93 protein-coding genes, 1 tRNA gene and 1 pseudogene are annotated in these 99,691 nt (G+C 61.0%); 44 read left to right on the top strand and 51 right to left on the bottom strand.

The annotated features are described in order from the left end of the window. Positions 1-1,126: 1,126 nt before the first annotated feature. The 23 genes from fliJ to SOP85_RS16005 form a co-directional block, all read right to left on the bottom strand. Positions 1,127-1,576, bottom strand: a complete 450-nt coding sequence (gene fliJ / locus SOP85_RS16115; RefSeq protein WP_046816900.1) for a flagellar export protein FliJ — start codon at positions 1,574-1,576, stop codon at positions 1,127-1,129. A 6-nt stretch (positions 1,577-1,582) separates the two neighbouring features. Continuing rightward, a complete protein-coding gene (gene fliI, locus SOP85_RS16110) occupies positions 1,583-2,941 on the bottom strand; it encodes a flagellar protein export ATPase FliI (RefSeq protein ID WP_046816899.1) in 1,359 nt (452 codons plus the stop codon). After that, on the bottom strand, positions 2,931-3,713 hold the full coding sequence (gene fliH / locus SOP85_RS16105) for a flagellar assembly protein FliH (protein ID WP_323627472.1): 783 nt from the start codon (positions 3,711-3,713) through the stop codon (positions 2,931-2,933). The genes fliI and fliH overlap by 11 nt, the downstream gene beginning before the upstream one ends. Before the next feature lie 4 nt (positions 3,714-3,717). Then, positions 3,718-4,737: a flagellar motor switch protein FliG gene (fliG, locus tag SOP85_RS16100; protein WP_274074847.1), complete on the bottom strand. Its 1,020-nt coding sequence runs from the start codon at positions 4,735-4,737 to the stop codon at positions 3,718-3,720. Then, complete coding sequence (fliF, locus tag SOP85_RS16095; RefSeq protein ID WP_274074846.1) at positions 4,730-6,517, bottom strand: flagellar basal-body MS-ring/collar protein FliF; 1,788 nt, start codon at positions 6,515-6,517, stop codon at positions 4,730-4,732. Before fliF ends, fliG begins: the two co-directional genes overlap by 8 nt. Positions 6,518-6,532: 15 nt before the next feature. Next, complete coding sequence (fliE, locus tag SOP85_RS16090; RefSeq protein ID WP_077184074.1) at positions 6,533-6,862, bottom strand: flagellar hook-basal body complex protein FliE; 330 nt, start codon at positions 6,860-6,862, stop codon at positions 6,533-6,535. 230 nt (positions 6,863-7,092) lie between these two features. Next, a complete protein-coding gene (locus tag SOP85_RS16085) occupies positions 7,093-8,472 on the bottom strand; it encodes a sigma-54-dependent transcriptional regulator (RefSeq protein ID WP_323627471.1) in 1,380 nt (459 codons plus the stop codon). 5 nt (positions 8,473-8,477) lie between these two features. After that, positions 8,478-9,698: a sensor histidine kinase gene (locus SOP85_RS16080; RefSeq protein WP_323627470.1), complete on the bottom strand. Its 1,221-nt coding sequence runs from the start codon at positions 9,696-9,698 to the stop codon at positions 8,478-8,480. A gap of 110 nt (positions 9,699-9,808) precedes the next feature. Next, complete coding sequence (locus SOP85_RS16075) at positions 9,809-11,284, bottom strand: sigma-54 dependent transcriptional regulator (RefSeq protein WP_077184077.1); 1,476 nt, start codon at positions 11,282-11,284, stop codon at positions 9,809-9,811. A gap of 173 nt (positions 11,285-11,457) precedes the next feature. Then, positions 11,458-11,754 (bottom strand): flagellar protein FliT, encoded by a 297-nt coding sequence (gene fliT / locus SOP85_RS16070; RefSeq protein ID WP_323627469.1) that lies wholly within the window; start codon positions 11,752-11,754, stop codon positions 11,458-11,460. Positions 11,755-11,771: 17 nt separating this feature from the next. Further along, positions 11,772-12,167, bottom strand: a complete 396-nt coding sequence (gene fliS / locus SOP85_RS16065; protein ID WP_274074842.1) for a flagellar export chaperone FliS — start codon at positions 12,165-12,167, stop codon at positions 11,772-11,774. 155 nt (positions 12,168-12,322) lie between these two features. Then, a complete protein-coding gene (gene fliD, locus SOP85_RS16060) occupies positions 12,323-13,708 on the bottom strand; it encodes a flagellar filament capping protein FliD (protein WP_274074841.1) in 1,386 nt (461 codons plus the stop codon). An 84-nt stretch (positions 13,709-13,792) separates the two neighbouring features. After that, positions 13,793-14,143 carry a flagellar protein FlaG gene (locus SOP85_RS16055; protein WP_274074840.1) on the bottom strand — a complete coding sequence of 117 codons (351 nt, stop codon included), beginning with the start codon at positions 14,141-14,143 and terminating at the stop codon, positions 13,793-13,795. 74 nt (positions 14,144-14,217) lie between these two features. Then, on the bottom strand, positions 14,218-15,657 hold the full coding sequence (locus tag SOP85_RS16050; RefSeq protein ID WP_274074839.1) for a flagellin N-terminal helical domain-containing protein: 1,440 nt from the start codon (positions 15,655-15,657) through the stop codon (positions 14,218-14,220). A gap of 251 nt (positions 15,658-15,908) precedes the next feature. Beyond that, entirely contained in the window at positions 15,909-16,838 is a 930-nt protein-coding gene (locus tag SOP85_RS16045) for a ketoacyl-ACP synthase III (protein WP_323627467.1), read from the bottom strand. Positions 16,839-17,151: 313 nt separating this feature from the next. Continuing rightward, a complete protein-coding gene (locus SOP85_RS16040; RefSeq protein ID WP_323627466.1) occupies positions 17,152-18,744 on the bottom strand; it encodes a flagellar hook-associated protein 3 in 1,593 nt (530 codons plus the stop codon). Positions 18,745-18,757: 13 nt separating this feature from the next. Next, complete coding sequence (flgK, locus tag SOP85_RS16035) at positions 18,758-20,767, bottom strand: flagellar hook-associated protein FlgK (protein WP_274074836.1); 2,010 nt, start codon at positions 20,765-20,767, stop codon at positions 18,758-18,760. A gap of 17 nt (positions 20,768-20,784) precedes the next feature. After that, on the bottom strand, positions 20,785-22,068 hold the full coding sequence (gene flgJ / locus SOP85_RS16030; protein ID WP_323608652.1) for a flagellar assembly peptidoglycan hydrolase FlgJ: 1,284 nt from the start codon (positions 22,066-22,068) through the stop codon (positions 20,785-20,787). Positions 22,069-22,079: 11 nt separating this feature from the next. Beyond that, complete coding sequence (locus SOP85_RS16025; RefSeq protein WP_274074987.1) at positions 22,080-23,168, bottom strand: flagellar basal body P-ring protein FlgI; 1,089 nt, start codon at positions 23,166-23,168, stop codon at positions 22,080-22,082. A 27-nt stretch (positions 23,169-23,195) separates the two neighbouring features. Beyond that, positions 23,196-23,891 (bottom strand): flagellar basal body L-ring protein FlgH, encoded by a 696-nt coding sequence (flgH, locus tag SOP85_RS16020; RefSeq protein WP_274074834.1) that lies wholly within the window; start codon positions 23,889-23,891, stop codon positions 23,196-23,198. 52 nt (positions 23,892-23,943) lie between these two features. Then, positions 23,944-24,729 carry a flagellar basal-body rod protein FlgG gene (gene flgG / locus SOP85_RS16015; protein ID WP_008055493.1) on the bottom strand — a complete coding sequence of 262 codons (786 nt, stop codon included), beginning with the start codon at positions 24,727-24,729 and terminating at the stop codon, positions 23,944-23,946. 45 nt (positions 24,730-24,774) lie between these two features. Continuing rightward, on the bottom strand, positions 24,775-25,515 hold the full coding sequence (locus tag SOP85_RS16010; protein WP_274074833.1) for a flagellar basal body rod protein FlgF: 741 nt from the start codon (positions 25,513-25,515) through the stop codon (positions 24,775-24,777). Positions 25,516-25,833: 318 nt separating this feature from the next. Further along, complete coding sequence (locus SOP85_RS16005) at positions 25,834-27,393, bottom strand: sigma-54-dependent phenylalanine hydroxylase transcriptional regulator PhhR (protein WP_020796934.1); 1,560 nt, start codon at positions 27,391-27,393, stop codon at positions 25,834-25,836. A gap of 403 nt (positions 27,394-27,796) precedes the next feature. On the opposite strand from SOP85_RS16005, the gene phhA reads away from it, so the two are divergent. The 6 genes from phhA (at position 27,797) to SOP85_RS15975 (ending at position 32,210) form a co-directional block, all read left to right on the top strand. Beyond that, positions 27,797-28,588 (top strand): phenylalanine 4-monooxygenase, encoded by a 792-nt coding sequence (gene phhA / locus SOP85_RS16000; RefSeq protein ID WP_274074831.1) that lies wholly within the window; start codon positions 27,797-27,799, stop codon positions 28,586-28,588. A gap of 105 nt (positions 28,589-28,693) precedes the next feature. Then, entirely contained in the window at positions 28,694-29,050 is a 357-nt protein-coding gene (locus tag SOP85_RS15995) for a 4a-hydroxytetrahydrobiopterin dehydratase (protein ID WP_274074830.1), read from the top strand. After that, complete coding sequence (locus tag SOP85_RS15990) at positions 29,050-30,243, top strand: amino acid aminotransferase (RefSeq protein ID WP_406592588.1); 1,194 nt, start codon at positions 29,050-29,052, stop codon at positions 30,241-30,243. The genes SOP85_RS15995 and SOP85_RS15990 overlap by 1 nt, the downstream gene beginning before the upstream one ends. Positions 30,244-30,519: 276 nt before the next feature. Next, positions 30,520-30,651, top strand: coding sequence for a hypothetical protein (locus SOP85_RS15985; protein WP_015096286.1), 132 nt, complete (start codon positions 30,520-30,522; stop codon positions 30,649-30,651). Positions 30,652-30,724: 73 nt separating this feature from the next. Continuing rightward, a complete protein-coding gene (locus SOP85_RS15980; RefSeq protein WP_274074829.1) occupies positions 30,725-30,910 on the top strand; it encodes a hypothetical protein in 186 nt (61 codons plus the stop codon). A 100-nt stretch (positions 30,911-31,010) separates the two neighbouring features. Then, positions 31,011-32,210, top strand: a complete 1,200-nt coding sequence (locus SOP85_RS15975; protein WP_323627462.1) for an MFS transporter — start codon at positions 31,011-31,013, stop codon at positions 32,208-32,210. On the opposite strand, the gene arfB is transcribed toward SOP85_RS15975, so the two are convergent. From arfB to SOP85_RS15940, 7 genes are all read right to left on the bottom strand, one after another. Continuing rightward, positions 32,207-32,620, bottom strand: coding sequence for an alternative ribosome rescue aminoacyl-tRNA hydrolase ArfB (gene arfB / locus SOP85_RS15970; protein WP_008055510.1), 414 nt, complete (start codon positions 32,618-32,620; stop codon positions 32,207-32,209). The genes SOP85_RS15975 and arfB overlap by 4 nt on opposite strands. A gap of 214 nt (positions 32,621-32,834) precedes the next feature. Further along, positions 32,835-34,247, bottom strand: a complete 1,413-nt coding sequence (locus SOP85_RS15965; RefSeq protein WP_323627461.1) for an amino acid permease — start codon at positions 34,245-34,247, stop codon at positions 32,835-32,837. 853 nt (positions 34,248-35,100) lie between these two features. Continuing rightward, positions 35,101-36,312 carry a 23S rRNA pseudouridine(2605) synthase RluB gene (gene rluB, locus SOP85_RS15960; RefSeq protein ID WP_274074826.1) on the bottom strand — a complete coding sequence of 404 codons (1,212 nt, stop codon included), beginning with the start codon at positions 36,310-36,312 and terminating at the stop codon, positions 35,101-35,103. Between the two features lie 182 nt (positions 36,313-36,494). Next, complete coding sequence (gene scpB / locus SOP85_RS15955; RefSeq protein WP_323627460.1) at positions 36,495-37,448, bottom strand: SMC-Scp complex subunit ScpB; 954 nt, start codon at positions 37,446-37,448, stop codon at positions 36,495-36,497. An 11-nt stretch (positions 37,449-37,459) separates the two neighbouring features. After that, positions 37,460-38,158, bottom strand: a complete 699-nt coding sequence (locus tag SOP85_RS15950; RefSeq protein WP_178134427.1) for a segregation and condensation protein A — start codon at positions 38,156-38,158, stop codon at positions 37,460-37,462. A gap of 120 nt (positions 38,159-38,278) precedes the next feature. Then, complete coding sequence (locus SOP85_RS15945; RefSeq protein WP_046816873.1) at positions 38,279-38,908, bottom strand: L-threonylcarbamoyladenylate synthase; 630 nt, start codon at positions 38,906-38,908, stop codon at positions 38,279-38,281. Positions 38,909-38,921: 13 nt separating this feature from the next. Beyond that, on the bottom strand, positions 38,922-39,785 hold the full coding sequence (locus SOP85_RS15940; protein ID WP_274074824.1) for a PHP domain-containing protein: 864 nt from the start codon (positions 39,783-39,785) through the stop codon (positions 38,922-38,924). A gap of 87 nt (positions 39,786-39,872) precedes the next feature. On the opposite strand from SOP85_RS15940, the gene SOP85_RS15935 reads away from it, so the two are divergent. The 6 genes from SOP85_RS15935 (at position 39,873) to SOP85_RS15910 (ending at position 44,166) form a co-directional block, all read left to right on the top strand. Then, positions 39,873-40,469 (top strand): septation protein A, encoded by a 597-nt coding sequence (locus SOP85_RS15935; RefSeq protein WP_008055521.1) that lies wholly within the window; start codon positions 39,873-39,875, stop codon positions 40,467-40,469. 1 nt (position 40,470) lies between these two features. Beyond that, a complete protein-coding gene (locus SOP85_RS15930; RefSeq protein WP_007984134.1) occupies positions 40,471-40,770 on the top strand; it encodes a YciI family protein in 300 nt (99 codons plus the stop codon). A gap of 110 nt (positions 40,771-40,880) precedes the next feature. After that, positions 40,881-41,294 carry a translation initiation factor 2 gene (locus SOP85_RS15925; protein WP_274074823.1) on the top strand — a complete coding sequence of 138 codons (414 nt, stop codon included), beginning with the start codon at positions 40,881-40,883 and terminating at the stop codon, positions 41,292-41,294. Between the two features lie 7 nt (positions 41,295-41,301). Next, positions 41,302-41,979: a response regulator transcription factor gene (locus tag SOP85_RS15920; RefSeq protein ID WP_274074822.1), complete on the top strand. Its 678-nt coding sequence runs from the start codon at positions 41,302-41,304 to the stop codon at positions 41,977-41,979. A 215-nt stretch (positions 41,980-42,194) separates the two neighbouring features. Continuing rightward, positions 42,195-42,644, top strand: a complete 450-nt coding sequence (locus tag SOP85_RS15915) for an LTXXQ domain protein (protein WP_274074821.1) — start codon at positions 42,195-42,197, stop codon at positions 42,642-42,644. Between the two features lie 178 nt (positions 42,645-42,822). After that, positions 42,823-44,166, top strand: a complete 1,344-nt coding sequence (locus SOP85_RS15910; RefSeq protein WP_323627459.1) for a sensor histidine kinase — start codon at positions 42,823-42,825, stop codon at positions 44,164-44,166. A 139-nt stretch (positions 44,167-44,305) separates the two neighbouring features. On the opposite strand, the gene SOP85_RS15905 is transcribed toward SOP85_RS15910, so the two are convergent. Next, positions 44,306-44,872 (bottom strand): NAD(P)H nitroreductase, encoded by a 567-nt coding sequence (locus SOP85_RS15905; protein ID WP_046816866.1) that lies wholly within the window; start codon positions 44,870-44,872, stop codon positions 44,306-44,308. Positions 44,873-44,991: 119 nt separating this feature from the next. Here SOP85_RS15905 and SOP85_RS15900 point away from each other — a divergent pair, with 119 nt between their 5' ends. Next, positions 44,992-46,446, top strand: coding sequence for a TrkH family potassium uptake protein (locus SOP85_RS15900; RefSeq protein ID WP_274074818.1), 1,455 nt, complete (start codon positions 44,992-44,994; stop codon positions 46,444-46,446). Here the strand turns inward: SOP85_RS15900 and SOP85_RS15895 are convergent. After that, positions 46,403-47,464 carry an AraC family transcriptional regulator gene (locus SOP85_RS15895; RefSeq protein WP_274074817.1) on the bottom strand — a complete coding sequence of 354 codons (1,062 nt, stop codon included), beginning with the start codon at positions 47,462-47,464 and terminating at the stop codon, positions 46,403-46,405. The genes SOP85_RS15900 and SOP85_RS15895 overlap by 44 nt on opposite strands. 161 nt (positions 47,465-47,625) lie before the next feature. Here SOP85_RS15895 and SOP85_RS15890 point away from each other — a divergent pair, with 161 nt between their 5' ends. Both SOP85_RS15890 and SOP85_RS15885 read left to right on the top strand, forming a co-directional pair. Continuing rightward, positions 47,626-47,937 carry a DUF962 domain-containing protein gene (locus SOP85_RS15890; RefSeq protein WP_274074816.1) on the top strand — a complete coding sequence of 104 codons (312 nt, stop codon included), beginning with the start codon at positions 47,626-47,628 and terminating at the stop codon, positions 47,935-47,937. Positions 47,938-47,955: 18 nt separating this feature from the next. Next, positions 47,956-48,528 (top strand): HD domain-containing protein, encoded by a 573-nt coding sequence (locus SOP85_RS15885; protein WP_274074815.1) that lies wholly within the window; start codon positions 47,956-47,958, stop codon positions 48,526-48,528. Between the two features lie 128 nt (positions 48,529-48,656). Here SOP85_RS15885 and SOP85_RS15880 read toward each other — a convergent pair whose 3' ends face one another. Next, positions 48,657-49,466, bottom strand: a complete 810-nt coding sequence (locus tag SOP85_RS15880; RefSeq protein WP_274074814.1) for a UDP-2,3-diacylglucosamine diphosphatase — start codon at positions 49,464-49,466, stop codon at positions 48,657-48,659. Positions 49,467-49,612: 146 nt separating this feature from the next. Here SOP85_RS15880 and SOP85_RS15875 point away from each other — a divergent pair, with 146 nt between their 5' ends. After that, positions 49,613-50,371: a helix-turn-helix transcriptional regulator gene (locus SOP85_RS15875; RefSeq protein ID WP_323627457.1), complete on the top strand. Its 759-nt coding sequence runs from the start codon at positions 49,613-49,615 to the stop codon at positions 50,369-50,371. A 167-nt stretch (positions 50,372-50,538) separates the two neighbouring features. After that, positions 50,539-51,432 carry a DMT family transporter gene (locus tag SOP85_RS15870; RefSeq protein WP_323627455.1) on the top strand — a complete coding sequence of 298 codons (894 nt, stop codon included), beginning with the start codon at positions 50,539-50,541 and terminating at the stop codon, positions 51,430-51,432. Here SOP85_RS15870 and SOP85_RS15865 read toward each other — a convergent pair. The 4 genes from SOP85_RS15865 to recQ form a co-directional block, all read right to left on the bottom strand. Beyond that, positions 51,426-51,713, bottom strand: coding sequence for a SelT/SelW/SelH family protein (locus tag SOP85_RS15865; protein WP_323627454.1), 288 nt, complete (start codon positions 51,711-51,713; stop codon positions 51,426-51,428). The genes SOP85_RS15870 and SOP85_RS15865 overlap by 7 nt on opposite strands. Before the next feature lie 47 nt (positions 51,714-51,760). Then, entirely contained in the window at positions 51,761-52,933 is a 1,173-nt protein-coding gene (locus SOP85_RS15860) for a type IV pilus assembly protein FimV (protein ID WP_323627452.1), read from the bottom strand. A gap of 130 nt (positions 52,934-53,063) precedes the next feature. Continuing rightward, the gene (locus tag SOP85_RS15855; protein WP_274074810.1) at positions 53,064-53,498 is read right to left on the bottom strand and encodes a MarR family transcriptional regulator; all 435 of its coding nucleotides are present in this window, start codon (positions 53,496-53,498) and stop codon (positions 53,064-53,066) included. A 120-nt stretch (positions 53,499-53,618) separates the two neighbouring features. Further along, positions 53,619-55,745 carry a DNA helicase RecQ gene (gene recQ, locus SOP85_RS15850; RefSeq protein ID WP_274074809.1) on the bottom strand — a complete coding sequence of 709 codons (2,127 nt, stop codon included), beginning with the start codon at positions 55,743-55,745 and terminating at the stop codon, positions 53,619-53,621. A gap of 307 nt (positions 55,746-56,052) precedes the next feature. Here recQ and SOP85_RS15845 point away from each other — a divergent pair, with 307 nt between their 5' ends. The 4 genes from SOP85_RS15845 (at position 56,053) to lapD (ending at position 59,792) form a co-directional block, all read left to right on the top strand. Continuing rightward, a complete protein-coding gene (locus tag SOP85_RS15845; RefSeq protein WP_274074808.1) occupies positions 56,053-56,640 on the top strand; it encodes a YecA family protein in 588 nt (195 codons plus the stop codon). Positions 56,641-56,650: 10 nt separating this feature from the next. After that, positions 56,651-57,046 carry a YbaN family protein gene (locus SOP85_RS15840; protein ID WP_274074807.1) on the top strand — a complete coding sequence of 132 codons (396 nt, stop codon included), beginning with the start codon at positions 56,651-56,653 and terminating at the stop codon, positions 57,044-57,046. A gap of 75 nt (positions 57,047-57,121) precedes the next feature. Beyond that, positions 57,122-57,829 (top strand): cysteine protease LapG, encoded by a 708-nt coding sequence (lapG, locus tag SOP85_RS15835; RefSeq protein ID WP_274074806.1) that lies wholly within the window; start codon positions 57,122-57,124, stop codon positions 57,827-57,829. A gap of 22 nt (positions 57,830-57,851) precedes the next feature. Continuing rightward, positions 57,852-59,792: a cyclic di-GMP receptor LapD gene (gene lapD, locus SOP85_RS15830; RefSeq protein ID WP_323627451.1), complete on the top strand. Its 1,941-nt coding sequence runs from the start codon at positions 57,852-57,854 to the stop codon at positions 59,790-59,792. Positions 59,793-59,869: 77 nt separating this feature from the next. On the opposite strand, the gene SOP85_RS15825 is transcribed toward lapD, so the two are convergent. Beyond that, positions 59,870-64,027 (bottom strand): retention module-containing protein, encoded by a 4,158-nt coding sequence (locus tag SOP85_RS15825; RefSeq protein ID WP_323627450.1) that lies wholly within the window; start codon positions 64,025-64,027, stop codon positions 59,870-59,872. Between SOP85_RS15825 and SOP85_RS15820 the strand changes: the two genes are divergently transcribed. The 4 genes from SOP85_RS15820 to SOP85_RS15805 all read left to right on the top strand — a co-directional run bounded on the left by SOP85_RS15820 (position 64,028) and on the right by SOP85_RS15805 (position 69,518). Further along, entirely contained in the window at positions 64,028-64,495 is a 468-nt protein-coding gene (locus tag SOP85_RS15820) for a hypothetical protein (protein ID WP_323627449.1), read from the top strand. Between the two features lie 57 nt (positions 64,496-64,552). Further along, entirely contained in the window at positions 64,553-65,911 is a 1,359-nt protein-coding gene (locus tag SOP85_RS15815) for a TolC family outer membrane protein (RefSeq protein ID WP_274073593.1), read from the top strand. Positions 65,912-65,984: 73 nt separating this feature from the next. Beyond that, positions 65,985-68,144, top strand: a complete 2,160-nt coding sequence (locus SOP85_RS15810) for a type I secretion system permease/ATPase (RefSeq protein ID WP_323627448.1) — start codon at positions 65,985-65,987, stop codon at positions 68,142-68,144. Positions 68,145-68,153: 9 nt separating this feature from the next. Continuing rightward, on the top strand, positions 68,154-69,518 hold the full coding sequence (locus tag SOP85_RS15805; protein WP_274073591.1) for an HlyD family type I secretion periplasmic adaptor subunit: 1,365 nt from the start codon (positions 68,154-68,156) through the stop codon (positions 69,516-69,518). Between the two features lie 109 nt (positions 69,519-69,627). Here the strand turns inward: SOP85_RS15805 and SOP85_RS15800 are convergent, their stop codons facing one another. Beyond that, on the bottom strand, positions 69,628-70,224 hold the full coding sequence (locus SOP85_RS15800; RefSeq protein WP_323627446.1) for a tRNA-uridine aminocarboxypropyltransferase: 597 nt from the start codon (positions 70,222-70,224) through the stop codon (positions 69,628-69,630). A gap of 5 nt (positions 70,225-70,229) precedes the next feature. Next, positions 70,230-71,123, bottom strand: a complete 894-nt coding sequence (locus tag SOP85_RS15795; protein ID WP_323606787.1) for a LysR family transcriptional regulator — start codon at positions 71,121-71,123, stop codon at positions 70,230-70,232. A 347-nt stretch (positions 71,124-71,470) separates the two neighbouring features. On the opposite strand from SOP85_RS15795, the gene speB reads away from it, so the two are divergent. The 6 genes and pseudogenes from speB to SOP85_RS15765 form a co-directional block, all read left to right on the top strand. Continuing rightward, complete coding sequence (speB, locus tag SOP85_RS15790) at positions 71,471-72,421, top strand: agmatinase (protein ID WP_110752643.1); 951 nt, start codon at positions 71,471-71,473, stop codon at positions 72,419-72,421. Positions 72,422-72,430: 9 nt separating this feature from the next. Next, positions 72,431-72,853, top strand: a complete 423-nt coding sequence (locus tag SOP85_RS15785) for a YybH family protein (RefSeq protein ID WP_077047813.1) — start codon at positions 72,431-72,433, stop codon at positions 72,851-72,853. Positions 72,854-72,907: 54 nt separating this feature from the next. Beyond that, entirely contained in the window at positions 72,908-74,419 is a 1,512-nt protein-coding gene (locus SOP85_RS15780) for a purine-cytosine permease family protein (protein WP_323627445.1), read from the top strand. Between the two features lie 156 nt (positions 74,420-74,575). After that, positions 74,576-75,955 carry a sodium:solute symporter gene (locus SOP85_RS15775; protein ID WP_274073588.1) on the top strand — a complete coding sequence of 460 codons (1,380 nt, stop codon included), beginning with the start codon at positions 74,576-74,578 and terminating at the stop codon, positions 75,953-75,955. Positions 75,956-76,041: 86 nt separating this feature from the next. Further along, entirely contained in the window at positions 76,042-76,767 is a 726-nt protein-coding gene (locus SOP85_RS15770; protein ID WP_323627444.1) for an MBL fold metallo-hydrolase, read from the top strand. After that, positions 76,764-76,928, top strand: a pseudogene (locus tag SOP85_RS15765) (acyl carrier protein); the annotation flags it as partial. The gene SOP85_RS15770 and the pseudogene SOP85_RS15765, both read left to right, overlap by 4 nt. Before the next feature lie 77 nt (positions 76,929-77,005). Here the strand turns inward: SOP85_RS15765 and SOP85_RS15760 are convergent. The 3 genes from SOP85_RS15760 to SOP85_RS15750 all read right to left on the bottom strand — a co-directional run bounded on the left by SOP85_RS15760 (position 77,006) and on the right by SOP85_RS15750 (position 79,111). Continuing rightward, positions 77,006-77,134, bottom strand: a complete 129-nt coding sequence (locus SOP85_RS15760; protein WP_007914492.1) for a PA1414 family protein — start codon at positions 77,132-77,134, stop codon at positions 77,006-77,008. A 174-nt stretch (positions 77,135-77,308) separates the two neighbouring features. Beyond that, positions 77,309-78,241, bottom strand: a complete 933-nt coding sequence (locus tag SOP85_RS15755; RefSeq protein ID WP_323627443.1) for a DMT family transporter — start codon at positions 78,239-78,241, stop codon at positions 77,309-77,311. A 33-nt stretch (positions 78,242-78,274) separates the two neighbouring features. Next, on the bottom strand, positions 78,275-79,111 hold the full coding sequence (locus SOP85_RS15750) for a CvfB family protein (protein WP_008060121.1): 837 nt from the start codon (positions 79,109-79,111) through the stop codon (positions 78,275-78,277). Between the two features lie 348 nt (positions 79,112-79,459). Between SOP85_RS15750 and SOP85_RS15745 the strand changes: the two genes are divergently transcribed. From SOP85_RS15745 to SOP85_RS15735, 3 genes are all read left to right on the top strand, one after another. Then, positions 79,460-79,648 (top strand): hypothetical protein, encoded by a 189-nt coding sequence (locus SOP85_RS15745; protein ID WP_172668627.1) that lies wholly within the window; start codon positions 79,460-79,462, stop codon positions 79,646-79,648. Between the two features lie 206 nt (positions 79,649-79,854). Next, positions 79,855-80,577, top strand: coding sequence for a TorF family putative porin (locus SOP85_RS15740; RefSeq protein WP_274073585.1), 723 nt, complete (start codon positions 79,855-79,857; stop codon positions 80,575-80,577). Between the two features lie 77 nt (positions 80,578-80,654). Further along, positions 80,655-81,524, top strand: coding sequence for a DUF6279 family lipoprotein (locus SOP85_RS15735; protein ID WP_323627442.1), 870 nt, complete (start codon positions 80,655-80,657; stop codon positions 81,522-81,524). 83 nt (positions 81,525-81,607) lie between these two features. On the opposite strand, the gene SOP85_RS15730 is transcribed toward SOP85_RS15735, so the two are convergent. After that, a complete protein-coding gene (locus tag SOP85_RS15730; RefSeq protein WP_274073583.1) occupies positions 81,608-81,997 on the bottom strand; it encodes a transcriptional regulator in 390 nt (129 codons plus the stop codon). A gap of 176 nt (positions 81,998-82,173) precedes the next feature. Here SOP85_RS15730 and SOP85_RS15725 point away from each other — a divergent pair, with 176 nt between their 5' ends. After that, a complete protein-coding gene (locus tag SOP85_RS15725; RefSeq protein ID WP_323627441.1) occupies positions 82,174-82,908 on the top strand; it encodes a DUF899 domain-containing protein in 735 nt (244 codons plus the stop codon). Positions 82,909-82,977: 69 nt separating this feature from the next. Continuing rightward, positions 82,978-83,253 carry a hypothetical protein gene (locus SOP85_RS15720; RefSeq protein ID WP_274073581.1) on the top strand — a complete coding sequence of 92 codons (276 nt, stop codon included), beginning with the start codon at positions 82,978-82,980 and terminating at the stop codon, positions 83,251-83,253. A 97-nt stretch (positions 83,254-83,350) separates the two neighbouring features. Here SOP85_RS15720 and SOP85_RS15715 read toward each other — a convergent pair whose 3' ends face one another. Beyond that, positions 83,351-84,691 (bottom strand): DEAD/DEAH box helicase, encoded by a 1,341-nt coding sequence (locus SOP85_RS15715; RefSeq protein WP_046816823.1) that lies wholly within the window; start codon positions 84,689-84,691, stop codon positions 83,351-83,353. Positions 84,692-84,884: 193 nt separating this feature from the next. Between SOP85_RS15715 and SOP85_RS15710 the strand changes: the two genes are divergently transcribed. Together SOP85_RS15710 and SOP85_RS15705 are read left to right on the top strand one after the other, a co-directional pair. After that, the gene (locus tag SOP85_RS15710) at positions 84,885-86,183 is read left to right on the top strand and encodes a mechanosensitive ion channel family protein (protein ID WP_323606781.1); all 1,299 of its coding nucleotides are present in this window, start codon (positions 84,885-84,887) and stop codon (positions 86,181-86,183) included. A gap of 84 nt (positions 86,184-86,267) precedes the next feature. After that, positions 86,268-86,343 (top strand) — tRNA-Phe (locus SOP85_RS15705). A gap of 74 nt (positions 86,344-86,417) precedes the next feature. On the opposite strand, the gene SOP85_RS15700 is transcribed toward SOP85_RS15705, so the two are convergent. The 3 genes from SOP85_RS15700 to SOP85_RS15690 form a co-directional block, all read right to left on the bottom strand. After that, entirely contained in the window at positions 86,418-87,284 is an 867-nt protein-coding gene (locus SOP85_RS15700; RefSeq protein WP_274073579.1) for a carboxylate/amino acid/amine transporter, read from the bottom strand. Positions 87,285-87,610: 326 nt separating this feature from the next. Next, positions 87,611-88,210: an FMN-dependent NADH-azoreductase gene (locus tag SOP85_RS15695; protein ID WP_323627440.1), complete on the bottom strand. Its 600-nt coding sequence runs from the start codon at positions 88,208-88,210 to the stop codon at positions 87,611-87,613. Positions 88,211-88,360: 150 nt separating this feature from the next. Further along, on the bottom strand, positions 88,361-88,675 hold the full coding sequence (locus SOP85_RS15690) for a 3-phosphoglycerate kinase (protein WP_274073577.1): 315 nt from the start codon (positions 88,673-88,675) through the stop codon (positions 88,361-88,363). Between the two features lie 50 nt (positions 88,676-88,725). On the opposite strand from SOP85_RS15690, the gene SOP85_RS15685 reads away from it, so the two are divergent. The 5 genes from SOP85_RS15685 to aqpZ all read left to right on the top strand — a co-directional run bounded on the left by SOP85_RS15685 (position 88,726) and on the right by aqpZ (position 93,826). Continuing rightward, the gene (locus SOP85_RS15685) at positions 88,726-89,649 is read left to right on the top strand and encodes a LysR family transcriptional regulator (RefSeq protein ID WP_110964427.1); all 924 of its coding nucleotides are present in this window, start codon (positions 88,726-88,728) and stop codon (positions 89,647-89,649) included. A 14-nt stretch (positions 89,650-89,663) separates the two neighbouring features. Then, entirely contained in the window at positions 89,664-90,467 is an 804-nt protein-coding gene (locus SOP85_RS15680) for an alpha/beta fold hydrolase (RefSeq protein ID WP_274073576.1), read from the top strand. Positions 90,468-90,470: 3 nt separating this feature from the next. Beyond that, a complete protein-coding gene (locus SOP85_RS15675; RefSeq protein ID WP_008060092.1) occupies positions 90,471-91,028 on the top strand; it encodes a peptidylprolyl isomerase A in 558 nt (185 codons plus the stop codon). A 93-nt stretch (positions 91,029-91,121) separates the two neighbouring features. Then, positions 91,122-92,954 carry an ABC transporter ATP-binding protein gene (locus SOP85_RS15670; protein WP_323606776.1) on the top strand — a complete coding sequence of 611 codons (1,833 nt, stop codon included), beginning with the start codon at positions 91,122-91,124 and terminating at the stop codon, positions 92,952-92,954. A 173-nt stretch (positions 92,955-93,127) separates the two neighbouring features. Further along, positions 93,128-93,826, top strand: a complete 699-nt coding sequence (gene aqpZ, locus SOP85_RS15665; RefSeq protein WP_274073574.1) for an aquaporin Z — start codon at positions 93,128-93,130, stop codon at positions 93,824-93,826. Positions 93,827-93,844: 18 nt separating this feature from the next. Here the strand turns inward: aqpZ and SOP85_RS15660 are convergent, their stop codons facing one another. Then, positions 93,845-94,969, bottom strand: a complete 1,125-nt coding sequence (locus tag SOP85_RS15660) for a GNAT family N-acetyltransferase (protein WP_323627439.1) — start codon at positions 94,967-94,969, stop codon at positions 93,845-93,847. 282 nt (positions 94,970-95,251) lie between these two features. Here SOP85_RS15660 and SOP85_RS15655 point away from each other — a divergent pair, with 282 nt between their 5' ends. After that, the gene (locus SOP85_RS15655) at positions 95,252-96,571 is read left to right on the top strand and encodes a putative porin (RefSeq protein WP_274073572.1); all 1,320 of its coding nucleotides are present in this window, start codon (positions 95,252-95,254) and stop codon (positions 96,569-96,571) included. 238 nt (positions 96,572-96,809) lie between these two features. Here SOP85_RS15655 and SOP85_RS15650 read toward each other — a convergent pair whose 3' ends face one another. Both SOP85_RS15650 and SOP85_RS15645 read right to left on the bottom strand, forming a co-directional pair. Continuing rightward, complete coding sequence (locus SOP85_RS15650; protein ID WP_323627437.1) at positions 96,810-97,931, bottom strand: beta-ketoacyl-ACP synthase III; 1,122 nt, start codon at positions 97,929-97,931, stop codon at positions 96,810-96,812. Between the two features lie 570 nt (positions 97,932-98,501). Continuing rightward, positions 98,502-99,560, bottom strand: a complete 1,059-nt coding sequence (locus SOP85_RS15645) for an IS110 family transposase (RefSeq protein ID WP_274078160.1) — start codon at positions 99,558-99,560, stop codon at positions 98,502-98,504. Between the last annotated feature and the right edge of the window lie 131 nt (positions 99,561-99,691).

Raw genomic sequence — 99,691 nt, 5'->3', positions numbered from 1 at the left:
GCGAAGGCGGTCTTGGGTATTGCGCTGGTCTTTCGGGCCTCTTCGCTGGCAAGCCAGCTCCTACAGGTCCGTGGAAAACCATGGATTCATGGCCAACACAAAACATTGTAGGAGCCCGGCTTGCCGGCGAAGGCGGCCTTGAGTTTTGCGCTGGTCTTTCGGGCTTCTTCGCTGGCAAGCCAGCTCCTACAGGTCCGTGGGAAACCACGGATTCATGTCTAACACAAAACATTGTGAGCCCGGCTTGCCGGCGAAGGCGGTCTTGGGTATTGCGCTGGTCTCTTGGGCCTCTTCGCTGGCAAGCCAGCTCCTACAGGTCCGTGGAAAACCACGGATTCATGTCTAACACAAAACATTGTGAGCCCGGCTTGCCGGCGAAGGCGGTCTTGGGTATTGCGCTGGTTTTTTGGGCCTCTTCGCTGGCAAGCCAGCTCCTACAGGTCCGAAGACAACCACGGATTCATGCCCAACACAAAACATTGTAGGAGCCCGGCTTGCCGGCGAAGGCGGTCTTGGGTATTGCGCTGGTCTTTCGGGCCTCTTCGCTGGCAAGCCAGCTCCTACAGGTCCGTGGAAAACCATGGACTCATGGCCAACACAAAACATTGTAGGAGCCCGGCTTGCCCGGCGAAGGCGGTCTTGGGTATTGCGCTGGTCTCTTGGGCCTCTTCGCTGGCAAGCCAGCTCCTACAGGTCCGAGGACGACCACGGATTCGTGCCCAACACAAAACGTTGTAGGAGCCCGGCTTGCCGGCGAAGGCGTTCTTGAGTATTGCGCTGGTCTTTTGGGCCTCTTCGCTGGCAAGCCAGCTCCTACAGGTCCGTGGAAAACCATGGATTCATGGCCAACGCACAACATTGTAGGAGCCCGGCTTGCCGGCGAAGGCGGCCTTGGGTAGTGCGCTGGTCTTTTGGGCCTCTTCGCTGGCAAGCCAGCTCCTACAGGTCCGTGGAAAACCATGGATTCATGGCCAACACACAACATTGTAGGAGCCCGGCTTGCCGGCGAAGGGGGTCTTGGGTATTGCGCTGGTCTCTCGGGCCTCTTCGCTGGCAAGCCAGCTCCTACAGGGGTTTCGCGTTCGCGCTGAGCTGCCGCGGGCTGCGATCATTCCCGGGCAATCTATCAATACGCATCATGTCGCGGCAGGCGCTGGGACAATTCATCCAGCAGCTTCTGCTCGCGCTTGTCTTCCAGCGCCCGTGCTTCGTCCTGGTAACGCTGGACCAACTTGCGCAAGCCCTCGACCCGGGCGAAAGCCTGTTGCCAGGTGTCCCGCGCCTTGTTCAGGTTGTTCTGGTGCCAGGCCAGGCTTTGCCGCTGTTGATCGATGGCCGTGCCCAATTGCGCGAGAAAGCCCTGGTAGCCCAGTAGCCATTGCCCGGACACGCCGGCACTGCCGCGCACGATCCACTGTTCCTGATAGTCGAGCCGAAAGGCTTCGAGGTCGGCCAGTTTGCTTTCGGCCAGCCGCACCTGCCCCTGGAAGTGTCCCAGACGCTGGACCGCAGTTTTCTCGGCCTTCTCGGCCATTTCCACCACGGGGGCCAGGCGGCCCGCCCGACTCTGGGCCATGGCCGGTTAACCGCCCGCCGCGGGCGCGAAGATCGAGGCGAGGTACGCTTCGCTTTCGCCCAGGCTGATGCTGTCGTTGAGGCCCTGGCGCAGGTATTTGACCAGCTGCGGCTGCAGGGAAATCGCCAGGTCGGTCTCGCGGTCACCGCCGGCGACGTAGGCGCCGACGCTGATCAGGTCGCGGCTCTGTTGATAGCGCGACCACAACTGCTTGAAGTACTGCGCCCGGGCCATGTGTTCCGGCGACACCACGGCCGGCATGACCCGGCTGATGGAGGCCTCGATATCGATGGCCGGGTAATGGCCCTCCTCGGCCAGTCGCCGCGACAGCACGATGTGCCCGTCGAGCACGCCCCGCGCCGAGTCGGCAATCGGGTCCTGCTGGTCGTCACCTTCGGACAGCACGGTATAGAACGCCGTGATCGAGCCACCGCCCTTCTCGGCATTGCCGGCGCGCTCCACCAGTTTCGGCAACTTGGCGAACACCGAGGGCGGATAACCCTTGGTCGCCGGCGGCTCGCCGATGGCCAGGGCGATTTCCCGCTGGGCCTGGGCGAAACGCGTCAGCGAATCCATCAGCAGCAGGACATTCTTGCCCTTGTCGCGGAAATACTCGGCGATTCGCGTGCAGTACATGGCGGCGCGCAGACGCATCAGCGGCGCATCGTCCGCGGGCGACGCCACCACCACCGAGCGCTTGAGCCCTTCTTCACCGAGGATATGTTCGATGAATTCTTTAACTTCTCGACCCCGCTCACCGATCAGACCGACGACGATAATGTCGGCCTCGGTAAAGCGCGTCATCATGCCCAGCAGCACGGATTTACCGACGCCGGTACCGGCGAACAAGCCAAGCCGCTGACCGCGTCCAACCGTCAACATGCCGTTGATGCAACGAATGCCCACGTCCAGCGGCTCGCTGATCGGCTCGCGCTTGAGCGGGTTGATGGTCGGGCCGTCCATCGGCACCCAGTCCTCGGCCTTCATCCCGCCCTTGCCGTCCAGGGCGCGGCCGGCACCATCGAGCACGCGCCCGAGCATGCTCATGCCCATCGGCAAGCGACCGCTGTCGGACAGGGGCACCACCCGGGCACCGGGGGCGATGCCGGCCACGCTGCCGACCGGCATCAGGAAGACCTTGCTGCCGGAAAAACCCATGACTTCGGCTTCGACCTGCACCGGATGGTAGCTGTCATCGTTGATGACCATGCAGCGACTGCCCATAGCGGCGCGCAAGCCTTCGGCTTCGAGGGTCAGGCCGACCATGCGCAGCAGGCGGCCTTCGAGGATCGGTGCGCCAGCCAGTGTCGTGGCCTCGGCGTAACTGCCCAGGCGCTTGGCGAAACTGGTGCGTTCAAGGCGCATCAGGGGCAGCCACGGGTTTACTTTCGACGGGCAACTCAAGGCTCAGGTCCGGAGCGGCCGGGTGCAAGGCTTGTTCGTGCATCTGGTCGAACAGCTTGTCCATAACCTGGGCCACACGGGTTTCGACCGTGGCGTCGATACGGCTGTGCTCGGTTTCGACCCGGCAACCGCCAGGCAACAGCGCCTCGTCCTCGACGATGCGCCAGGTTTCCTCATGGCGCTCGCGCAAGGCTTTGACCTGGACGAAATCCTGCGGATTGATATACAGCCGCACGTTTTCAACGCCCAATGGCAACAGCTTGAGGGCTTCGCGCATGACGTGTTCGATCTGCGTCGAGTCCATGGCCAGTTCGCGCTGGATCACCTGTCTGGTCATGTGCCGCACCAGCTCGACCAGGGACTTTTCAATCTGGGTGTCCTGTTCGGCGATGGGCTCGAACAGGTGCGCCATTATTTTTTCAAGGCTGGCGATCTTGGCCGTCAATGCCACTTCAGCTTCCTGGCGAACCCTGAGCGTGGTGCTGTGGAACCCTTCTTTTTCGCCCACCGCAAAACCTTCGTTGTAGGCTTCCTGGCGAATGCTCTCGAGCTCCTCAAGGGTCAGTGGCTGGACTTCCTCCAGCGGCACTTCCTCCATTTCCGGCGGCTCGGGTTCGGGCTCGGGCTCAGGCTCGGGTGCCGGCGGATCGAAGCTGGGCAGCGCCCAGGACTCGAAACCACCGACATCACGGGCCCTGATCAGGTCAGAGGGCTGCTCATCGTTCTTGGCCATGGGGTCAGATCATTTCCTCGGCGCCTTTGCCGCCGAGCACGATTTCGCCCGCTTCGGCCATGCGACGGGCGATGGTGAGGATTTCTTTCTGCGCGGTTTCCACATCGCTGACGCGCACCGGGCCCTTGGCCTCGAGATCGTCGCGCAACAATTCGGCCGCACGCTTGGACATGTTCTTGAAGATCTTCTCCTTGACGTTTTCGTCCGAGCCCTTGAGGGCCAGTACCAGCACGTCGGAGGACACTTCACGGAGCAACGCCTGGATGCCGCGGTCGTCGACGTCGGCCAGGTTGTTGAACACGAACATGAGGTCTTCGATCTGACCGGACAGGTCTTCGTCGACTTCGCGGATCGAGTCCATGAGCTGGCCTTCGATCGAGCTGTCGAGGAAGTTCATGATGTCGGCCGCGCGCTTGATCCCGCCCAGGCTGGTGCGCGAAGCATTGGAGTTGCCGGAGAACTGCTTCTCGAGAATCTGGTTGAGTTCCTTGAGGGCGGCCGGCTGCACGGTGTTCAGCGAGGACACCCGCAGGATGATGTCCAGGCGCACCTTGTGGTCGAAGTTGCCCAGCACTTCACCGGCCTGGTCCGGGTCGAGATACGCTACCACGATCGCCTGGATCTGCGGGTGCTCGTAACGGATCACGTCGGCGACCGCCCGCGGCTCCATCCACTTCAGGCTGTCCAGGCCGCTGGTGTTGCCACCCAGCAGAATGCGATCGATCAGGCCGTTGGCCTTGTCTTCGCCCAGGGCCTGGGTGAGCATCTTGCGCACGTAGTCATCGGAACCGACGCCCAGGCTGGTCTGGTCGCCGACGATGTCGACGAACTCGCTCATCACCTGCTCGACCTGCTCGCGGTGCACGTTACCCATCTGCGCCATGGCCACGCCAACACGCTGGACCTCTTTGGGCCCCATGTGGCGCAATACCTGGGCAGCATCGGTCGAGCCCAGTGACAGCAGCAGGATCGCGGCTTTGTCGACCTTGCTCAGTTTGGCGGCAATGGCTCGGTTATCACTCATCTGCGTTAATCCACTCTTTCACGACCTGGGCGACACGACCCGGGTCTTCTGCCACCAGGCTCTTGATTGCGTTCAACTGTGCGTCATAGCCTTCGCTCGGGCTTGGCAGCAGGATGCTGGTCGGGCCACCGAGGCTGATACGGTCGTTGGCCAGTTCGCCGTCCAGGCCGCCCATGCCACCGAGCTCGACGTCGCTGCCGATGCCCGCCAGTTGCTTGTCCTTGCCACCACCGGTGATGTTGTTGAGCACCGGGCGCAACACACCGAAGACCAGTACCAGGATGAACAGGACGCCCAACAGCTGCTTGACCACATCCCAGAACCACGGCTGGGAGTAGAACGGAATATCGGCAATCACTTCGCCGCGCTCGGCGGAGAACGGCATGTTGATCACGCTGACACTGTCGCCACGGCTGGCGTCGAAACCGACCGCATCCTGGACCAGGCGGGTGAAACGGGCCAACTCATCGGCACTCCACGGTGCACGGGTCATTTCACCGTTGGCCGGGTTGATCTTGACCTGGTCATCGACCACCACCGAGACCGACAGGCGATTCAATCGGCCCTGCTGTTGCCTGGTGTGGCTGATGGAGCGGTCCAGTTCGAAGTTCTTGGTCGACTGCTGACGCTTGTCCGCCGGATACGGTGCGAGCATGGGCTGGCCGGTGGCCGGGTCCATGACCTGCTGGCCGTTGGCATCGAGCAATGGCTGGCCGGGCTGCACCATGCCGGCCGACGCGGTGGCGCCACCGGTGGTTTGCGGTGCCGAGGCTGGCGACGGTGGCTGGTTGCTCAGGGCACCCGGTACACCTTGCGGGCCGTTGCTGGCGGTACGTTGTTCGTTGACCGACTGCTCGCTGCGCAACGCCGGCTGGTCCGGGTTGAACTGCTCGGAGGTGGACTCGACGGCGCTGAAGTCGACATCGGCCGATACTTCGGCCTTGTAGCGGTCGTTGCCCAGCACCGGTTGCAGAATGTTGTGCACGCGCTGGGTGAGCATGCTCTCCATGCGGCGACTGTAATCGAATTGCTTGCCGGCCATGGTCAGCTCGGAGTTTTCCGCCTGATCGGAGAGCAGGTTGCCCTTCTGGTCGACCACGGTGATCTGCGACTTGCTGAGTTCGGGCACGCTGGTCGCCACCAGATTGACGATGGCCACGACCTGGCCCGGCTCCAGCGAACGCCCGGAATACAGCTCGACCAGCACCGAGGCGCTCGGCTTGCGCTCGTCACGCACGAACACCGAGCTTTTCGGGATGGCCAGGTGCACCCGGGCACCCTTGACATTGTTCAGGCTGGAAATGGTGCGCGCCAGTTCGCCTTCAAGGCCGCGACGATAACGGGTCGCTTCCATGAACTGGCTGGTACCCAGGCCCTGTTCCTTGTCGAGGATTTCAAAACCGATGTTGCCATCGCTGGGAGTGACACCCGCGCCCGCGAGCTTGAGACGCGCGCGGGACAGGTCTTCGGCCTTGACCAGCAAGGCACCGGAATTGGGTTCGACGTTATAGGCGATATCGGCGGCCGCCAGGGTATCCATGACCTGCTTGGCGTCCATGCCGGCAAGGCTGCCGTACAGCGGACGGTAGTCCGGCTGCTGGGACCACAACACCACGGCAAAACCAATCGCCACGCTCGCGGCCAGGCCGACCATCAGGCCCACCTGACGTAGCATGGTCATCTCGGAGAGGTTTTCCAGGAAGGACAACCCGAACAGCGGCGGCTTGCCGCCTACGGAATTGGCCTTGGCCGGAACATTGTCAGCGATTGCATCAGCCATGACTCAATCTCGTCCTTAAACCGGCATCTGCATGATGTCTTGGTAAGCCTGAACCAGCTTGTTGCGCACTTGGGTCAAAGCTTGGAAAGACACGCTGGCCTTCTGCGAGGAAATCATCACGTCCGTCAGGTCGACACCGCTCTTACCGATCTCGAAGGCATTGGCCAGGGCTGTGGACGCCTGCTGGGTGTCGTTGACCTTGTTGACGGCCTGACCGAGCATGTCGGAAAAGCTGCTGCCATTCAGTTCAGGGACGGCGGCAGTCGATTTCGGCGCAGACATGGCGTCCATTTGCATGGCGCGCATATCCAGCATCAATCGATTGAATTCAATACCTTGGCTCATGCTCTACTCTCTCTGGCGGCCCGCAATTTTTTGACGCTCACTCAGCGGGTAACGAGGTGTTAGCAACAAGGGTGCCAGCTTTCCCGGTGTCGCATCTGTAGGAGCAGCCGGTCGACGCTTGATTGCTCGCGATGGACCCAAGAGCGACGTGTTGATCCTGAATCCCCGCGTTATCGTTAACGACCATCGCGAGCAAGCTTGCTCCTACAGGGCCCCGTGCAGGCCAGCGCTCAGGTGGCAAACAAATACGCTTCCACGTCCATGCCGGCATCGCGCATCTGTGCCAGCTTGTAGCGCAAGGTGCGCGGGCTGATGCCCAGGCGCTCGGCCGCCTCTTTGCGGCGGCCGCGCTCGGTGCGCAGGGTGTCGATGATCATCTGGAATTCACGGCGCCGCAGATCGTCGCCCAGCGCCCCGGCAGATTCGGCCTCTACTTCCACTGCCCGCGCTGGCGCCAGTGCCGGTAACGGCGCGCAAGCGACCGGCCCGGCGAGACAGAAATCCTCAGGCTCAATCATTCCACCCTGCTGCAGGATCAAGGCGCGCTGAATCGCGTTATCCAGTTCGCGCACATTGCCCGGCCACGGATAACCGATCAGGCACGCCTGCGCCTCGGGCGACAATCGCGCCGCCGCATGCTTCATTTTATTGACGTGTTTGGCCAGCAGGCGCTCGGCCAGCGGCAGGATATCGGCCGTGCGCTCGCGCAAGGGCCGCCAGGCCAGCGGGAATACGGACAGGCGATAGTACAGGTCTTCACGGAACCGCCCCGCCGCCACCTCAGCGGCCAGATCCCGGTTGGTGGTCGCGACCACGCGGATATCCAGGATGATCGGCTTGCGCGCACCGACTCGCTCGACTTCGCGCTCCTGCAGCACCCGCAGCAACTTGGCCTGCAACCCCAGGGGCATTTCGGAAATTTCATCGAGCAGGATCGTACCGCCATCCGCCTGCTCGAACTTGCCGGCCTGCGCCGCGATGGCGCCGGTGAACGAGCCCTTCTCGTGACCGAAGAGCGTGGCCTCCAGCATGTTGTCGGGAATCGCCGCGCAGTTGATCGCAATAAATGGCTGGTTGGCGCGCCGGGAGTGCTGGTGAATGTAGCGCGCCAGCACCTCCTTGCCGGTGCCGGATTCCCCGGAGATCAGCACCGTGGAATCACTGCGCGCCACCCGCGCGGCCAGTTCCAGCAACTGCGCACTGGCCGGCTCGAACGCCACAGGCCCTTCGTGATCGGTGCTGCCGACATTGCCCAGCGCATGGCGTGCGACCAGGTCGAGCAGCGCCTTGGGCTCGAACGGTTTGACCAGGTAATCGGCCGCACCCTGGCGCATCGCATCGACCGCCCGCTCGACGGCACCGTGCGCCGTCATCAGCAACACCGGCAGTTGCGGCTGTCGCGCCCGCAGCAACGCGAGCAATTGATGACCGTCCATGCCCGGCATGTTGACGTCGCTGACCACCAGGTTGAACGCCTCGGCCCCCGCCGCTTCCAGGGCTTCCTGCGCCGAAGCCACGGCCTTGTAATCGTGCCCGGCCAGCAACAGCGTGTCGGCCAACGCTTCGCGCAAAGCACGGTCATCCTCGACCAGCAGAACCTTGATTGCCATGACCTTCACTCCACTCCCTGGGCGCTGTTTTTATCATTGATAAAAAGCGGCAAGAACACCTGCGCACAAGTGCCGCGACCGACTCGCGAGCGCAAGCGCAACTCGCCCTGATGAGCCCTGGCGACCGCCTTGACCACGGTCAGGCCGAGGCCGGTGCCGGTGGTCTTGGTGGTAAAGAACGGTTCTCCCAGGCGTGCCAGCACAGCACCGTCGATACCGCTGCCGCTATCGCTGACGCACAGGCGCAGGTTGTTGCCACGGGTGTAGAGATGCACCTTCAGGCGCACCTCACCGGCACTGGCCTGAATCGCGTTCTCGATCAGGTTGAGGATCGCACCGACCAGGGTGTCGCGGTTACACAGCAATTCACCGGCATGACTGTCGCATTGCCAGCGAATCGGCAGGTCCTGTACATGGGTCAGCGCCGCCTGCAGTGACTGCATCAGCTGCGCAGGAGTCACGCGGTCGGTCAAGGGCAACTCGCCGCGGGCAAACACCAGCATGTCGCGCACCTGATGCTCCAGCTCGTGCAGGCGCTCCTTGAGTCGTCCGGCGAAACGTTGCTGGGTGTCGACCGGCAGCGTTTGCTCGGTCAAGTGACTGGCGTAGAGCAAGGCCGCGGATAACGGCGTGCGAATCTGATGCGCCAGCGACGCGACCATGCGCCCCAGGGAAGACAAGCGTTCGTGGCGCGCCAATTGATCTTGCAGATGGCGGGTTTCGGTCAGGTCGTTGAGCAGCACCAGTTGCCCAGGCTCCGCACCCAGCGAACGCGTGGCAATCGACAGGCGCCGACCATCCTTGAGAGAGACTTCATGACCGTCGTCTTCGCGGGGCGCAAAGCAACGGGCAATCACCTGCCGCCACAGCTCGCCTTCGAGGGGCAGACCGAGCAGTTCGCAAGCCGCCGGGTTGGCTTCGCGCACGATGCCCTGGGCGTCGATAACGATGACGCCGCCGGGCAGGAGGTCGAGCAGGTGTTGCAGGCGATTGGCCAGGCGTTCTTTCTCTGCCAGCTCCTGCATGCGTTGGGCGCTGACCACCGCCAACTCGCCCTTGAGCTCGGTGACCCGGGCTTCGAGCATGCTGTAGGAGTTGGTCAACTGGCTGGACATCTGGTTGAACAGGGCAAACGCCTGCTCGAGGCCAAGCCGGCTCGCCTGCTCTACGGACGACGATTGTCCCAGGGCACTAGGGACAGGAGACAGGGGGGCGGCTTGGGGCATCGTGCTCTCTCGCTTGGCTGACCGTCAGTTAAACGGAACGTTGCGAGGGCTATAGCAATACCCGTGCCTAAAAAAAACTGCTTGAAAATGAACGAGTTGAAAAACAGGCGTCAATCATCCGCCTGTTCATCTCCATCACGGCGGCTCATGCCGTACTTGCGCATTTTTTCCACCAGCGTGGTGCGGCGGATGCGCAGGCGTTCGGCGGCGCGCGCGACAATGCCGTTGGCATCGTCCAGTGCTTGCTGGATCAGGCCCTGCTCCAGGCCACCGAGGTAATCCTTCAGGTCCAGGCCTTCAGGGGGCAACATGGCATGGGTGGTGAAGTCCGGGGTATGGCCGTTGATTGCCACCCGCTCTTCGAGATCGCTGCGCAGGGTGTCGACCAGTTGCTCGTCTTCATCGTCGACGTAGCGAAATTTCTTCGGCAGTTCGACCACGCCGATCACCCCGTACGGATGCATGATCGCCATGCGCTCCACCAGGTTGGCCAGCTCGCGGACGTTGCCCGGCCAGCCGTGACGGCACAGCGACATGATCGCCGCAGAGTTGAAGCGGATCGAACCGCGCTTCTCGTGCTCCATGCGTGAGATCAACTCGTTCATCAGCAGCGGAATGTCCTCGACGCGCTCGCGCAGCGGCGCCATCTCGATCGGGAACACGTTCAGGCGGTAGTAGAGGTCTTCGCGAAAGGTGCCGATCTCGATCATGCTTTCGAGATTCTTGTGGGTCGCGGCGATGATGCGCACGTCGACGCTTTGGGTCTTGTTGCTGCCCACGCGCTCGAACGTGCGCTCCTGCAACACGCGCAGCAGCTTGACCTGCATCGGCAGCGGCATATCGCCGATTTCGTCGAGGAACAGCGTACCGCCATTGGCCAGTTCGAAACGCCCGGCACGGCTGGTGATCGCCCCGGTGAACGCACCCTTCTCATGGCCGAACAATTCGCTTTCCAGCAGCTCGGCCGGAATCGCCCCGCAATTGACCGGCACGAACGGCGCTTCGCGGCGCTTGGAATGGTAATGCAGGTTGCGCGCGACCACTTCCTTGCCGGTCCCGGACTCGCCGAGGATCAGCACGCTGGCGTCGGTGTCGGCCACTTGCTGCATCATCTGGCGCACGTGCTGGATCGCCCGGCTGGTGCCGACGAGGCTGCGGAACAGATTGGGTTCGCGATGCCGACCGCGCTCACGGGCCTGGTCGTACATCTCGCGATAGACCTGGGCACGGTGCAGCGAATCGAGCAGCTTGCTGTAGCTGGGAGGCATTTCGAGGGTCGACAGCACGCGGCGACGCTGGTCTTCCGGCAGGTCGATGGAAGAATTATCGCCCATCAGCAAAATCGGAAGGAACTCATCCCATGTCGCGAGTGTCTTTAACAAGCCCTGAAGCGAACCCGGAGCATTGACCGTCCCGATGAGGACACAGATTACTTCACGACTGGACGACAAAGAGACGACAGCCTGCTGCCAGTCATGGCTACCGCAGGGTAAATTTTCTTCGCCGAGAAAATTTAAAATCACCGCCAGGTCGCGGCGGCGGACGCTATCGTCATCGATCAGCAGAATTTTGGTTTCACGCCACATGCAATCGTAACTTCCCTAGTCAACCCGGTGCCCGAAATGAGTGGGCAAGCTAGACGCTTGCAGACTGTTAATGCCTGTAGACGCCTGAAATCTGGAAACAGCCACTAGTAAAGTCAAAAAACCGTTCACAGTCAAATTTATGGCGCAATCTGACTGGATCAAGCAGATATTAATTAACCAAACAGATGGTAAACCTTTGCGGCACTCTTCGCTTGGTTGATCTGCGACATCTGATCAACAATTGCCTGACGCTCGCCCATCGTCACCGTCAATAAATCTTTGTACACCGCCAGCAGACTCTCAAGGTGGGTGCGCAGTGCTTCCTCATCGATCGGTGCTTCAGCGAGCACCTCATCGACGCATTCACGGCAGGCCGAATCCAGCTCGCCGATCGCATCCCAGTTACGTTCGGCCAGCGCATCGATGAGCGCTTCGCGTGTTTCTTCGATCCGTTGCAGTGCTTGACTCATGACGTCATCCTCGGCCCTCAGGCCTGTGGGCTTCCAATCGCATCCCAACCGCTTTTCAGGGTTTCAAGCAGACCTGCTACTTCGTCGATGATGGCCGCGTCGTTTTCTCGATTGGCTTCCATCAGACGCGTCATCATGTAGGCGTACAGATTGTCGAGCTGCTGCAGCGAAGCCGGATCATCGGTTTTTTCCGGATTCAGGCCATCGCGCAGACCGATGATGATGTCCACAGCCTTGCCCATCATCAAACCCTTGAGTGCGATGTCGCCACGCTCCAACGCACCCTTGGCCTGGGCCATGCGGTCCAGCCCGCCTTCCATCAGAAGTTGTACCAGGCGATGTGGATTGGCTTCAGAGATCTGGGCATGGGAATTGACCTTCTGGTATTGGCGAAGGGCTCTCATGGGGTTCATATTTCTACCTCGTGACAGACAGCAGCTTGGAATTGGGAAGGCTCTGATCTTTATGTCGACTGATCGGCACAGAACTTTAGCGCAGACACTTCACCCAAGAAAAAACCCAGGCGCTGTCATTACAGCTTGCCTGGGTTTTTTATGCCTAATCCGGATCAGCTGTCTTTCGGATTGTTCAGCGCATTGAGGGTGGTCATGATGCTGTCGCTCTGGGCGCGCAGTCGGGCTACCAGGGAATCCATGGCGGTGTACTTGGCAGTCAGGCTCGTTTGCAGGCTGGCCATTCGCGCATCAAGAGTGTCTTGCTGCTTTTTCAGGTCATTTAAGCTATCGCTCAAGCTTGTCGAACGCGCAGCAAAAACCCCGGTATTTTTCATCGCGAAGCTGTCCGTCGCAGACTTCATGCGCGCTAGCAAACCGGTATCGCCCGAAAAGATCCCATTGATATCAGCGGCATTAGTGAGCGCCGCCGCATTAAACACTTTGTCATCAATGGAGAGCAGGCCGGTCTTTTGATCGGTCTCGACGCCGAACTGAGCGAGAGATTTCATTTGGCCGGTGCCGCCCATGACATTCAACTCGGTACGCACCGACGACAACAGTGAACGCAGAGAAGCGTCGCCTGTCAGAGCGCCAGTGGTCAACGAACCGTCGGCATTGGTCGTGACTTTGGTCTCGGTATTAGCAGCCGAAATCAGCGCGTTGTAGGTATCAACAAAACCCTTGACTGCCGACTTCAACGCCGTGGTATCGGCAGACACCGTGATGGTGGCTGGTGTCGCCGCACCGCCACCGGACGGAATCGGAGAAACGCCCGTCAACTTGACGGTAATGCCACTCACTGCGTCGGCAATGGTATTGGACTTGGATTCCATCACCACGCCATCAAGCTTGTACTTGGCGTTCTGTGGTGTCGCGAGAACCGAGGTGCCGGTTTCCAGACCGGAATTGCCCGTTAGACTCAGGTCCGAACCGACACCCGTTTTATTGGAAGTCAGCACCATCCGAGAACCATTGGCGTCAGTAAGGATGTTGGCGCTCAAGCCCTGGTTCGCGTACTGGGAATTGATCGAATCGCGGACTTGCTGCAGCGTCGCGCCGGCAGGAATGCTGACGTCAAACGTATCGCTGCCTTGCTTGATGCTCAGAGTAGACGGCGCCGAACCCGAATTGACGACCGAAGACGCGCCGTCTGTGAAAACCTTGGTGGAAATTTTCGATGCAGTTGCCAACTGAGTGACCAGCAGCGAGAAATTGCCAGCAGCGGCACCGTTACCTATTGTCACGGTGGCGACTTTTTCGTCGGAAGACGTGCCGCTCAGGCCGCTGAAGCTGGAAGCGGTTTTCATGTTGTCCAACGCACCACGGAAGGCATCCAGCGCCGCCTGGATTTTGCCGATCGACGACAGCGAGGTGGTTGCTTTCAGCGTCTGATTGTTGATCTGCGTCTGTTTTGGCGCCCTTTCGGAATCCACCAAAGACTTCACAATCGCCTGAGTATCGATGTTCGAACCAATACCGCTAACCGATGTACCCGCCATCCTCTCTCTCCTTATCCAGTAGCTGCCGCCGTTTCCTTGACCAGGAACGTCTTAAACAGCGACAGCAACAAAATTCATGCCAGTTCAGACTTTGTCGTCAAACAGCAAACTACTGGCGTCCGACAGGCTCTGAGCCAGCTTTAGTGCAGCTTCCGAGGGTATCTGACGAATAACCAGACCCGTTTCGGTGGCGATGACCTTGACCACGACGCGGCCAGTGGAATCATCTATGGAAAAATCCAGATTGCGCCGGGCAGCTTGGACAAACTCCTGAATGTCGGTGACAGCTTTTTCCAGCTCGTCACGCTTGGGCTCGGAGTTCGAAGCCTTCACAGCTTCAGCCTTGGGCTGTTCCAACTTTCCAGTGACATTCGGCGTTACGCCTTGCGGGGCAACGGCGGGATAGGACTGGGTCAACTTGACGCTCATGTCCATGCCTGATCTCCTGATCATGAAAATAACAAAAGGGCGCGTAAACGCGCCCTTCCGTCAGTTACCAAGCGCCGGAATCAACCCAGCAGCTTCAGCACAGCCGACGGCAGCTGGTTAGCCTGGGACAGGATCGCGGTGGAAGCCTGTTGCAGGGTTTGCTGCTTGGTCAGCTGAGCAGTTTCGGCCGCGAAGTCAACGTCCTGGATCACGCCACGAGCAGCAGTGGAGTTGTCCGAGATGCTGCGCAGGTTGGCCACGGTGCTATCGAAACGGTTTTGCACAGCACCGAGGTCAGCACGCTGGGAGTCGATCGCGGTGATCGCTTGTGTAATCACATCAACAGCGTTTTGTGCATTGGCAGCAGTAGTCACGTCAGTATTGCTGACAACTGTCTTGGCCGAATTTGCGGAAGTAGCTGCCGCACCACCGAACAAGCCGCCAACGCCAGCACCCGACATCGAATAGCTGTTGGTGGAGTTCAGCGAGATTGCGCCGGTAGCGATGATTGTAGCGCCAGCTGCGGCCAAGGCAGTGTAACCACTAAGAGCACCAGAACCGTTTTTTGTTGCGACCTGTACGCCTACTGCACCGGCATCACCGCCGTCGAATACAAGGTTCTCGCCGGTATCGGACTTCACGGAAAGGGCTTGAGTGGTGGCATCGTAGTTTACGCTGACGCCCAGTTTTGCAGCGTTGGACTTCAACTGATCAGCCAGATCGGAAGTGCTGGTTACACCAACGAAGCTGACCTTGGCACCAGCTACCGTCAAGGAAAAGTTAGCAGGTACCGCAGGTGTAGCAGTTACTTTGAAAGAAACTTCAGTGCTGGCAGTTGCGCTCAAGCCACCTACCGCACCGTTCAACTGAGCGGCAATAGCTTTGGCCGAATCACCGGCAGCAACGGTGATAGTGCCACTGGTCTGGCCACCGCCTGTAACAACGATAGGACCGCCAGTCAGACCACCAGCAGTGCTAGGTGCGTTTGTTACGCTTTTCAGTTGCTGAGAGCCAACTTTGTTAGCAGAAACGTCGCCCAGAGTCATGTTGATCGTCTGGTTGGCGTTTGCGCCCACCTGGAAAGCAGTAGTACCGAATGAACCGTCCAGCAGGTTACGACCACCGAAGGTAGTGGTGGTAGCGATACGGGTCAGTTCAGCAGTCAGAGCCGAGTATTCAGCGTTGTTCGACTTACGGTCTTCAGCGCTTGGCGAGCCGTTCGCGGAAGCCAGGGCCAGGGTACGCATTTTCTGCAGAATGTTGGTGGATTCCTGCATCGCGCCTTCAGCCGTTTGCGCGATGGAGATACCGTCGCCGGCGTTCTTGATGGCGGTGCCCAGGCCGTTGATCTGGCTGGTCAGACGGTTGGAAATTTGCAGGCCAGCAGCGTCGTCTTTAGCGCTGTTGATACGCAGGCCGGAGGACAGGCGCTGCATCGAAGTCTGCAGGTTGCCGGAAGCTTTGTTCAGGTTGTTCTGAACGGTCAAGGAAGCAAGGTTGGTGTTTACGGTTAAAGCCATGACGAAATCCTCGTTGGATGGATACTTCGGCTTCCGGCCCTGACATCCGTCGGGTTTGGCCTAGAGAACCTACGTAATAGTTATCGTCGTGAAGAGGCTTTGCTTGAGCGGTTTTTTGCAAATTTTTAGTGGCAGGGTGCCAGCCCTTTATTTTCAAGGCTTTAACGCCATAAATTCGGCGCCATAAAAACGCAAAACGCCCGGAAATCTAAATTTCCGGGCGCTTTTTATTGCCATTGCAATCGAATGAGTCAACCGCGATAGAGAATCGCCGAACCCCACGAGAGGCCCACGCCAAAGCCGCTGATGGCCACGCGAGTCCACTTGGAATCGAACACGTGGTTCTGCAACAACAGCGGAATGCTCGACGACACCGTGTTACCGGTTTCGAGCATGTCCTTGACGAACTTCTCCGGCTCGCCTTCTTCAAAGCGGCGTGCCACGGCATCGACAATTGCCGCACTGCCTTGGTGAATGCAGAAAGCGTTGATATCGCTGGCCTGCAAATTCGACTCGCTCAGCAACTCATGCAAATGCGCCGGGACTTTGAGCAAGGCAAAGTTGAAGACCTGGCGGCCATTCATGAAGAACACACCGTCGCTGACTTTCAGGTGCGGAGCACCGGAACCGTCGGTGCCGAACTTCGACTTGCCCAATTGCCAGACCGCATTTTCACCCATCCAGGTGGCGGTTGCGGCATCGCCGAACAGCATGGTGGTGTTGCGGTCTTCCGGGTCGACGATCTTCGAATACGGATCGGCGGTGATCAGCAGGCCGTTTTTCAGCCCCGCGGCTTCCATGAAGCCTTTGATCGCATACAGGCCGTACACGTAGCCGGAACAGCCCAGGGAAATATCGAAAGCGGCGACGTGGGTCGGCAGGCCCAGCTTGTCCTGAACGATCGCGGCGGTGTGCGGCAACCCCTCCTCATCCCCGTTCTGGGTGACGACGATCAGACAGTCGATGGACTCACGCTTGAGTTCGGGACTGGCGGCAAACAGCGCATTGGCGGCTTCGACACACAGATCGGAAGTTTCCTGATCGGCAGCCATGCGTGGCAAAAATGCCGAGCCGATCTTGCCAAGGATAAAGGTTTGGTCCTTGTCGAACTTGGCACCCTGGGCGTAATTATCAATCCCGGCTACCGGCACGTAACTCGCTATATTTTTTATGCCAATCATTATGGCTTCCCAATAATAAACAGCTGAACATCGCCGCTCGCTGAATCGAGGGCGTCTACAGTCGGGGCCAGGCCCCCAGAAGAAGCGACGTCGGGATTCAAGCAGTTACCTTGAACAGCCCGCCACCTAACCGCCCGCAGACAGGATACAGTGAAGATGCGCGTTTTGACCGGCGGGTCACTCAGAGATCCACGCTTTATTTGATTTTGTGGTCCGCAGCCCCGCCCCACCCCGCTACGTAGAATTAAAAAAAAATCAAAAAAAAAGGCCAGCCCCCCATGCAGAGGGCTGGCCGCGAGGAGTCAGGACCGGTTCAAAGCTTGTTGAACAGGCTCAGCTGGGAGACCTTGGTGAATGCCAGTTGCGCGGCCTGCAGCATGGTCTGCTGCAAGGTCAGACGCGTCAGCACCTCCGCCGGATCGGTGTTCTTGATCGAATTTCCGGTCGATTCGTTGATCAGGCTGGTGCTGGTGTTCTGCTCATTCTGCATATCCATCACATTGCCCCGTGCACCGATAGCGCCACGTGCCAGGTCCACCTGGTTCTTGGCGTTGTTCAGGTTGGCAATGGACGAAGCCAGCGTGTCTTCGAGGAAACGTTGTGCGACCGGATTACCCTGGGTCGGTGAGTCAAGCGCCGAACGCAGCTGGCTGATGGTGTCGAGCACGTTCTGGGTCTGGTGGGTGTTGACCGCAATATCGAACTGATCACCTGCCGCTGGAACCGCCGGCGTGCCGCCGAGGGTGAAGCTGACACCGGCTGCCGTCGCTACGCCAGCGGTCACGGTCCCGGTGGTCACTGGAGTGCTGCCAGCCGTCAACGGACGGGTGTACATCTCGAACGTCCCGGGACCGGTGAACTTCAGCACCGCTCCGCCTTCCGGGAAGAAGCTCTTGTAATCCGCAGCGTTGGTCACTGCGGCCTGGGAAATGATCGCAGTCGACGTGTTGCTCGGGGCGCGGTTAGCGACGAAACTGTCCGGTTTGGCCGTCAGCTGGAAGCTGTGACCGGCAATGACCGCATCGGCGCTGGCGGAGTCGGCGGGGGTGTCGCCGGCCTGGAACGTAATGTCCAGCTTGAAGGTCACGCCGCGGAAATCGACGTCGGAACCGCCCTTGGCATTCGGATCGAACTTGCCACCGCCACCGGCTTCGGCGGTCACGTCATTACCCGATGCATCGGTGATCTTGTACTGGGTGCTGCTGACGAACGACAGGGTATAAGGCTGGCCGCTGCGGAAGTTCGCATCGAAGGTCGGACCGGAGCTCACCAGACCAGGCGACAGGGCCACACGACCGTCATCGACGGCGGGTGCTGTCATGGTGGTCGAACTACGCGCAGCGTTGATCGCCTGCTGGAAAACGTCCCAGCCGGTATCGTTCAGCCCCAGGGACATCGAGTCGCCGATTTTCAGTTCCAGCTGGGTCTGGTCGCCCTGGTAGCTGTAGGTGCCGTCACTATTGCGTAAAAAAGGCGGGGTGTTGTTGCTGGCGCCGGAGAAGATGTACTTGCCGTTGGCGTCCTTGCTGTTCATCAGGCTCAGCAATTGCTCTTCGGACTGCTTGAGCTCGGCGGCAATGGATTTGCGGTCATCGTCGTTCAACGATCCGCCACCCGCCCGAATCGCCAACTCGCTGACTTTCTGCAGCACGTTGTTGATGCTGTCCAGCACGCCCTCTTCCTGCGCCTGGGCCGTGTTCAACGCGTTGATGTTGGTGGTGTACTGACCCAACATGGCTTTCTGCTGCTCGAGTTGCAGCAAGCGCGCCGCGCCGACCGGATCATCTGCCGCGGTCTCGAGTTTCACGCCACTACTGGCCTGCTCGGCCGTCTTCATCACGTTGTTGAGGTTGCGCTGATAGTTGGCAGCAGTGGTCGCGTAGTACTGTGCAGTAGAAATTCGCATGTTCTACGGTTCCTTAAAGGGCATTGATCAGGGTGCTGAAAATTTCCTGCGCAGTCTTGATGATCTGCGAAGAGGCCGTGTAGTACTGCTGGTACTTGGTCAGGTTGCCGGCCTCTTCATCGAGGTCGACGCCCGACAGCGAGTCACGCGCATTGCGCGCCCCGGTGACGATGGTGTCGGTCGCCGTGGCATCGAGTTGACCCTGCTTGGTCAAGGAGCCAACGGTCGATACCAGGCCGCCATAGGCCTCGGTAAAACTCACACCGGGACTGGTCGCAGTCGCGCCGACCGTGGCCTTGGTCTGCAGGGCCAGCAACGCCTGTGCGTTGCGGTTGTCGGTGCTGTCTGCGGCGGTCATCGCAATATTGAAGCTGTCGCCCGCCTTGGGACTGCCGCTGACGGTCATGCCGACACTGAAGGTCTTGGCCGCGCCGCTGGCATCGGTGTACGGCACCGAAATGTTCAGGTCGTTGTTCTGGCCGGGCACGATGTTGCCGGTGCCGATACTGACCCCCTTGGCATCGAACACCTCATAGGCACTGGCGCTGGTCATCAGCATCCGGACCGGCATCGACGCCTTGACCGCGCTCTGCACTTCCAGGCGCTGGGCCGAATCGTAGATGTCCAGGTTGGTCTTCAGGGTCGGCTGGCTGGCATCCCCCGTACCGTTATTGCCCTGGGCCTTGGTGGACGTCAGCGGTGCAGACGTGGCCAGGCGCTTGGCGTCGGTCATGACGGTGGCCATGTCCGCGGCGGAACTGCGGGTCGGGGTAATCTTGAAGCTGTCGCCGCTGTTTACCGCACCGGCGTTGAGGCTCAGGCTGAAGCCATCGATGACCGGTGGCGGCGTCGTGCCCAAGTCGAAACTGCCCATGTCGGTATTGTCCGACAGGCGCCGCACGCTGTAGCCGGTGGCGCTGGTGAAGGTCACCTGGTAATCGCTGGCCGCCAGCTTGCCGGTGTCCTTGATGGTGACGTTCAGGTTACCCGACGCCGGATTGTTCTTGGCATTGGCAATGCTGCGCTGACTGATGGCCGCGGCACTGTTGATGTCATTGAACAACGCTGCGCCGAAGTTACCGCTCTGGTCCAGCCCCTGCCCCAACTGCTTGTTGACCTGATCGGCGACGACCATGGCGATACGCCCCAGGCCATTGACCGCCGGGGTCAATACCTCATTGCGATAACGCAACAGCCCGCCCATCTCGCCGCCGCTCATCACGTTGGTGATGTCGATCGACGAACCGTTGCGATCCATGATGATCGAGGAACGGGTCGGGTCGGCCGGGTCGGCGGCCACTCGCAGTTTGTTGACGGTGTCGCCCACCACCAAAGGCTGGCCGCTGCCCAGGTAGATATCCATGCGCCCTTCGGTCTCAGTGACCTGGGTGCCCACCAGCTCATTGAGCTGGCGGATGGTTTCGTTACGCTGGTCCAGCAATTCGTTGGGCGTGCCACCCGAGCCACTGACTTCACTGATTTTCTTGTTGTACGCGGCAACGGTCGACGCCAGCTTGTTGACCTGGTCGGCCATCGAGCCCAACTGATCGTTGATGTAGCTGCCTTGCTGCTTCAATTGCCCGGAGATGGCATTGAAGCGGCTGCTCAAGCCTTGGGCGTTGGTCAGCAACGCTTGGCGCGCGGCATTGTCGTTGGAGTTGCCGGCGAGCGTTTGCAAGGACGAGAAAAAAGCCTGCAAGGATTTGGTCACACCGGTGCCGCTGTCGGACAGCAGCTTGTCGACCTGGGTGGCCTGCCCCAGGTAAGCCTGCGCATCACTGTTGAGCGACGTCGAGGTCTGCAACTGCGCGTCGAGGTAGCTGTTGTACACCCGACGCACGTCGGCCAGCGTGGTACCGGTGCCGATGAACACATTGCCGTACTGAATCGAGCCTTTGGTGCCCTGCACAGTTTGTTGGCGCGAGTACCCGACGGTATCGACGTTGGAAATGTTGTTACCGGTAGTCACCAATGAGGCGTGGCTAGCGGATAGACCCGACATTCCGATGTTGAGCAAACTCATGGTTCAGACCCTTATGTCTATAAAGGCGTGGTTGAAACGCCCGCCGCAGCGTAGTTCTGATAACTCGTCATCTGCCTGGCTATCTGCGAAATCTTGCTGGCGTAAGCCGGGTCGGTTGCGTAACCGGCCTTTTGTAGCTCGCGCACAAACTGTTCCGGGTTATCGGCCGACTTCACGACATCTTGATAGCGATTGTTGGTTTGCAGCAGCGTTACAAGGTCATGGAAGCTGTCCTTGTAGGAGTCGTAGGAACGGAACTCGGCCGTCTCCTTGACCATCTCGCCATTCCTGAATTCGCTGGTGATCGCCCGCGCCGAATCACCCTGCCAACTGCTGCCGGCCTTGATGCCGAACAGGTTGTGGCTGCTGCTGCCGTCCTGGGCCCGCATGACCGATTTGCCCCAACCGGTTTCCAGGGCGGCCTGGGCCACCAGGTAACGTGGGTCGACACCAATGCGATCGGCCGCTTCCTTGGCCATCGGCAGCATGGTGTTGACGAATTCGTCGGCGGAGCTGAAGGCTTTTTTCGCCGGTGCCAGGGGGATTTGCGCGATGGCGCGCCCGTGGATCTGCAGGGACCCGCTCGACGCCATTTGCGCGTTCGCCAGCCAGTCGCCGTTGTACAAGGGGCCGGAACCGCTGCTCGCGACGCGCTCGGGCAATGCCGCTTTGTTGACTGCGGTGGCACTCGTCGGCGTGGCGGAAGGCACCAGGCCGGCGAGCAAGCGGTCGGCCAGTTTGGGCGGCAGGGCCAGGCGGCGCTGATTGATCAGCGCCATGTCATTGCGATGGGCGCCCTCGCCTGTCGGCGCACTGAGCGAACGCGAGGCCCACAATGGGCGCTCGCCATTGACCCGGGACAGTGGCCCGTTGATCGCCACAGTGCCAGCGGCCACTGGTGTCTGCGCGGCCGCTTTCGCCGCTTCCTGCTTGGCCGCCGACAGTGTCGCCGCTTCACCCGGCGCCAGCGGCTTGTTCTTCGACATCTGCCGCATCAGCACGTCCGCCAGGCCGATACCGCCGCCTTCGCGGGACATCGAAACCGCCAGTTGCTGGTCGTACATTTCCTGGTACTGCTTGGCCTCGGCGGTGTTCATCGGGTTGTCCTTGCCCAGCGACTCGGTGGCCGAGCGCATGGACTTGAGCATCTCGCCGAGGAACAGCGACTCGAATTCCTGCGCCACCTTGCGCATGTTGGCGTCGCTGTTCTTGTCGCCGACCTTGAGCTGGTTCAGCCGGTTCAGGTCGGAAAACGCACCGGAATCGCTGCTGCTGACCCGACCGCTCTTGTTCATGTCCATGGTCGCCGTCCTCAGATCACGATCAGGTCGGCTTGCAAGGCGCCAGCCTGTTTCAGTGCTTCAAGGATCGCCATCAGGTCACCCGGTGCCGCGCCGACCTGGTTCACCGCCCGGACGATTTCGTCGAGGGTGGTGCCTGGGCCGAACTTGAACATCGGCTTGGCTTCCTGCTCGGCATTGACCCGCGAGCGCGGCACGACCGCGGTCTGGCCATTGGACAGAGGGCCGGGCTGGCTGACGATCGGGTCTTCGGTAATGGTCACGGTCAGGCTGCCGTGGGTGACGGCGGCCGGGGAAACCTTGACGTTCTGGCCGATCACGATGGTGCCGGTGCGCGAGTTGATGATGACTTTGGCCACCGCCTGGCCTGGATCGATTTCAAGGTTTTCCAGGATCGACAGATAGTCGACACGCTGGCTCGGGTCGAGCGGCGCCGTAACGCGCACCGAGCCGCCGTCGATGGCCTGGGCCACGCCTGGGCCAAGCATGTCGTTAATCTTGTCGACGACGCGCTTGGCCGTGGTGAAGTCGGAGCGGTTGAGGTTCAGGGTCAGGCTGTTGCCCTGGTTGAATCCGCTCGGCACCGCTCGCTCGACCGAAGCACCGCCGGGGATGCGCCCGGCCGATGGAACGTTGACCGTGATCTTCGAGCCATCGCGACCCTCGGCATCAAAACCGCCGACCACCAGGTTGCCCTGGGCCACCGCATAAACGTTGCCGTCGATACCCTTGAGCGGCGTCAGCAGCAAGGTGCCGCCGCGCAAGCTTTTGGAGTTACCGATGGACGACACGGTGATGTCGACCTGCTGCCCCGGCTTGGCGAACGCCGGTAAGTCGGCACTGATCGACACCGCCGCGACGTTCTTCAATTGCACGTTGCCCGAGCCCGGCGGCACCTTGATGCCGAACTGCGAGAGCATGTTGTTGAAGGTCTGCAGGGTGAACGGGGTCTGCGTCGTCTGGTCGCCGGTGCCATTGAGCCCGACCACCAGGCCGTAGCCGATCAATTGGTTGGAGCGCACGCCGGAAATGCTGGCGATGTCCTTCAGGCGCTCGGCTTGAGCACCGAACGCTGCGGACATCAGGAACGCAGCCACCATCAGGTGTTTGAAATTCAATGTCGCCACCTAGAAAGGGAACAGCGGGCTGAGGAAGAAACGGTCGAACCAGCCTGGCTGACTCGCATCGGCAAACGAACCGGTGCCCGAGTAGGTGATGCGCGCATCCGCGACGCGGGTCGATGACACGGTGTTATCGGTGGAGATATCGTCGGCCCGGACCAGGCCGGCAATACGCACCAGTTCGTCGCCGGTGTTGAGGGTCATCCACTTCTCGCCGCGTACGGCGATGATGCCGTTGGGCAATACGTCGGCGACGGTCACGGTGATCGAACCGGTCAGGGTGTTGCCCTGGGCGGCCTTGCTGTCACCCTTGGTCGCGCGGTCGCCTTCGTAGCTGGCGTCCAGGCTCAGGTCACCACTGCCAAACGGATTGTTGGTGCTGGGCGTGGAACCGAACAGAGAGCTCAGGCCGATGCTGGCCTTGCTGTTCTTGCCAATCTGCGAGTTGGCGTTTTTGCTGGCCTGGGTCTTCTCGTTCAGGGTGATGGTGATGATGTCACCGACCCGGAACGCCTTGCGGTCGCTGTACAGGTTCTGCTCGAAGCCGGCCTGGTAGATCGAGCCGTTGTTGGCGGCAGCCGGCAACGGCGTGCGCGGCAACACCGGTGCATAGTAGGGATCATTGGGCTTGGGCGACATGGGCACACAGCCCGCGAGCACAGTGACCCCACTCAGTGCCAGAACAGATACAAAGCGTTTCATGACCCTACCTCACGGTGTTGCCGGCGACCTCTTGGCCGCCCCAAAGACTTGATTACAGATTCTGCGTTACGAACGAGAGCATCTGGTCGGCGGTGGAGATCACCTTGGAGTTCATCTCGTAGGCGCGCTGAGTGGTGATCATGTTGACCATCTCTTCAACGGTGCTGACGTTGGAGGTTTCCAGGGTGTTCTGCAGCGTGGTACCGAAACCGGCAAGGCCCGGGGTGCCGACTTGCGGCGCGCCACTGGCGGCAGTTTCCAGGAACAGGTTGTTGCCCACGGCCTGCAGGCCGGCCGGGTTGATGAAGTCGGCGGTCTGCAGGTTGCCGATCACCTGGGAGGCCGGGTTGCCGGCGACGGTGATGGACACGGTGCCGTCCTTGCCCACGGTGAAGGTCTGGGCGTCGTTCGGAATGACGATCGCCGGCTCCAGGGCAAAGCCGCTGGCGTTGACGATCTGGCCGTTGGAGTCCAGGTGGAAAGTACCGTCACGGGTGTAGGACGTGGTGCCGTCCGGCTGCAGGATCTGGAAGAAGCCGCGACCGTCGATGGCCATGTCCAAAGGCTGCTCGGTGGTTTGCAGGCTGCCGGCGTTGAAGTTTTTCTGGGTGCCGACGATGCGCACACCGGTACCCAGTTGCAGGCCCGACGGCAGTTCGCTGTCCTGGGTCGACTGAGCGCCTGGCTGACGCTTGATCTGGTACAGCAGGTCCTGGAACTCGGCGCGGTCACGTTTGAAACCCGTGGTCGAGACGTTCGCCAGGTTGTTGGAAATGGTGGTCAGGTTGGTGTCCTGGGCGGACAGACCGGTTTTGGCAACCCATAGAGCCGGAAGCATTCGATTCTCCTCGTGCGCCTGTTTTACGGCGCGACGTTCTGGTAATTAGCTGATCTGCAAGACCCGAGCCATGGCCTGGTCGTCTTCTTTGGCGGTGTTCATCATCTTGATGTGCAGCTCGAACTGCTTCGACAGGGCCAGTACCTGAGTCATCTCGTCCACTGCATTGACGTTGCTCGACTCGAGGAAACCGGAGACCAGCTTGACGTTGGCATCGGCTTGCGCAGGCTGGCCGTCCTTGGTGTGAATCGAACCGTCCAGGCCCTTGGTCATGTTCTTGATGTCCGGGTTGACCAGCTTGATGCGGTCGACTTCGGCCATGACGCGCGGGCCTTCGCCCATCGCGCGAATGCTGATGGTGCCGTCCTCGCCCACTTCGATCTGCTGCTCGGGCGGCACGGCGATCGGTCCGCCATTGCCGATCACCGGCATGCCGTTGCCCGCGCGCAGCACACCCAGCGCATCCACCACCAGGCTGCCGGTACGCACGTAGCTTTCGCCGCCATCGGGGTTCTGCACCGCCAGCCAGCCGTTGCCTTGCACGGCGACATCGAGGTCGCGACCGGTCTGTACCAGCGAGCCCGGGGAAAAGTCGGTGGCCGGGCGTTCGGACAGGGCAAACGCACGCGCCGGAAAGCTGTCACCGAACACCGGCATCGAGCGGGCCTGCTCCAGGTCTTTCTGGAAGCCGCTGGTAGAGATGTTCGCCAGGTTGTTGGCATGGGCCTTTTGCGCCAGCGCATTCTGGCTGGCGCCGGTCATTGCCACATAAAGGTACTTGTCCACACGCTTTCCTCTGCCTGCCGGACGTTTGCCGCCCGATGCTGTTCTGAGGTGGCATAAGCAATTTGCAGACCAAGTTGGTTTTGGCGGCGCGAGGCCCGGCAAACAAAGGACTTGAGAGATTTCGCAGGTCTGGAGGGTTTGTATCAGAGACGAAAAACCGGCGGTGATATGCCGGTAAGTGGCAACGCATGACCTGGTTACCAGCAATGCTGGCCCCTTCGCGAGCAAGCCCGCTCCCACAGTGATCTGTGGCGTTCACAAAACCTGTGGGAGCGGGCTTGCTCGCGAAGAGGCCGGCACAATCACAACAAAAGTCAGCTAAGACTCAGTCTTGCCCACCTCATAATCACGCAACTTGTTGGCAATGGTGGTATGCGAAACCCCCAACCGCTTGCCCAGCTGCCGACTGCTCGGGTGCTCGGAATACAATCGCTCCAACACCGCCTTCTCAAAGCGCCCGACAATCTCGTCCAGCCCGCCTTCCAACGAAAAATCGCCAAGTGGCTGACGCACACCGTAGTCCGGCAGACGAATATGCTCGGCCTTGACCGTCCCGCCGTCGCACAGGGAAACCGCCTGGAACAGCACGTTTTCCAACTGCCGCACGTTGCCCGGCCAATGGTAATGACTGAGCCGGTCCATGGCTGCTGGCGCGAGCTTGGGCAGCGGGCAACCGATCTGCCGGCTGGCCTGATCGAGGAAGTGCTCCACCAGCGGCGTCAAGCCGTCCAGGCATTCGCGCAGCGGCGGGATGTGCAACGACAGCACGTTCAATCGGTGATACAGGTCCTGGCGAAACTCCCCCCGGGCACAGAGTTCGGACAGGTCGACCTGGGTCGCGCAGATCACCCGCACATCGAGGTACACCTCTTCATCGCTGCCTACGCGACGGAAGCAACCATCCTGCAGGAAGCGCAGCAATTTCACCTGCAGGCGCGGGCTCATTTCCCCGACACCATCGAGAAACAGCGTACCGCCCGCCGTCAGCTCCAACAGCCCGAGCTTACCCTCGGCCCGGGCGCCCTCGAAGGCGCCAGGGCCATAGCCGAACAACTCGGTCTCGGCCATGGATTCCGGCAGCCCGGCGCAATTGAGCGCCATCAGCGGCGATTGCCCGCGCGGGCTGGCCAGATGACAGGCCCGCGCCAACAACTCTTTACCGGTGCCTGTCTCGCCTTCTATCAATAGTGGCGCATCGAGCGGGGCCATGCGCCGGGCTTCGCGCACCACCGCCGCCATCACCTTCGAGCTTTGAAAGATGCTGTCGAAGCCGCGCAACTCCTGCTTGCGTACGTTATAGATGCGCTCGCCCACCCGGTCGGCGCGATGCAGGGTCAGCACCGCTCCGGCCATGGCTTCGCTGTCGTCATGCTCCGATTGCAGGGGCGCGATGTCGGCCAGGAACACATCGCCCTTGACCTTGACCCGCAGCCCGTTGATCCGCGATTTGTTGGCGCGCACCAGCTCCGGCAAATCGAAATCCTCGGCATAACGCGACAGGGGAATCCCCGGCACCTCATCTACCCGCACACCCAGCAACTGCGCCGCCGCGCGATTGGCCGCGACGATGGAGCCGCCCATGTCGATCGACAGCACCGGAAACTCCAGGGCGCCGAGCAACGCATTGAGCTCCATGTGCCGACGCTCACTGGGCATGAGCCCTACACGCTTGACGCCAAAAACCCCGGCAATCGCCTCGAATTTCGGACGCAATGCCTGGAACTGAATGTTGATCAGGTTCGGACAGTGCAGGTAGATGGCATTGCCATGCTCGCCACCGACCTCGCCCCGAGCAACGTTGATGCCGTACTCGACCAACAGGTTGAGAATGTCGCGCAGGATGCCGATGCGGTTCTGGCAGTGGACTTTGATACGCATAAATAGGCCTGAAAAAAGCGGTGATTGAGGTGCATGCCTAGCGCGCAAACTGTGGGAGCGGGCTTGCTCGCGAAAACGTCTGCATATCCAACAGTGATGTATCAGGCAGACCGCTTTCGCGAGCAAGCCCACTCCCACAAGAGATGCTGCAGCGCCTTCAGGCGTATTTTTCTGCGGGAGCGCTCAGATAGTCGTCAAGATTATGTGACAGATGTAGGGCTTTTCCCACCCGCCAATCTCAACATTTACGCGATGACGGCCAATACGTAACGAAAACTTTACGATAATCCAGGGATTTTCCCGCGCAGGACGCCGCTCACCTGCTGCAGCGCTGCAATTGATGGGGTATTCCTAGGTCCATAGCAGCACATAACAAGAACGAATCCCCTAGCAGGAGAGCAGCATGAAGCAGACGCAATACGTGGCTCGCGAGCCCGATGCGCATGGTTTTATCGACTACACCGCCGAAGAACACGCGGTGTGGAACACGCTGATCACTCGCCAACTGAAAGTGATCGAAGGGCGTGCGTGCCAGGAATACCTGGACGGCATCGAAAAACTCGGTCTGCCCCACGACCGCATTCCGCAACTGGGCGAGATCAACAAGGTCCTCGGTGAAACCACCGGCTGGCAAGTTGCCCGCGTGCCGGCGCTGATCCCCTTCCAGACCTTTTTTGAATTGCTCGCCAGCAAGCAGTTTCCGGTGGCCACCTTCATTCGTACCCGCGAAGAGCTGGATTACCTGCAAGAGCCGGACATTTTCCACGAGATTTTCGGCCACTGCCCGCTGCTGACCAACCCCTGGTTCGCTGAATTCACCCACACCTACGGCAAACTCGGCCTCAAGGCATCCAAGGAAGAGCGCGTGTACCTGGCGCGCCTGTACTGGATGACCATCGAGTTCGGCCTGGTCGACACCCCGCAAGGCCAGCGCATTTACGGCGGCGGCATCCTGTCTTCACCGAAAGAAACCGTGTATTGCCTGTCGGACGAGCCTGAGCATCAGGCATTCGATCCGCTGGAATGCATGCGCACGCCTTACCGCATCGACATCCTGCAACCGCTGTATTTCGTTCTGCCGAACCTCAAGCGCCTGTTCGACCTGGCCCACGAAGACATCATGGGCATGGTCCAGCAAGCGATGCAGATGGGTCTGCATGCTCCGAAATTTCCACCGAAACCCAAAGCGGCCTGAACCGCCGCTTTTTCGATCAAGTGAGTCTGTCAGGAACCGACGCTTTGCTTTAGCGTGGTGTTATTGACGGTCGATTTCCCTTTATCCCGATTTCAGGAATCCATCATGTCCACATTGAACCAAGCCCACTGCGAAGCCTGCCGCGCCGACGCCCCACAGGTCAGCGATGAAGAACTGCCAGTCCTGATCAAGCAGATCCCGGACTGGAACATCGAAGTTCGCGACAGCATCATGCAGCTGGAAAAGGTTTTCCTGTTCAAGAACTTCAAGCACGCCCTGGCGTTCACCAACGCCGTCGGTGAAATCTCCGAGGCCGAAGGTCATCACCCTGGCCTGCTGACCGAGTGGGGCAAAGTCACCGTGACCTGGTGGAGCCACTCGATCAAGGGCCTGCACCGCAACGACTTCATCATGGCCGCGCGCACGGACATCGTTGCCAAGGACGCCGAGGGCCGCAAATAATGCATTTCGACGCCATCGGCCGGGTGCCCGGCGACCCGATCCTCGGTCTGATGGAGGCGTATGCGCAGGACCCCAACCCGCGCAAATTCGACCTCGGCGTGGGTGTCTACAAAGACGCCCAGGGCCTGACCACCATTCCCCAGGCGGTGAAGCTGGCCGAAGCGCGCCTGGTGGATCGCCAGACCACCAAGACCTACATCGGCGGTCACGGCGACGCGGCTTTCGGCAAGGTCATCAGTGAGTTGGTGCTCGGCGCCGACTCGACGCTGCTCAGCGAACAACGCGCCGGCGCCACCCAGACCCCGGGCGGCACTGGTGCGTTGCGCTTGAGCGCTGACTTCATCGCCCAGTGCCTGCCGGGCCGTGGCGTCTGGCTGAGCAATCCGACCTGGCCGATCCACGAAACCATTTTCGCCGCGGCCAAGGTCAAGGTCAGCCATTACCCTTACGTGGGCAGTGACAACCGTCTCGACGTCGACGCCATGCTCGCCGCGCTCGAGCAAGCCCCCAAGGGCGACGTGGTGCTGCTGCACGCCTGCTGCCACAACCCGACCGGCTTCGATCTGTCCCATGACGACTGGCGCCGGGTGCTCGACGTAGTGCGCCGGCGCGAGTTGCTGCCGCTGATCGATTTCGCCTACCAGGGCTTCGGTGACGGCCTGGAGCAGGACGCCTGGTCGACTCGGCTGTTCGCCGCCGAGTTGCCGGAAGTCTTGATCACCAGCTCCTGCTCGAAGAACTTCGGCCTGTACCGCGACCGCACCGGCGCGCTGATTGTCTGTGCGAAATCCGCCGACAAGCTGACCGACATCCGCAGCCAACTGGCCCACATCGCCCGTAACCTGTGGTCGACGCCGCCGGATCACGGCGCTGCCGTGGTGGCGACCATCCTCGGCGACCCGGAACTGAAAAACCTCTGGGCCGACGAAGTGGAAACCATGCGCTTGCGTATTGCGCAACTGCGCAGCGGTTTGCTCGAAGCGCTGGAGGCTTACGGTTTGCGTGAGCGCTTTGCGCACATTGGTGTGCAGCGCGGGATGTTTTCCTACACCGGGTTGTCGCCTGAGCAAGTGAAAGCGCTGCGGGATAACCATAGCGTGTACATGGTCAGTTCGGGTCGGGCGAACGTTGCCGGCATTGATGCTACGCGCCTGGATTTGCTGGCCGAAGCAATCGCCAAAGTCTGCAAATAACTTCCAAACACTGCAAATCCCTGTGGGAGCGGGCTTGCTCGCGAATGCGGAATGTCAGTCGACATCCATATTGACTGATCTACCGCTTTCGCGAGCAAGCCCGCTCCCACATTAGTTTTGCATTGCTCCTCTTATTTCCCTGTATATACAACCCCATTCGTCGAAACAAATGGATATAAAAGTCTGTTTGTCATTTCTACTCCTGTATCCTGCCCAGGCTTTTTTGAAAGCGCGGATCTACCAGATCTATCAACAGACTTAGCGAGGAGCGCGACCATGCACGAGATTCCTAATCTCCCCTTCCCAAGCCTGCACGTACCTGAGCAGACGACCACGCAACAAGCCGGTGCCCAACAGCCCGAGCCGAAAGAAGCCACTGACCGCCGCCAGGCAGACAGCGAAGACTGAAACACCCGCCGTACAGACTGTGTGGAAAGCGCTAACATGCGCTTTCCACACCGCCTGAACAGTGACCCCGCCCATGACCGACGAATTCGACGAAACCCAGGCCAGCCTCCTGATCGGCACCGCCGAGAAAATGATCGAAATCTGGAATCGCCTCTCCCCCGAGAAACAGGCCGCTTTGCTCGCCCGCTTCGGCAGCGAAGAAAACGCACTGGCCGCCCTGGTCACCACGCAACTGGTCGCACCTGCCAAGCCTGATTGATCCCGCCCGGCAAATAGTTTTACTTTTTCCACGACCCGCGGCCGCTCGCGCCGCTATCATAAGCAGCCTATCTATCCTGCTTTCCCGTGGACCTTTACCCATGTCTGAAAACCAGCGCCCCCTGGCGGTCACGCTGCAAGTCGTTTCCATCGTCCTGTTTACCTTCATCGGCTACCTCAATATCGGCATTCCCTTGGCGGTACTGCCGGGCTATGTCCATAGCGACCTGGGTTTTGGTGCGGTGATCGCTGGGCTGGTGATCAGCGTGCAGTACCTCGCCACCCTGCTCAGCCGTCCCTACGCCGGGAAAATCATCGACAACAAGGGCAGCAAGCTGGCGGTGATGTATGGCCTGGCTGGCTGCGGCCTGAGCGGCGTGTTCATGCTGATCTCGGCCTGGACCCAAAGCCTGCCGATGCTCAGCCTGATCAGCCTGCTGATCGGCCGCCTGGTGCTCGGCAGCGCCGAAAGCCTGGTGGGCTCAGGCTCCATTGGTTGGGGCATCGGCCGGGTCGGCGCGGCGAACACCGCCAAGGTCATCTCCTGGAACGGCATCGCCAGTTACGGCGCATTGGCCGTGGGTGCGCCCTTGGGCGTGTTGCTGGTCAAGCAGCTGGGCTTGTGGAGCATGGGCGTGAGCATTGTCCTGCTGGCGCTGCTTGGCCTGCTGCTGGCCTGGCCGAAAACCGCCGCGCCCATTGTGGTCGGTGAACGACTGCCATTCATCCACGTGCTTGGCCGGGTCCTGCCCCACGGTTGCGGCCTCGCACTGGGCTCGATCGGCTTTGGCACCATTGCCACCTTCATCACCCTGTACTACGCCACCCAACACTGGGACAACGCCGTGCTGTGCCTGAGCCTGTTCGGCGCGAGTTTCATCGGTGCACGCCTGCTGTTCGGCAACCTGATCAATCGCCTCGGCGGTTTTCGCGTGGCGATTGCCTGCCTGTCGGTGGAAACCCTGGGCCTGTTGCTGCTGTGGCTGGCACCCGATGCGCATTGGGCGTTGGTGGGCGCGGCCTTGAGCGGTTTCGGTTTCTCGCTGGTGTTTCCGGCGCTGGGTGTCGAAGCGGTCAACCTGGTGCCGGCCTCCAGCCGCGGGGCGGCGGTTGGCGCCTATTCGCTGTTCATCGACTTGTCGCTGGGGATCACCGGGCCGTTGGCTGGTGCGGTTGCGGCGGGCTTCGGCTTTGCCTCGATCTTCCTGTTCGCCGCCCTCGCCGCCCTGAGCGGCCTGGCGTTGAGCGTTTACCTGTACCGACAGGCACCGAAGCAACGCCAGGCGCGGGATTCACGCTAGAAGTCGACCTTGCCGCGCCCGGCCTTGATGTTGCCGCGCTTGCTCTTGGACTCGAGCCGACGGGTCTTGGAACCGAGGGTCGGCTTGGTCGGCCGGCGTTTCTTTTCGACCTTGGTGGCGCTCTGGATCAACTCGACCAGACGCTCCAGCGCATCGGCGCGGTTCTGCTCCTGGGTCCGGTATTGCTGGGCCTTGATGATCAACACGCCTTCGCTGGTGATGCGACTGTCGCGCAGCGCCAACAGCCGCTCCTTGTAGAACTCGGGCAAGGACGAAGCCGGAATGTCAAAGCGCAGGTGCACCGCGCTGGAGACCTTGTTGACGTTCTGCCCTCCCGCACCCTGGGCGCGAATCGCCGTCAATTCGATCTCGGCATCCGGCAGATGCACGTTGTTGGAAATCACCAGCATGGAAAAGCGTCCGTATTCGAGAGTGTTCAGGATACCGCGAATAGATTGAAGGAATGCGGACCTTGTGGGAGCGTGGCTTGCCCGCGATTCAGGCGCCACGGTTTATCAGGGGCACCGCGTTATCGTTCATCGCGGGCAAGCCACGCTCCCACAGGTTTTTGCAGCGCTCATAAAAAACCCGGCACTTGGCCGGGTTTGTTTTTACTGTGTGCAGTTATTCCACCGCTGGCTGCAAGGCGCGCTGTTCGCTGCGCTTGTTCTTGATGCCGTAGCAGACCCACATGAACACGAGCCACACCGGAATCGCGTACACCGATGTCTGGATCCCCGGAATCAACAGCATCACGCCGAGAATGAACAACACGAACGCCAGGCAGATGTAGTTGCCGTATGGGTACCAGAAGGCCTTGAACAGCGGCGTCTGTTTGGTCTTGTTCATGTGCTGGCGGAACTTGAAGTGCGAGTAGCTGATCATCGCCCAGTTGATCACCAGGGTGGCCACTACCAGCGACATCAGCAGTTCCAGCGCGCTGTGCGGGATCAGGTAGTTCAGCAGCACCGCGATCAGGGTCACGGCGGCCGAGGCCAGGATCGAACGCACCGGCACGCCGCGCTTGTCGATCTTGGCCAATGCTCTCGGCGCATCGCCCTGCTCGGCCATGCCCAGCAGCATGCGGCTGTTGCAGTAGGTGCCGCTGTTGTACACCGACAAGGCCGCGGTCAGGACCACGAAGTTGAGGATGTGCGCAGCGGTGTTGCTGCCCAGCATCGAGAACACTTGCACGAACGGGCTGCCGCTGTAGGAATCACCGGAGGCGTTCAGGGTGGCCAGCAAGCTGTCCCACGGGGTCAGCGACAGCAGGATCACGAGCGCACCGATGTAGAAAATCAGGATCCGGTAGATCACCTGGTTGATCGCTTTCGGGATCACGGTCTTCGGCTTGTCGGCTTCAGCTGCGGTGAAACCGAGCATTTCCAGGCCACCGAAGGAAAACATGATGAACGCCATGGCCATCACCAGGCCGCTGATCCCATTCGGGAAGAAGCCGCCGTGGGACCACAGGTTGCTGACCGCCGCTTGCGGGCCGCCGTTGCCGCTGACCAGCAGGTAGCTGCCCAGGGCAATCATGCCGACGATCGCCACGACCTTGATGATCGCGAACCAGAACTCGGCCTCGCCAAAGACTTTGACGTTGGCCAGGTTGACCGCGTTGATCAGCACGAAGAACGCCGCTGCGGAGGCCCAGGTCGGGATGTCCGGCGCCCAGTAGTGGATGTATTTGCCGACCGCCGTCAGCTCCGACATGCCGACCAGAATGTACAGGATCCAGCAGTTCCAGCCCGACAGGAAACCGGCAAAGCCGCCCCAGTACTTGTGCGCGAAGTGGCTGAAGGAGCCGGCCACCGGGTCTTCGACGATCATTTCACCCAGCTGGCGCATGATCATGAAGGCGATGAAACCGCAGATGGCGTAGCCGAGGATCATCGACGGGCCGGCGGATTTCAGTACCCCGGCCGAGCCGAGGAACAGACCGGTACCAATCGCGCCACCGAGGGCAATCAATTGAATGTGGCGATTTTTCAGGCCGCGTTTCAGCTCGCCTGAATGCGAGTTTTGTCCACTCATGAAAAGGGTCTCACGCAAGGTTTGATGATGTTCAGAAGGCGTTGCTGCTCAAGACAGACGTTAAGCAGCGCCGATCAAACCCCAGCGCAGGCACCAGGAGTTCAGCGTATTTACAACGGTCATGCGTCACCTGTTTGTTTTTATCTGTGACGAAATCGAACCCGACGCGCTTGTGGCGCGGCGGAGTGAACAAGGCGGATAGCCTTGAGGTTTGCGCATTTGCGCAGGAGGTCACAGGTAAAACGCGGCGCATTGTACACCGGTAACCCCCTGTTGCCAGACCCCGCTGGATCAGCGTGTCGGTAGCCGGGATTTCATGTGTCCGCCTCGATGGGATCGGGCGACTGCAAAAAGGAGGTCAGACCTTTGCGGGTCATGGACCGGGACGGTGGAAAAACCGACCCGCGATGGGAGCTGGAAACGGATTGCGGCGTTCATTGCGCCTCCTTTTTGTTATGCACCTGCACGACAGGCATGGCGCGCATAACACCTCGCATGGGGGCGGGAAACAAGCGGGCTAGAGCGCTGGGGGAAGGACTTGAGCGAATTGAGCGTAAGAATTTTTTTACGGCATTACGTGAGAGGCGATTTCATGGGGTTAATACGGGGATTTCGTCATGAAATCTTTACAGCCTGTCATTTTGACTTTCCACTTCGGAATCACTGGTGCAGCGACTGGCGCTTTCGCGAGCAAGCCCGCTCCCACAGTGGATCGCATTTATCTGTGCCGACTCGGCCACCTGTGGGAGCGGGCTTGCTCGCGAAAGCGTCCTCAAAAACGCTACAGGGCTAAAACCAGGCACAAAAAAAACGCCAACCCGAAGGCTGGCGTTTTTCATGAAGCGCTTTCCGATTACTCAGGCTTGCGACGACCAAACCCCGGACGCTGACCGGAACCGGCCGGTGCGCCACGGCGTTTGCCCGACGGCGCATCACCGTCAACCAGCTTGATCCCCGGACGCTTCGGCGCCGGCTTGGCCGGACGCTTGGTGTCGGCCGGACGATCAGCTACCGGCGTACCACGGCCTTCGCCACGCTCGGTGCGGCCATTGGCCGGACGCGGCGTGCGTGGACCGCGTTCACCGTCCTGACGAGCAGCCGGCTTGCGCGCCGGGCGCTCGCCTTCGATCTGCGGCTCGCGGCTGGCACGTGGCGCTGCAGGTGCGGCGGTGGCTGGACGCAGGGTCCGTACGCGCTCGGTCTTGGCCATTGGACGCGACGATTTACGCTGCATCCGGTCAAGCTTGTCTTTGCTCTTGGCGTTCATCTGCGGCATCGCGACCGGCGTCAGGCCGACCTCGGCACTGAGGATGTCGACTTCGTACTGGCTCATTTCGCGCCAGCGACCCATCGGCAGGTCCGAGTTGAGGAACACCGGACCGAAACGCACGCGCTTCAGACGGCTGACCACCAGGCCCTGGGATTCCCACAGGCGACGTACTTCGCGGTTACGACCTTCCATCACCACGCAGTGGTACCAGTGGTTGAAACCTTCGCCGCCTGGAGCCTGCTTGATGTCGGTGAATTTGGCCGGGCCGTCTTCGAGGACCACGCCGGCTTTCAGGCGCTCGATCATCTCGTCATCGACTTCGCCACGCACACGCACCGCGTATTCACGGTCCATTTCGTAGGAAGGGTGCATCAGGCGGTTGGCCAGCTCACCGTCGGTGGTGAACATCAGCAGGCCGGTGGTGTTGATGTCGAGGCGACCGATGTTGATCCAGCGGCCTTCTTTCGGCTTTGGCATCTTGTCGAACACGGTCGGACGGCCTTCCGGGTCGACGCGGGTGCAGATTTCGCCATCGGGCTTGTTGTACATGATCACGCGGCGGACCGACTCGGCGGCCTCTTCACGCTTGATGACCTTGCCGTCGATGGTGATGGCGTCGTGCATATCGACGCGCTGGCCAAGGGTGGCGTCTTTGCCGTTGACCTTGATCCGGCCGTGGCTGATCCAGGCTTCCACGTCACGGCGCGAGCCGACGCCGATACGGGCGAGGACCTTCTGCAGTTTTTCGCCTGCTGGGCCGATTTCCTGGTCGTCTTTCTGGTCTTTGATACTCATCTGGGCACCTCCCGGTGTGTTCTGAAAACTGGGTACTTGGGCGAAGGGATCGCCGAAGGGTCGCGAATCATACGCGCATGCGGGCGTTTGCGCATCAGAGACTAGCTGATGAATGCAAGGTTATTGGCTTTTCCGCCGGCCGGTGATCCACTTTGAACACATTCCCCCACATTGGAACTGTGTCAGTCTTCGAATTCGCGGCGTTCGGCTTCGATGGCTTCGGCGAGGGCCAGGGCTTCGGCTTCTTCGTCGGATAGCTCCGGCTCGGGTTTCGGCTGTTCGAGGGCAGCGACGGCGGCCAGGAGCTTTTCGCGAGCCTCGGCAACGCCGAGGATGTCGTCTTCCTGCTCGGGCTCAGCTTCGGGTTCAACCTGTTCCGTTTCGATGTCAGGCTGCTCCGGATCAATCCCCGGCAACTCACCATCACGCAACAGATCGTCGAAGTCGGTCTTGATCCCCTCCTCCATGCTGTCCAACTCCAGCAACAGCGTATGGAAACTGGTCTCTTCCTTGGGCTCTTCCGGCTCGGCGCTCGCGTCGGCCAGTTCCTGCAGCCCGGCGGGTACTGGCGCGTCGTCGAAATCGAGCACCGGGTCCGGCTCCAGTTCGCGCACCTCGGCCAGCGGCGGCAGGTCATCGAGGTTCTTCAGGTTGAAATGATCGAGAAACGCCTTGGTGGTGGCGAACATCGCCGGCTTGCCCGGCACATCGCGGTAGCCGACGATGCGGATCCACTCGCGCTCCATCAGCGTCTTGACGATCTGGCTGTTGACCGCCACGCCCCGCACATCCTCGATCTCGCCTCGGGTGATCGGCTGGCGATAGGCGATCAAGGCAATGGTTTCGAGCATGGCCCGCGAGTAGCGCTGCGGCCGCTCTTCCCATAAGCGCCCGACCCACGGCGAAAACTTTTCACGGATTTGCAGGCGATAGCCGGAAGCAACCTCCTTCAACTCGTAGGCGCGGCCATCACAGGACTTGCCCAGGATGGTCAGGGCTTTCTTGAAGACCGCCGGTTCCGGGCGCTCTCCCTCTTCGAAGAGCTCGAACAGGCGCTCCAGCGATTGCGGTTTTCCAGAGGCCAACAGAAAGGCTTCGAGCAGTGGCGCCAGCTCGCGGGGTTCACTCAGGTTCATGATTGGACTCGTTATTCGGCTCGTGCTCGGACGTGGATCGCGGCGAACGGCTCATTCTGCACCAGCTCGACCAAGGATTCCTTGACCAGCTCGAGAATTGCCATGAAGGTCACGACAACCCCCAGGCGCCCTTCCTCGGCGGTGAACAGCTCGACGAACGGTACGAAACCGCCGCCCTTGAGCCGTTCCAGCACATCGCTCATGCGTTCGCGGGTGGACAGTGCTTCGCGGCTGACCTGGTGGCTTTCGAACATGTCGCCACGGCGAAGCACCTCGGCCATGGACAGCAAAATCTCGGACAAGCGCACATCCGGCAACAGTTTGCGCGCCCTGGCTTCCGGGGCATCGAGCTTGGGCACCACCACGTCGCGACCGACCCGGCTCAGGCCATCGATGCCTTCGGCGGCGGCCTTGAAACGCTCGTACTCCTGCAAGCGACGGATCAGTTCGGCTCGCGGGTCTTCTTCCTCGTCCTCGACGGTTTCAGCCCGCGGCAGCAGCATCCGCGACTTGATCTCGGCCAGCATCGCGGCCATCACCAGGTATTCGGCGGCCAGTTCCAGGCGCACCGACTGCATCAACTCGACATAACCCATGTACTGACGGGTGATTTCCGCCACCGGGATGTCGAGGATGTTGATGTTCTGTTTGCGGATCAGGTACAGGAGCAGGTCGAGGGGGCCTTCGAAGGCTTCGAGAAAGACCTCCAGCGCATCCGGCGGGATGTACAGGTCCAGCGGCATTTCCATGACCGCCTGGCCATAGACCATGGCGAAAGGCAGCTCTTGCTGGGCCCCGGCCTGACTGTCGACGGGTTCAACTGCGGACATCTAGGCCTCGACCATGAACGGCGCAGGGTCGCCACAACCGACGCGGATCACTTCCGGCTCGCCGTCGGCGAGGTTGATCACCGTGGAAGCCTTGATCCCGCCAAAACCACCATCGATGATCAGGTCGACCTGATGCTCGAGCAACTGGCGCATTTCGTAAGGATCGGTCAAAGGATCCTCGTCGCCCGGCATGATCAGCGTCACGCTCATCAGCGGTTCGCCAAGCTCTTCGAGCAGCGCCAGGGCAATCGGGTGGCTCGGCACCCGCAGGCCGATGGTGCGTTTTTTCGGATGCAACAGCAGGCGCGGGACTTCACGGGTGGCGTTGAGGATAAAAGTGTAGGGCCCTGGAAGGTGAGCCTTGAGAATGCGGAAGGTGCCCGTGTCGATCTTGGCGAACAGCCCCAGTTGTGACAGATCGCTGCAGATCAGCGCAAAGTTGTGCTTTTCGTCGAGCTGGCGCAGTCGGCGTACGCGCTCCACGGCGACCTTGTCGCCGATCTGGCAACCAATGGCGTAGGAGGAGTCCGTGGGATAGATCACCACCCCGCCCTTGCGAATGATCTCGACAGCCTGCTTGATCAGGCGCGCTTGCGGGTTTTCCGGATGAATCTGGAAAAATTGACTCACATTCTCTACCTGTTCAGACGACGGCAATATTTGGGTCATGTTTGAATCGACACCACAGTGGTGGCAGATCCTCCGGAAGCGGGCGATATTCACCGATCTCGGACCAGCCTCCAGGGCCATGAAAATCACTGCCGGCGCTGACCAGCAGACCGAACTCGCGGGCCAGAATAGCCAGGCTGCCTACTTGCTCGGCAGGCTGATGGCCATTGACCACTTCGATCGCGTGGCCCCCTGCTTGAATATAGTCGGCAATCAGGCGGCGACGCTTGCTGCGAGTGAATTCGTAGTGCCAGGGGTGGGCCAGACTGACCCACGCCTTGGCCGCGCGCAGGGTTTCGACGGTTTCTTCCAGGGTTGGCCAGTGTTGCTTGACGTCGCCCAGCTTGCCGGCACCCAGCCATTTGCGGAACGCTTCGGCGCGATCCTTGACGAAACCTTCGCGCACCATCCAGTCGGCGAAGTGCGGGCGGGCCGGCGCGTTACCGCTGTCGCCCAGGGCCTGCTGGACTTCCCGGGCGCCTTCGAGCGCTCCCGGCATGCCTTTCAACGCCAGTTTGCGGCTGATTTCCTCGGAACGTAGCCAGCGGCCGTCGCGCAACTTGGCAATCGCCTCGACCAACGGCGCGGCATTGACATCGAAACCGTAGCCCAGCACGTGAATGGTCGCGCCGCCCCAGGTGCAGGACAATTCGACGCCATTGACCAGTTGCATCCCCAGCGCATTCGCTGCACAGCGGGCCTCGTCGAGGCCTTCGAGGGTGTCGTGATCGGTCAAGGCCAGGACTCGCACGCCTTTCTCGAACGCTCGCGCAACCAGGATCGCAGGCGCCAGGGCGCCATCGGAGGCCGTGCTATGGCAGTGCAAATCAACATTCACAGGGCTTTGTAACCTCAAATCAGCTGGCGCTATCGCGCGCCCATATGTTTGTTATTATGCCGCCACATCCTGCTTCTGGCTGCCACTGTGAAACAATTCATCGATTTCATCCCGCTCCTGCTGTTTTTCATCGTCTTCAAGATCGATCCACGCGTCGTCGACATTGCCGGCCACGAGGTCACTGTAGGCGGCATCTACAGCGCCACCGCGATGCTGATCATCAGCTCCCTGGTGGTCTACGGCACGCTGTTCATCAAGCAGCGCAAGCTGGAGAAGAGCCAGTGGCTGACCCTGATCGCCTGCCTGGTCTTCGGCAGCCTGACCCTGGCCTTCCACAGCGAGACCTTCCTGAAATGGAAAGCTCCGGTGGTCAACTGGCTGTTCGCCCTGGCGTTCATCGGCAGCCACTTCATCGGTGACCAACTGCTGATCAAGCGCATCATGGGCCACGCGCTGAGCCTGCCGGAGCCGGTCTGGACGCGCCTGAACATCGCCTGGATCGCGTTTTTCCTGTTTTGCGGTGCCGCCAACCTGTTCGTCGCGTTCACGTTCCAGAGCTACTGGGTCGACTTCAAGGTCTTCGGCAGCCTGGGCATGACTTTGCTGTTCCTGGTCGGCCAGGGCATCTACCTGTCCCGCCACCTGCACGACGCCGATACCACAACGCCGAAAACCGAGGACTGACATGCTTTACGCAATCATTGCCACAGACGTCGCCAACTCCCTGGAAGCCCGCCTGGCCGCCCGGCCTGCACACCTTGAGCGCCTGCAGGTGCTCAAAGGCGAAGGTCGCATCGTATTGGCCGGCCCACATCCGGCGGTCGACAGCAATGATCCAGGGGCAGCGGGTTTCACCGGCAGCCTGATCGTCGCCGAATTCGACTCCCTGAGCGCCGCACAGGCCTGGGCCGACGCCGATCCGTACATCGCCGCCGGCGTCTACGCCAACGTCCTGGTCAAGCCTTTCAAGCAAGTCCTGCCGTAACGTCTCTTGGCGCGGTGAACCTTATCGGTTCATCGCGTTCTCAATCGCTCATTATTCTCGTTTGCCTGCCGACAAACTCCCCAATATCCGTATTGGAATCAGGAGTCGCGATGCGCAAAGGTCCGTTGTGTCTGATGTTGGTCACGTTGTCGATCGTGGCGCCCGCCCACGGTGAAGAAGCCGCCGAGGGCGCGAACTCCACGCCGCTGTCCTTGAGCGCCGGCAGCCAGATCAACGAACTGCAGCAACGCTTGAAGGAAAGCGAGCGGCAACGAGAAGAACTGGGCAAACAATTGAACAATGCCGATGGCGAACGCGAAAGCGTCCAGCTGGTCCGGTTGCGCCAGGAGAATCAGCGACTCAAGCTGCAACTTCGGGAAGTCCAGGCCGGCAGTACGATCCCGCGCTTGCTGACCGATCAGCAACAGTGGTTCGTCGTTGGCGCCGGGGTGGCGCTATTGGCCCTGCTCTGCGGTATCTTCGCCAGTGGAGCGAGTCGAAAACGTCGACAATGGCTAAATTGAGTGATTCATGAGCGAGCTGTTACTAATTGATGATGACCAGGAGCTGTGCGAGCTCCTGAGCAGCTGGCTGAGCCAGGAAGGGTTTCAGGTGCGCGCCTGTCACGATGGCCAGAGCGCCCGTCGCGCACTGGCCGAAACCTCCCCGGCGGCCGTGGTGCTGGACGTGATGTTGCCGGACGGCAGTGGCCTGGAACTGCTCAAGCAACTGCGCAGCGATCACCCGGACTTGCCGGTGCTGATGCTGTCCGCCCGCGGCGAACCCCTGGACCGTATCCTCGGCCTGGAGCTCGGTGCCGACGACTACCTGGCCAAACCTTGCGACCCACGGGAACTGACAGCCCGCCTGCGCGCCGTGTTGCGCCGCAGCCATCCGGCGCCGGCGTCCAGCCAGATGGAGCTGGGCGACCTGTGTTTCAGCCCGGTGCGCGGCGTGGTCAGCATCGATGAACAGGAGTTCACGCTTACAGTTTCCGAAAGCCGCCTGCTCGAAGCCCTGCTCAAGCAGCCCGGCGAGCCGCTGGACAAACAGGAACTGGCGCAAATCGCCCTCGGCCGCAAGCTGACCCTGTACGACCGCAGCCTCGACATGCACGTGAGCAACCTGCGCAAAAAAATCGGCCCGCATCCCGATGGCCGCCCGCGCATCGTGGCCCTGCGCAGCCGCGGCTACTACTACAGCCTCTAAACCTACGCTCCCTTGCCGGCGAAGGCGTCCTTGAATAATGCGTCGTTCTTTCGGACGCCTTCGCTGGCAAGCCGGCTCCTACAAGGGTTGTTTTTGTCAGGTCGGCGCAAAACCATCTTTACCCAAGCTTTACGTACCGCTGACCGCCGCTGACCTTGATCTGCGTAATCTGAACTCATCCGGAACGTACCGGGAATGAGACAAGGAGATTCACCATGCGCAAGACTCTTATCGCTCTGATGTTCGCCACTGCCCTGCCGACCGTTGCCATGGCCATGCCTGAAGGCGCAGGCCCGATGGATGGCCCGATGGACGGTTCGCGCCACGGCGGTCAGATGCACGGCATGCACGGTAAAGGCCCGTACAGCCAACTGGACCTGAGCCGCGAGCAGCGCGAGCAGATCCGCAAGATCATGGGCGAGCAGATGCACGAGCGTAAGCAAGTGGTCGACAAGTACCTGGAAAAACTCTCGCCAGCCGACCAGAAAGCCATGAAAGATGAAATGGCTGCCAACCACAAGAAAGCCGAAGCCGATGTGCGTGCCTTGTTGAAGCCGGATCAACAGAAGAAATTCGACGAGATCCAGAAAAAACAGGCTGAACGTCGCGCGGAATGGGCAGAGTTCAAGGCCTGGAAAGCGCAGCAGGCGCAAAAAGCGCAATAATGTGCTAACCCCCGGCCCAACGGTTAACCACCGTTGGGCCTCATTGCTTTTGATCTACTGTAGGAGCGAGCTTGCTCGCGATGGACGTCAACGATAACGCGCGGCATCAGGTAGCCCGTGTTGTCTAGTCGTTTATCGCGAGCAAGCTCGCTCCTACAGGTCTGTTCGAGGATTTTCTGTGCGCTCATTGTTCTGGCGGGTCCTGGCCAGCTTCTGGCTGGCCATCGCCCTGGTTGCAGGGCTCTCCATTCTGCTCGGGCACATGCTCAATCAGGACGCGTGGATTCTCAGTCGCCATCCGGGCCTCAACACCCTGGCCGAACAATGGACGCAAACCTACGAAACCCAGGGCGAAGACGCAGCCCAGGACATCCTGCAGCAGCGCAAGCGCCAATATCACATCGACGTCCAGGTGCTCAACGAAAGCGGCGACCCGGTGGTGCGCGGCACCTTCCCACGGCGTGCGGCGGCCTTTGAGGCGCGGCAGAACAACGACGACCGCCGCCTGCCATGGCGGCGCCTGACCGATGAGTTCACCAGCGACAAAAGTGGTGACACCTACCTGTTCATCTACCGCATCCCACACCCGGAACTCGACGCCTGGCACCGCGAAAGCCTGCTCTGGCCGTTGAGTGCGCTGGGGATCGCCCTGGTGGTACTGACCCTGTTCAGCCTGCTGGTGACCTTCTCCATCACCCGCCCGCTCAGCCGTTTACGCGGCGCGGTGCATGACCTGGGACAAACCACCTACCAACAGAACAGCCTGGTCAAGCTGGCCAACCGCCGCGACGAATTCGGCGTGCTGGCCAACGACTTCAACCGCATGGGCGCGCGCCTGCAAAGCCTGATCGGCAGTCAACGGCAACTGCTGCGCGATGTGTCTCACGAACTGCGGTCCCCGCTTGCCCGTCTGCGCATTGCCCTGGCATTGGCCGAACGGGCCAGCCCTGAAGAGCGGGAAAAACTCTGGCCGCGGCTCACCCGCGAATGCGACCGCCTCGAAGCCTTGATCAGCGAAATCCTCGTGCTGGCGCGGGTCGATGCCGATAACGCCAGTGCCGAAGAAGTGGATCTCAACGCCCTGCTCACGACCCTGCAAAAAGATGCACAGCTGGGTTCACCCGAACAGCTCGTGCACCTGGAAGCCGAGTCGCAGCTGACCCTCAAGGGTTGGCCGACCATGATCGAGCGCGCCGTGGACAACCTGCTGCGCAACGCCCAGCGCTTCAACCCGGCGGGCGGCCTGCCGATTGAAATGCAGGCCTTGCGCCAGGGGGAGCGGATCGTGGTGACCGTGCGTGACCATGGGCCGGGGGCGGAAGCTGAACATTTGCGCCAGCTGGGCGAGCCCTTCTATCGCGCGCCCGGGCAGACGGCAGCCGGGCACGGCCTGGGACTGGCGATTGCGCGCCGTGCGGCGGAACGCCATGGCGGAAGCCTGATGCTGGCCAATCACCCTGAAGGTGGGTTCATCGCCAGCCTGGAGTTTCCGCTCGTCCCAGGTGCAGTGGTCCAACCCTGAGGCACCCCCCAAACTCTATGAACGGCATAGATCCATTGTGGGAGCGGGCTTGCTCGCGAAGGCGGTATGTCAGATGTAAAAGATGTGCCTGACACTCCGCCTTCGCGAGCAAGCCCGCTCCCACATTTGATCGGTCGTGTCAGGCTTTACTCGGCCAGGCGCTGACGAACTCGGCCAGATCAACCTTCTCCGCCACTCGCGGTTCTTTCAGCGGCGTACCCAGATACAGGAAGGCAATCACCTCTTCCCCTTCAGCAAGACCTAACCCCTTGGCCACATGCGGCGAATAGGCCAGGTCACCGGTGCGCCATACCGCGCCGATACCCTGGGCATAGGCCGCCAGCAAAATCCCGTGGGCCGCACAACCCGCGGCCAGCAACTGTTCGGACTTCGGATATTTGACGTGCTCCTGCACCCGCGCAATCACCACGACCACCAGCGGTGCCCGCAGCGGTCCATTACGCGCCTTGTCGATGGCCGCTTCAGTGACTTCAGCGTCCTGCAGCTTTGCCGCCTCGGCCAGCAACTCGCCCATTTGCTCACGCGCCGCGCCTTCGACCGTCAGGAAGCGCCAAGGCTGCAAGTGGCCGTGATCCGGGGCGCGCATGGCTGCGGCAAACAGCACTTCGCGTTGCGCCTGGGTAGGGGCTGGCTCAATCAAGCGCGGGACGGAAACACGGTTGAGCAAAACGTCGAGAGCCTGCATCGGCCACCTCCAGAAAAAAATGTGCGGCTATTCTAGCTGTAACTACTGAGGCAGTGCGGTTTACATGCCCCGCCCCGCAGGTAGAATGGCGCCCTCCTTACTTCAGCCGAGCGGATTTCATGGCGTTGCCGACCTTACGTCTCATTGGTTTCATCATCGGCATTTTCCTGATAACCCTGGCCATCGCCATGGTCGTGCCCATGGCCACGCTGGTGATCTTCGATCGCACCGGCGACCTGCCGTCGTTCCTCTGGGCCAGCATGATCACCTTTGTCGCCGGCCTCGCCCTGGTCATTCCCGGGCGCCCCGAGCATGTCCATCTGCGACCACGGGACATGTACCTGCTGACCGTCAGCAGCTGGCTGGTGGTGTGTATCTTCGCCGCGCTGCCGTTCCTGCTGACCCAGCACATCAGCTACACCGACTCGTTCTTTGAAAGCATGTCCGGGATCACCGCCACCGGTTCGACGGTGCTCAACCACCTGGACGACATGTCCCCCGGCATCCTGATGTGGCGCTCGCTGCTGCACTGGATCGGCGGCATCGGGTTTATCGGCATGGCGGTGGCGATCCTGCCGCTGCTGCGCATCGGTGGCATGCGGCTGTTCCAGACCGAGTCTTCGGACCGTTCTGAAAAAGTCATGCCCCGTTCGCACATGGTGGCGCGCCTGATCGTGGCGGCCTACGTCGGCATCACCATTTTCGGCAGCCTGGCCTTCTGGTGGGCCGGGATGAGCCCGTTCGATGCGATCAACCATGCGATGTCGGCGATTTCCACCGGGGGGTTCTCGACCTCGGACCAGTCCCTGGCCAAGTGGACGCAACCGGCGGTGCATTGGGTGGCCATCGTCATCATGATTCTCGGCAGCCTGCCGTTCACCCTGTACGTGGCGACCCTGCGCGGTAACCGCCGGGCGCTGATCAAGGACCAGCAGGTCCAGGGCTTGCTCGGCATGTTGCTGGTGACCTGGCTGGTACTTGGCACCTGGTACTGGTGGACCACCCAGCTGCATTGGCTGGAGGCGTTGCGGCATGTGGCGCTGAACGTGACGTCGGTGGTCACCACCACCGGTTTCGCGCTGGGGGACTACAGCCTGTGGGGCAATTTCTCGCTGATGCTGTTCTTCTATCTGGGTTTCGTCGGCGGTTGCTCTGGTTCGACTGCCGGCGGGATCAAGATTTTCCGCTTCCAGGTCGCCTACATCCTGCTCAAGGCCAACCTTAACCAGCTGATCCACCCCCGTGCGGTGATCAAGCAGAAGTACAACGGCCACCGCCTCGATGAAGAGATCGTGCGTTCGATCCTGACCTTTTCGTTCTTCTTCGCCATCACCATCTGCGTGATCGCGTTGTTGCTGTCACTGCTCGGGGTGGACTGGATGACCGCCCTGACCGGCGCCGCCAGCACCGTGTCCGGCGTCGGCCCGGGGCTGGGCGAGACCATCGGCCCGGCAGGCAACTTCGCTTCCCTGCCGGACGCGGCCAAGTGGATTCTCTCGTTCGGTATGCTGCTGGGCCGACTGGAGATCATTACCGTGTTTGTGCTGTGTATACCGGCGTTCTGGCGTCACTGACCGGCGCCGGCGTTTCCATCAGGCGCGCCCGGTACTCGCCGGGCGTGGTGTCGAACCAGCGGCGGAAAGCGCGGAAGAAATTGCTCGGATCAGCGAACCCCAGCAGGTAGGCGATTTCCAGCAGGGTCATGCTCGGTTGCGCCAGGTACTGCTCCGCCAGTTCACGACGGGTGTCGTCGAGCAACGTCTGAAAACTCGTGCCCTCCTCCTGTAGACGCCGTTGCAAGGTGCGTTGCGACAAATGCAGCGTCTGCGCCACGGCATCTCGCTTGGGTTCGCCCTGGGGCAGCAGACGGCACAGCACCTGGCGCGCCTTGTGCGTGACCCGACTCTCGGAAAACCGCGCCAGGTATTCGCCGGCAAACCGGTCATGCAACAGCGCCATGGCCTCGTTGGCCGTCGGCAGCGGTGCTTCCATGTCCGCGCGTTCAAATATCAACGCATCGTAGGGCGCGTTGAACACCAGCGGCGCATGGAAGGCTTGTTTATAGGGTTCGAGATCGGCCGGTTGATCACCCTGCACCAGCACCTTGCGCGGGTGCAGCGTGCGTCCGGTCAACCAGCCGCACAGTGCCAGGGCGCAGGCCAACGAGGCTTCGGCGCTTTGCCGGGTCGGCGGCAAATGGTCGCCATGCACCGTCAGGATCAGCGCATAGCCCTCATCCAGCAGGCGAAAACTCAGGTCGGCGCTTTCGGCGATGATCCGCTGGTAACGCACCAGTCGCCTGAAGCCTTCGGCCAGGGTCTGGCTGGACATCAGGGCGTAACCGGTCACGTGGAACTGTGCCGGTCGCACCACCTTGCCCATGTTCAGGCCAATCGCCGGGTTGCCGGACAGTTCAACCGCCCGTTGCCACAGTCGTGTCATGGAATCTTGCGGGAAGCGCGCATCCGGATCATCCAGTGCCGCGTAGTCGAGCCCCAGTTGATTGAACAGAACCCGGCAATCCAGGCCGTCCATTTCCAGTGCTTTGACAATCCCCATCGCCCAGCTTGCAGAAGTCGTTCGTTCGCTCATGGCGTCTACTGTCTTGGTGAGCCGTCTGTCGCGGCAAATTTTCCGAAGGATACTAAAGTGGCGCCTATTGTCACTGGCTCGCGCCAATGATCACTCTAGACTCAAATAAGCTACCCGCAGAACAAGTTGCAGCCAGAACAATAACCACAGAGATCGCGGTCGTGGAAAACATCAAGCGTTTCAATAGCTTCGCTGAGTTTTATCCGTATTACCTCAGCGAACACAGCAACAGTACCTGCCGACGATTGCACTTCATCGGCACCACGCTGGTTATTTTCATTCTGGCGCTGACCGTCGGTCGTGGCGCCTGGACCTTGTTGTGGGTATTGCCGCTGGCGGGTTACAGCTTCGCCTGGGTTGGCCATTTCTTCTTCGAGAAGAATCGTCCTGCAACCTTTCAGCACCCTTTCTACAGCCTTCTCGGCGATTTCGTCATGTATCGCGACATGATCCTGGGACGCGTGCCGTTCTAGATCAGCAGAGGATTGCCGATGAATGCCAATGCCCGTTTTACCCACATGAAGGATGGTACGCAGGAAGACTGGGCGATCATCGCCGCGGACTTCAGCGCCTACGCTCGCCAATTGCCGATTCGGATCGCGGCGCACCTGAAGCTGCTCGAAGGTGATTTCGGCGGGTTCCCCGTGGACCGCCTGACCCACTCGCTGCAAACCGCCACCCGCGCCTGGCGCGATGGCCGCGATGAAGAGTACGTGGTCTGCGCCCTGCTCCACGACATCGGCGACACCCTGGGTTCCTACAACCACCCGGACATCGCCGCGGCCATCCTCAAGCCGTTTGTCAGCGCCGAGAATCTGTGGATGGTGGAAAAACACGGGATTTTCCAGGGCTACTACTTCTTCCATCACCTGGGCATGGACCGGCATCTGCGCGAGCAATTCTGCGATCACCCGCAGTATCAGGCCACCATCGAATTCTGCGCCAAATACGATGCGGCGGCGTTTGACCCGGCGTATGACACGCTGCCGTTGAGTTTCTTCGAGCCGATGATGGAACGGTTGTTTGCGCAGCCGAAGAACTCGATCTACAAGGCGGCGATGTAGGAGCGAGCTTGCTCCGGGCGGCGTTCCGACGAAAAACCTGAGGTCGCCGCGGGGTGTCTGGTTTCCCGCGTCATCGTTGAATTCCATCGCGAGCAAGCTTGCTCCTACAGCGAAGGCGCCGGACCTGTCTACGCAGGCTCTGCCATTTTAACTGCCTTCAATTGCGCCTCCTGCGCATCGGCCAGCCGATACAACTCGATCGTGCCATCCCAATGCTCGATCAGCGCCGTGCACGACTCCACCCAGTCGCCGCAATTGAGGTAGTCGACCCCACCCACCTTGCGAATCTCGGCATGGTGAATATGGCCGCACACCACGCCGTGCAGTTCGCGCTTGACGCACTCGTGGGCGATGGCTTCTTCAAAATCGCTGATGAAGCTCACCGCGGTTTTCACCTTGTGCTTGAGGTACGCCGACAGCGACCAGTAGCCGTAGCCGTATCGGGCGCGCCAGTGGTTGAGCCAGCGGTTGAGGGTCAGGGTGAATTCGTAGGCCGAGTCGCCGAGAAACGCCAGCCAGCGGTGGTAGCGGGTAATCACATCGAACTGATCGCCGTGGATCACCAGCAAGTGCCGGCCATCGGCGGTCACGTGCACCGCTTCGTCCACCAGCTGGATGTTGCCCAGGATCAGCTTCGAATAGCGGCGCAGGAATTCGTCGTGGTTGCCGGTGACGTAGATCACCTCGGTGCCGCGCTTGCTCATGGTCAACAGGCGGCGGATCACGTTGGTGTGCGCCTGGGGCCAGTACATGCCGCCGCGCAGTTTCCAGCCGTCGATGATGTCACCGACCAGGTAGACCTTGTCCGCGTGATAACCCTTGAGGAACTGCGACAGATGCTCGGCCTGGCAATCGCGGGTGCCCAGGTGCACATCGGAAATCCACAGGGTCCGCACACGTTGCTTACGACTGGGTTTGGCGAGCTCGGCGCTGGTCATGGGCAACCCTCAGGACAAGTTTTGGCAAGCTTGCCGCGTCCGGGTTAATGGCCCATGACAGCGCCGAGTCAGTCCTGTGACAGCGCGCGCAGGTGGTGTCGGTGTAGACTGCGACCTGACGCATCAACCCTGCAACGAGAGCCGAGATGAGACCGATCCTCACCCTGCGCCAGTACACCCACGACCTGATCGTCCACAGCCATGAGCATGCGCAACTGGTGTTCGGGCTGTCGGGTGCGCTGGATTTCGAAGTCGACGGGCATGGCAGCCAGGTGGTCCAGCAAAGCTTCGTGGTGATTCCGGGCGGCTTTCATCATGCCTGCGGCAGCCCCAACGGCAGCCGCTGTCTGGTCCTCGACGTGCCCGGCGATCAATGGCTTGGCCAGTCCCTGGGCGATCATGCCGATGCCAGTCGACGCCTGCTCGACAACGCCGGCCGCTTGTCGCTGGATGCAGGACAGAGCCAATTGGTCGAGTGGCTGGCCAACAGCCCGGTCGATGATCCGGTCATTGCGCAACAGGGCGCGGTGCTGTTGCTGGCGAGCCTCAACAACGCCAGGCCCGACTCGGTCGGCGGCCGGCGCCTGCCCTACGCCGCCCTGAATGCACACATCGACCAATACGCCGCCTACCCGCTGCAAGTCGCCGATCTGGCGCGTGTGGCCGGTCTTTCCAGCGCCCGTTTGCATGCCCGGTTCGTGGCCGAATGCGGGCAGACGCCGATGGACTACATCCGCAGCCGACGCCTGCACAAGGCCGTGGGATTGCTGCGCAATTCGGCGCTGCCCATTGGCGAGATTGCCTGTCGGGTCGGCTACAGCTCCCAGAGTGCCTTTGCCGCTGCGGTGCTGCGCGAGTTCGGTGCATCGCCGGGTAAATTGCGGCGCGAGGCTGGCGACAAATGACGCGAGTCTGGCGACAGACACAGGGTTCGTTTACACGTTCAATGTAGGAGCTGCCGCAGGCTGCGATCTTTTGATCTTGCTTTCAGGATCAAGATCAAAAGATCGCAGCCTGCGGCAGCTCCTACAAGGGTCGGCGGTGTTGTCGGCCACGTTTATCAAGGATTGCCATGACTCCCCGTACCGCCCTGGGCGCCCTGCATATCGGCGCATTGATGTTCGGCCTGACCGGCGTATTCGGCAAACTCGCCGCCGCTTCGCCGGCGATCATCGTCTTCGGCCGGGCGGCGTTCGCGGTGCTGGCGCTGGCGTTCTTTGCGCGCTTTGCCAGCCAAAGCCGTTGGCGAAGACTCGAAGCGGTGGATGTGCGCCGACTGCTGCTCAGCGGCTTGCTGCTGGCCGGGCACTGGGTGAGTTTCTTCATCTCGGTGAAGGTCGCCGGCGTTGCCATCGCGACCCTGGGTTTTGCCAGTTTCCCGGCCTTTACCGTGATCCTTGAAGGGCTGATTTTCCGTGAGCGCATCCGCGCCAATGAAATTCTGCTGGTGGCGCTGGTGAGTGTCGGGCTGGTGCTGGTCACGCCTGCGTTCGATCTGGGCAGTGGCGCCACCACCGGCCTGCTCTGGTCGATCGCCTCGGGCTTGCTGTTTTCCTTGTTGTCGCTGACCAACCGCGCCAGCTCCGCGCGCATCCCGCCGGTGCAGGCGGCGTTGTGCCAGAACGTGGTGGTCGGATTGTGCCTGCTGCCAGCCGCAGCCCCGCACCTGAGTGAAGTGCGCGCCATCGACTGGCTGTGGATCGGCCTGCTCGGGGTGTTCTGCACCGGCGTCGCCCACAGCCTGTTTGTCGCCAGCCTGGCGGTGATCAAGGCACGGACCGCCGCCGTGGTCTTCGCCCTGGAGCCGGTCTACGGGATCACCATCGCCTGGCTGCTGTTCGATGAAAACCCGACCCTGCGCATGCTGCTGGGTGGCGCATTGATCATCGTCGCGATCGTGGTGTCCAGCAGGCTATCGAGTGGTGCGATCAAGAAAACCGTTGCCGCCGAGGCGGTGTCTCACTGAGTGCGATCGTTGTGCCCCAGGTCGCGGTCCGGATCGATCTGGTCGCGGACCCGCTGCTTGAGCACCTTGGCCTCGGGGAAACCGCCGTCAGCCTTGCGCTCCCAGAGCTGCACCTGGTCACAGAAAATGTGAAAGACCCCACCCGTGCCGGGCACCAGGGACACCTTGTCCAGGTCATCGCCAAAGGTGCTGAGCAGCTCCTGGGCGAGCCAGGCCGCACGCAGCAGCCACTGGCATTGGGTGCAATAGGTGATGACGATTTCCGGTTTGCTGGCGGTCATGATCGGCGAAACTCCTGAGGCAGAGGGCGCCACCATGATAACGGTGTTTATTGCCTGTTACCCGGTTCGGCGGGTTCGATTACCCATTCAATCTCAGGCTCGGGCAGCGCTGGCGCTTTCGGCGGCTGCTCGGCGGTAGGAGAAGGGTCCATCGGGCCCAGATCCCAGTTCGTTTCCATCGACAAGTCGTCCAGATTCAGCTGGAACTCATCGAAGGGTAATGGCGGCGATGGCGTCACCAGGGGCAAAAGTACCGGTGCTGCAAGCACAACCGGCGCAAGAGGTTGCAATGGCGATTGGCGGACGGGCACTTCCTGAAGGCTCTGCCCATCGGGCTGCGGGTCTGGTTGCGATGGTTCCAGCGATACCTGGTCCTGCTGTCTTTGCCGACGAACCCGCACCAGCAGTAACGCCAACGCCACCAGCGCCAGCAACCCTCCGATCGCTAGCCAGTTCGACCCAGGCTCCGCCACTGGCGCTGGCGCCACGTCAACCGACGCAACAGGTTCCGTGGGTGCCTGCTTGACCTCGGCCAATCGGGCTTGCAACTCGGCGACCTGCTTTTTCTCAACGGCGATCTGCTCGTCCCGGGCCTGAAGTTTCACGTTGAGTTCATCGACGCTCGCCTGCAACTGTTGGTTGTGCAGGACGCTGGCGGCCAGTTGTTCAGCCAGGGGATCGGCGACAGGCCTTGCCGCCGATTCCGTGCGTGCAGGTAATGGTGCGACTGCCGGCTCGACACTCGGGAATGCTGAAGAGGGACGGTTCACCGCTGGTTCATCACTGATCGGCGCCATGTTTTCTGCACCTGGAGGATCGATCAGCACGGTGTACTCGCGCAACACGCGGCCATTGGGCTGGTCGAGTTGCACCAGAAAATCCAGGTAGGGTTCCTTGACCGGTTTGTTGGAGCTGACCCGGACCAGGCTGCGATTGCCCCGCAGGATGGGTGTGAATGTCAGGTCGTTGAGGAAGGCCATGCGCTCGACGCCGGCGCGGCTGAACTCGTCCGCCGTCGCCAGGCTGACCGACAGCTCGCCCTCAGCCACTGCGGCGGCATCCACCAGGGCGATCTCCGCGCGCAGCGGCTGATTCAGTGCCGAGTGCAGGGTAATTTCACCGAGGCCCAACGCCGGCACCCAGGCCGAATAAGTAACAGCGGCACAGGCCAGCAACAGCCTGGCGCCATACCGTACAACCAATAGCCGACTCTGGAGCATGAACATCCCTTAGGTAAACCAAAAACCAATCTGCACGTGTTCGCACCTGCGGTACGAACACGATATTGCCGACTAGTTCTTATAGTCCGCCCAATGCCCTGGCTCAAAAGCCTGGGCGGGAGGTTGTGTCTCAGGATTTTTCGAGGTTGGCCAGGATGTGCCCGTGAACACGCATGCAGACCTTTACGTCCGCCTCATCGACACCTTCGAAGAGTTCATGACGCAGCTGGGTGGCAATGGTTTCAATTTGTTCGATCAGGGGCAGCGCCGGCGCGCAAAGCACAATTTTTTTCGCCCGACGGTCTTCCACCACCGCCTGGCGTTGCACCAGGCCCTGGCTTTCCAGACTGTCGAGCAGCCGCGCCAGGGTTGGCCCCTCGACGCCGACGCTTTGCGCCAGCTCACGCTGGGTCGGGGCTTGCTCGAAGCGCGCCAGGTGCAGCAGCACCAGCCAGCGGGCCTGGGACAGGCCAAGTCCGGCAAGGCGGCGGTCGAGCTCGGCGCGCCAGCCACGGGACATTTGTGCCAACTGCATGCCAAAACGGTGTTGATCGGTCAACGACATAAAACACTCATGATCAGACTGAAATAAGAGAAATACTAATAATTAGTCAGCTAAGCATGAGCCTTGGCTGGAGGCAAGGCTTGTTCTGTACTGAATCGTTACATCAATGAGGCTGGTCATTCAAAGTTCGAATTCGGACTGCAAAGCCGCCCGAATACAGTACAGGACCCCTTCGGGCACCCTCCCTGCGAACAGTGCGGAAATTTCCGCTACCGGCGGCAGTTCGCCCTCTCCGTCGAGGAACGCGTCCTGGACTTCGCCCATCAAGTCCTCCGGCAAGTCCAGCGCCTGCTCCAGCGACAACTGCTGCTTGCCGATCGCCTCGGCGAGCAGGGTGTAGACGTTCTTTTCCGAGCATTGCAACTGACCGGCGATCTGCAACGGCGTCATGCCGGCACGGGCCAGGGTGATCAGTTCGTGGCGCAGGTCTGCGACAACTTTCGGTGCCTCGACCTGGCCACCGAGGACTTCGAGGAACGCCTCGCCATAACGCTCCAGCTTGCGGGCGCCGACGCCACTGACCCGGGCCATTTGCGCCAGCGAGGTCGGTTGGCTGCGCAGCATTTCCAGCAAGGTCGAGTCGGGGAAAATGACGTACGGCGGTACGCCGTGTTCTTCGGCCAGCTTGCGCCGCAGGGCACGCAGGGCTTCCCACTGTTCGCGCTCTTCGCCCCGCACCAGCTGGCTCGCCTGGCTCTTGCTGCTCTTGGCAGTGGTTTGCGCCTTCAGGTCGCGACGCAGTTCCAGGGTCACTTCGCCTTTGAGCAGCGGACGGCAGGTGTCGCTCAGGCGCAGGCCGCCGTAGCCTTCCAGGTCGATGTCGGCCAGGCCGCGAGCCACCAACTGGCGGAACAGCGAACGCCACTCGCCTTCGGACATCGCCTTGCCGACCCCGTACACCGAAAGGTGCTGGTGCCCGAAGCTGCGCACCTTTTCGTTGTCCTTGCCCAGCAGGACATCCACCAGGTGCCCGACGCCGTAGCGCTGGCCGGTGCGGTAGATCGCCGAAAGGGCCTGACGGGCGGGTTCGGTGGCGTCCCAGGTCTGCACGCCATCGACACAGTTGTCGCAATGACCGCAGGGCTCTGGCATGTCTTCGTCAAAGTAGGCCAGCAGCGTCTGGCGACGGCAGCGGGTTTCCTCGCACAGCGAGAGCATGGCATCGAGCTTGTGTTGCTCCAGACGCTTGTGGCGCTCGTCCCCTTCGGAGTTCTGCAGCATCTGCTTGAGCATCACCACGTCCTGCAGGCCATAGGCCATCCAGGCATCGGCGGGCAGACCGTCACGGCCGCCGCGCCCGGTTTCCTGGTAATAGGCCTCAAGCGACTTCGGCAAGTCGAGGTGCGCGACAAAGCGCACGTTGGGCTTGTCGATGCCCATGCCAAAGGCCACGGTAGCGACCATGATCAGGCCTTCCTCGTTGAGGAAGCGTTTCTGGTTGTGGGCCCGCAGGTCGTTGGGCAGGCCGGCGTGATACGGCAGCGCCGGGAAGCCTTGCTCGCTGAGGAAGGTCGCCACTTCCTCGACTTTCTTGCGCGACAGGCAATAGACGATACCGGCATCGCTGCGACGCTCGGTGAGGAACGCCAGCAACTGCTTGCGCGGCTGCTCCTTGGGCACGATGCGATAAAAAATGTTCGGCCGGTCGAAACTCGACAGGAAGCGCTCGGCATTCTGCAGGTGCAGGCGGGTGACGATCTCTTCCCGGGTTCGCTTGTCGGCGGTGGCGGTCAGGGCGATGCGCGGTACGTCGGGGAACAGTTCCGCCAACTGGCCCAGTTGCAGGTATTCCGGGCGGAAGTCATGGCCCCATTGGGACACGCAGTGGGCTTCGTCAATGGCGAACAGCGAGATGTTCAGCCCTTGCAGGAAGCTCAGCATGCGCGGCTGCACCAGACGCTCGGGCGCGAGGTAGAGCATTTTCACTTCACCACGGCGGATCCGTGCCGCCAGGTCACGCTGTTGCTCGGCACTGAGCGTGGAGTTCAATGCCGCGGCGGCCACACCCAGTTCTTCCAGGGTCGCGACCTGATCGTCCATCAGCGCGATCAGCGGCGAAACCACGACCGCCAGGCCGTCGCGCAGCAGCGCCGGCACCTGGAAGCACAGGGATTTACCCCCACCGGTAGGCATCAGGACCAGGGCATCGCCGCCACTGGCCACGCGCTCAATGATTGCACCCTGGCGGCCACGGAAACTGTCGTAGCCGAAGATGTCCTTGAGGACGCGCTGAGCCTGTTCGAGCATAAAAACTCCAAAAATCACCGAAACATCCCTGCAAGGCTGGTGCAGAACCCGCAACTTTGCACCGACAAATCGTAAGTGCGCATTGCATGTCGCTTCACATTTCAGCCATGACGCCAGCAGGGCATCACAAAACGCGCGAGTATACCCGAGCCCTCCCTCGCGCAGGGCACCGCTGATAAGAGCGGATGAAGATGCCCCCCGACAGGGAATGCTGCATCCAAGAGGGGCAAATATGCCGCGCGGCTGGCCCAAGCGCTCAAGAAGGCCTAGAATTCCCGCATCGAATATTCCCCAAGGTAGCCCTTTAATGTCCTTCGCTGAGCAACTAACCCGCCTGCAAGTCTTCCTCGACGCCGATGAACTGCATGACGAGGCGCTGGACTACGTGGCCGCCCACGGCTACCTCACCGCGCTGTCGATCTGTTCCGAAGACGTTCCCGACCGTGAATGGATCGACGCCCTCTTCGCCGAAGAGCCGCACTACAGCGGCGAAGCCCAACGCGAAGAAATCGAAGCCACGCTGATCGGTCTCAAGGCTCACATCGCCCGCCAGCTGGCCTCCGATGAAGAGTTCGAACTGCCGTGCGACCTCGACCTGGGCGACGATCCGGACGATTCCGAACTGCGCGGCTGGTGCATCGGTTTCATGGAAGGCGTGTTCCTGCGCGAAGAAGCCTGGTTCGAAACCGCCGAAGACGAAGTCAGCGAAATGCTCCTGCCGATCATGGTCGGTTCGGGCCTGTTCGACGAGCAACCGGAGTTCTCCGACATCGCCGCCGACGCCAACCTGATGGACGACATGATCGTGCAGATCCCGGAAGCCCTGACTGCGCTGTACCTGCTGTGCAACGCACCAGACGAAAAACCGGCGATCCTCAAGCCACGCCATCACTAAGGTCCCGCCTATGGACAACCCCATAGGCAACCGCTCCCTGATGTTGCGCTACGTGCTGCTGGCCATCGGCTGGCTGAGCGTGGCGCTGGGGGTGATCGGGATTTTCCTGCCGGTGCTGCCCACCACACCCTTCCTGTTGCTGGCGGCTGCCTGTTTCGCCCGCAGTTCGCCGCGTTTCTATCAGTGGCTGGTCAATCACCCGCGGCTCGGGCCGTGGATTCGTGACTACCTCGAAGGTAATGGCATTCCGCTCAAGGGCAAGGTCTATGCCATTGGCCTGATGTGGGCCAGCATCCTGTTCTCCTGCTACCTGGTGCCGATGCCCTGGGCGCGGGCGTTCATGCTGACCAGTGCGGTGCTGGTGACCCTGTACATCCTCAAGCAGAAAACCCTGCACAAGTCCTGAGATTCCCCCGCCTGCAGGTCGACGCTGACCCGACCACCACCTAGACTTCAGGTCTCTGCACTCGAGCAGCCAGTCATGCCGCGCAGTCCGGGTAGTCCAGGATGGCCAACACTCCGACTTCGGTTTGGCGGATGGCTGCTGCTGGCCAGTTTTCCCCTGGCCGGGCTTGCCAGCGCCTGGCCCGCCTGGGATTTCGCGCAGATTTCGCATACCGCACAAAAGCGCTATGCCAGCCTGGGGCCGACCCAGGGACGTCTCCAACCCTGGAGTGAAATGCTGCAAGGTGAACGCAACCTGCCCGAGCTGGAGCAATTAACTGCGGTCAATCGCTTCTTCAACCAGCAGCTGGATTTCCAGGACGACGCCCGCCTCTGGCGCCAGGCCGATTACTGGGCCACGCCCGTCGAGGCGCTGATCAAGGCCGCGGGCGATTGCGAAGACTATGCCCTGGCGAAATATTTCAGCCTGCGCCAGCTGGGCATTCCCAGCGACAAGCTGCGCATTACCTACGTCAAGGCCCTGAAACAGAACCAGGCGCACATGGTGCTGACCTATTACAGCAGCCCTGGCGCCGAACCGCTGGTGCTCGACAACCTGATCGGCGAAATCCGCCCCGCCTCGCAGCGCAAGGACCTGTTGCCGGTGTATGCCTTCAACGCCGAAGGCCTGTACCTGCCCGGCAAACCTGGCCACCCGCGCAGCGGCGACTCGAAAAAACTGTCGCGCTGGCAAGACGTCCTGAAAAAAATGCAAACCGAAGGATTCGCCGTCGGCGACGGTTAGTCGCCACGCCAAGGAGCGCTCGATGAAACTGCGCAACCAGTTGTTTCTTGCCATCTGCCTGTTCTTGCTGGTGGCGTTCAGCGGCAGTTTTTATGCCAGCCTGGAAAGCTCTCGCGAGCAAACGCTGGGCCAGTTGCGCGCCCATGCCCAGGACGCCGCGACCGCCCTGGGCCTGACCCTGACCACCCAGGTCGACGACCCGGCGATGATGGAGTTGATGGTCAGCTCGATTTTCGACAGCGGCTATTACAGCGACATCCGCGTCACCCACCTGGAGAATCGGCAGGTGCTGGTGCAGCGCAGCGTCCCCGAGCGAATCGACGGCGTGCCCGGCTGGTTCGTCAACCTGGTGAATTTGCGCCCCGAGGGCGGCGATGCATTGATCACCCGTGGCTGGCAACAGGTGGCGCGCGTTGAAGTGTTGAGCAATCCCCAGTTCGCCCTGGCCAAACTCTGGGACAGCACACTGGGAAGCCTCGTCTGGTTGCTGCTCTGCGGGCTGCTCAGTGCAGTGTTCGGTGGCTGGCTGCTGCGTCGGCAATTACGTCCGCTGGACACCATGGTCCGGCAGGCCGACGCCATCAGCAAACGCGAGTTTCTCAGCTTGCCGACGCTGCCGCGCACACCGGAGTTGAAACGCGTGGTGCTGGCGATGAACCAGATGGTCGAGAAGCTCAAGACGCTGTTCGCCGAAGAGGCGGCGCGCAGTGAAAAACTGCTCGGCGAGTCCTACCGGGACAGCCTGACAGGGCTGGCCAACCGGCGATTGCTCGATGAACAACTGGCCGATCAATTGCGGATCTGCGAGCAAAATGGCGACGGTCATCTGCTGATGCTGCAGCTCAACGATTTGGCCGGGCTCAATCAACGCCTTGGCGGGCAACGCACCGATGCGTTGATTGGCGCGGTCGGCGACTTGCTCAAGCGCCTGACTCAGGTACCGCAACGGCGCACCTGGCTGGCAGCGCGCAATCGCGGTGGCGAATTCAGCCTGCTGGCACCGGATCTCGATACCGAGGAGGCAACGCGCCTGGCTGCCGAGCTCAGCGCCACCCTGGAAAACCTGCGCCTCACCGGTGCCAGTGACTGCATGCCCGTCGCCCATCTGGGCGTCGTCGCCTTCCATCCCGGCGACCCGGCGAGCCACGTGCTGCATCAACTTGACCAGGCACTGAACGAAGCCCGGCAACATCCCGAGCGCCCCTGGGCCGTGTTGGGCCACAGCGACAGCGCACCAAAGCAGGCCCAACACCACTGGCACACCTGGCTTGACGCTGCCCTGAACGAAGGCCAGCTGCAGTTGTATTTTCAACCGGTGGTGTTATGCGCCGAGACTCGTCAGGTGCTGCATCACAAGGTCCTCGCACGCCTGCTCGATCCACAGGGCGAAGCGATCGCCGCCGGCCAGTTCTTGCCGTGGATCGAGCGGTTTGGCTGGTCGGCGCGCTTTGACCTGGCGATGCTCGAAGCCACCCTCGAATACCTCGTCATCAACCGGATGCCCCTGGCATTGAGCCTGTCCGGCAGCACCTTGCGCGATCAGGCGCAGGTGCAACTGATCCTCGACATGCTTGAATCCCTGCCGGAACTGGCGCCCTTCCTGACCCTGGAAATCGATGAGCGCCAACTGCCTCCGCCAGACCCGTTGCAACGCTTGAGCCACAGCCTGCTCGCCACCGGTTACCGTATCGGGCTGCAGCATTTTGGCGGCCATTTCAGCCAGATCGGCAACCTCACGCAACTGGGGCTGGCGTACCTTAAAATCGACGGCGCCTACATCCGTGGCATCGATGCCGAGCATGATAAACGGCTGTTCATCGAGGCGGTTTGCCGCACGACCCACAGCATCGACTTACCCTTGATCGCAGAAAAAGTGGAAACCCAGGGGGAGCTGGAAGCGATCCGGGCATTGGGGGTGTTTGGCGTGATGGGGCGCTTGATCGGTGAGCCGCAGCCGATGTGATCTGCGGACGGTCGCAGGCAAAAAAAACCGCTCTCCCCTGTCACAGGAAGAGCGGTTTTTTTATTGCGGTTTTCAGGTCACACGGTATCCACCTTCAATGAATGGTCATTGAGCATGCCGTTGATGATGGTGGCCGCATCCGCTGAGCCAACGACCCCGCCCGCCCCCGGCATGACCCCATAGTGGCTGGCCAGGTTGACGCCGGCCAGGTCGATGGTCTGGTTCGGCGCGGCGCCGGCCATGGCGCTGACGTCGATGCTGGTCACCAGTGACGCGCCGCTGCCGCTGACGGTGAAATGCAGGTAGTCATCCAGTGAAGCCGCGGTGTTGGTCTCTCCTTGCAGCAGTTGCGACAGGTCGAGCTTGTCGGCACCCGGTGTGAAGTCGGTGATGACGTCGTGACCGCTGTTGCCGTTGAGCCACTGGAAGGTGTCGGCGCCACTTCCGCCGGTGAGGGTGTTATTGCCCAATCCACCGATCAGGAAGTCGTCGCCACCCGCGCCGTTGAGCACGTCGTTACCCAGGCCACCGGTGATGATGTTGCTGTTGTGATCGCCGGTGAGCGAGTCATTGAAGTTGGAGCCGGTCAGGTTTTCGATGGCGGTCAGGGTGTCGGTGCCGGCACCGATGGTGTTCTGTGCGCCGCTCTCGCCGAGATTGACCGTGACCCCGGCGGTGGCGTGGGCATAGCTCGCGGTGTCGATGCCCGTACCGCCATCGAGCAGGTCGTTGCCCGGTCCGCTGTAGAGCAAGTCGTTGCCTGCTCCACCGTGCAGCTCGTTGTTGCCGGTGTCGGCGACCAGCGCGTCATCCCCCGCTGTCCCGGTGAGGATGTGGTCAGCCTGGTAGCTGATGCTGTCGCTGCCGCCATGGGGGTCGCTGGCGGAGTAGCTGTGGTCCGGCGCAGTGTCCTTGGCCGCGGAGTAATCGACGGTCATCTTCAACTCGTAGTTTTCAGCGCTGTTTGCGCCTGGGCCCGGACCGTCGGGGATGTTGGTGATGTGGATGTGATAGGTCGCATCCTCCTTCGCCGTAATGGTCTGGCCGTCAGCGATGGGCGTGTAGGCGCCATCGTTGATCGAGTACTCCAGGCTGACCTGACCGGCAGTGAGGTTGTGATCCAGGTTGAGGGTTTCCCCCTGCTTGAGATTGACGGTGATCAGGTCATCGCTGTTGTGACCGTTGACCGCACCCAGCGCTCCGCTGACCACCAGGACCGCGGTCATGGCCGCCGTATTCGCGACGAAGGCGCTGCGGGCGATATCGGCATTGTCGCCGGAGACACTGTAGTTCGGTTTGGTCCCGGTAAAGTCTGCCCCTTTTGCGGGCTCCGAGGCTTTTTCGTGGACGCTCGCACCGCTGTCGTGGGCCGTCACCATGCAGCTGTTGTTCACGTCGATGGTGATCGTGGTGGTGCTTTCGTCACCGTCACCGTCGCGCAGGGTGTAGGTGAACACATCACTCGCACCCGCCCCGCCCACCGAGTTCGGGTAGCTGTGGTACAGCGCGATGCCCGCCGCATCCAGGGTCAGGTAGCCGTAGGTGCCGTTGATCTGGCTGCCCACGCCGCCATGCACCGGGGTCGAGGTGTCGTCGCCAGCGCGCACGCCGACCACACCACCGCCGGCGAACTGGCCGTCGGCCCCCACGTGGTCGTTCCAGATCACGTTGCCACCGATGTAGCCGCCCTCTCCCACGGACGCAATGTCCGGGATTGCGGTCGGCACGTCATCGACAATGTTGACCACGATGGTGCTGGTGGCGATGTTACCCAGGGCGTCAGTGGCCTGGTAGGTGAAGGTTTCGTGCAGGACGTTGGCGCCATCGTTGGCCAGCGGCGTGGTGCTGGCTGGCGAAGTCAGGGTGTAGGTATAGCTGCCATCAGGGTGCAGCAACAATTGGCCGTAGGTGCCGATTGCGTTGCTGACCAGGCTGTAGGTAATGGCGCCGCTGCCCCCATGGACCGCACCCACCAGGGTGCCGCTGGCGATTTCGCCGGTGTTGCATGGCTGCTCCAGGGCATTTTCGTAGACGGTCACGTCCCGGTCGCTGGCCGCGACCAGGCAACTGTTGTGCACGTCGATGGTGACGGTGGTGGTGCTTTCGTCACCGTCGGCATCGCGCAGGGTGTAGGTGAACACATCGCTCGCACCCGGCTCGCTCACCGAGTTCGGGTAGCTGTGGTACACGGCGTTGCCCGCCGCATCCAGGGTCAGGTAACCGTAGGTGCCGTTGATCTGGCTGTTCAGGCCGCCATGCACCGGGGTCGAGATGTCGGAGCCGGCACGCACGCCGACCACGCCACCGCCGGAGCCATCGGAACCGCCGATATCGTTTACCAGCACGTTGCCGGTGACGTTGCCGCCCTCGGCCACCGAGGTTGCATCGGCGCGAGCGGTCGGCAGGTCGTCCACGACCTTGACGTTGATTTCCCCCCGCGCTTCGCTGCCGTCGGCATCGATGGCGATGACTTCGAAGTTCTCGGTGATGCTGTTGGCGCCATCGGCGTTGGGGTGGGTGTCGGTGTAGTTGAGGGTGTAGCTGTAGCTCACGACCCCTGTGGCCGGGTCAAAGCCGGTGATGGTCAGGGTGCTGCCTATCCAGGTGCTGCCCGAGATCGGCAAGCCCTGGACCACGCCACCGCTGATAATCTGGACGCCGGAAATGCTCAGGCTCTGCAGGCCATCCGGGGCGTTGACGGTGAAGGTCCCGTGCTGGGTCAGCGCCGGGGCGTCGGGGTCGCTGCCGTAGGTGAGGTTTTTCTCGTAGACGGTGAGTTCGCCGCCTGCGACGTCCAGGCCGCCGAGGGTCACCCCGTCGTCGTTGTTGTGTACGTTCAGCACCAGGTTGGCGGTGCTGCTGTCGCCGTCGGCGTCGGTCAGGGTGTAGGTGAAGGTCTCGGTGCCGTTGCCGCCGGCGTGCAAGGCCTTGAAGTCAGCGTCGCCGGGAATGAGGGTGTAGGTGTAGGTACCGTTGGCGTTGAGCACCAGGGTGCCGTAGGTGCCGACGAAGGTGCCGGGGGTGATTGGGCCACTGTTGGGGCCGGTCGCTACGCGGTCGGCGCCTTGCACGTCGTTGCCCAGGACGTTGCCTTCGAGGGTGAGTCGGGTTTCCGAGGCGGTGCTGAGATTGTTGTCATCGATCGCTTTGGGCAGGTCATCGGTGATGTTGACGTCCAGAGTGCCGGTGGCGGTGTCGCCGTTGCTATCACCGGCCACCACGGTGAAATGTTCGCTGAGTTGGGTGCCGTCGCCGGTCGAATGGTTTTCGCTGCCGTTGAGGGTGTAGCTGTAACTCACCACGCCCGTGGTCGGGTTGTAGCCGGTGATGGTCAGGGTGCTGCCCAGCGGCGTGGTGATCGATTGCGGAAAACCGTTGGCCACGCCAGCGCTGATCACGCTGATCCCGCCGATGCTCAGGCTGGTCAGGCCGTCAGGTGCCGTGACGGTGAAGGTGCCGCTCTGGGTCAGCGCGTCGGGATTGCTCGCCGAACCTTCGGCCAGGTTGGCTTCCTTGACGGTCAGTTCACCGCCCGCCACCGACAGCCCGTTGAGGCTGACCGGATTGTTCTCGGGCGGGGTGACGACAGGGGGTATGACTTCCGGTGGTGTGACTACCGGCGGCGTGACTTCAGGTGGTGTTACCAAGGGTGGTACTACCACCACAGGCGGTGTAATGACTGGCGGCGTAATCAGCGGTGCAGAGGCGCCATCCTCAGGGTTGCGATCGCCGTCGTGCCGCTCCCGCGGAAACTCCGGAATACCGTTGAACCCGGCGGTTGGGAAACCGATGGTCGGATCGACATGCCCCCCCACTTCCTCAAGCATGACAAAACTGTGGCCCCCGCCCAGTGCGCCCCCAGCAGGTCCGGTCGAACCCGGGCCGGCCGCCGTGGCTTCAGCGGTCTGGGTCGGGTCGTCACCGGCGGCAATGGCTTTTTGCAGTTGCTCGACATCGGTCAACTGCGCCTGGCTAGGGGTCGTCGCTTCAGCGGTATCCACATGGGGCGAAGTTTGCGCCAGCAACTGGTCAGTCATCTGCAGGCTACTGCCACGGCCCAGCGTCAATTCCTGGCCGTTTTGCAGATGCACCGCCACCGCGCCTTCGGCTCCGGTCACCAGTCGATCGCCGGCAAACAACCGGTCCCCCTCGACCAGCACTCGACGGGCGCCGTCACCCGCCACCGCGAAGACCTGACCGACAACCTTGCTGACGATACCGATGAGCGTAGCCATGTGCATTCCCTCCGCTGCCAACGCTTTGTCGGCACCCTGTCTGAATGCGGAGAACATGCACATGGGCTCAAGCAGGTTGCCTGGCGAATTGCCGCCGCTGTTCGCGAACCGGATAACCCCTTTGCAATCAATGGCATTGGGCTACCTGTCGAAAATAACGTCATCCGCCAGCATTGCGTAACAGTCCTGAATCACCTTGGCGACAAAAAACCGTCACCCCAGTCTGCCTCGCATCCCTCCCCTCCAGCACTTCTCCGCTCTTTGTCGATAATTGGACTTGAACTTTCCTCAAGCCGTGATGAGCGCCATAAGGCACATAAATCAAGGGCTTTCGCAGTGAACAATGTGCTGGATTTGGCAGAGTACATAAGTTTTTTTTGGCATAAGTCTTATGAGAAAAACTTCTTAGGTCCGCCTGAAAATGTTCTTAGCTCTCTTGTTACAAGCATGAAACGGTTTGACCTATAAATGTCGTCAAATAATTGGCGACGCATAAAGTACCACTAGGATTCAGGGAGATGGACCATGCGCCTTTTAAACCCCCTCTGCAGCGCGGTTTTGCTGGCAATTGCCTGCAGTTCCCAAGCGCATGCCATGTCACTGACCGAAGCGATCCAGAGCACTATCGCGACCCACCCGGAGCTGGCATCGCGGGTGGACAGCCGTCTGTCGGCTGATGAAGACGTCAAAGTCGCCAAGGGCGGTTTTTATCCATCGGTGGACCTCAATGCCGCGTACGGGCGCGGGTACAGCGACAACACCAACACCCGGGCGCTGGGCAATCACCACACCGAAATCCTCAACTACACCCAGTCGGAACTGCGTCTGCGGCAGATGCTCTTCGACGGGTTCAACACCGCCAACGAAGTCGAGCGCACCAAGGGCGTCGTCAACTCCCGGGCGTATTACGCCCAGGGCACCGCCCAGGACCTGGCCCTGCGCACCACCGAGGTCTACCTCGAAGTGCTCAAGCGCCGCGAGCTGGTGACATTGGCCAAGAACAACCTGCAAGCGCACTTGCGCGTCAACGATCAGATCGGCCTGCGCACCGAGCGCGGGGTCGGCAGCAACGCCGACGCCGACCAGTCCAGCGCCCGTCGAGCCCTGGCGGAAAACAACCTCGACACCGCCGAAGTCGATCTGGCCGACGCCGAGTCGAACTTCGCCGCCGTAGTCGGGCGCCTGCCCGATGAACTCGAAGCACCGCCGTCGATCCGTGGTGAAGTGCCAGCCTCGCTGACCGATGCCCAGCAAAGCATGGTCGACAACAACCCCTACCTGAAATCCGCCCAGGCCGACGTGCAATCGGCCGAGAGCCAGTACGAAGTCGCCAAATCGCCGTTCTACCCACGCTTCGACGCCGAAGCCGCGGTGGGCGCGAACAACAACATCGCCGGCGAAGAAGGCCATGACAACGAATGGCGGGTCGGCGTGGTGATGAACTACAACCTGTTCCGCGGCGGCAGCGACAAGGCGCGCCTGCAGTCCGATGCCCACAAGATCAATCAGGCGATGGACATCCGCAACAACGCCCTGCGCCAGCTCAACGAAAACATCAACCTGGCCTGGAACGCCATGGTCAACGCCAAGAAACAAACACCGACCGCCCGCGAGTACGCCGAGACCAGCCGACGCGTGCGCGTGGCGTATCAGGATCAGTTCGGCCTCGGCCAACGTACCCTGCTCGACCTGCTGGACAGCGAAAACGAGCTGTACAACGCCAACCGCCGCTACACCGAGGTCCGCTACACCGAGGAGTATTCGATGTACCGCGTGCTGGCGAACATGGGCCAGTTGCTGAGCAAGCAACACGTGGTGCTGCCGGCCGACGCCGTCGCCCAGGCGGAAGTGAAAAGCGAAGCTCGCCTGCCTGAACTCAGATGAACACAAGGAGATGTGAACAGGGGGATGTGCAGATACCCATGCCAGATGCCGTAGCGCAACGGGAGCGATCAATGTGACCAGCATGGAAACCGCCAACACCGGTGTCGATCCACGCCTGAGCTTCGATGACCCGCTTCTGGACGGTCTGTTGATCCTCTGCAAACTCCACGGCGCGACGGTCAGTCGCGCCAGCCTCAGTGCCGGGCTCCCAATGGCACACCAACGCCTGAGCCTGGACCTGCTGCCCCGCGCAGCGGCCCGGGCGGGATTGCAGGCACGCCTGCTGCGCCGCGACCTGAAAGACATCAGCGCGCTCAACCTGCCGGTGCTGCTGTTGCTCAACAACGGCCGCACCACCGTGCTGCGCCGCTTTGGCGAGGATGGCCGGGTCCTGGTCCTGCCCAGCGAAGCCGATGGCGGCGAGCAATGGACCACCACACAAGAGCTTGCCGAACACTACAGTGGCCAGGCGCTGTTCGCCCGGCCCCGGCATGAACTCGAAGACCTCCGTTCCCCCCTGGTGCCGCGGGTAGAGGCCTGGTTTCGCGACACGTTGAAGCTGTCGAAATGGCTGTACAGCGACGCGATCCTGGCGAGCTTCCTGATCAACCTGCTGGGCCTGATGGTGCCGCTGTTCGTGATGCAGACCTACGACCGTGTGGTGCCGAACCAGGCCACCTCGACCCTGTGGGTGCTGGCCATCGGCCTGCTGATCGGTACCGGTTTCGAACTGGTGCTGCGGGTGGTGCGCGCGCACTTGCTGGACACCGCCGGCAGGAAGACCGACGTGATTCTCTCGGCGACCCTGTTCGAACGCATCACCGGCATGGCGATGAAGGCCAAGCCTGTGACCATCGGTGGCTTTGCCCAGAGCATTCACGATTTCCAGGGGCTGCGCGAGTTTCTCACCGCCGTGACCCTCACCAGCCTGATCGACCTGCCCTTTGCCCTGCTGATGCTGGTGGTGATCGGCCTGCTGGGCGGCTGGCTGGTGGTGATTCCGGTCCTGGCGTTTCCGATCACGATCATTTTCGCCATGATCATCCAGGCGCGCTTGCGCGACACCGTGCAGAAAAGCCTGAGCCTGGGCGCCGAACGCCAGGCCCTGCTGATCGAGACCCTCGGCGGCCTGGAAACCCTCAAGGCCTGCAGCGCCGAAAGCGAGCGCCAGCACAAATGGGAAAGCACCCACGGCGCCCTCACCCGCCTCGACAGCCATGCGCGCAACCTCTCGGCGCTGGCCACCAACGGCACGCTGTTCATCCAGCAGTTTTCCGGCATGGCGACCATCGTTGCCGGGGTCTACAGCATCATCGCCGGCAACCTCAGCGTCGGCGCGCTGGTGGCGACCTACATGCTCGGCAGCCGGGTACTGGCACCGCTGGGACAGATCGCCGGCTTGATCACGCGCTACCAGCAGGCGCAACTGACCATGAAAAGCACCGACGCGCTGATGTCCCTGCCTCAGGAGCGCGATGCCAATCAAAGGCCGCTGGAACGCACGCAACTGCAAGGCGCCCTGGATGTGGTCGGCGTGACCTTCCACTACAACGGCCAGAATGCCCCGGCGCTGGCCAATGTCAGCTTCAGCGTGAAACCCGGCGAACGGATCGGCATCATCGGTCGCAGCGGCTCGGGCAAAAGCACCCTGGCGCGCCTGGTGATGGGCTTCTACGAACCGGCTCAAGGCCAATTGCTGCTCGATGGCCTGGACCTGCGGCAACTGGACGTCGCGGACCTGCGCCATCAGATCGGCTACGTCGCCCATGACCTGCCGCTGCTGGCCGGCAGCCTGCGCGACAACCTGACCCTGGGGGCGCGCTACATCAGTGACGCGCGCATGCTCGAAGTGGCCGAACTGACCGGCGTCACCGAACTGGCCCGGCAACACCCGCAAGGCTTCGACCGTCCTGTCGGCGAGCGCGGGCAATTGCTCTCCGGTGGCCAACGCCAGGCCGTGTTGCTGGCCCGGGCGTTGCTGCTCGACCCGCCGATCATGCTGCTCGACGAACCCACCAGTGCGATGGACAACAGCAGCGAAGACGCCCTGCGGCAAAAACTCCACACCTGGGTGCAGGGCAAGACCCTGCTGCTGGTGACCCATCGCACCTCGATGCTCAGCCTGGTCGATCGCCTGGTCGTGCTGGACAACGGGCGGATCGTAGCCGACGGCCCGAAAGAAGCGGTCATCGATGCACTGCGCAAGGGCCGTGTCGGCTCTGCGGCCGTCTAGGAGTTGCCTATGTCCGCCTCATCGGATTCTTCGAAAGCACGTGGCTACTTCGACAGCTTCAGCAAGAGTGCCGAAGCCGAGTTCATGCCGGAAACGGCCGGCGCCGCGTTGCAGGACTCCCCACGCTGGTCGCGGATTACCGTGTGGCTGGCCGCCGCGTTGCTGATCAGCGCGTTGGCCTGGGCCAGGTTCGCGGTGCTGCAGGAAGTCACCATGGGCGAGGGCAAGGCGATTCCATCGAGCAAGGTCCAGGTGATCCAGAACCTCGAGGGCGGCATCGTCACCGAGATCTTCGTGCGTGAAGGGCAGATGGTGAACAAGGGCGACACCTTGCTGCGCCTGGATGACACGCGCTACCTGTCGAACAAGGGCGAAAGCGAGGTCGATCGCTACGCACTGACCGCGCAGGTCGAACGCCTGTCGGCCGAAGCCGAAGGCCGGCCCTTCAAGCTGTCGGAAGAAGTGATTGCCAAGGCGCCGCAAGTGGCCGAAGACGAACGCTCGCTGTACGAACAGCGGCAACGTCGACTGGCCAGCGAACAACGCACGCTGACCGAACAACTGCGGCAAAAAACCCAGGAACTGGCGGAGTTTCGCTCCAAAGCCGGGCAATACGGCTCCAGCCTGGCGCTGGTCAACCAGGAAATGGCCATGTCCGAGCCCCTGGTCAAGACCGGCGCCGTGTCGCCGGTGGAGATCCTGCGGCTCAAGCGCAGCGCGGTGGAAATCCGTGGTTCGCTGAACGCCACCACCCTGGCCATTCCCCGGGCGGAATCGGCGATTGCCGAGATCAGGAGCAAGATTGATGAATCCGAACAGACATTCCGCTCGGAGGCGGCCAAAGAGCTGAACGAGAAACGCACCGACCTGTCGAAAATCACAGCCTCGAGCATTGCCATCGACGACCGCGTGACCCGTACCACGGTGCTCTCGCCGGTCAAGGGCATCATCAAGATGCTGAAGGTCAACACCATCGGCGGCGTGGTCCAGCCGGGCAGTGACATGGTGGAAATCGTGCCGCTGGAAGACAACCTGCTGATCGAGGCCAAAGTCCGGCCACAGGACGTGGCGTTCCTGCATCCGGGCCAGAAAGCCATGGTCAAGTTCAGTGCCTATGACTACACCATCTATGGCGGCTTGAGTGCCAAGCTGGAGCTGATCGGCGCCGACACCATCACCGACGACAAGGGCAACAGTTTCTACCTGATCCAGGTGCGCACCGACAAAAACCACTTGGGTGGGGATGTGAAACCGTTGCTGATCATTCCGGGGATGGTGGCGACGGTGGATATCATTACCGGGGAGAAGACGGTGTTGGATTATCTGCTGAAACCGGTGTTGAAAGCGCGGACCGAGGCGATGCGCGAGCGGTAGTCATTCGAAAGTTGTGGTGATGATGTGCCGCCTTCGCGAGCAAGCCCGCTCCCACATTCGACCGAGTTCCTCCAGGAAAAATACGGTCAAATGTGGGGCACATACAACATCATCTGTCGCCATGATTACGCTGAAAAACCTCCTCCCCCATCGCCGCAATCTGCCCCTCGATCAACGCCTCGAACGGTCTGAGCAACGGCGCAAAGCGGGTTGGCGCTTCCAGGGTTTCCAGCGCCTGCACAATCGCCTCCACCGTCGACAACGCCCCAGGCCCCGGGGCCTTGCGCAAGCGATAACGGGACACCCCGCCCTCCGCCAGCGTCACCCTCGGCAACGCTGCCAGCAACGGATTCAGATGCAGCATCTTGCGCGCCTTGCGCCAGGTGCCATCCGGTACCACCAGCAACAGCGGCTCATCGCTGGTGGCACAGGCCTGCATCGGCTGCGCGTCGTCCCCGGGAAACAGCAACCGCGCCCGATAGCCCGGCTGGTTCAACAACGTCGGTAGATCCTCGAACACCTCACCGACGATCAACTCGGCATTCTTCAACCCAAGCGCCGCCAACCGCGCGGTGTTCAGGGCATGGTTCACTTCGCTGGGGTGTTGCAACAGCAACACCCGGGTGCGGCTGTCGAGGCTGGGGATCAGCGGGCACAGGCAATGGCTTTGCGGGCGCAGGCAGCGGGGACATTGAATTCTCGGCATCTTCTTCACGCCTGGTTGAGTTGTGCTTTGAGCAGGTCGCGAAAGGTCTGGATCAGCGGCTCGCGGCTGCGGCCCCGGCGCACGATCATCGAGAACGGCGCCTGGTAACCGAAGGTGGCCGGCAACAGCACGCGCAGGTCGCCCTTGTCGGCCCAGGCCTGGGCGTAGTGTTCCGGCAGGTAACCGATGTAGGCGCCGGACAGCACCAGAATCAGCTGCGCCTCCATACTCTCCACGGTTGCGGCGCTGTGCTTGAAACCATGACGGGCCAGTTCGGCCTGGCTCCAGTAGCCGCGACCGACCATGCGTTGCTGGGTGATGACTTGCTCGGGGATGCGCCGCTCATTGAACAGCGGATGCCGGGTGCTGCAATACAACCAGTGCTGTTCGCGGTACAGCGGCATGTACACCAGGCCGCTCATGCGCGTGGAAAACGCGCCGATGGCCAGGTCCAGGCGGTTGTCCTGCACACCCAATTGCAGTTCATAGGGGCTCATCACCGACAGGTGCAAGTGCACCGCCGGATGTTCCTGGCTGTAGGCGCCGATGGCTTCGGCGAACGGCAGGGCCTTGTCGCTGACCGTGGAGTCGATCACCCCCAGGTTCAGGGTGCCGCGCAATTCGCCCTTGAGCGCGGCGGCATATTGTTCGAAACCTTCAAGCTCGGCTAACAGGCGCAGGGTTTCCTGATGAAAAAGTTCACCCTTGCTGGTCAGGCTGAACCCGCCACGGCCGCGATGGCACAGGACCAGGCCCAGGGCGGCTTCGAGCTGGCTCATGTAGGTACTGATGGCCGACGTCGAGAGGTTGAGCTCTTGCTGGGCGTTGGCGAAGCCCTGATGGCGCACCACGCTGACGAAAATGCGCAAAAGTTTGAGGTCGGGTAAAGCGTTGGCCATGGGGGCTCCGTAACCTGTTCAGGTGAGTCCGCGTTGTCGGATGGGCGGTTGCTGCGCAACCGATCGCCAGCAAGCCGGCTCCTACAGGTTCAGCGATCAGGTCCGACGTAACGCAAATCTGTAGGAGCCGGCTTGCTGGCGATCAGCCCGCCCAGACAACACATCTCTCAAGCCGGGAAGTCTATCGCCGCTCCCGCCATTAGTTTAGAAAAATCTGAACTAAGTATTTGCCCGTAGCGATTCTTCCCGGCCACTACATTTCGCAGAATCGCCGCCACAAGGTTCGCCCGTGCCTTCCGTGAACGGCGAAACCCAATAAATAAAACAACGACGATGAGGCCCTACCCGTGGACAAGATTCTTCACCAACCACTGGGCGGCAACGAAATGCCGCGCTTCGGCGGCATCGCCACCATGATGCGACTCCCCCATGTACCCACCGCTGCAGGTCTGGACGCTGCTTTTGTCGGCGTGCCGCTGGACATCGGTACCTCCCTGCGCCCTGGCACTCGTTTCGGACCTCGCGAAATCCGCGCCGAATCGGTGATGATCCGCCCGTACAACATGGCCACTGGCGCTGCACCGTTCGACTCGCTGTCGGTTGCCGATATCGGCGACGTGGCGATCAACACCTTCAACCTGCTGGATGCCGTGCGGATCATCGAAGAATCCTACGACAACATCCTCGAACACGATGTGATCCCGCTGACCCTGGGCGGCGACCACACCATCACCCTGCCGATCCTGCGTGCCATCCATAAAAAGCACGGCAAGGTCGGCCTGGTGCACATCGACGCCCACGCCGATGTCAACGATCACATGTTCGGCGAGAAAATCGCCCACGGCACCACCTTCCGTCGCGCCGTTGAAGAAGGCCTGATCGACCCGGACCGTGTGGTCCAGATCGGCCTGCGCGCCCAGGGCTACACCGCTGACGACTTCAACTGGAGCCGCAACCAGGGCTTCCGTGTGGTCCAGGCCGAAGAGTGCTGGCACAAATCCCTGGCACCGTTGATGGCCGAAGTACGCGAGAAGGTCGGCGGCGGTCCGGTGTACCTGAGCTTCGACATCGACGGTATCGATCCGGCCTGGGCACCGGGTACCGGCACCCCGGAAATCGGTGGTCTGACGACCATTCAGGCCATCGAGATCGTTCGCGGCTGCCAAGGCCTGGACCTGATCGGTTGCGATCTGGTAGAAGTCTCGCCCGCTTACGACACCACCGGTAACACCTCGCTGCTGGCCGCCAACCTGCTGTACGAAATGCTCTGCGTACTGCCTGGCGTGGTCCATCGCTGAGGATCGGTCATGAACGAACGTGATCAGGTCTTGAAAGCGGCCGCCGACCTGGTGTCCGCCTTCGCCCGTAACGATCGCGAAGCCTACTTCGGCGCGTTCAGTGCCGACGCCAGCTTCGTCTTCTACACCCTCGAACAGCCGCTGCTGTCGCGCGATGCCTACCAGGCGTTGTGGGACAGCTGGCGTGCCGAGGACGGCTTCGAGGTGCTTTCGTGCACCTCGAGCAACGCCTTCGTCAGCCTGCAGGGTGACGTGGCGATTTTCATCCATGACGTGGCCACCGAGCTGCGCATGCAAGGGGAGCAACACTTCAGCCAGGAGCGCGAGACGATTGTTTTCAAGAAACAAGCGTCTGGCCAAGAACAACAAGGCCTATGGCTGGCCTGCCACGAACATTTGTCCGCGATGCCGGAAGGGCTGCCAACCCCTTAGCCAAACAGGTGACGCTCACACACGATGAGCGCGCCTTTATGATCGGAGCAGATCATGAATAACAACAACAACGACCAAAGCCTTACGCAGATTGAAACCCACGGGGTCGAACAGATCCCGGACAAGGAACGCACCGCCGGCCCCACGGACCTGTTCCGGATGATCTTCGGGGGTTCCAACACCTTTGCCACCGCCGTGCTCGGCAGCTTCCCGGTACTGTTCGGCCTGTCTTTCCAGGCGGGCGTGCTGGCGATCGTGCTGGGCGTGTTGCTGGGTTCGATGATCCTCGCGCCGATGGGCCTGTTCGGTCCGATCAACGGCACCAACAACGCCGTGTCTTCCGGTGCACACTTCGGCGTGCACGGGCGGATCGTCGGTTCGTTCCTGTCGTTGTTGACCGCCATCGCCTTCTTCTCGCTGTCGGTGTGGAGTTCGGGGGATGCGCTGATCGGTGGCGCCAAACGCCTGATCGGCCTGCCGGAAACCGACCTGACCCTGGGCCTGGCCTACGGTCTGTTCGCGATCCTGGTGCTGACCGTGTGCATCTACGGCTTTCGTTTCCTGCTGTGGGTCAACAAGATCGCGGTGTGGAGCGCCAGCCTGCTGTTCCTGCTGGGCGTCTTCGCGTTTGCAGGGCCTTTTGATGTGAACTACGCCGGCACTGTGAACATGGGGCAACCGGGTTTCTGGGCGGCCTTCATCGGCGCTGCGCTGGTGGCCATGAGCAACCCGATCTCGTTCGGTGCGTTCCTCGGCGACTGGTCGCGTTATATTCCGCGTGAAACCTCCAAGCGCCGGATCATGGCCGCTGTGGTGATTTCGCAAATCGCGACCTTCATCCCGTTCCTGTTCGGCCTGACCACCGCCACCATCGTAGCGATCAAGGCACCGGACTACATCGCGGCCAACAACTATGTCGGTGGCCTGCTGGCGGTTTCGCCGAGCTGGTTTTTCCTGCCGGTGTGCCTGATTGCGGTGATCGGCGGCATGTCCACCGGCACCACCTCGCTCTATGGCACCGGGCTGGACATGTCCAGCGTGTTTCCACGGGTGCTGTCGCGGGTCAAGGCGACGTTGCTGATCGGGGTGATGTCGATTGCCTTCATCTTCATCGGACGCTTCGCGGCGAACCTGGTGCAGAGCGTGTCGACCTTCGCCGTGCTGATCATCACCTGCACCACCCCATGGATGGTGATCATGATCATCGGCCTGTTGGTGCGTCGCGGCTTCTACTGCCCGGATGACCTGCAAGTGTTCACCCGCGGCGAGAAAGGTGGCCGCTACTGGTTCACCCACGGCTGGAACTGGCGTGGCCTGGGCGCCTGGATCCCGAGCGCGGCCGTCGGCTTGTGCTTCGTGAACCTGCCGGGGCAGTTCGTCGGACCACTGGGCGAATTGGCCGGCGGCATCGACGTCAGCCTGCCGGTCACCCTGGGCCTGGCTTCGCTAGTGTACCTGGCGCTGCTGAGCCTGTTCCCGGAACCCCGCGCGGTGTTCGGCCCGAATGATCCACGCAGCAAGAGCACGGACCCGCTCGTTAAACCGGCGATGCGACAGGTCGCCTGAGTAAACGCATTACCCCTGTGGGAGCGGGCTTGCTCGCGAAAGCGATCGGTCAGTCACATTAATTTTGAATGTGCCGCCGCCTTCGCGAGCAAACCCGCTCCCACAGGGGATTGATTTTCAGCCTCACATAAAAAAGACAATCGGAGACACGCCATCATGGCTTTGGATTTATTCGTCGTACTCATCTACGCCGCTGCGATGCTGATACTCGGCTATTACGGCATGCGCAAGGCCAAGACCAACGAAGACTTTTTGGTCGCCGGTCGCAACCTCGGTCCGAGCCTGTACATGGGCACCATGGCCGCCACCGTCCTGGGCGGTGCGTCCACCGTGGGCACCGTGCGCCTGGGCTACGTGCATGGCATCTCCGGTTTCTGGCTGTGCGCGGCCCTGGGTTGCGGGATCGTGGCGCTGAACCTGTTCCTCGCCAAGCCATTGCTCAAGCTGAAGATCTACACCGTTACCCAGGTCCTGGAAAAACGCTACAACCCGATGGCCCGCTCCGCGAGCGCGGTGATCATGCTGGCGTACGCGCTGATGATCGGCGTGACCTCGATCCTGGCCATCGGCACCGTGCTGCAAGTGCTGTTCGGCCTGCCATTCTGGGTCTCGGTACTGCTCGGCGGTGGCGTCGTGGTGATCTATTCGGCCATTGGCGGCATGTGGTCGCTGACCCTGACCGACATCGTCCAGTTCGTCATCAAGACCGTCGGCCTGATGTTCATCCTGCTGCCAATCTGCATGTACCGTGTAGGTGGTTGGGATGAGCTGGTGTTGAAACTGCCGGCGGCAAGCTTCAGCTTCACCACCATCGGCTGGGACACCATCATCACCTACTTCATGATCTACTTCTTCGGCATCCTGATCGGTCAGGACATCTGGCAACGGGTGTTCACCGTCAAGACCGCCAAAGTCGCCCAGGTTGCCGGTACCGCTGCCGGTATCTATTGCATCATCTACGGCCTGGCCTGTGCCCTGATCGGCATGGCCGCTCACGTACTGATCCCGGACCTGGACAACGTCAACAACGCTTTCGCCGCCATCGTGAAGCTGTCCCTGCCGGACGGTATCCGTGGCCTGGTGATCGCTGCAGCACTGGCTGCCATGATGTCCACCGCCAGCGCCGGCCTGCTCGCCGCCGCCACCACCCTGACCGAAGACCTGCTGCCAAAACTGCGCGGCGGTAAACAGTCGAGCCTGGGCCTGAACCGCCTGGTCACCATGCTCACCGGCATTGTGGTGCTGGGTATCGCCCTGGTGGTGAACGACGTGATCAGCGCCCTGACCCTGGCCTACAACCTGTTGGTGGGCGGCATGCTGGTGCCGCTGATCGGTGCGATCTTCTGGAAACGCGCCACCACCGCCGGCGCCATCGCCAGCATGGGCCTGGGCTTCGCCACCGCGCTGGTGTTCATGTTCAAGGACGGCCTGGATGCCAACACGCCGATCTACTACAGCCTCGGCGTAGGCCTGGTGAGCTTCGTGGTGGTCAGCCTGCTGTCTCGTCGCCCGATGACACTGGCCAGCGCCGCCTAAGCTGAATATAACGACTTGATGCTTTCTTCGACGAGTGTGGCGTCGGTTGCCACACTCGTTTTTTTTCGCCTGAAGGAAACTGCCCCATGAAGATCGTCAGCCGCGATCAGTGGTTCGAAGTCAAACAGCTCAGTGACGGCATCCGCCTGATTCACGAACCCTGGATTCGCCCCTTCTATCGCTGCAACCTCTGGCACATCCAAGGCCGCGACAAAGACCTGCTGCTCGACAGCGGCTCGGGACTGGTCAGCCTGCGCGAACAGCTGCCGTGGATCACCGAGCGGCCGCTGGTGGCGGTGGCCAGTCACTGCCATTTCGACCACATCGCCGGGCACCACGAATTCGCCGAGCGCCTGGTGCATCCAGCGGAGGCGGACATCCTGGCCGCACCGGACGGCGAAAATGACTTGAGCAAGGCTTTCGTCGGCGACGACATGTTCGAAGCGCACCCCGATTGCCCATTGTGCTACGCCGAATATCGGGTCAAGGCCGCACCGGCCACCGGGACCATCGAGGAAGGCGATTTACTGGACCTGGGTAACCGGATGCTGCAAGTGCTGCACACGCCGGGGCACTCGCCGGGCGGCATCAGCCTGTACGAAGCGGCCACCGAGACCCTGTTCAGCGGTGACATCATCTACGACGGGCCGTTGATCGAAGACGCCTACCACTCCAACCTCGATGACTACGCACACAGTCTGCAGCGCTTGCGCGCCCTGCCGATCCGTACGGTGCATGGCGGGCATTTCGGCAGTTTTTCCGGGGAGCACCTGCGCCACATGATTGACCAGTGGCAACGCTCGCACGCCTGAAGTCGTTGGGGTTGGACAAAGCGGATACCGAAGACCTGATCTTCCATCTGGAAGACGAACTCGGCTTGACGGCGTTCACCGTCGAGGAAGACCGGATGCTCAAGACCGCCAGGACGGCGAACGACTTGAGCCGGTTCTTGATGGAGATCGGACGGCGTTGACCTGGCCGATCTCCCTGGAAGCACTCATTGCTTATCGAGCAGCAGCCTTTGGCTGCTGCTGCAAAACGGCGTCGCGTTTACCGGCGACGCTGCTGGCGACGGCGTTGTTCGTCGTCGGTACGAATAGGCACAGGTTGCAGAGGCGGTTCAATCAAACCGAGCGCAACACCCAGGTCGTGCAGCCAGTTTTGGATTTTCTCTTTCATGATGCCCCCTTCAGGGTAGTGCCGGGCGACCGGAATTCTGTAGTCGCTTCGCACTGATAATAGTCCGAAGTGCCGAGCAATGCTCGCCAAACATAGCAACGATCTGTTACTGAATGGATCACAATCCGACGACAAGCGTTCAGCCAGGCGCGTTGCAGATGACGACCGGCATACTCAAGACTGCCCGAGCGCCCTGCGCAAACGGCGACGCACCCACTGTTCGGCGCTGACAAAGGTTATCCCCAGCAGCACCAGCACGGCACCGATGACGAAATTGAGGCTCAGTGCCTCCCCCAGCAGGACAACCCCGAACGTCACGCCGAACAAGGGCGTCATGAAGGAAAACACCGCCAGGTTGGCCGCCAGGTAACGACGCAGCAGCCAGAACCAGACCAGGTAGCTGAAGAACGACACCACGATGCCCTGGAACAGCACGCTGGCCACCGCCACGCGGGTCAGGCTGACGTGGGTGATCTGGCCACTCAGCAGCGCAATCAGCAACAGGCCGACGAAACCGACGATCAGTTGGTAAAACAGGGTCAGGGTCACCGGCGCCTCAGAAAGGCGCGATGCACGCACCACCACGGTGGTCGCCCCCCAGCAAGCTCCTGCCAGGACGCCCAGCGCATCGCCGAGCAACATGCGGCGATCGAGGTTATCCCAGGACACTCCACCGGCGAAGGCAATGCCGATCCCGACGAAGGCGAGGAAAATGCCCAGCCATTGCACGGGGCGCAAGCGCTCGCTGGGCAACAACCAGTGCACGCCCAGCGCGGTGAAAATCGGTGCGGTATAGAGGAACACCGACATGTGCGCCGCCGTGGTCAGCTGCAGGCCTTCGGAAATGAACAGGAACTCCAGGCCAAACAGGGCCCCGGCCAACAGCCCGCCGCGCCAGGTGGCGCCCACCTGATCCCAGCCGCCCTTCCAGCAGATCAACAACCCCACAAGCAGCGCGGACAGGCCCGAACGCCCGGCTGCCTGCATGACCGGCGCAATATCGGGCGCCGCCCATTTGATCATCACCTGCTGAATGCCCCAGACCAGGCACAAGCCCACCATCACTTGCAGGGCAAATCCATCGGCGCTGCGCCGGGTGGCGCTCATCGTTCTACCTCGGCAACACGGAACATGGGACGGTCAGCTCAGTTCAATACGATCGGCATGAATGACAATCTGGCCGTTCTTGTACAACGCACCAATGGCCTTCTTGAAGTTGCCCTTGCTGACGCCGAACATGCTGCTGATCAGGGTCGGATCGCTCTTGTCGCTGACGGCCAGGCTACCGTTGTTCTCGCGCAACTTGGCGAGGATCTTCGAGTTCAGGCTGCTGGCCGCTTCGACGCCCACCGGTTGCAGGCTCAGGCTGATCTTGCCGTCGCTGCGAACTTCCTTGATGAAGCCCTTCTCTTCTTTGCCGGCGCGCATGAACTTGAAGATTTCGTTCTTGTGAATCAGGCCCCAGTGCTTGTTGTTGATGATCGCCTTGAAGCCCATGTCGGTCGCTTCGGCCACCAGCAGGTCAACTTCCTGCCCCGGGGTGTAGTTGGCGGGCGTCTTGTCCAGGTACCGGTCCAGACGCGCCGTCGCGGTAATGCGGCGGGTGTGCTTGTCGAGGTAGACATGCACCACGGCGTATTCACCGGCCTGCATCTGGCGCTTTTCTTCCGAATACGGCAGCAACAGGTCTTTGGGCAGCCCCCAATCCAGGAACACGCCAATGCTGTTGACTTCAACAACTTTCAAGCTGGCGAATTCACCGACTTGAACTTTCGGCTTTTCAGTAGTTGCGATAAGTTTGTCATCGCTATCCAGATAAACAAAAACGTTGAGCCAGTCTTCATCTTCGCTGGGAATATCCTTTGGAATATAACGATTCGGCAACAGGATTTCGCCATCCGCGCCACCGTCCAGATATAAACCGAAGTTAGTGTGTTTAACTACTTGCAAACTGTTGTAACGCCCGACTAAAGCCATGTCCAATACCCTCATTGCGTGGCGCCATTCTACCCGGTTTTAGCGGTCAGGTTCGGCGGTCAGCCCGGTGGAGCCAGAAATTCCCCGCAAAGCCTTAATTTTTCTCGGTTTTGCCCTGCTCGACCGGCCGCTCGTCTGACTGATCCGTCAGTTTCCCTGCCGCCCACGCTGGATGGAACGTTGCTTTCCAAGCCAGGTTCTTAGTTAAAACAGCGGCTTAGGGCAATATCGCAAATAACAACTTGCATTTTGTCGCACCACCACCCAATGTCCTCCAGCGGATATTTACCAAGCAAATAGGCAGTCAATCCTGTACGATGCCTGGCCAAGTTAATTTTCTACAGGTTAATGGCCGCCATGCGTGTAAAAGCATCCAACAGCAAAGCAAAGCCAGCTCCAGCCGTCGAAACCAGCGAGTCGATCAACAGCCAGATCGCTGCGTTTCTCAAATCCGGTGGTGAAATCCAGCAAATTGCCAAAGGTGTCAGCGGCCAGACATTCGGCCCGTCCAAGCAGATCACGCTCGGCAAGAAGTAATACCCTGCGCTGCACCTGGTCCCTAAGCGCTTTGAGCTTCGAAGCGCTTGGACTGGAACCCCGCTACACCCCCGCTGCAAAACCTCCAATCTTGTAGAAATCGACGAACGGGCCACGCTGCCTGTCATTCGTCGGTATCCTTGCACGCGTCTGGATCAAGCGTTTCAGCAGGCCCAAGCTTGCGCTCGCTGTTCATGGAGTGACGCATGCGCATACCTTCTTGTTTATCCTTGCTGCTTGCCGGCCTGCTGGCGTGTCCGGCGGTGCATGGGCAAATCTTTCAGCGCGAGCTGGGGGATTTCGACCTCAAGCTCGGAACCAGCCCCAGCCGCAGCATGGCCCAGGGCCTCGTCAAGCCATCGGCCGTCGGCTCGTTTCATGGCGGCCTGGACCTGACCCATGACAGCGGCTTCTACTTTGGCCAATGGTCGCCGAGCATGGGCATCAGCCCGGGAAAAAACCTCGAGATCGACTCTTACGCCGGCTTCAAGCAACCCTTCGACCAGGTCCTTGGCTACGAAGTGGGCGTCATCCATTACAGCTACCCCGAAGTCGATACCCTCGACAGCCAGGAAGTGTTCGGTGGCCTGACCCTGCTGGGCAGCCGATTCGGTGCAGCATTGAGCAACGACCCGGACAAACAGAACAGCACCCTGTTTGCCGACCTGCGCGGCAACCAGCCGTTCGGCATCGGGGTGAGCATGAAATACACCACCCATCAGCTGAACACGCCGGTCGCGGTAGACGGCGGTTACGTCGGCAGCTTCACCGACTGGTCGGTCAAACTGTCCCGACCGTTCATGGGCATCGACCTCGACCTGATCTACAGCGACTCCAGCCTCAGCGGCAGCTATTGTTCAGCTTATACCGGGCAAAATAGCCAGTGCGACGCGCTTCTCACCCTCAAGGCCGAACGCGCGTTCTACTGACGGGCTGAACTGCCGGGTTGATTCTGCGTTCAGATGAAAAACAGTTGCAGAAGCCAGGCTTTCGCAAGGATTCGCCCATGTCTTGCTGGATCAAAAACATCGCCTTTGTGCTCATGTTCACCCTTGCCCTCGGCGCGTGCAGCCGCATGGGCCTGGCCTATCGCAACCTCGACGTGATCATTCCCTGGACGCTCAGCGACTACCTGGACATGAACGGTGAGCAAAAGAACTGGCTGAGCGAACGCCTGAAGGAACACCTGGATTGGCATTGCACCACGCAAATGCCGGGGTATCTCAACTGGCTGGACCGCTTGCAGTCAATGATCGAGACCAATCAGGTGACCGATGCCGCGCTGCAGGCACGCACCGCGGAAGCCGAAGCGGCGATTGCAGAGACGGCCCGGGAAATCACACCATCGGCCATCGAATTGCTGCAGGGCCTGGATGACAATCAGGTCGCGGAAATGAACGAGGCCTTCGCCAAGGACCAGCGCAAGCGCCAGGAGCAATACCTGAAACCGTCGTTGGAGCAGCAGATCAAGCAGCGTGGCGCGCGCATGGAAAAACGCCTGAATGAATGGCTCGGACCGCTCAACGCCTCTCAACACCAGCGGGTCATGGCCTGGTCGAATGCCTTGGGCGACCAGAATACGCAATGGATCGCCAACCGCATCCACTGGCAGAAACAATTCAGTGCCGCCGTGGCGCAGCGCCATACCGCACAATTCCCACAGCGGATCGAGACGCTTCTGGTCAATCGCGAGAGCTTGTGGACACCGGCTTACCGCGAGGCTTTTGCCAAGACCGAAGCCCAGGCGCGGGCGCTGTTTGTGGATTTGATGGCGGAAAGTACGCCGCAACAACGTCAACGCTTGCTGACGAAAATCGAGGGCGTGAGGAAGGATTTCAGTGATTTGAAGTGCCTGAAAGCGGCTAAGCAGGGTTGAAAGATCAAAAGATCGCAGCCTGCGGCAGCTCCTACAGAATCACTCGATCCATGTAGAGCTGCCGCAGGCTGCGATCTTTTTATTCAGGCAATCTGCGCCTTCGAAGCCACTTCATCGAACGTCAGTTCGTCCAGCGCATCTTCCTGATCATCGAGAACCTGCCGCGGATGGTCATTGCCCGGAATACTGCTGTCGATCAGGCTCAACAACCTCGAACCCCGGATCGTCAGAATGTAATTCGAACCGGTGCCACCCTGCTCTTCCGGCCGAGGTTCGATATAACCTCGCTCCAGCAGCAGCTTTTCGTACTCGCCGGCCACTGCCTTCAAGTGATCCAGGTTTTCCGTCTGCTCGCCTTCCGATGCTTTCTCTGCGGCGTACTGCTCGGCGTAGGGCCGTGGCGTGAAGCTGCTCGCACCGTTCTGGACTTCGTGCAGCAAGCGTTCAATCAAATCCCAGTTATAAGTCGTCATCCCGTTTCAACCTCCGGTACCCGTGAGAGAGGGCCTTCATAGGTTGTGACACGAGTGCGGGGTAGCCGTTCAGCCCACCTTTTTAGCGCTACCGACCGGCGGCATGTCGAATTACCGGCAAGTCAAACGACTAGGCTGTGTAAGTCACCTCCCCGCCTCACGCAGGAGAAAGCCCGATGAACATTCAGAATCACCCGGTCGTGTCCCGGGAAGACTGGCTCGCCGCCCGCAAGCAACATCTGGCCCACGAAAAGGCCTTCACCAGGGAACGCGACAGACTCAGCGCCGAGCGCCGCGCCCTGCCCTGGGTAAAAATCGACAAGGACTACCACTTCCAGGGCCCCGACGGCGAACTGAAACTCGCCGACCTGTTTGGTGGCCGCAGCCAGTTGGTCATTTACCATTTCATGTTCGCTGAAGGCTGGGATGAGGGCTGCCCGGGTTGCTCGTTCCTGTCCGATCACATCGACGGCGCCAACCAGCACCTGGCGCACCACGACGTCGCGGTGGTGGCGGTCTCCCATGCACCGTTCGCCGAGTTCCAGGCGTTCAAACGGCGCATGGGCTGGACATTCGACTGGGTGTCGTCCGAAGGCTGCGATTTCAATTATGACTTCGGTGTGACGGCTCGCCCCCAAGACGTCGCCGCCGGCAAGGCCACCTACAACTACGAAAAAACCGATGGCAGCGAAGAAGAACTTCCCGGTCTCAGCGTGTTTTATCGAAATGAGGCCGGCGAGATTTTCCATACTTACTCGACGTATGCACGGGGCCTGGATCTGCTGGTCGGTACCTACAACTACCTGGACCTGACGCCCAAGGGGCGCAATGAAGACGAAATCATGGATTGGGTGCGGCACCATGACCGGTATGAGGATCAGGCGCCCAAGAGCTGCTGCCATGGCGGATGAGGGTGAACTTTTTCCCTGTTCCAGCCCTCAACCGGTTAACCCGCCTTAACCGGAACTGAGGCCCGACAGATGAAGATCCTGCTGAAACTCACCCTCGCCACCACCCTCGCCTGCGCCCTGCCCGTCTGGGCCTGCACACCCGAGGAGGCCACCCTCAAGCGCGAGCAGCTGGCCAAGGAAGTCACCAGGCTCACCGAACAGAACCCGGCCAAGGCCAAGGAAATCAACGACGAGCTGCAGAAGATGGACCTTGGAACGGCCTCCAAGGATTTGCCGGACAAGTGCCAGTTGATTGATCAGCGATTGAAGGAGCTCGGGACGGCAGAGAAGAAAGCCGAGAGCTAAAAAGACAAGATCAAAAGATCGCAGCCTTCGGCAGCTCCTACAGGTGGTCCAGTGTAGGAGCTGCCGCAGGCTGCGATCTTTTGATTTTTACGGGGCCTTATTCAGCGGCCGGCGCTTCCGGCTTGCGGCGCTTGAGCGGGGCCATGCCGTCCTTGCTCACCAGAGAGTCGCTCTTCGGGCGGTTGACGCTCTTGCGTTTGGTCGGGGTCTTGGCGGCGACTTTTTTCTTGTCGCCCTTGGCGTCGGTCTTTTTCTTCTTCACGCCAACGGCCTTGCCGGAGGCCTTGACCTTTTTCGGCCCGCCGTAGGTGCCTTTGACTTCCTTGATGGTGCGGCGCTCGAAGCTCTGCTTGAGGTAGCGCTCGATGCTCGACATCAGGTTCCAGTCGCCGTGGCAGATCAGCGAGATGGCCAGGCCATCGTTGCCGGCACGACCGGTACGGCCAATGCGGTGCACGTATTCGTCGCCACTGCGCGGCATGTCGAAGTTGATCACCAGGTCCAGGCCGTCCACGTCCAGGCCGCGAGCGGCGACGTCGGTAGCGACCAGGATTTTTACCCCGCCCTGCTTCAGACGGTCGATCGCCAGCTTGCGATCCTTCTGGTCTTTCTCGCCGTGCAGCACGAACGCCTTGTATTCCTGGGCCACCAGGCGACCGTAGATGCGATCGGCCATGGCCCGGGTGTTGGTGAAGACGATGGCCTTCTGGTAGGTCTCGTTGGCCAGCAGCCAGTTGACGATCTGTTCTTTGTGCTGGTTGTGGTCAGCGGTGATGATTTGCTGGCGGGTGGTTTCGTTCAGCTGGCTGACCGCGTTGAGCTGCAGGTGCTCAGGGTTGTTCAGGACCTTGGCGATCATCTCGCGCAGGCCGGAACCGCCCGTGGTGGCGGAGAACAGCATGGTCTGCTGGCGGTTGGTGCACTCGTCCACCAGGCGCTGTACGTCTTCGGCGAAACCCATGTCGAGCATGCGGTCGGCTTCATCGAGCACCAGCACTTCGACTTCCTTGAGGTCGAGGTTGCCGGCATTCAGTTGCTCGATCATCCGGCCAGGGGTACCGATCAGGATGTCCGGCACCTTGCGCAGCATGGCGGCCTGGACCTTGAAGTCTTCGCCGCCGGTGATCAGGCCGGACTTGATGAAGGTGAACTGCGCGAAGCGTTCAACTTCCTTCAGGGTTTGCTGGGCCAGCTCGCGGGTCGGCAGCAGGATCAGGGTCTTGATGCTGACGCGGATCTTGGCCGGGCCGATCAAGCGGTTGAGGATCGGCAAAACGAATGCAGCGGTCTTGCCGCTACCGGTTTGCGCTGTCACCCGCAGGTCACGACCTTGGAGCGCCAGCGGAATAGCCGCTGCTTGCACAGGCGTTGGCTCGACAAATTTCAGCTCGGCCACGGCTTTGAGCAGGCGTTCGTGCAAGGCGAATTCGGAAAACACGGGTGCTACCTCGAAGAAATGCAAAAAAACAGCTGCATAGGGTACCGGTTTCGAGCGCTCAGGCCGAGTTTCTTTATACAAATGGCGGTAAACAGTGGTTTTTTTGTTGCTCGAATTGTCACCGACGGTAATACAAAGCGTCTTAAATGCTCTAATCGCCCATCGTGTCCCACAGAAGAATCGTTTTTTGCCCATGGATATCAAACAGCTCTGGCTCAATGCCCAAGACCTCTGGGGTGCCCTCGACCAGCATCCGATCGTGCACGCCGCCCTGGCACTCGTGGTGTTATTGCTCATTGCGCTGGCCCTCGGACGAGTGGCGCGCTACCTGATCCTGCACGCCAGCAAAATTCTTGGCCGTCAGCCGGCGCTGCACTGGATCAACGACTTGCGGCACAACAAGGTGTTCCAGCGTCTGGCGCAGATAATTCCGTCGCTGGTGATCCAGTTCGGCCTGCACCTGGTGCCGGAGCTGGGCAAAACCGCGATGTTGTTCCTCGGCAACGTGGCGCTGGCGTTCACCATCCTGTTCCTGCTGCTGTCCGTCTCGGCCTTGCTGAATGCCCTGCTGGACATCTACGCCCGCACCGAGCACGCCCGCACCCGCTCGATCAAGGGCTACGTGCAACTGGCGAAAATGGTCTTGTACGTATTCGGCGCGATCATCATCGTCGCCACCTTGATCGACCGTTCGCCGCTGTTGCTGCTGTCGGGCCTGGGAGCGATGTCGGCGGTGATCCTCTTGGTCTACAAGGACACCCTGCTGTCGTTCGTCGCCAGCGTGCAGCTGACCAGCAACGACATGCTGCGGGTCGGCGACTGGATCGAGATGCCCCAGGTCGGTGCCGACGGCGACGTGGTGGACATCACCCTGCACACGGTCAAGGTGCAGAATTTCGACAAGACCATTGTCTCGATCCCGACCTGGCGCCTGATGTCCGAGTCCTTCAAGAACTGGCGCGGCATGCAGCAGTCCGGTGGCCGGCGGATCAAGCGCAGCCTGTTCATCGACGCCAGTGGCGTGCGGTTCATCCGCGATGACGAGGAGCTGAAGCTGTCCCAGGTTCATCTGCTCACGGACTACATCAGCCGCAAGCAGGCCGAACTCAAGGCCTGGAACGAAGCCCAGGGCAATGTCGCAGCGATGTCAGCCAACCGCCGCCGCATGACCAATATCGGCACTTTTCGCGCCTATGCACTGGCGTATCTGAAGAGTCATCCGGAGATCCAGCCCAACATGACCTGCATGGTCCGGCAGATGCAGACCACGGCCCAGGGTATTCCACTGGAGATCTACTGTTTTACCCGCACCACCGCGTGGGCCGATTACGAGCGGATCCAGGGGGATATTTTCGATTACCTGCTGGCGGTGTTGCCGGAATTTGGCTTGAGCCTTTATCAGCAGCCCAGTGGAACGGATCTGCGCGCCGGGCTGCTACCGGCGGTATTGGGCGCGAGCCACATCCCCACACCTGAAAAACACGTCATGTAATCTAGTCGTAAGCTTAGGTATTCATTAGGTTTTTGTGATTTCTTGCTTGACGCCTCAGCCGTAAAAACGTTTAATGCCGCCGCGGCCCAGATAGCTCAGTCGGTAGAGCAGGGGATTGAAAATCCCCGTGTCGGCGGTTCGATTCCGTCTCTGGGCACCATGATTTCCAAACCCCTGATGCCTGATGGCCTCAGGGGTTTTGTTTTTTTAGCGCCGGCTCTCTCCCTCAGCTTTTCAGTGTGCGACCGCGGATTGGCGAATGCCCAACCGACTGATCCACACCGCCATCAAGATTACCGATCCCCCCAGCAACAACCGCCCCAGCTCTTCATGCTGATTCCAGATCAGCAGATTGATCAGCAGCCCCACCGGCACATGCAGGTTGTTCATCACCGCCAGCGTCCCGCCGTTGACCAGGCACGCGCCCTTGTTCCACCAGTACAAGCCCAACGCGGTCGAGACCAGGCCGAGGAACAGCAGCACGCCCCATTGCAGCGGTGCTTCGGGCAGGAAGTTGGATTTGCCGAACATCAGGAACGCCGGCAACGCCACCGCCAATGCACCCAGGTAGAAATAACCGAAGCGCCGGTAATGCGGCAGGTCACTCGGATGGCGCGCCACCAAGTGTTTGTAGAGCACCTGCCCGGCGGCGTAGGTGAAGTTGGCCAGTTGCAGCAGCAGGAAGCCCATGAAGAAGTCCGGGTTGATCCGGTCATAGCGAATCACCGCTGCGCCGCCCACCGCCACCAGTGCCGCGATCAAGGCCCAGGGATTGAAACGACGGTTCAACGCGTCTTCGATCAGGGTCACGTGAAGAGGCGTGAGGATGGTGAACAGCAGCACTTCCGGCACCGTCAGCACGCGAAAGCTCAGGTACAGGCAGACGTAGGTCACACCAAACTGCAATGCACCGATCAGCAACATGCCGCGCATGAACGCCGGTTCCACCGAACGCCAGCGGGTCAGCGGGATGAACACCAGCCCCGCCAGCAGCACGCGTATCAGCACCGCGAAGTAACTGTCGACATGACCGGCCAGGTATTCGCCGATCAGACTGAAGGAAAACGCCTGGATCAGCGTGACAAAAAGTAGATAGCCCATGCTCGCCTCGTTTTGAATGGCGGCGAAGATAGCGGTTTTTGACGGGGATCGCGAACAGTCAAACGATACAAAAACCCTGTGGGAGCGGGCTTGCTCGCGAATAAGGTGTGTCAGTCGACTGAAATGCTCAATGACACACCGCATTCGCGAGCAAGCCCGCTCCCACAAAATCCTGGGCAAAAAAAAGCCCGATCTCGCTAAAGCGTTCAATCGGGCCAGAGCACTCAGGAGCAACAAGTGCAAAGGGAGGTTCGATGCGCGTGCAGGCTTGAAGGGTAACGCGCCAGGTCACTAGACCATCCGGTGATTATCTGGCGATTAACGACTCAGGCCACTTGGGAAAGCTTGGCGTTCGCCTGGTTCAGGCCTTTCTCCTGGAAGTCGCCGCCCAGGTTCATGCCTTCGGCGTGGATGAACGTCACGTCGTGGATGCCGATAAAGCCCATGACCTGGCGCAGGTAGGGTTCCTGGTGATCCGCGGTGCTGCCGGCGTAGATCCCGCCGCGAGCGGTCAGTACGTAAGCGCGCTTGCCGCTGAGCAGGCCTTGCGGGCCGGTTTCGGTGTACTTGAAGGTCACGCCGGCACGCAGCACATGGTCGAGCCAGGCCTTGAGCGTGCTCGGAATGGCGAAGTTGTACATCGGCGCGGCCATCACCAGCACGTCGGCGGCGAGCAACTCGTCGGTCAGCTGGTTGGAGCGTTCCAGGGATACTTGCTCGATATCGCTGCGCTGATCGGCGGGTTTCATCCAGCCGCCCAACAGGTTGATATCCAGATGTGGCACCAGGTTGACAGCCAGGTCACGAACGGTGATCTGGTCCTTCGGATGCGCGGCTTGCCACTGGGCGATGAAGGTCTGGGTCAGTTGACGGGAAACCGAGTCTTGCTGACGGGCACTGCTTTCGATGATCAGAACGCGGGACATGGGCTGTAGCCTCCATCTGAGAATGCTGTAGGTCGATGGAGTGAAGGTTAAACAGCGTCATATCGATTAAAAAGCGCAAATAACTGCTATAACCGATCAATAATTTCGTTTATAAGCGGAGCATCAGCGATGGGCGTGCTCCGCTGAAGGTCATTTCGGCTTGCAGGTCATGGTGATGTACAGCTTGATGATCTTGCGGTTGAACTTGGCGGAAAGATCGGCGCTTTTGCCGGCGTCGAGATTGATCCTGCGGGTCTTTGGCGATTCAGGACCGTTGCGAAACACCACCGCACATTCGGCAGCGGTGTCGCCGTAGTTGTTCACGGTGATCGAACCCATGTCGTAGTCGGAGGCGTAGGTGGTGTAGTCGATTTTCAGTCCATTGAGCTCTTTCTGCACGTCGATCGGATAAGCAAACGCAGTCAGCGGCAACATTGCCAGTAACAAACAACAGATTTTTTTCATTCAGCAGTCTCCAATAAGAACTGCGCAGCTTAGGACAAGAGGAGCCCATCATGAAAGCGCCCCGCGTGACCCTTGATCAATGGCGAACGCTGCAGGCCGTGGTCGACCACGGTGGTTTCGCCCAGGCCGCCGAGGCGCTGCATCGCTCGCAATCGTCGGTCAGCTACACCGTCGCGCGCATGCAGGACCAGCTCGGCGTGCCATTGCTGCGCATCGACGGTCGCAAGGCGGTGCTCACCGAGGCTGGCGGCGTGTTGTTGCGCCGTTCCCGCCAATTGGTGAAACAGGCCAGCCAGCTCGAAGACCTGGCCCATCACATGGAGCAAGGTTGGGAAGCCGAAGTGCGCCTGGTGGTCGATGCCGCCTACCCGAGCGCCCGCCTGGTCCGCGCGCTGACCGCGTTCATGCCGCAAAGCCGTGGCTGCCGCGTGCGCCTGCGCGAAGAGGTGCTGTCGGGCGTGGAAGAGGTGCTGCTCGAAGGCGTGGCCGACCTGGCCATCAGCGGTTTCAGCATTCCCGGTTACCTGGGCGCGGAGTTGAGCGACGTCGAGTTCGTCGCGGTCGCCCATCCGGAACACCCGCTGCACCGGCTCAATCGCGAACTGAATTTCCAGGACCTGGAAAGCCAGCTGCAAGTGGTCATCCGCGACTCCGGTCGCCAGCAGCCACGGGACGTCGGCTGGCTCGGTGCCGAACAGCGCTGGACCGTCGGTAGCCTGGCCACCGCCGCCACGTTCGTTGGCAGCGGCCTGGGATTTGCCTGGTTGCCAAGGCACATGATCGAACGGGAACTCAAGGAAGGCACGCTCAAGCTGCTACCGTTGGACCAGGGCGGCAGCCGTAACCCGAGTTTTTACCTGTATTCGAACAAGGACAAACCGCTCGGCCCGGCGACGCAGATTCTTATCGAGCTGTTGCGCACATTCGACACCGCCCCCCTGGACGCACCGTTCGCCGCCCCAGAACAAGCCTGACACGGAGGTAACGCATGGCCTATTTCGAACACGAAGGTTGCAACCTGCACTATGAGGAATATGGGCACGGCACGCCGTTGCTGCTGGTCCACGGCCTGGGTTCCAGCACCCTGGACTGGGAAGAACAGATCCCGGCGCTGGCCGCCCGCTACCGGGTAATCGTCCCGGATGTGCGCGGCCACGGGCGCTCCGACAAACCCCGCGAGCGTTATAGCATCGCGGGGTTCAGCGCCGACCTGGTGGCGCTTATCGAGCACCTGAACCTGGGGCCGGCCCACTACGTAGGGTTGTCCATGGGCGGCATGATCGGCTTTCAATTGGGCGTGGACCAGCCGCAATTGCTCAAGAGCCTGTGCATCGTCAATAGCGCACCCGAGGTCAAGCTGCGCAGCCGCGACGATTACTGGCAATGGTTCAAGCGCTGGAGCCTGATGCGTGCGCTCAGCCTGCGCACCATCGGCGAAGCCCTGGGCGGCAAATTGTTTCCCAAGCCGGAGCAGGCCCAATTGCGACAAAAGATGGCCGATCGCTGGGCAAAAAACGACAAACGTGCTTATCTCGCCAGCTTCGATGCCATTGTTGGCTGGGGGGTTCAGGAACGACTGTCGAAGGTCACCTGTCCAACCCTCATCGTCAGCGCTGACCGTGACTACACGCCGGTCGCGCTGAAGGAAAACTACGTAAGACTGCTGCCCAATGCTCGGCTGGCAGTGATCGCCGATTCGCGTCACGCCACCCCGCTGGACCAGCCCGAACGCTTCAACCAGACGCTGCTGGAGTTTCTCGCCGCAGTCGACACTACCCCTCAGGATCACTGACCCATGCTGAAAAAAATCGCCCTCGCCGCTGGCTCCGTTCTGTTTGCCGCCAACCTGATGGCAGCAACGCCTGCCAAGGCGCCGCACGTTCTGCTGGACACCACCAACGGCCAGATCGAAATCGAACTGGACCCGGTCAAGGCCCCGATCAGTACCAAGAACTTCCTTGAGTATGTGGACAGCGGCTTCTACAACAACACGATTTTCCACCGCGTGATTCCGGGCTTCATGGTCCAGGGCGGCGGGTTCACTCAACAGATGCAGCAGAAAGAAACCAAGGCGCCGATCAAGAACGAGCACAAGAACGGTCTGGTCAACGTGCGTGGCACCCTGTCCATGGCCCGTACCTCGGTGCCTGACTCGGCCACCAGCCAGTTCTTCATCAACGTCAAGGACAACGATTTCCTCGACCAGGGTGACGGTTACGCGGTATTCGGCAAGGTGGTCAAGGGCATGGACGTGGTGGACATCATCGTCAATTCGCCAACCACCGTGCGCAGCGGCATGAAGGATGTGCCAGCAGACCCGGTGTTCATCAAGTCGGCCAAGCGCATCGACTGAAACCAAGCTGGACATGGATGTCCGAGCCGTTGCCGGTTTCTGCCGGCAACGCTCAAACCGTTGAAGGAGAGCCCGTTCGCGGGTGAATAACCGATGCTTTATCGCCGTTTTGAAAAACTGATCGACGTGTTCCGCGACGCCCCGACAGCCGCCCCGCCAGATCGGGTCCTGCCGTTCTATACTTACTACCTCAAGCAAGTCTGGCCGAGTTTCGCCGCCCTGCTGATCGTCGGCCTGTTCGGCGCATTGATCGAAGTGGCGCTGTTCAGCTACCTGAGCCGCATCATCGACCTGGCCCAAGGCACGCCAAACGTCGACTTCTTCAAGGAACACGGTCTCGAACTGACCTGGATGGTAGTGGTGGCGCTGGTGTTGCGCCCGGTGTTTGTCGGCCTGCATGACCTGCTGGTGCACCAGACGCTGAGCCCCAGCATGACCAGCCTGATCCGCTGGCAGAACCACAGCTACGTGCTCAAGCAGAGCCTGAATTTTTTCCAGAACGACTTCGCCGGTCGTATCGCCCAACGCATCATGCAGACCGGCAACTCCCTGCGTGATTCAGCCGTACAGGCGGTCGACGCGCTGTGGCATGTGCTGATCTACGCCATCAGCTCCCTGGTGCTGTTCGCCGAAGCCGACTGGCGCCTGATGATCCCGCTGTTGACCTGGATCGTCGCGTTCATCAGCGCCCTTTATTACTTCGTGCCACGGGTCAAGGAACGTTCGGTGGTGTCCTCCGATGCGCGCTCCAAACTCATGGGGCGGATCGTCGACGGCTACACCAACATCACCACCCTGAAGCTGTTTGCCCACACCAACTTCGAGCAGCAATACGCCCGCGAAGCGATCAAGGAGCAGACCGAAAAGGCCCAGCTGGCCGGCCGTGTCGTCACCAGCATGGACGTGGTCATCACCAGCATGAACGGCCTGTTGATCGTCGGCACCACAGGCCTGGCCTTGTGGCTGTGGACGCAGTCGCTGATCAGCGTGGGCGCCATTGCCCTGGCCACCGGGCTGGTGATCCGCATCGTCAACATGTCCGGCTGGATCATGTGGGTGGTCACCGGCATCTTCGAAAACATCGGCATGGTCCAGGACGGCTTGCAAAGCATCTCGCAGCCAGTCAGCGTCACCGACCGTGACCAGGCCAAACCGCTGGCGGTGGCCCGTGGCGAAGTACGCTTCGACAACGTGGACTTCCACTACGGCAAGCGGAGCGGGATCATCGGCGGGCTCAACCTGACGATCAAACCCGGCGAGAAGATCGGCCTGATCGGTCCGTCCGGCGCGGGCAAATCGACCTTGGTCAATCTGCTGCTGCGCCTCTACGACGTCGAGGGCGGGCGCATCCTCATCGACGGCCAGAACATCGCCGACGTCAGCCAGGAAAGCCTGCGCGAACGCATCGGCATGATCACCCAGGACACGTCCCTGCTGCATCGTTCGATCCGCGACAACCTGCTTTACGGCAAACCCGACGCCACCGACGCCGAACTCTGGGAGGCGGTGCACAAGGCCCGGGCCGACGGTTTCATTCCCACCCTCTCGGACGCCGAAGGCCGCAGCGGTTTCGATGCCCATGTCGGGGAACGCGGGGTGAAGCTCTCCGGTGGCCAGCGCCAACGCATCGCCATCGCCCGCGTACTGCTCAAGGATGCGCCGATCCTGATCATGGACGAGGCCACGTCGGCCCTGGATTCAGAGGTCGAAGCGGCCATCCAGGAAAGCCTCGAAACCCTGATGCAGGGCAAGACCGTGATCGCCATCGCCCACCGGCTCTCGACCATCGCCCGGATGGACCGGCTGGTGGTGCTGGAAAACGGCAGGATCGCCGAAACCGGCAGCCACGCAGAATTGCTGGCCCATGGCGGTTTGTATGCGCGGTTGTGGCAACACCAGACTGGGGGTTTTGTCGGGATCGATTAGGCCCTGCACCCGCTAAAAAACCGCCACGCCCGCTACCCCGGGCGCTGGCGGTTTTTTTATGCCCACTGGAACTTTGGAAAAACAGTGCTGTACTCAGCCAAGGTTCTGGAGGTGGTTCTGCAGTCCATCTGCTGGATGCACAAGGCAGCAAAATCTCGAAAGGACACTCTCTCATGTCTCTGTTCAAACGTTCCGCTACAGAGTTGGTAGGTACCTTCTGGCTGGTGTTGGGTGGTTGCGGCAGTGCGGTGCTGGCCGCTGCTTTCCCGGACGTCGGCATCGGTTTGCTCGGGGTTTCCCTGGCGTTTGGCCTGACGGTGCTGACCATGGCATTCGCCATCGGCCACATTTCCGGTTGTCACCTCAACCCGGCGGTGTCGCTGGGGCTGGTGGTCGGCGGACGGTTTCCGGCCAGTGAACTGCCGGCCTACATCATCGCCCAGGTGCTTGGCGCGGTGATCGCCGCCGCCCTGCTGTACTTCATTGCCAGCGGCAAGCCCGGTTTCGAACTGGCGTCGGGCCTGGCGTCCAACGGCTTCGGTGAACACTCCCCTGGCGGCTACTCGATGGCGGCGGGATTTGTCTGTGAGCTGGTGATGACCGCCATGTTCATCCTGATCATCCTTGGCGCCACCGACAACCGCGCACCAGCGGGGCTCGCGCCGATCGCCATTGGCCTGGCACTGACCCTGATCCACCTGATCTCGATCCCGGTCACCAACACCTCGGTCAACCCGGCACGCAGCACCGGCCCGGCGCTGATCGTCGGCGGCTGGGCGATCCAGCAGCTGTGGATGTTCTGGGTCGCGCCGCTGCTCGGCGCAGTGGTCGGCGGCGTGCTGTATCGCTTTCTCGGCAAGGAAAGCAGCTGACCGGCAGTACCGCGAAGATCAGCCTTGCCGGTAAGGCAAGGCGGTCTTCGCCTCATCCGCGTAGGCCAATACCCCGACCCGTTCCTGCTGCAAAAAGTCCTTCACAGCCGCTTTCAAACCCGGATGGCGCAAGTAGTGCCAGGAATGCGTGATGACCGGCTCGAAACCGCGAATCAACTTGTGCTCACCCTGGGCGCCGGCGTCGAAACGCGCAAAGCCATTGGCGATCGCGTAGTCCATCCCCTGATAAAAGCACGTCTCGAAGTGCAGCCGATCGAACTCCGCCAGGCAGCCCCAGTAACGCCCGTAAAAACTGTCGCCGCCGATCAGGCTGAACGCCATCGCCACGGGACGGGACCCTTGCCTGGCCAATACCACGCGAATGGATTGCGGCATGCGCTCAGCCAGCAAACTGAAAAACGCCCGCGTCAGGTAGGGTCTTTGCCGACGCACCGCGTAGGTATTGGCGTAGCAGGCGTAGACGAAATCCCACTGCGACTCGGTCAATTCCCGGCCTTCGAGCCATTCGAAATCGATCCCCTGCCCCGCCACTTGCTCGCGTTCCTTGCGCATCTGCTTGCGTTTGCGCGAACTCAGGACGTCGAGAAAGTCCTGAAAATCCCGATAACCACGGTTCTGCCAGTGATACTGACAGCCGATGCGCTGCAACCAGCCCGGTTGTTCGGCCAGTGCCGCGTCGGTGAACGGGTCGCTGAAGTTGATGTGGGCACTGGAGAGTTGTTCGATCTCCAGATAGCCCGGCAGACTCTTGAGTAATTCGAAACCGTCTTCGACCCGGGCCGCCAGCAAGCGCGGGCCGCTGACCGGGCTGAAAGGCACGGCCGTCAGCAGCTTGGGGTAGTAGTCGATGCCCGCGCGTTCGCAGGCATCGGCCCAGGCGTGGTCGAACACGTACTCGCCATAGGAATGCCATTTGCGGTAGCTGGGCAATGCCGCGATCAGCCGATCCCCTTCCATGTGCAGCAAATGCTCGGGCTGCCAGCCGGAATGGGGCCCGACACTGCCGCTGTCTTCCAGCGCGCCGAGAAACCCGTGACGCAGGAATGGTTGATTCTCGGGTACCAGCGCATCCCAGGTTTGCGGGTCGATTTCGGACAGACTTTGCAAGCGTTGCAACGGCATCACCATCCTCACTCTTCATGGCGTAGAAGCCTCGCGAGTATCGCCTATCGGTGTGCATTGCACACGGGCATTTCGACGACAGCGCTCTAGATCAAGGGTTCGCAACGACTGTACATCGTCACAGACATGCCATCACTCTGCCACTGCACTGTAATAAACCATCGCGATACTGGCGCCTGTTTTTAGAGCGCCGGGTTATATCCGGCCACTGTTTTCCGTCCACCCCATGGTCGGTTGTGCCCAGGATGGTCCAGCCATCCACTCTCATCTTCGGAGATTGATATGCGTCTTGCTTCCACGAAAACTGCGGCGGCCTTGTGTGGCGGCCTGTTGCTGGCCATGAGTGTTCCGGCCAGCGCCGCAGTCGACGCCAAACTGCTCGACATGCTCCGGGCTAACGGTTCGATTACCAACGCCCAGTACAGCGAATTGCAAGCCGAGTTGGCAAGGGATCAGAAGGACCAGCAAATCGCTCGTCAGGCCCAGCAAGAGACCAACGAGCAGATCGCGGCCACCGCGAAGAAAACCAATGAGCTGAGCACCTTCGACCAGAAACTGGCGTGGGCGGCCAAGACCCAATTCAAGGGCGACGTGCGTTTCCGTCAGGAAAACGTCCACAACGACGGCGTTTCCAACAACAAAGACCAGGACCGCCAGCGCATTCGTGCCCGCCTGGGTGCGTTCAGCGAAATCAACCCGCAAGTGGACACCGGCATCCGTATCGCCACCGGCAGCAGCGACGACGCTCGCTCCACCAACCAGGACCTGAACAACTACTTCGACAAGAAGCAGATCTGGCTGGACCTGGGCTATGTCGACTACCACCCCGACGCCATCAAGAACCTGCACGTGATCGGCGGCAAGATGCTGCAACCGTGGGTGAGCATGGGCGACATCATCTGGGACAGCGACATCAACCCTGAAGGCCTGGCCCTGACCTACAAGTACCCGCTGGGCAATACCGAACTGTTCGGCAGCGCCGGTCACTACACCCTCAAGGACAACGTCGATGGCGACGGCGTGCAGTTCAAGCACGACCTGCGTCTGTACGCTGGCCAGCTGGGTGCGCGTTTCGCCATTACCGACAACCTGAAATTGACCGTCGGCGGCAGCCTCTACAACTACGACAATGACGAAGACAGCACCTGCACCGCCACCACCTCGCCATGCGCTCTGGCCGTCAACGGTAACAGCCCGGGCGAAGAGTTCCGCCTGTGGGAAGGTTTCAGCCAGATCGACATCGGCGGCCTGCCGATGCCGCTGTCGCTCTACGGCCAGTACGTACACAACGCCGAAGCCAGCAACAATCAGGACACTGGCTGGCTGGCCGGGGTCAAGACCAAGCTCTACGGCTTCGGCCTGGACTACAACTACCGCGATATACAGCAGAACGCGGTGGTGGGTGCCTTCACCGACTCCGACTTCGCCAACGGCTTCACCGGTTCGCGCGGCAGCAAGCTGAAAGTCAGCTACGAGCTGGACAAGAACTTCACCCTGGGTGCGACGTACTTCATGGCGACTTCCGACTACACCAACGCCAGCGTCAACCTGAAAGACTCCGACATCAACACCCTGCAACTGGATGCCGAAGCGAAGTTCTGATGACCCCGCTACACGACTCCGGCATGGATGCCTGAGCCCCTTTTACAGCCTGGCGTTGATTTATCGGTCCCCATCATCCTCCGATATTTCAACGCTGGGCTGTTTCTATTGGCGCAAAAAAAATCGCAGCCTTCGGCAGCTCCTACAGGATCGGGTTTCAACCGCGATATCGCGATTGAACATCGATCCATGTAGGAGCTGCCGCAGGCTGCGATCTTTTCGGCGACAGCGAAAAAAATCAGCGCTTGCGCAACAGCACGCTACCAATCGAATAACCCGCACCAAACGAGCTGAGCACCGCCAGCGAGCCGGCAGCCAGATCATCCTGGTGCTTGTGGAACGCAATCACCGAACCTGCCGAACTGGTGTTGGCATAGGTATCGAGAATCACCGGCGCCTCCTGCTCGGTGGCTTCACGTCCCAGCAGCTTCCTGACGATCAGGTGGTTCATGCTGAGGTTGGCCTGGTGCAGCCAGAAGCGTTTCACGTCATTGACGTTGAGTTGGTTCTCTTCCAGGTGCGCAGCGATCAGCTCGGCGACCATCGGGCAGACTTCCTTGAACACCTTGCGGCCTTCCTGCACGAACAGCTTGTCCTTGGCTCCGACGCCCTCTTCCGCGGCGCGGTTGAGGAAGCCGAAGTTGTTGCGAATGTTGTTGGAAAATTTGGTCAGCAGTTTGGTGCTGACGATGTCGAACTGGTGACTGGAGGTGGCCAGGTCAGCGCGCTCGATGATCACGGCGGTGGCGGCATCGCCGAAGATGAAGTGGCTGTCGCGGTCGCGGAAGTTCAGGTGACCGGTGCAGACTTCCGGGTTGACCATCAGGATCGCCCGGGCCTGGCCCAGCTGCACGCTATTGGCTGCGGCCTGGATGCCGAAGGTGGCCGAAGAGCACGCCACGTTCATGTCGAAACCGAAACCCTGGATGCCCAGCGCTTCCTGGACTTCGATGGCGATGGCCGGATAGGCGCGTTGCAGGTTGGAGCAGGCGACGATCACGCCGTCGATGTCCGCGGCGGTTTTGCCGGCGCGTTGCAAGGCTTGTTCGGCGGCGCCGATGGCCATCTGGCAGAGCACCGACCATTCGTCGTTGGAACGCTCCGGCAAGCGTGGCGCCATGCGTTGCGGGTCGAGAATGCCTTCCTTGTCCATGACAAAGCGGCTTTTGATGCCAGAGGCTTTTTCGATGAAGGCTGCGCTGGACTCGGTCAACGCCTCGACTTCACCGCGGGCAATGGCCTGGGCGTTGTCAGCGTTGAATTGAGCGACATAAGCATTGAAAGACTGCACCAGCTCTTCGTTGGAGATGCTGTTGGCCGGGGTGTACAGGCCGGTGCCGCTGATGACGACGTTATGCATGGTCGTGTCTCTGATCTGTTCAGGCAGAAAGCATTGGTACAAACGTACCAATGCACAAAGGGTCTATTCCCATCCGTGGACGCAAACCTGGCATCGCTGTATTCCGGCCTGCCCGCGGCGGCGAAGGCTCAAAATCGCGGGGCCGGTGTTTATAGGCGCGAAGTTTGCCATAAACCTTGGATTTTGGCGCCTTTTTGCTGAATGTCGAATCCGCTTAAAGAACGACGCAAACCCCTGTAGGAGCCCGGCTTGCCGGCGATGGCGTCTTCATGGGCGATGCAGGGCTCAAGGACGCTTTCGCTGGCAAGCCAGCTCCTATGTATGGACTCGCCCCCACTGTCTACCCGCTTTTAAAAAACCGTCGCCCCGTTGCATCTATGTATAAGGCCTATTCGTGGAAGCCGTCTTCGGCTTCTGGCCAAAATTGGAAAAGCTCGTGGTATGCCGATTACATTCAGGCCTCGAAGGCCAGTAGGAGCTTAGGCATCAATCCACGCCGGTCTTACCTGGGGTCAATTTTTTTCAGCAAAGGGTCGGACAGTTGGTACCTCGGTGGCAGAACTCTGTCGCTCAGTGGCTCATCGTTGCCTGCTGGCCATCTCCGGCGTGGCGACGATAAGTCTGGTCATTCTGTAGAAGCACCCAGACGATTCGCAGGTTGCGGTTGGCTAGCCTGATCGCAGCTTCCTTACGACCCAACCGGCTCATCCAGTGCAACAAGCGGCGGTCATCGGGTTGCTGGGAATCAGGTCGTAGTTGTTGCAGCACCGCGTGGGCTCCTTGGATCATCAGGCTGCGTAAATAAGCATCACCTCGCTTGGTCATGTCCCCCAGCCGGATCTTTTCCCCGCTGCTGTGCTGGTCAGGCACCATGCCAAAGTACGCGGCAAACTTGCGGGCATTGGGAAATCGCTCAGGCTTGGTTTCCTTGGCCACCAGGGCCGTGGCGGTGACTGGGCCGATGCCGCGCACAGTCATCAGTCGCTTCGCCGTCATGTCGGCGTTGGCGGCCACTTCCAGGCGTCCCGTCAGTACGCTGATGCGCTCGCCCAAATGGCGCCACTCGGCCAGCAGTTCGTCGATCAGTTCACGCAGCAGGGCCGGCACCGGCTGGGTAGCATCTTCCAGCACCCGCGGAATTTTCTGGCTGATCGCAACATCGCCTTGCGCCAAGGCGACACCGTGCTCGAGCAGCAGGCCGCGCATCTGATTACTGACGGCCGTGCGCCGACGCACATAGCCCTGACGGGCGCGATGCAACGCCTGCATGGCCAGCGCCGCGACGCTTTTGACCGGTACTGCGCAGATTTTTTCATCGCGACCAGCCCGCAGAATCGCCAACGCATCGTTGCGATCATTTTTTGGCCCACTGCGATGTTTGGCCACCAAACCGGCTGGAAGAATCCGCGCCGAATTACCTTGGTCTTGCAGTTGCCGGGCCCAGGCTTGAGCACCCGGACCGGTCTCCATCAAAACCACAACATGAGGCGGCAACTTTTGGAGAAACTCATAGAACGCCTCGCGCGACTTGATCCGTTGCTCGAAGCGCACCTGGCCGAGAACATCTTCACCGGCGACCTGAAAAACCTGCTTGGCCAGATCGACCGCCAAGGTTGTGCAGGCCGACAAATCGGTAGAAGACAGGGATTGATCAATCGAACTATGCTTTTTCATGGACTCGCCCTCGCTGCCGTTGGCTGTTTAGACTGCCACCGTGGCGCATTGACGCCTCGGCTGGGGCGAGTCCATCCAATTACAGG

This window comes from Pseudomonas sp. YuFO20, from assembly GCF_035064975.1.
In the GTDB taxonomy this organism is placed as follows: domain Bacteria; phylum Pseudomonadota; class Gammaproteobacteria; order Pseudomonadales; family Pseudomonadaceae; genus Aquipseudomonas; species Aquipseudomonas putida_AE.
Note: the sequence above shows the minus strand (reverse complement) of the source record. Positions and strands in the feature narration are given on the sequence as shown.

What these genes read in the sequence shown, in the direction of transcription:
- fliJ (WP_046816900.1), bottom strand. Translation starts at nt 1,576, where the DNA reads ATGGCCCAGAGTCGGGCGGGCCGCCTGGCCCCCGTGGTGGAAATGGCC.
- fliI (WP_046816899.1), bottom strand. Translation starts at nt 2,941, where the DNA reads ATGCGCCTTGAACGCACCAGTTTCGCCAAGCGCCTGGGCAGTTACGCC.
- fliH (WP_323627472.1), bottom strand. Translation starts at nt 3,713, where the DNA reads ATGGCCAAGAACGATGAGCAGCCCTCTGACCTGATCAGGGCCCGTGAT.
- fliG (WP_274074847.1), bottom strand. Translation starts at nt 4,737, where the DNA reads ATGAGTGATAACCGAGCCATTGCCGCCAAACTGAGCAAGGTCGACAAA.
- fliF (WP_274074846.1), bottom strand. Translation starts at nt 6,517, where the DNA reads ATGGCTGATGCAATCGCTGACAATGTTCCGGCCAAGGCCAATTCCGTA.
- fliE (WP_077184074.1), bottom strand. Translation starts at nt 6,862, where the DNA reads ATGAGCCAAGGTATTGAATTCAATCGATTGATGCTGGATATGCGCGCC.
- SOP85_RS16085 (WP_323627471.1), bottom strand. Translation starts at nt 8,472, where the DNA reads ATGGCAATCAAGGTTCTGCTGGTCGAGGATGACCGTGCTTTGCGCGAA.
- SOP85_RS16080 (WP_323627470.1), bottom strand. Translation starts at nt 9,698, where the DNA reads ATGCCCCAAGCCGCCCCCCTGTCTCCTGTCCCTAGTGCCCTGGGACAA.
- SOP85_RS16075 (WP_077184077.1), bottom strand. Translation starts at nt 11,284, where the DNA reads ATGTGGCGTGAAACCAAAATTCTGCTGATCGATGACGATAGCGTCCGC.
- fliT (WP_323627469.1), bottom strand. Translation starts at nt 11,754, where the DNA reads ATGAGTCAAGCACTGCAACGGATCGAAGAAACACGCGAAGCGCTCATC.
- fliS (WP_274074842.1), bottom strand. Translation starts at nt 12,167, where the DNA reads ATGAACCCCATGAGAGCCCTTCGCCAATACCAGAAGGTCAATTCCCAT.
- fliD (WP_274074841.1), bottom strand. Translation starts at nt 13,708, where the DNA reads ATGGCGGGTACATCGGTTAGCGGTATTGGTTCGAACATCGATACTCAG.
- SOP85_RS16055 (WP_274074840.1), bottom strand. Translation starts at nt 14,143, where the DNA reads ATGGACATGAGCGTCAAGTTGACCCAGTCCTATCCCGCCGTTGCCCCG.
- SOP85_RS16050 (WP_274074839.1), bottom strand. Translation starts at nt 15,657, where the DNA reads ATGGCTTTAACCGTAAACACCAACCTTGCTTCCTTGACCGTTCAGAAC.
- SOP85_RS16045 (WP_323627467.1), bottom strand. Translation starts at nt 16,838, where the DNA reads ATGATTGGCATAAAAAATATAGCGAGTTACGTGCCGGTAGCCGGGATT.
- SOP85_RS16040 (WP_323627466.1), bottom strand. Translation starts at nt 18,744, where the DNA reads ATGCGAATTTCTACTGCACAGTACTACGCGACCACTGCTGCCAACTAT.
- flgK (WP_274074836.1), bottom strand. Translation starts at nt 20,767, where the DNA reads ATGAGTTTGCTCAACATCGGAATGTCGGGTCTATCCGCTAGCCACGCC.
- flgJ (WP_323608652.1), bottom strand. Translation starts at nt 22,068, where the DNA reads ATGGACATGAACAAGAGCGGTCGGGTCAGCAGCAGCGATTCCGGTGCG.
- SOP85_RS16025 (WP_274074987.1), bottom strand. Translation starts at nt 23,168, where the DNA reads ATGGTGGCTGCGTTCCTGATGTCCGCAGCGTTCGGTGCTCAAGCCGAG.
- flgH (WP_274074834.1), bottom strand. Translation starts at nt 23,891, where the DNA reads ATGAAACGCTTTGTATCTGTTCTGGCACTGAGTGGGGTCACTGTGCTC.
- flgG (WP_008055493.1), bottom strand. Translation starts at nt 24,729, where the DNA reads ATGCTTCCGGCTCTATGGGTTGCCAAAACCGGTCTGTCCGCCCAGGAC.
- SOP85_RS16005 (WP_020796934.1), bottom strand. Translation starts at nt 27,393, where the DNA reads ATGCGTATCAAAGTCCACTGCCAGAACCGCATCGGCATCCTGCGCGAC.
- phhA (WP_274074831.1), top strand. Translation starts at nt 27,797, where the DNA reads ATGAAGCAGACGCAATACGTGGCTCGCGAGCCCGATGCGCATGGTTTT.
- SOP85_RS15995 (WP_274074830.1), top strand. Translation starts at nt 28,694, where the DNA reads ATGTCCACATTGAACCAAGCCCACTGCGAAGCCTGCCGCGCCGACGCC.
- SOP85_RS15990 (WP_406592588.1), top strand. Translation starts at nt 29,050, where the DNA reads ATGCATTTCGACGCCATCGGCCGGGTGCCCGGCGACCCGATCCTCGGT.
- SOP85_RS15985 (WP_015096286.1), top strand. Translation starts at nt 30,520, where the DNA reads ATGCACGAGATTCCTAATCTCCCCTTCCCAAGCCTGCACGTACCTGAG.
- SOP85_RS15980 (WP_274074829.1), top strand. Translation starts at nt 30,725, where the DNA reads ATGACCGACGAATTCGACGAAACCCAGGCCAGCCTCCTGATCGGCACC.
- SOP85_RS15975 (WP_323627462.1), top strand. Translation starts at nt 31,011, where the DNA reads ATGTCTGAAAACCAGCGCCCCCTGGCGGTCACGCTGCAAGTCGTTTCC.
- arfB (WP_008055510.1), bottom strand. Translation starts at nt 32,620, where the DNA reads ATGCTGGTGATTTCCAACAACGTGCATCTGCCGGATGCCGAGATCGAA.
- SOP85_RS15965 (WP_323627461.1), bottom strand. Translation starts at nt 34,247, where the DNA reads ATGAGTGGACAAAACTCGCATTCAGGCGAGCTGAAACGCGGCCTGAAA.
- rluB (WP_274074826.1), bottom strand. Translation starts at nt 36,312, where the DNA reads ATGAGTATCAAAGACCAGAAAGACGACCAGGAAATCGGCCCAGCAGGC.
- scpB (WP_323627460.1), bottom strand. Translation starts at nt 37,448, where the DNA reads ATGAACCTGAGTGAACCCCGCGAGCTGGCGCCACTGCTCGAAGCCTTT.
- SOP85_RS15930 (WP_007984134.1), top strand. Translation starts at nt 40,471, where the DNA reads ATGCTTTACGCAATCATTGCCACAGACGTCGCCAACTCCCTGGAAGCC.
- SOP85_RS15925 (WP_274074823.1), top strand. Translation starts at nt 40,881, where the DNA reads ATGCGCAAAGGTCCGTTGTGTCTGATGTTGGTCACGTTGTCGATCGTG.
- SOP85_RS15920 (WP_274074822.1), top strand. Translation starts at nt 41,302, where the DNA reads ATGAGCGAGCTGTTACTAATTGATGATGACCAGGAGCTGTGCGAGCTC.
- SOP85_RS15915 (WP_274074821.1), top strand. Translation starts at nt 42,195, where the DNA reads ATGCGCAAGACTCTTATCGCTCTGATGTTCGCCACTGCCCTGCCGACC.
- SOP85_RS15905 (WP_046816866.1), bottom strand. Translation starts at nt 44,872, where the DNA reads ATGCAGGCTCTCGACGTTTTGCTCAACCGTGTTTCCGTCCCGCGCTTG.
- SOP85_RS15900 (WP_274074818.1), top strand. Translation starts at nt 44,992, where the DNA reads ATGGCGTTGCCGACCTTACGTCTCATTGGTTTCATCATCGGCATTTTC.
- SOP85_RS15895 (WP_274074817.1), bottom strand. Translation starts at nt 47,464, where the DNA reads ATGAGCGAACGAACGACTTCTGCAAGCTGGGCGATGGGGATTGTCAAA.
- SOP85_RS15885 (WP_274074815.1), top strand. Translation starts at nt 47,956, where the DNA reads ATGAATGCCAATGCCCGTTTTACCCACATGAAGGATGGTACGCAGGAA.
- SOP85_RS15880 (WP_274074814.1), bottom strand. Translation starts at nt 49,466, where the DNA reads ATGACCAGCGCCGAGCTCGCCAAACCCAGTCGTAAGCAACGTGTGCGG.
- SOP85_RS15875 (WP_323627457.1), top strand. Translation starts at nt 49,613, where the DNA reads ATGAGACCGATCCTCACCCTGCGCCAGTACACCCACGACCTGATCGTC.
- SOP85_RS15870 (WP_323627455.1), top strand. Translation starts at nt 50,539, where the DNA reads ATGACTCCCCGTACCGCCCTGGGCGCCCTGCATATCGGCGCATTGATG.
- SOP85_RS15865 (WP_323627454.1), bottom strand. Translation starts at nt 51,713, where the DNA reads ATGACCGCCAGCAAACCGGAAATCGTCATCACCTATTGCACCCAATGC.
- SOP85_RS15860 (WP_323627452.1), bottom strand. Translation starts at nt 52,933, where the DNA reads ATGCTCCAGAGTCGGCTATTGGTTGTACGGTATGGCGCCAGGCTGTTG.
- SOP85_RS15855 (WP_274074810.1), bottom strand. Translation starts at nt 53,498, where the DNA reads ATGTCGTTGACCGATCAACACCGTTTTGGCATGCAGTTGGCACAAATG.
- recQ (WP_274074809.1), bottom strand. Translation starts at nt 55,745, where the DNA reads ATGCTCGAACAGGCTCAGCGCGTCCTCAAGGACATCTTCGGCTACGAC.
- SOP85_RS15845 (WP_274074808.1), top strand. Translation starts at nt 56,053, where the DNA reads ATGTCCTTCGCTGAGCAACTAACCCGCCTGCAAGTCTTCCTCGACGCC.
- SOP85_RS15840 (WP_274074807.1), top strand. Translation starts at nt 56,651, where the DNA reads ATGGACAACCCCATAGGCAACCGCTCCCTGATGTTGCGCTACGTGCTG.
- lapG (WP_274074806.1), top strand. Translation starts at nt 57,122, where the DNA reads ATGCCGCGCAGTCCGGGTAGTCCAGGATGGCCAACACTCCGACTTCGG.
- lapD (WP_323627451.1), top strand. Translation starts at nt 57,852, where the DNA reads ATGAAACTGCGCAACCAGTTGTTTCTTGCCATCTGCCTGTTCTTGCTG.
- SOP85_RS15825 (WP_323627450.1), bottom strand. Translation starts at nt 64,027, where the DNA reads ATGGCTACGCTCATCGGTATCGTCAGCAAGGTTGTCGGTCAGGTCTTC.
- SOP85_RS15815 (WP_274073593.1), top strand. Translation starts at nt 64,553, where the DNA reads ATGCGCCTTTTAAACCCCCTCTGCAGCGCGGTTTTGCTGGCAATTGCC.
- SOP85_RS15805 (WP_274073591.1), top strand. Translation starts at nt 68,154, where the DNA reads ATGTCCGCCTCATCGGATTCTTCGAAAGCACGTGGCTACTTCGACAGC.
- SOP85_RS15800 (WP_323627446.1), bottom strand. Translation starts at nt 70,224, where the DNA reads ATGCCGAGAATTCAATGTCCCCGCTGCCTGCGCCCGCAAAGCCATTGC.
- SOP85_RS15795 (WP_323606787.1), bottom strand. Translation starts at nt 71,123, where the DNA reads ATGGCCAACGCTTTACCCGACCTCAAACTTTTGCGCATTTTCGTCAGC.
- SOP85_RS15785 (WP_077047813.1), top strand. Translation starts at nt 72,431, where the DNA reads ATGAACGAACGTGATCAGGTCTTGAAAGCGGCCGCCGACCTGGTGTCC.
- SOP85_RS15780 (WP_323627445.1), top strand. Translation starts at nt 72,908, where the DNA reads ATGAATAACAACAACAACGACCAAAGCCTTACGCAGATTGAAACCCAC.
- SOP85_RS15775 (WP_274073588.1), top strand. Translation starts at nt 74,576, where the DNA reads ATGGCTTTGGATTTATTCGTCGTACTCATCTACGCCGCTGCGATGCTG.
- SOP85_RS15770 (WP_323627444.1), top strand. Translation starts at nt 76,042, where the DNA reads ATGAAGATCGTCAGCCGCGATCAGTGGTTCGAAGTCAAACAGCTCAGT.
- SOP85_RS15760 (WP_007914492.1), bottom strand. Translation starts at nt 77,134, where the DNA reads ATGAAAGAGAAAATCCAAAACTGGCTGCACGACCTGGGTGTTGCGCTC.
- SOP85_RS15755 (WP_323627443.1), bottom strand. Translation starts at nt 78,241, where the DNA reads ATGAGCGCCACCCGGCGCAGCGCCGATGGATTTGCCCTGCAAGTGATG.
- SOP85_RS15750 (WP_008060121.1), bottom strand. Translation starts at nt 79,111, where the DNA reads ATGGCTTTAGTCGGGCGTTACAACAGTTTGCAAGTAGTTAAACACACT.
- SOP85_RS15745 (WP_172668627.1), top strand. Translation starts at nt 79,460, where the DNA reads ATGGCCGCCATGCGTGTAAAAGCATCCAACAGCAAAGCAAAGCCAGCT.
- SOP85_RS15740 (WP_274073585.1), top strand. Translation starts at nt 79,855, where the DNA reads ATGCGCATACCTTCTTGTTTATCCTTGCTGCTTGCCGGCCTGCTGGCG.
- SOP85_RS15735 (WP_323627442.1), top strand. Translation starts at nt 80,655, where the DNA reads ATGTCTTGCTGGATCAAAAACATCGCCTTTGTGCTCATGTTCACCCTT.
- SOP85_RS15730 (WP_274073583.1), bottom strand. Translation starts at nt 81,997, where the DNA reads ATGACGACTTATAACTGGGATTTGATTGAACGCTTGCTGCACGAAGTC.
- SOP85_RS15725 (WP_323627441.1), top strand. Translation starts at nt 82,174, where the DNA reads ATGAACATTCAGAATCACCCGGTCGTGTCCCGGGAAGACTGGCTCGCC.
- SOP85_RS15720 (WP_274073581.1), top strand. Translation starts at nt 82,978, where the DNA reads ATGAAGATCCTGCTGAAACTCACCCTCGCCACCACCCTCGCCTGCGCC.
- SOP85_RS15710 (WP_323606781.1), top strand. Translation starts at nt 84,885, where the DNA reads ATGGATATCAAACAGCTCTGGCTCAATGCCCAAGACCTCTGGGGTGCC.
- SOP85_RS15700 (WP_274073579.1), bottom strand. Translation starts at nt 87,284, where the DNA reads ATGGGCTATCTACTTTTTGTCACGCTGATCCAGGCGTTTTCCTTCAGT.
- SOP85_RS15695 (WP_323627440.1), bottom strand. Translation starts at nt 88,210, where the DNA reads ATGTCCCGCGTTCTGATCATCGAAAGCAGTGCCCGTCAGCAAGACTCG.
- SOP85_RS15690 (WP_274073577.1), bottom strand. Translation starts at nt 88,675, where the DNA reads ATGAAAAAAATCTGTTGTTTGTTACTGGCAATGTTGCCGCTGACTGCG.
- SOP85_RS15685 (WP_110964427.1), top strand. Translation starts at nt 88,726, where the DNA reads ATGAAAGCGCCCCGCGTGACCCTTGATCAATGGCGAACGCTGCAGGCC.
- SOP85_RS15680 (WP_274073576.1), top strand. Translation starts at nt 89,664, where the DNA reads ATGGCCTATTTCGAACACGAAGGTTGCAACCTGCACTATGAGGAATAT.
- SOP85_RS15675 (WP_008060092.1), top strand. Translation starts at nt 90,471, where the DNA reads ATGCTGAAAAAAATCGCCCTCGCCGCTGGCTCCGTTCTGTTTGCCGCC.
- SOP85_RS15670 (WP_323606776.1), top strand. Translation starts at nt 91,122, where the DNA reads ATGCTTTATCGCCGTTTTGAAAAACTGATCGACGTGTTCCGCGACGCC.
- aqpZ (WP_274073574.1), top strand. Translation starts at nt 93,128, where the DNA reads ATGTCTCTGTTCAAACGTTCCGCTACAGAGTTGGTAGGTACCTTCTGG.
- SOP85_RS15660 (WP_323627439.1), bottom strand. Translation starts at nt 94,969, where the DNA reads ATGCCGTTGCAACGCTTGCAAAGTCTGTCCGAAATCGACCCGCAAACC.
- SOP85_RS15655 (WP_274073572.1), top strand. Translation starts at nt 95,252, where the DNA reads ATGCGTCTTGCTTCCACGAAAACTGCGGCGGCCTTGTGTGGCGGCCTG.
- SOP85_RS15650 (WP_323627437.1), bottom strand. Translation starts at nt 97,931, where the DNA reads ATGCATAACGTCGTCATCAGCGGCACCGGCCTGTACACCCCGGCCAAC.